Origin of the sequence: Streptomyces sp. NPDC056734, assembly GCF_042790455.1 — a bacterium.
Classification (GTDB): Bacteria; Actinomycetota; Actinomycetes; order Streptomycetales; family Streptomycetaceae; genus Streptomyces.
Genome location: NZ_JBHTZD010000021.1, coordinates 6,629 through 121,971 on the forward strand (window position 1 = coordinate 6,629; position 115,343 = coordinate 121,971).

Annotated in this window: 85 protein-coding genes and 7 pseudogenes; 63 read left to right on the top strand and 29 right to left on the bottom strand. The window is 71.4% G+C overall.

Features of this window, described 5'->3' with window-relative positions; all coding sequences use genetic code 11:
* The 12 genes and pseudogenes from ACFRFC_RS28700 to ACFRFC_RS28755 form a co-directional block, all read left to right on the top strand.
* Positions 1–3,150: pseudogene (locus tag ACFRFC_RS28700) on the top strand (HAMP domain-containing protein); the annotation flags it as partial.
* An 80-nt stretch (positions 3,151–3,230) separates the two neighbouring features.
* Positions 3,231–3,617: pseudogene (locus tag ACFRFC_RS28705) on the top strand (response regulator); the annotation flags it as partial.
* Positions 3,618–4,028: 411 nt separating this feature from the next.
* Entirely contained in the window at positions 4,029–4,709 is a 681-nt protein-coding gene (locus ACFRFC_RS28710; RefSeq protein WP_382692691.1) for a two-component system response regulator, read from the top strand.
* A 254-nt stretch (positions 4,710–4,963) separates the two neighbouring features.
* Positions 4,964–7,711: a DNA translocase FtsK gene (locus tag ACFRFC_RS28715; RefSeq protein ID WP_382692689.1), complete on the top strand. Its 2,748-nt coding sequence runs from the start codon at positions 4,964–4,966 to the stop codon at positions 7,709–7,711.
* Positions 7,712–8,017: 306 nt separating this feature from the next.
* The gene (locus ACFRFC_RS28720; RefSeq protein WP_382692687.1) at positions 8,018–8,866 is read left to right on the top strand and encodes a helix-turn-helix domain-containing protein; all 849 of its coding nucleotides are present in this window, start codon (positions 8,018–8,020) and stop codon (positions 8,864–8,866) included.
* Between the two features lie 229 nt (positions 8,867–9,095).
* Positions 9,096–10,583: a 30S ribosomal protein S12 methylthiotransferase RimO gene (gene rimO / locus ACFRFC_RS28725; protein ID WP_382692685.1), complete on the top strand. Its 1,488-nt coding sequence runs from the start codon at positions 9,096–9,098 to the stop codon at positions 10,581–10,583.
* Between the two features lie 308 nt (positions 10,584–10,891).
* Positions 10,892–11,641 carry a CDP-diacylglycerol--glycerol-3-phosphate 3-phosphatidyltransferase gene (gene pgsA, locus ACFRFC_RS28730; protein ID WP_382692683.1) on the top strand — a complete coding sequence of 250 codons (750 nt, stop codon included), beginning with the start codon at positions 10,892–10,894 and terminating at the stop codon, positions 11,639–11,641.
* Positions 11,638–12,087: pseudogene (locus tag ACFRFC_RS28735) on the top strand (CinA family protein); the annotation flags it as partial. The gene pgsA and the pseudogene ACFRFC_RS28735, both read left to right, overlap by 4 nt.
* Before the next feature lie 183 nt (positions 12,088–12,270).
* A pseudogene (locus ACFRFC_RS28740) lies at positions 12,271–12,435 on the top strand (damage-inducible protein CinA); the annotation flags it as partial.
* Between the two features lie 109 nt (positions 12,436–12,544).
* Positions 12,545–12,928 carry a helix-turn-helix domain-containing protein gene (locus ACFRFC_RS28745; protein WP_382692681.1) on the top strand — a complete coding sequence of 128 codons (384 nt, stop codon included), beginning with the start codon at positions 12,545–12,547 and terminating at the stop codon, positions 12,926–12,928.
* 238 nt (positions 12,929–13,166) lie between these two features.
* Entirely contained in the window at positions 13,167–13,637 is a 471-nt protein-coding gene (locus ACFRFC_RS28750) for a Dps family protein (protein WP_382692679.1), read from the top strand.
* Between the two features lie 215 nt (positions 13,638–13,852).
* Positions 13,853–14,071 (top strand): annotated as a pseudogene (locus ACFRFC_RS28755) (hypothetical protein); the annotation flags it as partial.
* Between the two features lie 174 nt (positions 14,072–14,245).
* Here ACFRFC_RS28755 and ACFRFC_RS28760 read toward each other — a convergent pair.
* From ACFRFC_RS28760 to ACFRFC_RS28770, 3 genes are all read right to left on the bottom strand, one after another.
* Positions 14,246–14,974 carry an SDR family NAD(P)-dependent oxidoreductase gene (locus ACFRFC_RS28760; RefSeq protein WP_382692677.1) on the bottom strand — a complete coding sequence of 243 codons (729 nt, stop codon included), beginning with the start codon at positions 14,972–14,974 and terminating at the stop codon, positions 14,246–14,248.
* A gap of 33 nt (positions 14,975–15,007) precedes the next feature.
* Positions 15,008–15,862: a DNA-formamidopyrimidine glycosylase family protein gene (locus ACFRFC_RS28765; RefSeq protein ID WP_382692675.1), complete on the bottom strand. Its 855-nt coding sequence runs from the start codon at positions 15,860–15,862 to the stop codon at positions 15,008–15,010.
* A gap of 174 nt (positions 15,863–16,036) precedes the next feature.
* A complete protein-coding gene (locus ACFRFC_RS28770) occupies positions 16,037–21,043 on the bottom strand; it encodes an ATP-dependent helicase (RefSeq protein WP_382692673.1) in 5,007 nt (1,668 codons plus the stop codon).
* 127 nt (positions 21,044–21,170) lie between these two features.
* Here ACFRFC_RS28770 and ACFRFC_RS28775 point away from each other — a divergent pair, with 127 nt between their 5' ends.
* The 3 genes and pseudogenes from ACFRFC_RS28775 (at position 21,171) to ACFRFC_RS28785 (ending at position 23,304) form a co-directional block, all read left to right on the top strand.
* Complete coding sequence (locus ACFRFC_RS28775; RefSeq protein WP_382692671.1) at positions 21,171–22,133, top strand: AraC family transcriptional regulator; 963 nt, start codon at positions 21,171–21,173, stop codon at positions 22,131–22,133.
* Positions 22,034–22,768, top strand: a pseudogene (locus ACFRFC_RS28780) (AzlC family ABC transporter permease); the annotation flags it as partial. The gene ACFRFC_RS28775 and the pseudogene ACFRFC_RS28780, both read left to right, overlap by 100 nt.
* A 227-nt stretch (positions 22,769–22,995) precedes the next feature.
* Positions 22,996–23,304 carry an AzlD domain-containing protein gene (locus ACFRFC_RS28785; protein ID WP_382692669.1) on the top strand — a complete coding sequence of 103 codons (309 nt, stop codon included), beginning with the start codon at positions 22,996–22,998 and terminating at the stop codon, positions 23,302–23,304.
* 11 nt (positions 23,305–23,315) lie between these two features.
* On the opposite strand, the gene ACFRFC_RS28790 is transcribed toward ACFRFC_RS28785, so the two are convergent.
* Complete coding sequence (locus ACFRFC_RS28790) at positions 23,316–24,272, bottom strand: hypothetical protein (protein ID WP_382692667.1); 957 nt, start codon at positions 24,270–24,272, stop codon at positions 23,316–23,318.
* Positions 24,273–24,351: 79 nt separating this feature from the next.
* On the opposite strand from ACFRFC_RS28790, the gene ACFRFC_RS28795 reads away from it, so the two are divergent.
* Both ACFRFC_RS28795 and ACFRFC_RS28800 read left to right on the top strand, forming a co-directional pair.
* Positions 24,352–24,546, top strand: a complete 195-nt coding sequence (locus ACFRFC_RS28795) for a DUF3046 domain-containing protein (RefSeq protein ID WP_382692666.1) — start codon at positions 24,352–24,354, stop codon at positions 24,544–24,546.
* A gap of 167 nt (positions 24,547–24,713) precedes the next feature.
* Positions 24,714–25,994, top strand: a complete 1,281-nt coding sequence (locus ACFRFC_RS28800) for an AI-2E family transporter (protein ID WP_382692700.1) — start codon at positions 24,714–24,716, stop codon at positions 25,992–25,994.
* A gap of 182 nt (positions 25,995–26,176) precedes the next feature.
* On the opposite strand, the gene ACFRFC_RS28805 is transcribed toward ACFRFC_RS28800, so the two are convergent.
* Positions 26,177–26,887 carry a bleomycin resistance protein gene (locus ACFRFC_RS28805; protein WP_382692664.1) on the bottom strand — a complete coding sequence of 237 codons (711 nt, stop codon included), beginning with the start codon at positions 26,885–26,887 and terminating at the stop codon, positions 26,177–26,179.
* A 307-nt stretch (positions 26,888–27,194) separates the two neighbouring features.
* Between ACFRFC_RS28805 and recA the strand changes: the two genes are divergently transcribed.
* The 3 genes from recA (at position 27,195) to ACFRFC_RS28820 (ending at position 29,690) form a co-directional block, all read left to right on the top strand.
* The gene (gene recA / locus ACFRFC_RS28810; protein ID WP_382692663.1) at positions 27,195–28,319 is read left to right on the top strand and encodes a recombinase RecA; all 1,125 of its coding nucleotides are present in this window, start codon (positions 27,195–27,197) and stop codon (positions 28,317–28,319) included.
* 3 nt (positions 28,320–28,322) lie between these two features.
* Complete coding sequence (gene recX, locus ACFRFC_RS28815; protein ID WP_382692661.1) at positions 28,323–29,120, top strand: recombination regulator RecX; 798 nt, start codon at positions 28,323–28,325, stop codon at positions 29,118–29,120.
* A gap of 219 nt (positions 29,121–29,339) precedes the next feature.
* Entirely contained in the window at positions 29,340–29,690 is a 351-nt protein-coding gene (locus ACFRFC_RS28820; RefSeq protein ID WP_382692659.1) for a hypothetical protein, read from the top strand.
* A 478-nt stretch (positions 29,691–30,168) separates the two neighbouring features.
* Here the strand turns inward: ACFRFC_RS28820 and ACFRFC_RS28825 are convergent, their stop codons facing one another.
* The 8 genes from ACFRFC_RS28825 to ACFRFC_RS28860 form a co-directional block, all read right to left on the bottom strand.
* Positions 30,169–30,600 (bottom strand): rhodanese-like domain-containing protein, encoded by a 432-nt coding sequence (locus tag ACFRFC_RS28825; protein ID WP_382692657.1) that lies wholly within the window; start codon positions 30,598–30,600, stop codon positions 30,169–30,171.
* Between the two features lie 64 nt (positions 30,601–30,664).
* On the bottom strand, positions 30,665–31,210 hold the full coding sequence (locus tag ACFRFC_RS28830) for a cysteine dioxygenase (RefSeq protein WP_382692655.1): 546 nt from the start codon (positions 31,208–31,210) through the stop codon (positions 30,665–30,667).
* 76 nt (positions 31,211–31,286) lie between these two features.
* Positions 31,287–31,334, bottom strand: a complete 48-nt coding sequence (locus ACFRFC_RS28835; protein ID WP_365319592.1) for a hypothetical protein — start codon at positions 31,332–31,334, stop codon at positions 31,287–31,289.
* Positions 31,335–31,593: 259 nt separating this feature from the next.
* The gene (locus ACFRFC_RS28840; protein ID WP_382692653.1) at positions 31,594–33,720 is read right to left on the bottom strand and encodes an FAD-dependent monooxygenase; all 2,127 of its coding nucleotides are present in this window, start codon (positions 33,718–33,720) and stop codon (positions 31,594–31,596) included.
* 215 nt (positions 33,721–33,935) lie between these two features.
* Positions 33,936–34,817 carry an amino acid ABC transporter permease gene (locus ACFRFC_RS28845; protein ID WP_382692651.1) on the bottom strand — a complete coding sequence of 294 codons (882 nt, stop codon included), beginning with the start codon at positions 34,815–34,817 and terminating at the stop codon, positions 33,936–33,938.
* Positions 34,814–35,491: an amino acid ABC transporter permease gene (locus ACFRFC_RS28850; protein ID WP_382692698.1), complete on the bottom strand. Its 678-nt coding sequence runs from the start codon at positions 35,489–35,491 to the stop codon at positions 34,814–34,816. Before ACFRFC_RS28850 ends, ACFRFC_RS28845 begins: the two co-directional genes overlap by 4 nt.
* Before the next feature lie 283 nt (positions 35,492–35,774).
* Entirely contained in the window at positions 35,775–36,623 is an 849-nt protein-coding gene (locus ACFRFC_RS28855) for a glutamate ABC transporter substrate-binding protein (RefSeq protein WP_382692649.1), read from the bottom strand.
* Between the two features lie 116 nt (positions 36,624–36,739).
* The gene (locus tag ACFRFC_RS28860; RefSeq protein ID WP_382692647.1) at positions 36,740–37,516 is read right to left on the bottom strand and encodes an amino acid ABC transporter ATP-binding protein; all 777 of its coding nucleotides are present in this window, start codon (positions 37,514–37,516) and stop codon (positions 36,740–36,742) included.
* 341 nt (positions 37,517–37,857) lie between these two features.
* On the opposite strand from ACFRFC_RS28860, the gene ACFRFC_RS28865 reads away from it, so the two are divergent.
* Positions 37,858–38,544: a response regulator transcription factor gene (locus ACFRFC_RS28865; RefSeq protein ID WP_382692645.1), complete on the top strand. Its 687-nt coding sequence runs from the start codon at positions 37,858–37,860 to the stop codon at positions 38,542–38,544.
* Between the two features lie 9 nt (positions 38,545–38,553).
* Entirely contained in the window at positions 38,554–39,945 is a 1,392-nt protein-coding gene (locus ACFRFC_RS28870) for an ATP-binding protein (RefSeq protein WP_382692644.1), read from the top strand.
* A 78-nt stretch (positions 39,946–40,023) separates the two neighbouring features.
* Here the strand turns inward: ACFRFC_RS28870 and ACFRFC_RS28875 are convergent, their stop codons facing one another.
* Positions 40,024–41,019: a TAXI family TRAP transporter solute-binding subunit gene (locus ACFRFC_RS28875; RefSeq protein WP_382692642.1), complete on the bottom strand. Its 996-nt coding sequence runs from the start codon at positions 41,017–41,019 to the stop codon at positions 40,024–40,026.
* Between the two features lie 138 nt (positions 41,020–41,157).
* Here ACFRFC_RS28875 and ACFRFC_RS28880 point away from each other — a divergent pair, with 138 nt between their 5' ends.
* Complete coding sequence (locus ACFRFC_RS28880) at positions 41,158–41,562, top strand: MazG nucleotide pyrophosphohydrolase domain-containing protein (protein WP_382692640.1); 405 nt, start codon at positions 41,158–41,160, stop codon at positions 41,560–41,562.
* A 99-nt stretch (positions 41,563–41,661) separates the two neighbouring features.
* On the opposite strand, the gene ACFRFC_RS28885 is transcribed toward ACFRFC_RS28880, so the two are convergent.
* Positions 41,662–42,882, bottom strand: a complete 1,221-nt coding sequence (locus tag ACFRFC_RS28885) for a cation:proton antiporter (protein WP_382692638.1) — start codon at positions 42,880–42,882, stop codon at positions 41,662–41,664.
* Between the two features lie 4 nt (positions 42,883–42,886).
* Positions 42,887–43,372 carry a cation:proton antiporter regulatory subunit gene (locus ACFRFC_RS28890; protein ID WP_382692636.1) on the bottom strand — a complete coding sequence of 162 codons (486 nt, stop codon included), beginning with the start codon at positions 43,370–43,372 and terminating at the stop codon, positions 42,887–42,889.
* Between the two features lie 407 nt (positions 43,373–43,779).
* Between ACFRFC_RS28890 and ACFRFC_RS28895 the strand changes: the two genes are divergently transcribed.
* Together ACFRFC_RS28895 and ACFRFC_RS28900 are read left to right on the top strand one after the other, a co-directional pair.
* Positions 43,780–44,862 carry a sensor histidine kinase gene (locus tag ACFRFC_RS28895; RefSeq protein WP_382692634.1) on the top strand — a complete coding sequence of 361 codons (1,083 nt, stop codon included), beginning with the start codon at positions 43,780–43,782 and terminating at the stop codon, positions 44,860–44,862.
* Positions 44,859–45,512 (top strand): response regulator, encoded by a 654-nt coding sequence (locus ACFRFC_RS28900; RefSeq protein WP_382692632.1) that lies wholly within the window; start codon positions 44,859–44,861, stop codon positions 45,510–45,512. The genes ACFRFC_RS28895 and ACFRFC_RS28900 overlap by 4 nt, the downstream gene beginning before the upstream one ends.
* A gap of 190 nt (positions 45,513–45,702) precedes the next feature.
* Here ACFRFC_RS28900 and ACFRFC_RS28905 read toward each other — a convergent pair whose 3' ends face one another.
* From ACFRFC_RS28905 to ACFRFC_RS28915, 3 genes are all read right to left on the bottom strand, one after another.
* Positions 45,703–47,160, bottom strand: coding sequence for a benzaldehyde dehydrogenase (locus tag ACFRFC_RS28905; RefSeq protein ID WP_382692630.1), 1,458 nt, complete (start codon positions 47,158–47,160; stop codon positions 45,703–45,705).
* Between the two features lie 150 nt (positions 47,161–47,310).
* On the bottom strand, positions 47,311–48,984 hold the full coding sequence (locus tag ACFRFC_RS28910; RefSeq protein WP_382692628.1) for a thiamine pyrophosphate-dependent enzyme: 1,674 nt from the start codon (positions 48,982–48,984) through the stop codon (positions 47,311–47,313).
* On the bottom strand, positions 48,984–50,516 hold the full coding sequence (locus ACFRFC_RS28915) for a GntR family transcriptional regulator (protein ID WP_383112667.1): 1,533 nt from the start codon (positions 50,514–50,516) through the stop codon (positions 48,984–48,986). The genes ACFRFC_RS28910 and ACFRFC_RS28915 overlap by 1 nt, the downstream gene beginning before the upstream one ends.
* Between ACFRFC_RS28915 and ACFRFC_RS28920 the strand changes: the two genes are divergently transcribed.
* The 8 genes from ACFRFC_RS28920 to ACFRFC_RS28955 all read left to right on the top strand — a co-directional run bounded on the left by ACFRFC_RS28920 (position 50,425) and on the right by ACFRFC_RS28955 (position 58,444).
* Positions 50,425–50,667 (top strand): hypothetical protein, encoded by a 243-nt coding sequence (locus tag ACFRFC_RS28920; protein ID WP_382692703.1) that lies wholly within the window; start codon positions 50,425–50,427, stop codon positions 50,665–50,667. The two genes, ACFRFC_RS28915 and ACFRFC_RS28920, sit on opposite strands and share 92 nt — an antisense overlap.
* Before the next feature lie 356 nt (positions 50,668–51,023).
* Positions 51,024–51,875 (top strand): hypothetical protein, encoded by an 852-nt coding sequence (locus tag ACFRFC_RS28925; RefSeq protein WP_382692626.1) that lies wholly within the window; start codon positions 51,024–51,026, stop codon positions 51,873–51,875.
* Positions 51,876–52,232: 357 nt separating this feature from the next.
* Positions 52,233–53,171, top strand: coding sequence for a fumarylacetoacetate hydrolase family protein (locus tag ACFRFC_RS28930; protein ID WP_382692624.1), 939 nt, complete (start codon positions 52,233–52,235; stop codon positions 53,169–53,171).
* 32 nt (positions 53,172–53,203) lie between these two features.
* The gene (locus ACFRFC_RS28935; RefSeq protein WP_382692622.1) at positions 53,204–53,788 is read left to right on the top strand and encodes an NADPH-dependent FMN reductase; all 585 of its coding nucleotides are present in this window, start codon (positions 53,204–53,206) and stop codon (positions 53,786–53,788) included.
* Positions 53,785–55,305: a DHA2 family efflux MFS transporter permease subunit gene (locus tag ACFRFC_RS28940; protein ID WP_382692620.1), complete on the top strand. Its 1,521-nt coding sequence runs from the start codon at positions 53,785–53,787 to the stop codon at positions 55,303–55,305. The genes ACFRFC_RS28935 and ACFRFC_RS28940 overlap by 4 nt, the downstream gene beginning before the upstream one ends.
* Positions 55,306–55,319: 14 nt before the next feature.
* Positions 55,320–55,751, top strand: coding sequence for a heme-binding protein (locus ACFRFC_RS28945; RefSeq protein ID WP_382692618.1), 432 nt, complete (start codon positions 55,320–55,322; stop codon positions 55,749–55,751).
* 355 nt (positions 55,752–56,106) lie between these two features.
* Positions 56,107–57,633 carry an MFS transporter gene (locus tag ACFRFC_RS28950; RefSeq protein WP_382692416.1) on the top strand — a complete coding sequence of 509 codons (1,527 nt, stop codon included), beginning with the start codon at positions 56,107–56,109 and terminating at the stop codon, positions 57,631–57,633.
* Between the two features lie 52 nt (positions 57,634–57,685).
* Positions 57,686–58,444 carry a dienelactone hydrolase family protein gene (locus ACFRFC_RS28955; RefSeq protein ID WP_382692417.1) on the top strand — a complete coding sequence of 253 codons (759 nt, stop codon included), beginning with the start codon at positions 57,686–57,688 and terminating at the stop codon, positions 58,442–58,444.
* A gap of 694 nt (positions 58,445–59,138) precedes the next feature.
* Here the strand turns inward: ACFRFC_RS28955 and ACFRFC_RS28960 are convergent.
* Complete coding sequence (locus ACFRFC_RS28960) at positions 59,139–59,963, bottom strand: FadR/GntR family transcriptional regulator (protein WP_383112666.1); 825 nt, start codon at positions 59,961–59,963, stop codon at positions 59,139–59,141.
* Positions 59,964–60,470: 507 nt separating this feature from the next.
* Here ACFRFC_RS28960 and ACFRFC_RS28965 point away from each other — a divergent pair.
* The 4 genes from ACFRFC_RS28965 to ACFRFC_RS28980 all read left to right on the top strand — a co-directional run bounded on the left by ACFRFC_RS28965 (position 60,471) and on the right by ACFRFC_RS28980 (position 65,171).
* Entirely contained in the window at positions 60,471–62,042 is a 1,572-nt protein-coding gene (locus tag ACFRFC_RS28965; RefSeq protein ID WP_382692419.1) for an MDR family MFS transporter, read from the top strand.
* Between the two features lie 368 nt (positions 62,043–62,410).
* Complete coding sequence (locus ACFRFC_RS28970; protein WP_382692420.1) at positions 62,411–63,469, top strand: ABC transporter substrate-binding protein; 1,059 nt, start codon at positions 62,411–62,413, stop codon at positions 63,467–63,469.
* Between the two features lie 76 nt (positions 63,470–63,545).
* Positions 63,546–64,340: an ABC transporter ATP-binding protein gene (locus ACFRFC_RS28975; protein ID WP_382692421.1), complete on the top strand. Its 795-nt coding sequence runs from the start codon at positions 63,546–63,548 to the stop codon at positions 64,338–64,340.
* A gap of 12 nt (positions 64,341–64,352) precedes the next feature.
* Positions 64,353–65,171, top strand: a complete 819-nt coding sequence (locus ACFRFC_RS28980; RefSeq protein ID WP_382692422.1) for an ABC transporter permease — start codon at positions 64,353–64,355, stop codon at positions 65,169–65,171.
* 92 nt (positions 65,172–65,263) lie between these two features.
* Here ACFRFC_RS28980 and ACFRFC_RS28985 read toward each other — a convergent pair whose 3' ends face one another.
* Together ACFRFC_RS28985 and ACFRFC_RS28990 are read right to left on the bottom strand one after the other, a co-directional pair.
* Complete coding sequence (locus tag ACFRFC_RS28985; protein ID WP_382692423.1) at positions 65,264–67,474, bottom strand: RICIN domain-containing protein; 2,211 nt, start codon at positions 67,472–67,474, stop codon at positions 65,264–65,266.
* A gap of 166 nt (positions 67,475–67,640) precedes the next feature.
* Positions 67,641–68,870: a ricin-type beta-trefoil lectin domain protein gene (locus ACFRFC_RS28990; protein ID WP_382692424.1), complete on the bottom strand. Its 1,230-nt coding sequence runs from the start codon at positions 68,868–68,870 to the stop codon at positions 67,641–67,643.
* Between the two features lie 608 nt (positions 68,871–69,478).
* On the opposite strand from ACFRFC_RS28990, the gene miaB reads away from it, so the two are divergent.
* The 3 genes from miaB to ACFRFC_RS29005 all read left to right on the top strand — a co-directional run bounded on the left by miaB (position 69,479) and on the right by ACFRFC_RS29005 (position 72,719).
* Positions 69,479–71,005 carry a tRNA (N6-isopentenyl adenosine(37)-C2)-methylthiotransferase MiaB gene (miaB, locus tag ACFRFC_RS28995; RefSeq protein WP_382692425.1) on the top strand — a complete coding sequence of 509 codons (1,527 nt, stop codon included), beginning with the start codon at positions 69,479–69,481 and terminating at the stop codon, positions 71,003–71,005.
* Positions 71,006–71,041: 36 nt separating this feature from the next.
* Positions 71,042–71,311 carry a hypothetical protein gene (locus ACFRFC_RS29000; RefSeq protein WP_382692426.1) on the top strand — a complete coding sequence of 90 codons (270 nt, stop codon included), beginning with the start codon at positions 71,042–71,044 and terminating at the stop codon, positions 71,309–71,311.
* Positions 71,312–71,996: 685 nt separating this feature from the next.
* Positions 71,997–72,719, top strand: a complete 723-nt coding sequence (locus ACFRFC_RS29005) for a class III extradiol dioxygenase subunit B-like domain-containing protein (protein WP_382692427.1) — start codon at positions 71,997–71,999, stop codon at positions 72,717–72,719.
* 150 nt (positions 72,720–72,869) lie between these two features.
* On the opposite strand, the gene ACFRFC_RS29010 is transcribed toward ACFRFC_RS29005, so the two are convergent.
* Together ACFRFC_RS29010 and ACFRFC_RS29015 are read right to left on the bottom strand one after the other, a co-directional pair.
* On the bottom strand, positions 72,870–73,271 hold the full coding sequence (locus ACFRFC_RS29010; RefSeq protein ID WP_382692428.1) for an antitoxin: 402 nt from the start codon (positions 73,269–73,271) through the stop codon (positions 72,870–72,872).
* Between the two features lie 25 nt (positions 73,272–73,296).
* Positions 73,297–73,578, bottom strand: coding sequence for a hypothetical protein (locus ACFRFC_RS29015; RefSeq protein WP_382692429.1), 282 nt, complete (start codon positions 73,576–73,578; stop codon positions 73,297–73,299).
* A gap of 181 nt (positions 73,579–73,759) precedes the next feature.
* Here ACFRFC_RS29015 and miaA point away from each other — a divergent pair, with 181 nt between their 5' ends.
* From miaA to hflX, 6 genes are all read left to right on the top strand, one after another.
* Positions 73,760–74,698, top strand: coding sequence for a tRNA (adenosine(37)-N6)-dimethylallyltransferase MiaA (miaA, locus tag ACFRFC_RS29020; protein ID WP_382692430.1), 939 nt, complete (start codon positions 73,760–73,762; stop codon positions 74,696–74,698).
* 107 nt (positions 74,699–74,805) lie between these two features.
* The gene (locus ACFRFC_RS29025) at positions 74,806–75,372 is read left to right on the top strand and encodes a hypothetical protein (RefSeq protein WP_382692431.1); all 567 of its coding nucleotides are present in this window, start codon (positions 74,806–74,808) and stop codon (positions 75,370–75,372) included.
* A gap of 72 nt (positions 75,373–75,444) precedes the next feature.
* Positions 75,445–76,320, top strand: a complete 876-nt coding sequence (gene dapF, locus ACFRFC_RS29030; protein WP_382692432.1) for a diaminopimelate epimerase — start codon at positions 75,445–75,447, stop codon at positions 76,318–76,320.
* Between the two features lie 297 nt (positions 76,321–76,617).
* Positions 76,618–78,897: a RelA/SpoT family protein gene (locus ACFRFC_RS29035; protein WP_382692433.1), complete on the top strand. Its 2,280-nt coding sequence runs from the start codon at positions 76,618–76,620 to the stop codon at positions 78,895–78,897.
* Between the two features lie 124 nt (positions 78,898–79,021).
* The gene (locus tag ACFRFC_RS29040) at positions 79,022–80,614 is read left to right on the top strand and encodes a M1 family metallopeptidase (protein WP_382692434.1); all 1,593 of its coding nucleotides are present in this window, start codon (positions 79,022–79,024) and stop codon (positions 80,612–80,614) included.
* A gap of 245 nt (positions 80,615–80,859) precedes the next feature.
* Positions 80,860–82,353 (top strand): GTPase HflX, encoded by a 1,494-nt coding sequence (gene hflX / locus ACFRFC_RS29045; protein WP_382692435.1) that lies wholly within the window; start codon positions 80,860–80,862, stop codon positions 82,351–82,353.
* A 236-nt stretch (positions 82,354–82,589) separates the two neighbouring features.
* Here the strand turns inward: hflX and ACFRFC_RS29050 are convergent, their stop codons facing one another.
* Together ACFRFC_RS29050 and ACFRFC_RS29055 are read right to left on the bottom strand one after the other, a co-directional pair.
* Positions 82,590–83,816: a trypsin-like serine peptidase gene (locus ACFRFC_RS29050; protein ID WP_382692436.1), complete on the bottom strand. Its 1,227-nt coding sequence runs from the start codon at positions 83,814–83,816 to the stop codon at positions 82,590–82,592.
* Positions 83,817–84,175: 359 nt separating this feature from the next.
* The gene (locus ACFRFC_RS29055; protein ID WP_382692474.1) at positions 84,176–85,072 is read right to left on the bottom strand and encodes an aldo/keto reductase; all 897 of its coding nucleotides are present in this window, start codon (positions 85,070–85,072) and stop codon (positions 84,176–84,178) included.
* A gap of 256 nt (positions 85,073–85,328) precedes the next feature.
* Here ACFRFC_RS29055 and ACFRFC_RS29060 point away from each other — a divergent pair, with 256 nt between their 5' ends.
* The 4 genes from ACFRFC_RS29060 (at position 85,329) to ACFRFC_RS29075 (ending at position 91,888) form a co-directional block, all read left to right on the top strand.
* Positions 85,329–85,955, top strand: coding sequence for a TetR/AcrR family transcriptional regulator (locus ACFRFC_RS29060; RefSeq protein ID WP_382692437.1), 627 nt, complete (start codon positions 85,329–85,331; stop codon positions 85,953–85,955).
* A 701-nt stretch (positions 85,956–86,656) separates the two neighbouring features.
* Positions 86,657–88,732 (top strand): IucA/IucC family protein, encoded by a 2,076-nt coding sequence (locus ACFRFC_RS29065; protein ID WP_382692438.1) that lies wholly within the window; start codon positions 86,657–86,659, stop codon positions 88,730–88,732.
* A 123-nt stretch (positions 88,733–88,855) separates the two neighbouring features.
* Positions 88,856–89,659, top strand: a complete 804-nt coding sequence (locus ACFRFC_RS29070) for a GNAT family N-acetyltransferase (protein WP_382692439.1) — start codon at positions 88,856–88,858, stop codon at positions 89,657–89,659.
* 252 nt (positions 89,660–89,911) lie between these two features.
* Entirely contained in the window at positions 89,912–91,888 is a 1,977-nt protein-coding gene (locus ACFRFC_RS29075; protein ID WP_382692440.1) for an ATP-dependent DNA helicase, read from the top strand.
* Between the two features lie 363 nt (positions 91,889–92,251).
* On the opposite strand, the gene lexA is transcribed toward ACFRFC_RS29075, so the two are convergent.
* Complete coding sequence (gene lexA, locus ACFRFC_RS29080; RefSeq protein ID WP_382692441.1) at positions 92,252–93,031, bottom strand: transcriptional repressor LexA; 780 nt, start codon at positions 93,029–93,031, stop codon at positions 92,252–92,254.
* Between the two features lie 596 nt (positions 93,032–93,627).
* Between lexA and nrdR the strand changes: the two genes are divergently transcribed.
* Both nrdR and ACFRFC_RS29090 read left to right on the top strand, forming a co-directional pair.
* Positions 93,628–94,212 (top strand): transcriptional regulator NrdR, encoded by a 585-nt coding sequence (nrdR, locus tag ACFRFC_RS29085; protein WP_382692442.1) that lies wholly within the window; start codon positions 93,628–93,630, stop codon positions 94,210–94,212.
* A gap of 165 nt (positions 94,213–94,377) precedes the next feature.
* Positions 94,378–97,263 (top strand): vitamin B12-dependent ribonucleotide reductase, encoded by a 2,886-nt coding sequence (locus ACFRFC_RS29090; protein ID WP_382692443.1) that lies wholly within the window; start codon positions 94,378–94,380, stop codon positions 97,261–97,263.
* A 153-nt stretch (positions 97,264–97,416) separates the two neighbouring features.
* On the opposite strand, the gene ACFRFC_RS29095 is transcribed toward ACFRFC_RS29090, so the two are convergent.
* The gene (locus ACFRFC_RS29095) at positions 97,417–97,950 is read right to left on the bottom strand and encodes a TerD family protein (protein WP_382692444.1); all 534 of its coding nucleotides are present in this window, start codon (positions 97,948–97,950) and stop codon (positions 97,417–97,419) included.
* 149 nt (positions 97,951–98,099) lie between these two features.
* Here ACFRFC_RS29095 and ACFRFC_RS29100 point away from each other — a divergent pair, with 149 nt between their 5' ends.
* From ACFRFC_RS29100 to ACFRFC_RS29120, 5 genes are all read left to right on the top strand, one after another.
* On the top strand, positions 98,100–98,705 hold the full coding sequence (locus ACFRFC_RS29100) for a YdbC family protein (protein WP_382692445.1): 606 nt from the start codon (positions 98,100–98,102) through the stop codon (positions 98,703–98,705).
* A gap of 139 nt (positions 98,706–98,844) precedes the next feature.
* Positions 98,845–99,504: a histidine phosphatase family protein gene (locus ACFRFC_RS29105; RefSeq protein ID WP_382692446.1), complete on the top strand. Its 660-nt coding sequence runs from the start codon at positions 98,845–98,847 to the stop codon at positions 99,502–99,504.
* A 12-nt stretch (positions 99,505–99,516) separates the two neighbouring features.
* A complete protein-coding gene (locus tag ACFRFC_RS29110) occupies positions 99,517–100,422 on the top strand; it encodes an ADP-ribosylglycohydrolase family protein (protein WP_382692447.1) in 906 nt (301 codons plus the stop codon).
* A gap of 910 nt (positions 100,423–101,332) precedes the next feature.
* Positions 101,333–102,034 (top strand): ribonuclease HII, encoded by a 702-nt coding sequence (locus tag ACFRFC_RS29115; RefSeq protein WP_382692448.1) that lies wholly within the window; start codon positions 101,333–101,335, stop codon positions 102,032–102,034.
* A gap of 68 nt (positions 102,035–102,102) precedes the next feature.
* Positions 102,103–102,735, top strand: a complete 633-nt coding sequence (locus ACFRFC_RS29120) for a hypothetical protein (protein ID WP_382692449.1) — start codon at positions 102,103–102,105, stop codon at positions 102,733–102,735.
* 312 nt (positions 102,736–103,047) lie between these two features.
* Here the strand turns inward: ACFRFC_RS29120 and ACFRFC_RS29125 are convergent, their stop codons facing one another.
* On the bottom strand, positions 103,048–103,683 hold the full coding sequence (locus ACFRFC_RS29125) for a hypothetical protein (RefSeq protein WP_382692450.1): 636 nt from the start codon (positions 103,681–103,683) through the stop codon (positions 103,048–103,050).
* 418 nt (positions 103,684–104,101) lie between these two features.
* Between ACFRFC_RS29125 and ACFRFC_RS29130 the strand changes: the two genes are divergently transcribed.
* From ACFRFC_RS29130 to ACFRFC_RS29155, 6 genes and pseudogenes are all read left to right on the top strand, one after another.
* On the top strand, positions 104,102–106,255 hold the full coding sequence (locus ACFRFC_RS29130) for a DEAD/DEAH box helicase (RefSeq protein ID WP_382692451.1): 2,154 nt from the start codon (positions 104,102–104,104) through the stop codon (positions 106,253–106,255).
* Between the two features lie 288 nt (positions 106,256–106,543).
* A complete protein-coding gene (locus ACFRFC_RS29135) occupies positions 106,544–108,289 on the top strand; it encodes a DUF4192 domain-containing protein (protein ID WP_382692452.1) in 1,746 nt (581 codons plus the stop codon).
* Positions 108,290–108,944: 655 nt separating this feature from the next.
* Positions 108,945–110,835, top strand: a pseudogene (locus ACFRFC_RS29140) (glycogen debranching N-terminal domain-containing protein).
* A 131-nt stretch (positions 110,836–110,966) separates the two neighbouring features.
* Positions 110,967–111,725, top strand: a complete 759-nt coding sequence (locus ACFRFC_RS29145; RefSeq protein WP_382692453.1) for an NUDIX domain-containing protein — start codon at positions 110,967–110,969, stop codon at positions 111,723–111,725.
* 109 nt (positions 111,726–111,834) lie between these two features.
* On the top strand, positions 111,835–113,943 hold the full coding sequence (locus tag ACFRFC_RS29150; protein WP_382692454.1) for an ATP-binding cassette domain-containing protein: 2,109 nt from the start codon (positions 111,835–111,837) through the stop codon (positions 113,941–113,943).
* Positions 113,944–114,105: 162 nt separating this feature from the next.
* The gene (locus tag ACFRFC_RS29155; RefSeq protein ID WP_382692455.1) at positions 114,106–114,990 is read left to right on the top strand and encodes a FadR/GntR family transcriptional regulator; all 885 of its coding nucleotides are present in this window, start codon (positions 114,106–114,108) and stop codon (positions 114,988–114,990) included.
* The last annotated feature ends 353 nt before the right edge of the window (positions 114,991–115,343 follow it).

The window sequence follows — 115,343 nt, forward strand, 5'->3', positions numbered from 1 at the left end:
TGTCGCAGAAGATCACCGTGGACGCGCGCGGGGAGATCCTGGAGCTGAAGAACACCGTCAATACGATGGTCGACCAGCTCTCCGCCTTCGCCGACCAGGTGACGCGGGTGGCGCGCGAGGTGGGCACCGAGGGGCGGCTCGGCGGTCAGGCGCAGGTGCTGGGCGTCGCCGGGGTGTGGCGGGACCTGACCGATTCCGTGAACGGAATGGCAGGAAACCTTACTGCCCAGGTGCGGCAGATCGCCCAGGTCGCCACAGCGGTCGCGCGTGGTGATCTGTCGCAGAAGATCACCGTGGACGCGCGCGGGGAGATCCTGGAGCTGAAGAACACCCTCAACACGATGGTGGACCAGCTCTCCTCGTTCGCCGAGGAGGTCACCAGGGTCGCCCGCGAGGTCGGCACCGAGGGCAAGCTGGGCGGCCAGGCCGAGGTGCAGGGTGTCTCCGGCACCTGGAAGGACCTCACCCAGTCGGTGAACTTCATGGCGAACAACCTCACCGTCCAGGTGCGGTCCATCGCCGATGTCACCACCGCGGTCGCCAAGGGCGACCTCTCCAAGAAGATCACCGTCGACGCCAAGGGCGAGATCCTCGAACTCGTCACGACCGTCAACACGATGGTCGATCAGCTGTCGTCCTTCGCGGAGCAGGTGACCAAGGTGGCCCGCGAGGTCGGCACCGAAGGCATCCTCGGCGGTCAGGCGCATGTCCCGGGCGTCGTCGGCATCTGGAAGGACCTCAGCGACAACGTCAACCTGATGGCCAAGAACCTGACCATGCAGGTGCGCAACATCTCGCAGGTCGCGGCGGCGGTCGCCAACGGCGATCTGACGCGGACGGTGACGATCGAGGCGGCCGGTGAGGTCGCGCAGCTCGCCGACACCTTCAACACGATGGTCAAGACGCTGAGTTCGTTCGCCGAGCAGGTCACCAAGGTGGCGCGCGAGGTGGGTACGGACGGCATCCTGGGCGGCCAGGCGCACGTACCGGGCGTGGCGGGCACCTGGAAGGACCTCACCGAGTCGGTGAACCAGATGGCGTCCAATCTGACCGGTCAGGTGCGCAACATCGCCATGGTGACGACCGCCATCGCCAAGGGCGATCTGACCAAGAAGATCGACATCGACGCGCGCGGGGAGATCCTCGAACTCAAGACGACCATCAACACCATGGTCGACCAGCTCTCGTCGTTCGCGGAGGAGGTCACCCGCGTCGCGCGCGAGGTGGGCACGGAAGGGCAGCTCGGTGGTCAGGCCCGGGTGCGGGACGTCGACGGGACGTGGCGGGACCTCACCGAGTCCGTGAACGAAATGGCAGGAAACCTTACCCGGCAGGTGCGGGCCATCGCGCGCGTGGCGACCGCGGTGACCCGGGGCGATCTGAACCTGAAGATCGACGTGGACGCCTCCGGCGAGATCCAGGAGCTCCAGGACTACATCAACAAGATGATCGCCAACCTGCGGGACACCACCATCGCCAACAAGGAGCAGGACTGGCTCAAGGGCAACCTCGCCCGGATCTCCGCCCTGATGCAGGGCCGCCGGGACCTGGAGGACGTGGCCTCGCTGATCATGAGCGAGCTGACGCCGGTCGTGTCCGCGCACCACGGGGCGTTCTTCCTCGCCATGCCGCTGCTGGACGGCAAGGACGTGGCGAGCGGCTCGGACGACGACTACGAGCTGCGGATGCTGGGCTCGTACGGCTACTCGATGGGCTCCATGCCGACCTCGTTCCGGCCGGGTGAGGCGCTGGTGGGCACCGCGGCCCACGAGAAGCGCACGATCCTCGTGGAGAACGCGCCCAGCGGCTATCTGAAGATCTCCTCCGGGCTCGGCGAGGCGTCGCCCGCGCAGGTGATCGTGTTGCCGGTGCTGTTCGAGGGCAACGTGCTCGGGGTGATCGAGCTGGCCTCCTTCACGCCGTTCACGCACATCCAGAAGGACTTCCTCAACCAGATCGCGGAGATGATCGCGACCAGCGTCAACACCATCTCCGTCAACACCAAGACCGAGGTGCTGCTGAAGCAGTCGCAGGAGCTGACCGAGCAACTGCGGGAGCGGTCCGAGGAGCTGGAGAACCGGCAGAAGGCCCTCCAGGCGTCCAACGCGGAGCTGGAGGAGAAGGCCGAGCTGCTGGCCCGGCAGAACCGGGACATCGAGGTGAAGAACACCGAGATCGAGGAGGCCCGGCAGGTCCTGGAGGAGCGCGCCGAGCAACTCGCGGTCTCCATGCGCTACAAGAGCGAGTTCCTCGCCAATATGTCGCACGAGCTGCGGACGCCCCTGAACTCGCTGCTGATCCTCGCCAAGCTGCTCGCCGACAACGCCGACGGGAACCTCACGCCGAAGCAGGTCGAGTTCGCCGAGACCATCCATGGCGCCGGATCCGATCTGCTCCAGCTGATCAACGACATCCTCGATCTGTCGAAGGTCGAGGCGGGCAAGATGGACGTCTCCCCGACCAGGATCGCGCTGGTCCAGCTGGTGGACTACGTCGAGGCCACCTTCCGGCCGCTGACCGCGGAGAAGGGCCTGGACCTGTCGGTGCGGGTGTCACCGGAACTGCCGGCCACCCTGCACACCGACGAGCAGCGGCTCCTTCAGGTGCTGCGCAATCTGCTGTCCAACGCGGTGAAGTTCACCGACTCCGGCTCGGTCGAGCTGGTGATCCGGCCGGCCGGGGCGGACGTACCGCAGTTCATCCGCGAGCAGCTGCTGGAGGCCGGGTCCGTGACGGACGCGGGCGCCGAGCTGATCGCGTTCTCGGTGACCGACACCGGGATCGGTATCGCGGCCGGCAAGATGCGGGTGATCTTCGAGGCGTTCAAGCAGGCCGACGGCACGACCAGCCGCAAGTACGGCGGTACGGGCCTCGGGCTGTCGATCTCGCGGGAGATCGCGCAGTTGCTCGGCGGGGAGATCTACGCGCAGAGCGAGCCGGGCCGCGGCTCGACGTTCACGCTGTATCTGCCGCTGCACCCGACCGAGCTGCCCGCGCAGGGCTACCAGCAGGCCACGCAGCCGCCCGAGCTGACGGCCATCGAGGCGCGTCCGGCCGTCCCCGAGATCGAGACGCCGGCGGAGGTGAAGTCGTACCAGGAGACGCAGAACGGTGCGGCGGCGCTGTTCCGGCGGCGGCGCCGGGGGACGGAGGCGTTCTCGCGCGCGTCCATGCGGCATTCGGGGAGCTGGGCGGCCGAGGGCCGGGTGGCCGACCACGAGCCCCTGGAAGGGCTGCGGTTCGGCGGCGAGAAGGTGCTGATCGTCGACGACGACATCCGCAATGTCTTCGCCCTGACCAGCGTCCTGGAGCAGCACGGGCTTTCGGTGCTGTACGCCGAGAACGGCAGGGAGGGCATCGAGGTGCTGGAGCAGCACGACGACGTGGCGGTCGTGCTGATGGACATCATGATGCCGGAGATGGACGGATACGCGACGACCACGGCGATCCGGCGGATGCCGCAGTTCGCGGGGCTGCCGATCATCGCGCTGACCGCGAAGGCGATGAAGGGCGACCGGGAGAAGGCGATCGAGTCCGGCGCGTCGGACTATGTGACCAAGCCGGTCGACCCGGACCATCTGCTGGCGGTGATGCGGCAGTGGATGCGGGGGGAGTGACCCGGCGACGACCCGGCGACGACTCGGAGATGACCCTGCAACGACCGGGAAATGACGTGGAGTGACCTGGAGTGATGTGGACGGGCGCGTCGGGTTGCCCCCGCGCGGGCGGGCCCGCGCGGGGGCGCGGGGGCGGGAAAGGTTGAGTGTTCACGCGGAGTTGCTGACGCAGTGTGCTCGGCGTCGTGCGGACGTACGCGATTCGGGGAACCTTCTGGTCTCCCGCCGCGTTTCTGCTACGTGCACAGTGACATCTCGGTGACAGGGTGTGGCGACAGGCAGGGTGCGGCTACGATGACCGGCACGAGGACGGGCGGCGAGACGGAGTCGTCCCCTGGGGTGGCTCCCGACGGAGCCTCCCCAAGTCCTGCGGACAGGGGAGGCCCCATGCCGGGGCGAGGAGGGCGGGCCATGGTGCAGAAGGCCAAGATCCTCCTGGTCGATGACCGGCCGGAGAATCTGCTCGCGCTGGAGGCGATCCTTTCGGCGCTCGATCAGACGCTGGTCCGGGCATCGTCCGGGGAGGAAGCGCTCAAAGCACTGCTCACGGACGATTTCGCGGTCATTCTGCTGGATGTCCAGATGCCGGGCATGGACGGCTTCGAGACCGCCGCCCACATCAAGCGGCGGGAGCGCACGCGGGACATCCCGATCATCTTCCTCACCGCGATCAACCACGGACCGCATCACACGTTCCGCGGGTACGCGGCGGGTGCGGTCGACTACATCTCCAAGCCGTTCGACCCGTGGGTGCTGCGGGCGAAGGTGTCGGTGTTCGTCGAGCTGTACATGAAGAACTGCCAGCTGAGAGAGCAGGCGGCTTTGCTGCGGCTCCAGTTGGAGGGCGGCGGCCGGAGCGGCGTCGGTCCCGGGAAGGAACCGGTCGGGCTGCTCGCCGAGCTGTCCGCGCGGCTCGCGGCGGTCGAGGAGCAGGCCGAGGCGCTGTCCAAGCAGCTGGACGACGAGTCCGCGGACGCGGCGGCGGTGGCCACGGCGGCGCATCTGGAGCGCAAGCTCACGGGTTTGCGGCGGGCGCTGGACGCACTGGAGCCCGGTACCGGCGGCGCCGCCGCGGTGCCCTCGCCGAACTGAGCCCGACGCGGCAGGGCGTTGTGCCGCGCCCGGCGCCCGCTGTGCGCGGCGGGGTGTTGGCGCCCTCACCCTCCTCGGCTGCACCCACCGCCCCCGTCCCCGGCTTCCTCGCGTGCGGGCCTCCAGCGTCTGGACGGCCCCTGGATACGGCCTCATGACCCCACGTCAGCATCGCGTCTCCGTGACGGCGACACGAATGGGTGAAGGTGTGGGCACGCGTGTCCCTTGGGGTCTCCACAGGTAATCTCACACCCATGGCCTCACGTCCCTCCGCAGCCAAGAAGCAGCCCGCTAGGAAGGCGGCGGCTCCGGCGAAGAAGGCCGCCGCGAAAAAGGCTCCCGCGAAGAAGGCGCCCGCCAAGAAGGCCGCCGCGAAGAAGCCCGCCGCGAAGAGGGCGGCGCCCGCGCCGAAGCCGGCGCCCAGTCCGACCGGTGGTGTGTACCGGCTGGTACGGGCCGTCTGGCTGGGACTGGCGCACGCCGTCGGGGCGGTGTTCCGCGGCATAGGGCGAGGCGCCAAGAATCTGGATCCGGCGCACCGCAAGGACGGCGTCGCCCTGCTGCTGCTGGCACTCGCGCTGATCGTCGCCGCCGGTACATGGTCGAACCTGCGCGGGCCGGTCGGGGACCTGGTCGAGATGCTGGTGACCGGGGCCTTCGGGCGGCTCGATCTGCTGGTGCCGATTCTGCTCACGGTCGTCGCCGTGCGCTTCATCCGCCATCCGGAACAGCCCGACGCGAACGGACGGATCGTCATCGGGCTGTCCGCGCTGGTCATCGGGGTGCTCGGCCAGGTGCACATCGCGTGCGGCTCGCCCGCGCGCAGTGACGGCATGCTGGCGATAAGGGACGCGGGCGGGCTCATCGGCTGGGGAGCGGCGACGCCCCTGTCGTACACGATGACCGATGTGCTGGCCGTGCCCTTGCTGGCCCTGCTGACCGTGTTCGGGCTGCTGGTCGTCACCGCCACGCCGGTCAACGCGATTCCGCAGCGGCTGCGGCAGCTCGGGGTGCGCCTCGGACTCGTCCACGATCCGGAGACGGACGAGCGGGACGAGGACGAGCGCCGCTACGACGAGCAGCGCTACGACGAGCAGTGGCGCGAGGCGCTGCCCGCGCGAACGCGCAAACGCGGCGGGGCGGGCCCGGAGCCGTACGACCCCGAGGGAGCCGAGCAGGAGGCCCTCTCGCGGCGTCGCGGGCGGCCCAGGCGTTCCGCGGTGCCGCAGCCCGCGATGGACCGGCAGCTGGACGCCGTGGACATCGCCGCGGCGGCAGCGGCGGATCTGGACGGTGCCGTGCTGCACGGCATGCCGCCCTCGCCGCTGGTCGCCGACCTCACCCAGGGCGTGCGGGTGGGCGACCGGGAGGAGACCACGCCGACGCCCCTGCCCGCGCCGACGCCGGTTCCGGCCGCGCGGCCCCAGCAGGAGAAGCTCAAGCCGGAGGTCCTCGACCTCACCAAGGCGCCGCCGGCGGAGGTGCGCGATCTGCCGCCCCGCGCGGAGCAGCTCCGGCTGTCCGGCGACATCACCTACTCCCTGCCGCCGCTCGACCTGCTGGAGCGCGGCGGGCCCGGCAAGGTGCGCAGCGCCGCCAATGACGCGATCGTCGCCTCACTGACCAATGTCTTCACCGAGTTCAAGGTCGACGCCGCCGTCACCGGCTTCACGCGCGGGCCGACCGTCACCCGCTACGAGGTGGAGCTGGGCCCGGCCGTGAAGGTCGAGCGGATCACCGCCCTGACCAAGAACATCGCCTATGCCGTCGCCAGCCCGGACGTGCGGATCATCAGCCCGATCCCCGGGAAGTCGGCGGTCGGCATCGAGATCCCGAACACCGACCGGGAGATGGTCAACCTCGGGGACGTGCTGCGGCTCGCGGAGTCGGCGGAGGACGACGATCCGATGCTGGTCGCCTTCGGCAAGGACGTCGAGGGCGGCTATGTCATGCACTCGCTGGCGAAGATGCCCCACCTGCTGGTCGCCGGCGCCACCGGCTCCGGCAAGTCGTCCTGCATCAACTGTCTGATCACCTCGGTCATGATGCGGGCGTCCCCGGAGGACGTCCGGATGGTGCTGGTCGACCCCAAGCGCGTCGAGCTGACCGCCTACGAGGGCATTCCGCACCTGATCACGCCGATCATCACCAACCCGAAGCGGGCCGCCGAGGCGCTCCAGTGGGTCGTACGGGAGATGGATCTGCGCTACGACGACCTGGCGGCGTTCGGGTACCGGCACATCGACGACTTCAACGAGGCCGTTCGCACCGGCAAGCTGAAGACGCCCGAGGGCAGCGAGCGGGAGCTGTCGCCGTATCCGTATCTGCTGGTGATCGTCGATGAGCTGGCCGACCTGATGATGGTGGCGCCGCGGGATGTCGAGGACTCGATCGTGCGCATCACGCAGCTCGCGCGCGCGGCCGGTATCCACCTCGTGCTGGCGACCCAGCGGCCCTCGGTGGATGTCGTCACCGGTCTGATCAAGGCGAACGTGCCCTCGCGGCTCGCCTTCGCCACCTCCTCGCTGGCCGACTCGCGGGTCATCCTCGACCAGCCCGGCGCCGAGAAGCTGATCGGCAAGGGCGACGGGCTGTTCCTGCCGATGGGGGCCAACAAGCCGACCCGTATGCAGGGCGCCTTCATCACCGAGGACGAGGTGGCGGTCGTCGTCCAGCACTGCAAGGACCAGATGGCGCCGGTCTTCCGGGACGACGTCGTCGTGGGGAGCAAGCAGAAGAAGGAGATCGACGAGGACATCGGCGACGACCTCGACCTGCTGTGCCAGGCGGCCGAGCTGGTCGTGTCCACGCAGTTCGGATCGACGTCCATGCTCCAGCGCAAGCTGCGGGTGGGCTTCGCCAAGGCCGGCCGGCTGATGGATCTGATGGAGTCGCGGAACATCGTCGGGCCGAGCGAGGGGTCCAAGGCGCGGGACGTCCTGGTGAAGCCGGATGAGCTGGACGGGGTGCTCGCGGTGATTCGTGGGGAGACGGCGGGGTAGCCGTGGGGGGTCGGGCCCAGGAAGGTGATATGGGTGGATGCGTGATCGTGATCCATTCGCATCGTGGGTGTCTCCTATTAGGGGATCATCGTGACGCGGTCGTAGGGGATCATTGAGCAACCGTTTCCCTTCGGCGTACGTCAAGTTGAGGGAAGCGCGAAACAGCTGTCCCGTCATCGGTACGACCATCGGTACGACAGGCCATACCGATGGCGTACAAAGTGCTACTGCCCGGTTGCCCCACCCTTTCGCACCCCCGCAAACTGAACTTCCAGCACAGGTGGCTACACCTCGAAAGGCGCCCCCGTGTCCATCGGCAACTTCCCTGAAGACGAGCGTCCGTTCGAAGACGTATCCGATGCAACCGATGAGCCCCGCCTCTCGATCGGCCGCGCGCTCCACCAGGCGCGGATCACGGCCGGACTGACCGTCGACGACGTGAGTACCGCCACCCGGGTCCGGATCGCCATCGTGCACGCGATCGAGGCCGACGACTTCTCGCCCTGCGGCGGTGACGTCTACGCGCGCGGGCACCTCAGGACCCTGGCGAAGGCCGTGCACCTCGATCCCGGACCGCTGGTCGCGCAGTACGACGCCGAGCACGGCGGGCGGCCCGCCCCGACGCCGGCGGCCCCGCTGTTCGAGGCGGAGCGGATCCGTCCGGAGCGCCGGGGGCCGAACTGGACGGCGGCCATGGTCGCCGCGATCGTCGCCGTGATCGGCTTCGCCGGGTTCACGATGTTCAAGGGCGAGTCCGACGGCGGCTCCAAGGACCAGGTCGCCGAGGGCACGACGCCGTCGACCGGCACGTCCTCCGCGCCGTCCGCGAACACCAGCAAGCCCGCCGACCCCGAGCCCGACCCGACCGAGAGCGCGATCGCGGCGGCGCCGCAGGACAAGGTGACCGTCCAGGTCAGCGCCACCGACGGACGCAGCTGGATCTCCGCCAAGGACCACAACGGCCGGCTGCTCTTCGACGGGCTGCTCAAGCAGGGCGAGTCCAAGACCTTCCAGGACAGCTCCAAGATCAACCTGGTGCTCGGCGACGCGGGCGCCATCCAGATGCATGTGAACGGGAAGAAGATCGACGAGGACTGGCAGCCGGGGGCCGTGGAGCGGTTGACGTACACGAAGGGGGATCCGCAGGTGGGGTGAGGGGCGCGCTGGGCGGGCCTTGGTAGGTGGGTGGGGTTTGCCCGGGCGGCGTGTGGGCCGGGTTCGCCGGGTGCCGTGCGGAGGTTGTGCGGTCGCTGTGAGGTGGCTTTGCCAGGGCCGTGAGCAGGGCTTGAAGGGTGGCTTCGCTCGGGTGTGCGGTGCGGTGCGGGCAAGATCGCCGTGGCCCCGTCGGCGTGGGGTGTCAGTGGGACGAAGTAGTCTTGAGCCCATGCCTGAACGCCGTACCGTCGCACTCGTCACGCTTGGCTGCGCCCGAAACGAGGTGGACTCCGAGGAGCTCGCGGGCCGTCTGGAGGCGGACGGCTGGGAGCTGGTCGGGGACGCCGAGGACGCCGACGTCGCCGTCGTGAACACCTGCGGATTCGTCGACGCCGCCAAGAAGGACTCCGTCGACGCCCTGCTGGAGGCCAACGACCTCAAGGGACACGGCCGGACCCAGGCCGTGGTGGCCGTGGGCTGCATGGCCGAGCGGTACGGCAAGGAACTGGCCGAGGCGCTCCCCGAGGCCGACGGTGTGCTCGGGTTCGACGACTACGCGGACATCTCCGACCGGTTGCAGACCATCCTCTCCGGTGGGGTGCACGCCTCCCACACCCCGCGCGACCGGCGCAAGCTGCTGCCGGTCAGCCCCGCCGAGCGACAGGGGTCCGCCGCGTCCGTCGCCCTGCCGGGACACGCTCCGGCCGACCTCCCGGACGGCCTCGCGCCCGCCTCCGGCCCGCGCGCGCCGCTGCGCCGCAGACTCGACGGCTCCCCGGTCGCCTCGGTCAAGCTCGCCTCCGGCTGCGACCGGCGCTGCACCTTCTGCGCCATCCCGTCCTTCCGTGGCTCCTTCATCTCCCGTAGGCCCAGCGATGTGCTGAACGAGACGCGGTGGCTGGCCGAGCAGGGCGTCAAGGAGATCATGCTGGTCTCCGAGAACAACACGTCGTACGGCAAGGACCTCGGTGACATCCGGCTGCTGGAGTCACTGCTGCCGGAGCTGGCCGATGTCGACGGCATCGAGCGGGTGCGGGTCAGCTACCTCCAGCCCGCCGAGATGCGGCCCGGCCTGATCGACGTCCTGACCTCCACGCCCAAGATCGCCCCGTACTTCGATCTGTCCTTCCAGCACTCCGCGCCCGATGTGCTGCGCGCGATGCGGCGTTTCGGGGACACCGACCGGTTCCTGGAACTGCTCGACACCATCCGGGGCAAGGCGCCCCAGGCCGGTGTGCGCTCCAACTTCATCGTGGGCTTCCCCGGCGAGAGCGAGGCCGACCTCGCCGAGCTGGAGCGGTTCCTCGACCACGCGCGGCTCGACGCCATCGGGGTGTTCGGCTACTCGGACGAGGACGGCACGGAGGCGGCGACTTACGAGAACAAGCTCGACACCGACGTCGTCGCCGAGCGGCTGGCCCATGTCTCCCGGCGGGCCGAGGAGCTTGTCTCGCAGCGGGCCGAGGAGCGCCTCGGGGAAACGCTGCGGGTGCTTGTCGAGTCGGTCGACACCGCGGACGGGGTGTGCGGCCGCGGGGAGCACCAGGCGCCCGAGACGGACGGCCAGGTGCTGCTCACGAGCGGCGCGGGGCTGAGCGTCGGCCGTATGGTCGAGGCGAAGGTGGTCGGTACGGAAGGTGTCGACCTGGTGGCCGAGCCGCTGATGGCCGAGCCGTTGCGGGGCTCGCTCGCGGGCCGTGAGGAGGCGGGCAGATGACGGGAGTCCCGGCATCGGCCGCGGGGGGCTCCGCCGGGGTGAACGGTGTGGGTGGCTCCGCCGGAGCCGGCCGTGCGGGAGGCTCCGGCGAGGGGGATCGTGCCGTGGGGGGCGGGGATTCCGGGGTGTCTGGAGGGTCCGCGGGGTCCGCGGGGTCCGGGGTTTCTGGAGTGGCTGGGACGTCCGGGAGAGGTGGGACGTCGGGGGCGTCTGGAGTGTCTGGGACGTCTGGAGTGTCTGAGGCAGCGGGGGCATCTGAGGTCACCGGGGCATCCGGCGTATCAGGCGTATCCGGGGTTTCTGCTCGGGTGTCCGGTGTGGGTGCTGCTGGGGGCTCCGGGGCGGACTTCGCCGGCTTGGCTCGTGGTGCGGAGGGCGACGGTTCCCCGAAAGGGGGCGGCGACGCCGAGGGCGGGGAGGCGGGGGGCCGTGCCGTGCGGGGCGGGAAGCTGGCCGCGGCGGCCGTCAATCAGGCGAGTGTGTGGAACATCGCCAACCTGCTGACCATGCTGCGGCTGGTGCTGGTGCCGGCGTTCGTCGCGCTGATGCTGGCCGACGGCGGGTACGACCCGGCCTGGCGGTCACTGGCCTGGGCCGCCTTCGCCATCGCCATGATCACCGATCTGTTCGACGGTCATCTGGCCCGTACGTACGATCTCGTCACCGACTTCGGGAAGATCGCCGACCCCATCGCCGACAAGGCCATCATGGGGGCGGCGCTGATCTGTCTCTCGGCGCTGGGTGACCTGCCGTGGTGGGTCACGGCCGTCATCCTCGGCCGGGAACTCGGTGTCACGCTGCTGCGTTTTCTGGTCATTCGGTACGGCGTCATCCCGGCGAGTCGCGGCGGCAAGGTCAAGACCCTCACCCAGGGCGTGGCCGTGGGGATGTATGTCCTGGCGCTGACGGGCTGGCTGGCCACCCTGCGGTGGTGGGTGATGGCCGCGGCGGTCGTCCTGACCGTGCTGACCGGTCTGGACTATGTACGACAAGCCATTGTGCTGCGCCGGCAGGGGATCGCCGAGCGCAGGGCGGCGGCACAGGAGACAGACGCGTGAGTTCCACGGCCGCCGACGTGGTGCGACTACTGAGGGTGAGAGGCGAGACCATCGCCGTCGCCGAGTCGCTGACCGGCGGACTGGTCGCGGCGGCGCTCACGACGGTGCCCGGGGCGTCCCAGGTGTTCCGGGGGTCGGTGACGGCGTACGCGACCGACCTCAAGCACCGGGTGCTGGGTGTGGACGCCGGGCTCCTGGCGGCGCGCGGCGCGGTGGACGCGCAGGTCGCGGGGCAGATGGCGGCCGGTGTGCGGGGGGTGCTGGGCGCCGACTGGGGCGTGGCGACGACCGGGGTCGCGGGTCCCGAGCCGCAGGACGGGCAGCCGGTGGGGACGGTTTTCGTGGCTGTCGTCGGGCCTGGGGGAGGGGATTCCAGGACGGGAAACGGCGTTTCTGAGCCGGATGGCCGGGTTTCGGGGGCGGAGACAGGCGTTTCGGGGGCGGGCGTAGATGATTCCAGGGCCGGCGTAGTTGATTCCGGGGCGGACACTGCCGTTTCGGGGGCCGAGACAGCGGTCTCGGGGGCGAACGCAATTGTTTCTGAGGCCGAGCGAGTCGGTTCGACGTCGAATGGTGTCGTTTCCGGGACGGACGCGGTCGTTTCGGCGTCGGGCGGAGCGGTTTCCGATTCTGCCGGTGGCGGAAAAGTGCTGGCCCTGCGGTTGAACGGCGACCGCGAGGAAATCCGTATGGAGAGTGTACGGAGCGTACTCGCGCTGCTTCTTGAGCAGCTGGCGGGCGAACAGACCGGGAATGAGCGGGCACAGGATACGGAACAGAACGGGGGGTTTTGATGTTTGCAGCCCTGAGTGAACACGACATCGCTCCCCGCACGGCCGCGGCGCAAGGCGGTACGGTGGGGCGTGAAGGATGCGGTTACGCGGTCCGAGGAGGGAGCCACCGATGATTCTGCTCCGTCGCCTGCTGGGTGACGTGCTGCGTCGGCAGCGCCAGCGCCAGGGCCGTACTCTGCGCGAAGTCTCCTCCTCCGCCCGAGTCTCGCTCGGCTATCTCTCCGAGGTGGAGCGGGGGCAGAAGGAGGCTTCCTCCGAGCTGCTCGCCGCGATCTGCGACGCGTTGGACGTACGGATGTCCGAGCTCATGCGCGAAGTGAGCGATGAGCTCGCCCTCGCCGAGCTGGCCCAGTCCGCTGCGGTCACTCCCAGCGAACCAGTACCCAGGCCGGTCCGACCGATGCTGGGTGCCGTCTCGGTGGCCGGTGTGCCGCCGGAACGGGTCACGATCAAGGCGCCCGCCGCCGAGGCGGTGGATGTGGTCGCCGCGTGAGATTCCTGTGCGTCTGCCCTTGAGGCGGCGCGCGGGGGTGTTCGACGCGCGAGTGTGTTGAGGCCCCGGTCCGGGCTTCTCCAGGGAGTGTGAGTCCCCTGGGAGCCGGGTCGGGGTTTTTGCGTTCCCGGTCGTGATGAGCGGGGTCGCTTTTGGTGGAGGTTTTGCTCCGTTTGCCGGTCTTCGGTGTTGCGGTCATCGTGGAGGGACAGTTCTCGGGGCCGTCAACGGAGGTCTGATGTACGTCGTCAAGAGCCCGCTGCCCGATGCGGACCTGAAAGTCGTGGCCGAGGCGCTTCAGTCCGCCCTCGTGGACCTCGTGGATCTCTCGCTGGTGGCGAAACAGGTCCACTGGAATGTCGTCGGTCCCCGTTTTCGATCCGTACATCTTCAACTGGACGATGTCGTGGCGTCCGCGCGAGCGCACTCCGACACCGTCGCCGAACGGGCCTCGGCGCTCGGGGTGTCCCCGGACGGGCGGGCGAAGACCGTCGCCGGCGGCAGCGGGATCGGGGCGGTGCCGAACGACTGGGTCAAGGACGACGACGCCGTGCGGGTGCTGACGGAGGCGCTGGGTGCGGCGATCACCCGGATGCGGGAGCGGGTGGCGGCGACCGAGAAGCCGGATCCGGTGTCGCAGGACATCTTCATCGGGATCACGGCGGATCTTGAGAAGCATCATTGGATGTTCCAGGCCGCGAACGATTGAGGGGGGTGGGGGTGGGGGGTGGGTGTGACTGGGTCCGTTGTGCGGCGGAGGCGGAGGCCGGGGCCGGGGTTCGGGGCTTATGGGTGGGCAGGGCGTAGGTGGTGCGCTGCGGCGGGGTGGGGGCGGTGTGGCGTGGGTATGCGCGCCTGTCTGTCGCCGGTGCGCCCTGCCGGTCCGTGCGGGGCGCGTTCTAGCGTCGAGCCTGAGGAGGGACCATGGCGGGGCGGATAGCGCGCTGGGGGGCTGGACTGGCGTTCGGGGCGGTGTGGTGGTGGGCCGTTGTCCGGCTCGCCGTCGCGCCCGACGCGGGGGCGGTGGAAGGTGCGGTCGCGGCCGGGGGGTGGGGGCTGAGTCTGCTGCCGGTGCATTGCGTGCCCAAGTCGCGGGCGGCCGGGGCGGTGGGGGCTGGGCGGTGGCGGGCGGCTTGGCGGGGGGTTGGGGTGGGGAGCGGGGGTGGTGTGGGCGTGGTTGTTGGTGTGGGGGGTGGGGCGGGGGATTTGGCTGCGGGGGTGTCGGGATCGCAGGGGGTGCGAGGGGTGGCAGGGGTGTCCGGGATGGCGGTCGGCTCTGGTGGGTTTGGTGAATCCCGTGCTTCTTGTGATTCCCGTTCATCCGGTGGGGGCGGGTGGCGTCGGCGGGCCGTGCGGAGGTGGCGGCGGAGGCCGCCGGGGCGGGAGTGAGGGGTGTTCGCGGGGGCGTTCGTGGGGGTGGGCTTGTCGGGGTGGGGTGAGTCGGGCTGGCTGTGGGGGAGGGCAGGCTCGTACGGGATGGCCTGGGCCGCATCTTCGAGGTGGCCTGCACGGCCGAGCGGTGACCTGCGGGCCTGAGGGGCTCGGTGGGGGAACGGGGCTGGAAGTCGGCGGGTGCTGGGTCATCGGGGTGCGGATCCAGTCCGGGGCGACCGCGTTGACGTGGATGCTGTGGCGGCCGACCTTCGTGGCGAGGGTCTTGGTCAGTTGGACCACCGCAGTCTTGGCCGTGCCGTAGCAGAGCAGGCCGGGGCCGCCGATGTCGGTGGCGCCTGAGGCCATCAGGACCTGGCTGCTGTGCATGAGCCCGGCGATCGGCGCCATGACATGCAGCGTCTCGCAGGTCTCGACGACTTCCCGCACGCGGGCGCGATCGGTGAAGTCGAGGTGGTGCGTGTGTGCGGTGCCGCCGTCGGCCTTGATCGCCGTCGCCGTCGCTGTTTCGTGCAGGCCCCGTGTGTCCAGGTCCGCGCGGTGCATGGTGGCTCCGGCTCGGGCGGGTAGCACCGCCGTGACGCGGCCGATGCCGCTTGTCGCGTCGGTGGCGACGGCGGTGCGTCCGGTGAGGTCGTACGCGTTCATGGCCATGAAGGGGGCGGTACGGGTGTTTCTGACGGGTCGTCAATTAGTGCGGTGGGATGGGCGGCTGCTGGTTGTGCGGCGGGTCGCGGGGGAGCCCGGTGCCGGGGCGGGGCCTCGCTGGCACGAAGGGCACCAGTACGTGGGGCGCTCCCGCGAGCCGTCGCCCTGGTCGGCCACCCGGATCGGGGTCCCGCAGCGCAGACAGGGGCGGGTCGCGCGGCCGTACACGAACAGGTCCTGTCCTCGGCGGCCGGTCGTGCTGCGGACCGGGCGGTCCCGGTTGGCTTCGAGGAGGCTCTTGGCCAGGGGTGGGAGCTGGGCGGCGCGCTCGGCGGGGAGGGCGCCGACGGGGAGCCACGGGGTGGCGCCGAGCAGGAAGCACACCTCGCTCTTGTAGACATTGCCGATGCCGGCGAGATTGCGCTGGTCCAGCAGGGCCTCGCCGAGGGGGCGGGTCGGGTCGGTGAGGAGGTGGGCGAGGGCGCGGTCCGGATTCCAGTCCGGGCCGAGGAGGTCGGGGCCGAGGTGGCCGACCGTACGGTCCTCGTCGGTGGTGCGCAGGAGGTCGAGGACCGGGAGGCGGTAGCCGACGGCCGTGTGGTCGGCGTTGCCCAGGATCACGCGGATCTGGTGGGCGGGGCCGCCGCTCCAGCGCTGACCGTTTGCGAACACCTTCCACGCGCCGTCCATCTTCAGGTGGGAGTGGAGGGTCACTCCGCCCTCGATGCGGGTCAGCAGGTGTTTGCCGCGCGGGGTGACGTCCAGCACCTTGCGGCCGGTGAGGTCGGCCGTGGCGTACTTCGGGACGCGCAGGTCGGAGCGGGTCAGGACCCGGCCGGCCAGCGCGGTGTGCAGCCGCCGCGCCGCCTGCCAGACCGTGTCACCCTCGGGCATGGGTCCAGGGTGGCATGGGCGGCAGAGGGGTGGTCCGGGCCAGGGGGCGTGCTCCGTCGGGGGTGGTCGGCTGGGGCGAGGTGGCGGGCTGGTGCGGGGTAGGGGGATGGGCCGGGGCAGTGGGTTGCGTCGGCGTGGTGGGTTGTGTGGGGCTGGTGGGCCCGGCGGTCGGGGTCATGCGCGCAGGCGTAGGCCGCGGGGGGTGGCGATGAAGCCCGCTGCCTCCAGGAGGGTGCCGAAGGGGGAGGTCAGGGCCGCAGTGCCGTTCACGCGTTCGACCGTGACCGTGCCGAGTGAGCCCGCGCGGGCGGACGCGGCCAGGGCCTCGGCCGCTTCCCGTAGCCGGGGGTCGTCGGTGACCTCGGCCTGGGGGTCCGCGGGCCAGGCCAGCAGGGTCTTGCCGCCGCGTTCCATGTAGAGCGCCAGTTCGCCGTCCACGAGGACCACCAGGGAACCCGCCTTGCGGCCCGGCTTGTGCCCGGCGCCCGTCGGGGGCTCGGGCCAGGGCAGGGCGGCGCCGTAGGCGTTGGCGGGGTCGGCGGCGGCCATGACGAGGGCCCGGGGCGCGGGTGGTCTTCGCGAGCCGGAGGTGTGGGGCGAACGAGGGGTGGTCAGCCAGGGGGAGGGGTCCTGCCGGGGGTGGTCGCGCGGGGAGATGTAGTCGCCGGGGGTGGGGCGGAAATCCGGGGAATCCGGGAAGTCCCGGAAATCTGGGGGCGCGGTCGCCCGGTTGGTGTCGGCGGGGGAGTCCGCGCCGGAGACCGGGGCCGGGTCCAGGGGGGAGCCGGTGGCGTGTGGGGAGTCCGTGTCGAACGCCGTCGTCCAGTCGTGGTCGGAGTTCGGGGTGCTCTCGTCGGCCGGGCCTCCGGCGTGGGGGCTGTCGTCGGGGAAACCGCCTGTGTCGTAGGGGAGTCCGGTGCCCGGCGCGGTGAGCGCCCCGCCGCGTTCGCGGGCGTTGGCCACCGCGCGGAGGCGGTCCACGGCGCCGTCCATGGCGAACTGTGCGGCGCCCAGGCCCTCGACCACATAGCCGCGCCGGGCCTGGCCGCTGTCCTCGAAGGCGGAGAGGATGCGGTACGTCGCCGAGAAGCCGCCCTCCACGCCCTCGGCGGCGACGGCGCCCCGGGTCACCACGCCGTGCCGGTCGAGGAGCGTACGGGCGAGGGCGTGGGCGCGGACCGTGGGGTCCGGCTCGCGGGGCGGGAGCAGGGACCAGCGGCCCGCGACGGTCGGGGGGCCGCTGCGGGAGGCGGGGCGGGCGGCCGCCGTCAGGGAGCCGTAACGACCGCGCGGGACGGCCCGCTTGGCCCGGTGGGCCGTGGAGCCCGCCGTGCGGCCCGAGCCCAGAAGGGCGCGCATGGGGGTCAGCGTGTCGTTGGTGAGGCGGCCGGACCAGGCCAGGTCCCAGAGGGCGTCGGCCAGGTGCGGGTCGGTGGCGTCGGGGTGGGTGGTGGCGCGGACCTGGTCGGCGATCTGGCGGAAGAACAGGCCGTAGCCGCCGGCCAGGGTGGTCAGCACCGACTCGTGCAGGGCCGTCAGCTCCAGGGGGTGGGGCTCGGGCAGCAGCAGGGGGGCCGCGTCCGCCAGATAGAGCGAGACCCAGCCGTCCTTGCCGGGCAGCGAACCGGCGCCCGCCCACACGACCTCCCCGGCCGCCGTCAGCTCGTCGAGCAGGGCGGCCGTGTAGTGCGTGACGCGGGACGGCAGGATCAGCTTCTCCAGCGCGGAGGCGGGGACGGAGGCGCCCTGGAGCTGCTCGACCGCGCGGACCAGGCCGTCCGCTCCGCGCAGGGCGTGGCCCGGGCCGATGTGCTGCCACTGCGGCAGGAACTGCGCGAGGGCAGCCGGAGGCACCGGCTCCAGCTCTTGCCGCAGCGCGGCCAGGGAGCGGCGGCGCAACCGGCGCAGTACGGCCGCGTCGCACCACTCCTGACCGATGCCCGCGGGATGGAATTCGCCCTGGACGACCCTCCCCGCCGCCGCGAGGCGCTGGAGACCGCCCTCCGTGACGGCCACGCCGAGGCCGAACCGGGCCGCCAGGGTGACCGACGTGAACGGGCCGTGGGTGCGGGCGTAGCGGGCGAGGAGGTCGCCCAGCGGGTCCTTCACGGGCTCGGTGAACGCCTCGGGGACCCCCACCGGCAGTGCCGTGCCGAGCGCGTCGCGCAGGCGCCCGGCGTCCTCGATCGCCGCCCAGTGGTCGGCGCCCGCCACCCGGACCTTGATGGCACGGCGGGCGCGGGCCAGCTCCGGTGCCCACGGCGGGTCGGCGCCGCGCTCGGCCAGCTCGGCGTCGGTGAGCGGACCGAGCATCCGCAGCAGGTCGGCCACGCCCTCGGCGTCCTTGACCCGGCGGTCCTCGGTACGCCATTGCAGCTCGCGCTCCAGCTCGGCGAGCACCTCGGCGTCGAGCAGTTCACGCAGCTCCGCCTGGCCGAGCAGCTCCGCCAGCAGCCGCGAGTCCAGGGAGAGGGCCGCCGCGCGGCGCTCGGCGAGCGGTGAGTCCCCCTCGTACAGGAACTGGGCGACGTACCCGAAGAGGAGGGAGCGGGCGAAGGGGGACGGCTCGGGGGTGGTGACCTCGACCAGGCGGACCCTGCGGGACTCCAGGTCGCCCATCAGCTCGACCAGCCCGGGGACGTCGAAGACGTCCTGGAGGCACTCGCGGACCGCCTCCAGGACGATCGGGAAGGAGCCGTACTCGCCCGCGACCTCAAGGAGCTGTGAGGCGCGCTGGCGCTGCTGCCAGAGCGGGGTGCGCTTGCCGGGGCTGCGGCGGGGCAGCAGCAGCGCGCGGGCGGCGCATTCGCGGAAGCGGGCGGCGAACAGGGCGGAGCCGCCGACCTGGTCGGTGACGACCTGGTCGACCTCGCCCTTGTCGAAGACGACGTCCGCCGCGCCGATCGGGGCCTGCTCGGCGTCGTACTCCGTGCCCGCCTTCCCGGGCTCCTGGTCCAGCAGGTCCAGGCCCATCAGATCGGCGTCGGGCAGCCGCAGCACGATGCCGTCGTCGGCGTGCATGACCTGGGAGTCCATGCCGTAGCGCTCGCCGAGGCGGGCGCCCAGGGCGAGCGCCCACGGGGCGTGGACCTGGGCGCCGAAGGGGGAGTGCACCACGATCCGCCAGTCGCCCAGCTCGTCGCGGAAGCGCTCCACCACGATGGTGCGGTCGTCGGGGACATGGCCGCAGGCCTCGCGCTGCTCGTCCAGGTACGACAGCACATTGTCGGCCGCCCACGCGTCGAGACCGGCGGCGACCAGGCGCAGGCGCGCGTCGTCGCGGGCCAGGGAGCCGATCTCGCGCAGGAACGCGCCGACCGCGCGGCCCAGCTCCAGCGGGCGGCCCAGCTGGTCGCCCTTCCAGAAGGGCAGCCGGCCCGGCACGCCCGGCGCGGGGGAGACCAGGACGCGGTCGCGGGTGATGTCCTCGATGCGCCAGGAGCTGGTGCCGAGCGTGAAGACATCCCCCACGCGGGACTCGTAGACCATCTCCTCGTCCAGCTCGCCGACCCGGCCGCCGCCCTTCTTGGGGTCGGCCCCGGCGAGGAACACGCCGAACAGGCCGCGGTCGGGGATCGTGCCCCCGGAGGTCACGGCGAGGCGCTGGGCGCCCGGACGGCCGGTGACCGTGCCCATGACGCGGTCCCACACCACGCGCGGGCGCAGCTCCGCGAACGCGTCGGAGGGATAGCGGCCCGCCAGCATGTCGAGGACCCCCGTGAACGCCGACTCCGGGAGCGCGGCGAAGGGGGCCGCGCGCCGGACCATGGCGAGCAGGTCGTCCACCTGCCAGGTGTCCATCGCCGTCATGGCGACGAGCTGCTGGGCGAGGACGTCCAGCGGGTTGGCGGGGACCCTGAGGGACTCGATCGCGCCCACCCGCATCCGCTCGGTGACCACGGCCGCCTGTACCAGGTCGCCCCGGTACTTCGGGAAGACCACGCCCGTGGAGACCGCGCCCACCTGGTGGCCCGCGCGCCCCACGCGCTGGAGGCCGGAGGCCACCGACGGCGGGGACTCGACCTGGACGACGAGGTCCACCGCGCCCATGTCGATGCCCAGTTCCAGGCTGGAGGTGGCCACCACCGCGGGCAGGCGGCCCGCCTTGAGGTCCTCCTCCACCAGCGCGCGCTGCTCCTTGGAGACGGAGCCGTGATGGGCGCGCGCGAGCACCGGCGGGGCGCCCTGGGCCGCGCCGGAGTTGCCCATCAGCTCGGCCGGGGAGTGATGCTCGCCGGGAGTCTCGCCGGTCGCCCGCTCGTAGGCGATCTCGTTGAGCCGGTTGCACAGGCGCTCGGCGAGCCGGCGGGAGTTGGCGAAGACGATCGTGGAGCGGTGGGACTGGATCAGATCCGCGATCCGCTCCTCCACATGCGGCCAGATGGACGGCCGCTCGGCGCCCTCGGAGCCGTCGGCCACCGGGGAGCCGCCCAGCTCGCCGAGATCCTCGACCGGGACGACGACCGAGAGGTCGAACTCCTTGCCGGACTTCGGCTGGACGATCTCCACCTTGCGCCGCGGCGAGAGGAACCGGGCCACCTCGTCCACCGGGCGGACGGTCGCCGACAGGCCGATGCGGCGGGCCGGCCTGGGCAGCAGCTCGTCCAGACGCTCCAGGGTCAGCGCGAGATGCGCGCCGCGCTTGGTGCCCGCCACCGCGTGCACCTCGTCCAGGATCACCGTCTCCACGCCGGTCAGCGCCTCGCGCGTGGCCGACGTCAGCATCAGGAACAGGGACTCCGGGGTGGTGATCAGGATGTCCGGCGGGCGGGTGGACAGCGCGCGGCGCTCGGCGGGCGGGGTGTCGCCGGAGCGGATGCCGACCTTCACCTCCGGCTCGGGCAGGCCCAGGCGCACGGACTCCTGGCGGATGCCGGTCAGCGGGCTGCGCAGATTGCGCTCGACGTCCACCGCGAGGGCCTTCAGCGGTGAGATGTACAGCACCCGGCAGCGCTTCTTCGGATCGGCCGGGGGCGGGGTGGAGGCCAGCTGGTCGAGGGCGGCGAGAAAGGCGGCCAGGGTCTTGCCGGAGCCGGTCGGGGCGACCACCAGCACGTCCGAGCCGGCGCCGATGGCCTGCCACGCACCGGCCTGGGCGGCGGTGGGCGCGGAGAACGCGCCCGTGAACCAGCCGCGGGTGGCGGGTGAGAAGCCGTCGAGGGCTTGAGGTGCGCTGACCATGCGTCCATCCTGCACCCCGGCACTGACAATCGGCCCGCGGTGGCTCTGACCTGCGGTGATGACCCCTTGGTGAGGCCGGGTCACCGGGCGGTTCGGCAGCGGTGCGGGTGCCGCGGAGAATGGGGGTATGACGGGCCGGGACGAGCGGGCGCGGCACTGGCAGTACGCGGAACTGCCCGGTGTCGATCTGCTGCGTGCCCGGTACATCCACAAGACGTTCGTCCGGCACACCCACGAACACTTCGTGATCGCCGCGATCGCCGACGGCGTGGAGGTCTTCCACCACGGAGGCGCCGATCAGTACGCCGGTGCCGGGGCCCTCGCGCTGGTCAATCCCGACACCTCGCACACCGGACGCGCGGGCGTGCCCGAGGGCTGGCGCTACGGGGCCGTGTATCCGTCGCCGGAGGTCGTGGCGGAGATCGCCGCCGAGACCACGACCCTGCGCGGCACCCCGGGCTTCGCCCGTCCCGTGCTCGACGACCCGTACACCGTCGGGCTGGTGCACCAGGTGCTGCGCGCCGCCGACGAGGGCAACGCCCTGGCCGCCGACACCCTGCTGCGGGTCGCGGTGACCCGGCTGCTGCGGCTGAACGGCGGGACGCTGCCGCAGCGCGAGGTGCGCACGGCCGGAGCCCGGATCGCCGCACGCGCGCGTGCCGTGCTGGAGGAGCGGATGACCGGGCCGCCGACCCTGGAGAGGCTCGCCGCCGACCTGGGGACCAGCCCGTTCGCCCTGCTGCGGGCCTTCCGCGACCAGTACGGCATGCCGCCCCACGCCTGGCTGACCGACTCCCGGGTGCGGCGGGCCCGGCGGCTGCTGGACGCGGGCACGACGCCCGCCGAGGCCGCCATAGCGGTCGGGTTCACCGACCAGCCGCACCTGAACCGGCATTTCGCCCGGATCGTCGGCGTGCCCCCGGGCGCCTACCAGCGCGAGCGCAAGAACGTACAAGACGCGCGGCGGCGGCTGCCCCTAGCGTCCGACGCGTGGCAGAACGGACAGCTCTCGCAGACATACGGGCCGACCCACCGGACAAACCCGACCGGGCGGTGGTCCGCGACGCCCTCGGAGTCGGGGTCGCCGTAGGACTGTCGGGATTCGCCTTCGGGGTGACGTCGGCGGGCAGCGGGCTCACGCTCGCCCAGACCTGTGTGCTCAGCCTGCTCGTGTTCACCGGCGCGTCCCAGTTCGCCCTCGTGGGCGCGCTCGCGGCCGGCGGCAACCCGTTCACGGCGGCGGCCGGAGCGTTCTTCCTGGGCGTACGGAACGCGTTCTACGGACTGCGGCTGTCGCAGTTGCTGGCCCTCCCGCGCGCGGTGCGGCCGTTCGCCGCCCAGTGGGTCATCGACGAGACGGCGGCCGTCGCCCTGGCCCAGCCCACGCGGCGCGCGGCCCGGATCGGCTTCACCGTCACCGGACTGACCCTGTACCTGCTGTGGAACCTCACCACACTGCTCGGCGCGCTCGGCGCCGAGGCCATCGGCGACACCGACGCGTGGGGCCTCGACGCGGCCGGACCCGCCGTCTTCCTGGCGCTGCTCGCACCGATGCTGCGCACCCCCACCGAGCGGGCCGCCGCCGGGCTCGCCGTCGTCCTGGGGCTGGGCCTGCTGCCGGTGCTGCCCGCGGGCGTGCCGGTCCTGGTGGCGGCGCTCGCGGCGCCGGTGGTGCTGTGGGCGCAGGGGCGGCGCAAAGGTGCCGGCGCCTCCGGCGACGTACCCCGGGTGGGGGGAGCCGCGGACCCGGGCGACGTATCCGACGTGCGGGACGGGGGAGGCGCCGGTGCCTCGCCCACGGATGCCGGTGCCTTGCCCGCGCGGGGTGCGGCGGATGCCGGGGTCTCGCCCGCGCAGGACGACGCAGAACGACACGCCGCCACTCAGGAGGCCGCCCGGACCACGCCCCGGCGTGCCGCTCCCGAGGGCCCCGACGGGCGGGAGGAGGACCGTTGAACATCTGGATCGCCATCGGGGTCACCGCGCTCGGCTGCTACGCCGTCAAGCTCGTCGGACTGCTCGTCCCGGCGGGCGTGCTGGAACGGCCCCTGGTGAGGCGGCTCGCGGCGCTCCTGCCCGTGGCCCTGCTCGCCGCCCTCACCGCCCAGCAGACCTTCGCCGACGGGCAGACGCTGGTCCTGGACGCGCGGGCCGCGGGGCTCGCCGCCGCGGCCGTGGCGCTGGTGCTGCGGGCGCCCTTCCTGGTCGTCGTCGCGGCGGCCGTGCTGGTGACGGCCGGGGTGCGCGCCATAGGAGGGTGACGCCCGTGCGGTCAGTCGACGAGATGGCCGTACGCCCTGAGCGTGCGCAGCGCCTCGATCGTCACCATGGGACGGGCTTCCAGGGCGGATGCGGGAGCCCATCGGCGCCTGCGGACCGGCCAGCCGCCGTCCTCCTGCTGCCCGTCCGCGAGGAGATCCAGGGAACGGGACATCTCGTCGTCCGTGAACCACGCGCGCGCGAGCGAGTGCGACGTCCTGGCGTAGTCGTGCGGGTAGTGGTGCTCGCCGGGCGCGTGGCCCGGCGCCGCTGGGAGGGCCTCCGGGTGCTCCGGATCGAGGACCGCCAGGCGCTGCTCGCGGACCAGCCGGCCCAGCCGGTGGGCGGCGGCCTCCGCGCGGGGGCGATCGGGCGCGGACTCCAGGAAGGCCACGGCGGCGTGGATCTCGCGGGGATGCGACCGCTCCAGGGCCTCGACCGCCTTCCAGCAGAAGTCCGTCGCGCGGAACAGCCACGCGTGCCACACATCGTTGCGATGCAGCGCGCCGACCACCGGACCGGTCGTCAGCAGCGCGCTCGGCGGGTCGTCGGCGACCGGCACGAACGGGGCCGCCGGATAGCCGCGCTGACCGGGGTGGACGGCGGGCAGCGCGCCCTCCGGCGTGGAGATGTCCGTCAGATAGCGGCACAGGCGCTCCACGCGCTGCCCGCCGCAGCGTCCGATGGCGTCCAGCACGCGCAGCGCGTGCGCGGTGTGCAGGGGCTGGCTGACCGGGCCGCGCAGATCGGGCTCCAGGGCGTGGCCGTACCCGCCGTCGGCGTTGCGGTAGGCGTCCAGCGCGGTCTCGACGGGATCGGCGTCACCGCTCAGGAAGTGATACGCGAACAGTCGCTGCTCCAGTACGCGCGCGGTGAGCCAGACGAACTGCCCGGCGCGGGAGAGCGCGGTGTGCGCCGGGGGCGTGGAAGGGAGCGGGGAAGGGAGCGGGGAAGCTCCGGTTGCGGCCATGCGTCAGACCGTAGGGCGCGAAGCGGCGGCGGTGAGCCGTCCCGGCCGGGGCCCACTCTCAGGGCGGGATACTGGGGTCATGCGGTTGACGGTCTTCTGGGAGCGGATGGCGGAGCACTTCGGCACGGGGTACTCCGAAACCTTCGCGCGCGATCACGTCATGTCGGAGCTGGGCGGGCGGACCGTGCGCGAGGCGCTGGACGCCGGCTGGGAGACGAAGGACGTGTGGCGAGCCGTCTGTTTGGTCATGAACGTGCCACAGGACAAGCGCTGACCGGTCACGAAGATCGCAAGGCCGTCCCGATTGTCAGCGGCGTGGGTGAGACTTGCTCCGTGGCACCCACTGACGACACCGGGCACGCAGCCCCGCACATATCCACGACCGGCCCGACGCCGCCTGCACGGCCCTCGGCCGGACGCGCCGCCGGGCCGAGCGCGCGCATGCCGCGCTGGCTGCCCCGTGCCATGGTGCTCGCGCTGACGCTCGTCGCCGTGTTCCAGCTCGGCAGCTGGGCCTTCCACGCGCTCACCGGGCTGCTGATCAACATCCTCATCGCATTCTTCCTGGCCCTCGCCATCGAGCCCGCGGTGAGCTGGATGGCCTCGCGCGGGCTGCGGCGCGGACTGGCCACCGCGGCCGTCTTCGTGGGCGTGATGATCGCCGTCGCGGGCTTCGTCACCATGCTCGGCTCCCTGCTGGCCGGCCAGATCGTCAAGATGGTCGAGGGCTTTCCCGAGTACCTCGACTCGGTCATCAACTGGATCAACGCCCACTTCAACACCGAGCTGAAGCGGGTGGACGTCCAGGAGGGCCTGCTGAACTCCGACTGGCTGCGCGACTACGTGCAGAACAGTGCCACGGGAGTGCTGGACGTGTCCGCGCAGGTGCTCGGCGGCCTGTTCCAGCTGCTGACGGTCACTCTGTTCTCGTTCTACTTCGCCGCCGACGGCCCCCGGCTGCGGCGCGCGATCTGCTCCGTCCTGCCGCCGTCCCGCCAGGCCGAGGTGCTGCGCGCCTGGGAGATAGCCGTCGACAAGACCGGCGGCTACATCTACTCGCGCGGCCTGATGGCGCTGATCTCCGGCGTCGCGCACTACATCCTGCTGGAGACGCTGGGTGTGCCGTATGCGCCCGTGCTCGCCGTGTGGGTGGGCCTGGTGTCGCAGTTCATCCCCACCATCGGCACGTATCTCGCGGGCGCGCTGCCGATGCTGATCGCCTTCACCGAGGATCCCTGGTACGCGCTCTGGGTGCTGATCTTCGTCGTGATCTACCAGCAGTTCGAGAACTATGTGCTGCAACCGAAGCTGACCGCGAAGACCGTCGACATCCACCCCGCCGTCGCCTTCGGCTCGGTGATCGCGGGCACGGCGCTCCTCGGCGCCGTCGGCGCCCTGATAGCCATCCCCGCGGTGGCCACGCTCCAGGCGTTCCTGGGCGCGTATGTGAAGCGGTACGACGTCGCGGACGACCCGCGCGTGCACGGCCACCGCAACCGGGCGCCACAGGAGAGCCTGTACGGGCGCGCGCGTGCGCTGTGGGAGCGGCGGGCGACCGGAGCGGGGGACGGGCAGGCCGGGCGGAGCGGGCAGGACTCGCAGGACGTGCGGGACAGGTCGGGGGGCCAGGGGGCGCTCGGGGGGCAGCAGGCTTCGGGGGAAGAAGGCTCGCGGGACGAGCGGGACGGCGAGCTGGGGGACCGGAAGGGCTCGGGCGGCTGACGATCGGCGGCTCCGCGGGTCGGTGGGTCCACGGCTTCACGGCTTCGCGGGTCGGTGGCTCCGCGGGGCAGTGGGTCGGTGGGTCCGGGCCGTGGGCGCGACCGTTTCGCCGCCTCCGCCACGCGGTACGCGGGTGGAGGCGGACGCATGGGACGCGCACGGTGGCCTCGCCGGCCGACGCGTCACCCCACCTCGGTGGTGATGTCCGCCGCGCGGGCTCGTTCGTCCGCCACGGCTTCGCGTTCCGTTTCGGTGAGGTGCAGGGCGGCTGCCTCGGACAGGCGGGCGCGGGCGGTGGTGGGGTCGTCGAGCTGGGCGGCGAGGGCGGCGCGGAGCACCAGCGCGCGGTAGTGCTCGCCCGCGCTGTCAGGGGTCTCCTTGGCGAGGGCGTGGTCGAGGAGGCGGGCGCCCTGGGCCGGGTCCCCCTTGGAGACGCCGATCAGCCAGGCGTGGTGCAGCGCGCGGGCGAAGGGTTCCGGCGGGGCGGGAGCGTGTTGCAGGGGGGCGCCGGTGGTCTGGCCGATGCGCAGGCAGTTGCCGCCGGGGTCGGTCATCAGGAACTGGCGCACGCCGTACGACGTGTCCTTGAGCTGGCCGATACGGGGGATGCCACGGGTCGGGACACGGCCGTACGCGGCCTTCAGACCGGCGCGGAAGGCGACGTACAGCTCGTCGACGCGGTCGGTGGTGATGTAGCAGGTGGACCAGGACTCGGCCGGGACGACCGACTTGTGGCCGTAGAACTGCAACGCGATCCCCTCGCCGTAGCTGAGCGCCGCGTACGGGCTGGGGCGGGTCTGCACCAGATCCACGGTGAAGCCGAGATGCTCGTAGAACTCCACCAGTTCGGGGACGGACGGGCAGGGGAGGATCGGGATCGTCTTCTCGGCCATGGCTTCGACGGTAGGCAGCCGGGGACTTACTAGTCAAACTTGATTATCGTCTGAGTGGCCGTCGCCCGGTGTCCGGTGCCGCGGACTTCCGTGACGTGGGCCTGAGCGTGGTGCGCTTGACACGTAAATCGAACATCCATTCTTATGGAGGTTCCGGGCGGCGCCCTTGGTGGGTGTTTCGGCACGGTTCGGGTGGAAAAGGGCCCGAGTTATCCACAGGCCGGACCTGTGTCGGGACGCATTGTCAGTGGCAGGCGATAGCGTTTTTGACGTGAAGCGATCGACTCAAGCAAATCGGGTGGAACCCATGGCAGGAACCGACCGCGAGAAGGCTCTGGAAGCCGCTCTCGCACAGATTGAACGGCAGTTCGGCAAGGGCGCGGTCATGCGCATGGGTGACCGGTCGAGGGAGCCCATCGAGGTCATCCCGACCGGGTCGACCGCGCTCGACGTGGCCCTCGGTGTCGGCGGACTGCCGCGCGGCCGGGTGATCGAGGTCTACGGACCGGAGTCCTCCGGCAAGACGACCCTGACCCTGCACGCGGTGGCCAACGCGCAGAAGGCCGGTGGCCAGGTCGCGTTCGTGGACGCGGAGCACGCCCTCGACCCCGAGTACGCGCAGAAGCTCGGCGTCGACATCGACAACCTGATCCTGTCCCAGCCGGACAACGGCGAACAGGCCCTGGAGATCGTGGACATGCTGGTCCGCTCCGGCGCCCTCGACCTCATCGTCATCGACTCCGTCGCCGCGCTCGTGCCGCGTGCGGAGATCGAGGGCGAGATGGGCGACAGCCACGTGGGCCTCCAGGCCCGGCTGATGAGCCAGGCCCTGCGGAAGATCACCAGCGCGCTCAACCAGTCCAAGACCACCGCGATCTTCATCAACCAGCTCCGCGAGAAGATCGGCGTGATGTTCGGCTCCCCGGAGACCACGACCGGTGGCCGCGCGCTGAAGTTCTACGCCTCGGTGCGGCTCGACATCCGCCGTATCGAGACGCTGAAGGACGGCACCGACGCGGTCGGCAACCGCACCCGGGTCAAGGTCGTCAAGAACAAGGTCGCGCCCCCCTTCAAGCAGGCCGAGTTCGACATCCTCTACGGCCATGGCATCAGCCGCGAGGGCGGCCTGATCGACATGGGCGTGGAGAACGGCTTCGTGCGCAAGGCCGGCGCCTGGTACACGTACGAGGGCGACCAGCTCGGCCAGGGCAAGGAGAACGCGCGCAACTTCCTGAAGGACAACCCCGACCTGGCCAACGAGATCGAGAAGAAGATCAAGGAGAAGCTGGGCGTCGGCGTACGGCCCGTGGAGCCCACCGCCGAGCCGGGCGCGGATGCCGCGGTCACCGCCGCTCCGGTGGAGGAAGCCAAGACGGTTCCGGCACCGGCGGTCAAGGCCGCCAAGACCAAGGCCCCGGCTGCCAAGAGCTGATCCATGACACGGCGAACCGACTGGGCCGAGTACGTCCAGCCTGCCGGCGGCCGGCCGGACGGGGGTGACCGGCCGGACCACGGCGACGGTGACCGGGCCGACGGCGGCGGGCGGGTCGAGGACGACCTCTACGCCGGTGGTGGTGATGCGGGCGGTGGTCGCCTCGGGGGCGACCGGAGAGCGCGCGGTGAGGGCGGGTCACGCGGTGGGCGTGGGCGTCGTCGGCGTGGCTCCGCGGAGCCGTCCGACAGGGACGAAGACGCCCCTTCCTCGTCGAGGGCCGAGGCGGGGGAGTCTTCAGGGGACCCGGCTGAGCGGGCACGGGCGATCTGCCTGCGCCTGCTCACCGGGACCCCGCGCACCCGCAAGCAGCTCGCCGACGCCCTGCGCAAGCGGGAGATCCCGGACGAGGTCGCGCAGGAGGTGCTGTCGCGGTTCGAGGAGGTCGGACTGATCGACGACAGCGCGTTCGCGGACGCCTGGGTGGAGTCCCGGCACCACGGCCGGGGGCTGGCCCGCCGCGCGCTCGCCCGGGAGCTGCGGACCAAGGGCGTCGACTCCGCGCTGATCGACGAGGCGGTCGGCCGGCTCGACGCCGAGCGGGAGGAGGCGACCGCGCGTGAGCTGGTCGCCCGCAAGCTGCGGGCCACCCGGGGGCTCGACCGGGACAAGCGGCTGCGCCGCCTCGCGGGGATGCTCGCACGCAAGGGGTACTCCGAAGGGCTCGCCCTGCGGGTGGTGCGGCAGGCGCTGGAGGAGGAGGGGGAGGAGACGGAGTTCCTGGGGGACGGGGAGTACTGAACCGGGGGAGAGCGTCGGTATCCGGGGAAGCGGGGGCGGCGGGGTCTGGAACACGGTGGGCGCGCGGGGGCGTCGATCGCGTTCGGGACCGGGCCCCCGGGAGAGCCGCCCGCGGGTTTCGGGGACCGGGCTGATGACGGGCTCCGCCTTCTGGCCCCGGGCCGGGGTACCCCGGCCCGCTTGGTCCAGGTGGTCGGGGCGGTTGGTGGTGAGGAGGGGGTGTGGCGATCTCGCGATCTGGCGATCTGGTTCCGCACGTACTACGAGGAGGACGACCTGTGGCTGTACTTCGAGGCGGATGACGAGGGCTGGGCGGTGCGTCAGGTGGAGGTCCGAGGGGAGGGCTCCCGGCCGGTGACGGCGGCCTCCCTGGCCGAGGTGCTGCATCTGCGTGATCATGTCGGTCCGGCGGGGATGGGCCGCTATGAACAGCGGTACGGCGTGCTGGCCGATGCCGTCCTGGAGGGCTGGCGGGACCAGCCTCGGGCGGCGGAGATATCCGCGGCCGAGTTCGAGCGGCTGTGGGTCGAGGCCAGACGGGCCCTTGAGGCTCTTGATGCCTCGGACTGACGTGGCCGACCCTGGGGCGTGGCCGGCCGCCGGGTTGCTTTCCGACTGACCCGTACCGGTCTGCTCGTACCGGTCTGCTCGTACGGCAAGCCAGTGCCAGCAAGCTCGTGCCGGTTTGGCCGTGCCGGTCGTGCCGGTCGTGCCAGTCGGGTCGTGCCGATCAGGTCGCTGAAAGCCGTGGGACGCCAGGCCGGAGAGGCCGGCTTCCCTGAAGGGCGGCCTGCGTGGTCAGTTGTCGGTCGCGGTCGTCAGGCAGCCGATGCCAGACGCCAGGCACCCGGATCTCGGATAGCCAGTCGTCAGGCAGCCGGATCCCGACAGCCGGGCACCGGACAGCCGGATCCCGGGCGGCCGTCGTCAGGCAGCCGGGTCCCGGGCAGGCAGTCGTCAGGCACCCGGGTCCCGGGCAGGCAGTCGTCAGGCAGCCGGATGCCGGAAAGGCGGTCGCCAGGCAGTTGCCCGCAAGGCAGTCCGGCGTTCAGGTGGTCGCTGTGACCGGGAGGCCCGCCGCTTTCCAGGCCTGGAAGCCGCCGATCAGGTCGGTGGCCCGGTGCAGGCCCAGGCGGTGGAGGGACTCGGCGGCGAGGCTGGACGCGTAGCCCTCGTTGCAGAGCACCACGACCCGCAGGTCATGGCCGGTGGCCTCGGGGAGACGATGGCTGCCGTGGGGGTCGAGGCGCCACTCCAGTTCGTTGCGCTCGACGATCACGGCGCCGGGGATCAGGCCGTCCCGGTCGCGCAGGGCGGCGTAGCGGATGTCGACGAGGAGGGCCTCGCCGGTCCGCGCCGCGTCGAACGCCGCATCGGGGCCGACCCGCTCGTAGCCGGTGCGGATCCGCTCCAGGAGTTCGTCGATGCCGACGGGGTGCCCGGTGTCGCCGCTGGTGCTTGTGCCGTCCGTGGCGGTCATCGTCGTCCCTCCGGTTCGTCGGTGTACGGGGGCTGGTCCGGCGTGCCCGTCACTGGCAGTGCGGTCACTGCCAGTCCTCGGGGCGTTCCACCTGCTCCAGACGCAGTACCTGGCCGGTGCGGCTGTAGCGGCGGATGCGGGGGAGCGGGGGGTAGTAGGCGTGGACGGAGACGGCGTGCTGCTCGGCGGACTCGTTGAGAACCTCGTGGACGTGGTGGTGACCGAAGGTGCGGCCCTTGCCGGCGGGCAGCCGGCGTTCGCGGTCGATGCCGTCGGCCAGCTCCAGGGTCCGCCAGCCGTCGGTGGGGAGGCGGGCGGTGAGGGAGTGCTCCTTCAGCTCGCCCTGGGCGGTGAGGAAGGCGCCCACCGAGTCGGCGTGGTCGTGCCAGCCGGTGCCGGTGCCGGGGGGCCAGCCGATCAGCCATGCCTCGCTGCCACCGGGGCCCTCCAGGCGTACCCAGGTGCGGCCCTCCGGGTCGAGCGGCAGGGAGGCGATCAGGTCGGTGTCGGCGGCGGTACGGCGTACGAAGTCCAGGAGATCGGCCTGGGTCGGTGCCGCCGGGGCCGGGGCGGCGGGGGTGGAGACAGCTGGGGTGGGGGAGGCAGACAAGGGTGCACCGTCCTGATGAGTTCGCGGGAGCGCGCTGCGGCCTTCGGGCGGCGCGCGCGAGGTGAGAGAAGCGAGTTCAGCAGGACGTGCGACACACGCAGCCCGCATAGCGGACGAGGTCCATATGGACCCTCCGCCAGAGGTGCACACAGGTGTCGATCACGATTCGGAGTACACCACGCCGGTTTCTTGCAGGTCAACTGGCAGTCAGTATGCGGACCGTGTGGCGGGACGGGGGGTGTCGGAGGGTGTCGGGGGGCTCTGGAGTGCCGGGAGAGGCTGTCCGGAGGCGGCTGTCGGGGGCTGTCGGGGGGGGGGGGGGCGGCTGTCCGGGGGACGGTCGGGCAGCCGCCGGCGGGAAGGGGCCGGGGAGGCGCGCGGCCTCACCGCACCCCGGCCTCAGCCCCTTCCGTGTCCGCGTCCGTGTCGGTGTCCGCCCCGGACCCGGACCCGGGCCTCGGTGTGGCGCCGGACCCGGCTCCCGTCCCCTCCGCGTTTCCGGAGACCCCGGAACCCTCCTGACCCTCCCCGTCCCCGGTGCCGCCACCCGCCCTGCCCGAACGGCCGGAGTCGCCCGAAGGCTCCGCGCTCCCCCGCACCGTGGCCTCCGCCGCCGCGTACAGGTCGGCCGGGCGGACTCCGCTCAGCGCGGTGACCAGGTGGCCGTCGGGGCGGATCAGCAGGACCGTGTGGGCGCCCGCTCCCGGGTAGCTCTCCGCGACCAGCAGCTCGGCGGGGTGGGGGAGGGCGGTCACGGCCGCCGCCAGACGGGGCATGATGCCCGCGGTGACCCAGTGGCGGCGTTCCCACACGCCCGTGCCCGGCGCGATCAGGACGACCAGGAGGGTGCCGCGGCCCAAGCGGTCGCGCAGCCGGACGAAGGAGCCGTCCTCGGCGGTCACGCGGACGTCCACGACCGGCGCTCCCGGGGGCGTGTCCACCGGGACCTCCGCCTGGAGGTGGCGGGGTGTGAGGGGCGAGTCGGTGTACCAGCCCGGCGCGCCGAGGGGGCCGCGCCCGAGGTGGGCGTCGGTGAGCAGCTGGTCGTGGCCCCGGGTCGCGCCGGGCACGTAGGCGCGCAGGCCGCCGCCACCGCGCAGCAGCGGCAGGGCCTGGTCGGCGGCGCGCAGCCGGGCGGCGATCACGGCGCGGCGCTCGGCCTGGTAGCTGTCGAGCAGCGCTTCGTGCGGCCCGTGGTGCCAGGCCAGGGCCAGCTTCCAGGCGAGATTGTCGGCGTCGCGCAGGCTCTCGTCGAGCCCCTGGGTGCCGAAGGCGCCGAGCAGATGTGCCGCGTCGCCCGCCAGGAAGACCCGGCCGGCCCGCCAGCGACGGGCCAGCCGGTGATGGACCGTGTGCACGCCGGTGTCCAGCAGGTCGTACGGCGGCGTCGAGTCGCCGTCCGCCCAGCCGGCCAGGGTCTCCCGGATCAGGGACACCAGCAGCTCGGGGGTGACCAGGTCCTTGCCGGGGGGCAGCAGCCAGTCCAGGCGCCAGACGCCGTCCGGCAGCGGGCGTCCGGTCACCTCCCCGCCGGAGGGCCAGGACGTCCGCCACGGCGGCATCCGATGGATCAACGCCCGGTCCGGCCACGGAAGTTCCGTGCGCAGCGCGGCCACGGCGTGACGTTGCACCGCCGTACGGCCCGGGAAGCGGATGTCCTGGAGTTTGCGCACGGTGGAGCGGGGGCCGTCGCAGCCGACCAGGTAGCTGCCGCGCCACCAGGTCGCGCTGGGGCCGCGGGTGTGCGCGGTGACGCCCGTCGGCTCCTGCTCGATGGTGTCCAGGCGGCTCTCGGTGGCGAGCTGCACCAGCGGCTCGCGCGCGAGGGCGGCGCGCAGGGCGCCGGTCAGCAGATGCTGGGCGATGTGCAGCGGCGCCGGGCCCGCGCTCTCGGGGGCCTCGGCCTCGGCACGGCCGTCGCGGGTATCGCGGGCGTCGCGGGCCCCACGGGCGCCGCGCGCACCACGTCCGGCGCCCTCACCGTCGTAGAACCCGCCGCCGAGACCGCCACCCGGACCCCCATCGCGACCGCGACCCGCACCGCGACCCGCACCGCGACTCCCCTCGCGACCCCCACCGGAACCGCTACTGAATCCGCCACCGAAACCGCCGCCGGAGCTATCGCCAGCCCCGCTGCCGGACCCGTCGCCGATGCCGTCCCCGGACCCATCGCCATGGAATCCACCGCCATGGAGCCCCTCGCCATGGAGCCCCTCGCCATGGAGCCCCTCGCCATGGAACCCGCCATCAAAAGCGACCTCGCGCATCACCTGTCTGCGCCGCATCGACCGCCATCCGGCCCAGTGGACGCCGGCCCGGTCGAGGGGGATGCCGGTGAGGCGGTGCAGGAGGGCGGTGGTGTCCTCGCGGAGGACGACCGTGCGGGCCGGTCGTGGTTCGTCGGTGCCCGGGGACTCGTCCAGGACGACGCTCGGCACCTCCTGGCGGGCCAGCGCCAGGGCGAGCGTGAGCCCGACGGGCCCCGCGCCGACGATGATCACCGGGTCCACGGCGCGGCGCCCCCTGTGCGCAGTGGTGTCCGCGGGGACATATGTGAACAGAAGGTGGGAGCAGGGTGCACGATCACAGAACGTATGCAACCCATTGCCGGTGCCTGCGTCAAGTGACCCGGGGGCAGTGGCGATCATGCCACTGCCCCCGGGTCACCACAGGCTATTGACGGATCATCAGTCCGTGCTCGGATGGTTCCGGCGACGCCGGTACCTCACGGACCAGGGATCTCCGCCGCGTTCAGTTCGTCCACTTTGCCCGCGCCGATGACGGTCCCCGTGCTCCGCTTGCTGCGCCGCAGCCGCTTCTCCAGCCAGCTCGCGAAGCTGGTCAGGGCGAAGTTCACGACGATGTAGATGATCGCGACGACGATGAAGCTGGGGATGACGTTGGCGTAGTTGGCCGCCAGGGTGCCGCGCGCGTTCAGCAGGTCGGTGAAGCCGAGCATCACGCCGCCGAGCGCCGTGTCCTTCACGATGACGACGAGCTGGCTGACGATGGCCGGCAGCATCACCGTGACGGCCTGCGGAAGCAGGATGAATGTCATCGTCTGGCCCTTGCGCAGGCCGATCGCCTGCGCGGCCTCGGCCTGGCCCCTGGGCAGGGAGAGGATGCCGGCCCGGACGATCTCGGCGAGCACCGAGGCGTTGTAGAGCACCAGGCCGGTGACGACCGCGTAGAGCGGCCGGTCGGCGCTGCTGACGTCCGTGTACCGGGCGTAGAACTCGTTGGCGAACAGCATCAGCAGCAGCACCGGGATGGCCCGGAAGAACTCCACCACCACGCCGGCCGGGCCCCGCACCCACGCGTGGTCCGACATCCGGGAGATGCCGAAGACCGCGCCCAGCGGCAGGGCGATGAGCACGGCGAGCCCGGCGGCGGTCAGGGTGTCACCGAGACCGGGCAGCAGATACGTCGTCCACGCCGCGGACTCGGTGAACGGCTTCCACAGGGCCCACTCCAGCTGCCCCTTGTCGTCCAGGGTCCGCCAGACCCACCACAGCACGACGGCGAGCAGGGCGAAGAACACCACCGAGAGGATGATGTTGCGCCGCTTGGCCCGGGGGCCCGGGGCGTCGTAGAGGACGGAGGTCATCGCTTCACCGCCAGTCGCTTGCTCAGCCAGCCCAGGAACAGGCCGGTCGGAAGGGTCAGCACCACGAAACCGAAGGCGAAGACCGCGCCGATCAGCAGTGTCTGGGCCTCGTTCTCGATCATTTCCTTCATCAGCAGAGCGGCCTCGGCCACGCCGATGGTGGCGGCCACGGTGGTGTTCTTGGTGAGCGCGATCAGTACGTTGGCCAGCGGGCCGATGACCGAGCGGAACGCCTGGGGCAGCACGATGAGGGTGAGCACCTGGAGGAAACTGAGCCCCAGCGCGCGTGCCGCCTCGGCCTGTCCCACCGGCACCGTGTTGATGCCGGAGCGCAGCGCCTCGCAGACGAACGCGGCGGTGTAGGCCGCGAGGCCGAGTACCGCCAGACGGAAGCCCTGGAGCGCGAAGTCGTCCGGCGCCCCCATCGTCACCCCGAAGATGTCGGCGAGGCCGAGCGAGGTGAAGACGATGATGACGGTCAGGGGGATGTTCCGGACGATGTTCACATAGCTGGTGGCGAAGCCCCGCATCAGCGGTACCGGGCCGACCCGCATACCTGCCAGCAGGGTGCCCCAGATCAGTGAGCCGATGGCCGAGAAGAAGGTGAGCTGCACCGTCACCCAGAAGGCGCCCAGCAGACTCGGGTCGTCATAATCAGAAAGAAAGTCGAACACGATCTCCCGCGCTTCCGGGTGTGTGACGAACATGGCGGACCCGGCCCGCCGCCGCACTGCGCACGGCGGCGGACCCGGGGAGTTCCGCGTGGGTCGCGGGCAACCGCGTCACGCGCGGACACCCGCTCATTGGCGGGCCGCGCGGGGGTACCCGGCGGCCCGGTGACTGCGCAACGGCCCGAGGGCCTGCGCGTCGGCTACGAGACGATGTCGCCGACTACGAGACGATGCAGCCGACTACGAGTCGACGTCGCCGATTACGAGTCGACGTCGACGTCGCCGACTACGAGACGATGTTGCCGATCTCCGGAGCGGGCTCGTTCTTGTAGTCCGCCGGGCCGAAGTTGTCCTCGACGGCCTTGTCCCAGGCGCCGTCGGTGACCATCTTCTCCAGCGCGGTGTTGATGCCGTTCAGGGTCTCGGTGTCGCCCTTCTGGACGCCGATGCCGTAGTTCTCGTTGCTCAGCTTGAGGCCGGTGAGCTTGAACTGGCCCTGGTACTCGTCCTGCGCGGCGAAGCCCGCGAGGATCGAGTCGTCGGTGGTCAGCGCGTCCACGGTGCCGCTCTGGAGACCCGCGAGGCACTCGGAGTAGGTGCCGACCTCCTTGAGCTGCGCGTCCGGCGCGATCTCGTCCTTGACGTTCTGCGCGGACGTCGAACCGGTCACCGAGCACAGCTTCTTGCCGTTGAGGTCGGTGCCCTCGACGATGTCCGAGTCCGCCTTGACCAGCAGGTCCTGGTGGGCCAGCAGATACGGGCCGGCGAAGTCGACCTTCTCCTTGCGCTCGTCGGTGATCGAGTAGGTGGCGACGATGAAGTCGACGTCACCGCGCGAGAGGGCGTTCTCGCGGTCGGCGCTCTTGGTCTCGATCCACTCGATCTGGTCCGGCTGGTAGCCCAGCTCCCCGGCCACGTACGTCGCCACGTCCACGTCGAAGCCGGAGAAGTCGCCACTCGGCTCCTTCAGGCCCAGACCAGGCTGGTCGTACTTGATGCCGACCTTGATCGTCTCGCTGCTGCCGGAGCTGGAGGAGCTGCCCTCGTCGCTGCTGTCGTCGCCCCCGCACGCCGTCGCGGTCAGGCTGAGGACGAGCGCGGTCGCTGCCGCTGCGGTGACCTTGCGGAGCTTCATGGTGAACATCCTTCGTCTGGTGAGGAGATGGTGACCTGGGACCTGCGTCGTTCGGGTGCCGCGGTCCGGTCCGCCGGGGGCGCCACACGGGCGGCGGGGCGGACCGGCCGCGCCGGTCAGTGGTGCAGGATCTTCGACAGGAAGTCCTTGGCGCGGTCACTGCGAGGATTGCTGAAGAACTGATCGGGCGTCGCCTCTTCGACGATCCGGCCGTCCGCCATGAACACCACACGGTTGGCGGCCGAGCGGGCGAAGCCCATCTCATGGGTGACGACGATCATGGTCATGCCGTCGCTGGCGAGCTGCTGCATGACCTCCAGCACCTCGTTGATCATCTCCGGGTCGAGGGCCGAGGTCGGCTCGTCGAAGAGCATGACCTTCGGGTCCATCGCCAGCGCCCGTGCGATGGCGACCCGCTGCTGCTGGCCGCCCGAGAGCTGCGCGGGGTACTTGTCGGCCTGGTTCGCCACGCCCACCCGGTCGAGCAGCGCGCGCGCCTTCTCCTGTGCCGCGCGCTTGTCCGACCTGCGCACCTTGATCTGGCCGAGCGTCACGTTCTCCAGCACCGTCTTGTGTGCGAAGAGATTGAAGGACTGGAAGACCATGCCGACATCCGCGCGGAGCCGGGCCAGCTCCTTGCCCTCATGGGGGAGCGGCTTGCCGTCGATCGTGATGGCGCCGGAGTCGATCGTCTCCAGCCGGTTGATGGTGCGGCACAGAGTGGACTTACCGGACCCGGAGGGCCCGATGACCACGACGACTTCGCCGCGGTCGATCGTCAGTTCGATGTCCTGGAGAACGTGCAACGCGCCGAAGTGCTTGTTGACGCTCCTCAGGACGACCAGTTCACCGTTCGCGGCCACATCGTCCTTGGCCACCGATACTTCGGTCATCACTCACTGGCTCCGTCCTCCTCGGTTTCGGAGGACAGTAGCTACCCTGCGCAATCAGCGTCAGTACATCTGAGCCGAATTTGAGTATCACGATCCGGTAGCGGTTCCGACACGCGTGTCGCCCTCCGGGCCCCGCCGCGTTTCGGCCGCGTAACGGTAGGAGCACTCACGCGGAACCCCCTTGACGGCACTGTCGTCCATCAGCCTGACTGCCAGCATGCACGCGCGCGTGCCTGCTGGCAGATCACGCGCGTGACGGGGGGCCCTTCGGCCGAGGATCCGGCGGCCCGGATCTTTCTATCCGTCGAGACCAAACGTTCGATGAACCGGAGGAGGCCACGATGAGACTGCTCCTTGTCGAGGACGACAACCATGTGGCCGCCGCACTGTCCGCGGTGCTCGCCCGGCACGGCTTCGATGTCACCCACGCGCGCAACGGCCAGGAGGCCCTCAACGCCCTCGTCCCGGACAGCGCCGGTTTCGGGGTGGTCCTGCTCGACCTCGGCCTGCCCGACCAGGACGGCTACGAGGTGTGCGGCAAGATCCGTAAACGCACCGGCGTCCCCGTGATCATGGTGACCGCGCGGTCGGACGTACGATCCCGTATCCACGGCCTCAACCTGGGCGCCGACGACTACGTGGTCAAGCCGTACGACACCGGAGAGCTGCTCGCCCGGATCCATGCCGTCAGCCGCCGCACCCCCCACGAGGACCCCACCGGGGGCGGCGACGGCGCGCTGCACCTCGGCCCGGTGCGGATCGAACTGCCCACCCGGCAGGTCACGGTGGACGGCACGGTGGTCCAGCTGACCCGCAAGGAGTTCGATCTGCTCGCCCTGCTCGCCCAGCGGCCCGGTGTGGTCTTCCGCCGGGAACAGATCATCAGCGAGGTGTGGCGCACCAGCTGGGAGGGGACCGGGCGCACCCTGGAGGTGCATGTCGCCTCGCTCCGCTCCAAGCTGCGCATGCCGGCCCTCATCGAGACCGTACGCGGCGTGGGCTACCGGCTCGTCGCCCCCGCCGCCTAGCGGGCGCACGTGCGCACCCGGCTTCTCCCGCTGCTCATCGTCCTGATGGCGGCCGTGCTGCTCGCCCTGGGCGTGCCGCTCGCGGTCAGCACGGCCGCCGCCGAGCAGCAGAAGGTGGTCGTCGACCGGATCGACGACACGGCGTTCTTCTCGGCCGTCGCCCAGTTCGTGTCCCCCCTGCCGATGACCACGGACCAGCGCCAGGAGCTGCTGGAGACCGAACTCGACAGCTACTACAAGGTGTACGGCATCCGCGTCGGCGTCTTCTACAACAACAAGGACTCCATGGCGCACGCGCCCGGGGACTGGACCCTGCCCGAGACGGGCGAGGTGCGCGCAGCCTTCGACCAGGCGCTGCTCAGCCGGCGCAGCGACGATCCGGAGCAGGTGTGGCCCTGGCAGAGCGGACGGCTCGTCGTCGCCTCGCCGGTGATCCGGGACGGCGATGTCGTCGCCGTCGTGGTCACCGACTCGCCGACCGATCAGCTGCGTTCACGGATCCTGAGGTCCTGGGCGGTCATCGCCACGGGTCTGCTCGCCGCGATGCTGGTGGCCGTCGGTGCCGCGCTGCGGCTGACCGGCTGGGTGCTCAGACCCGTACGGGTCCTGGACGCCACGACCCATGACATCGCCACCGGGCGGCTGAAGTCCCGGGTCGCGGTGGCCGGGGGGCCGCCGGAACTCAGACGGCTGGCCCGGTCGTTCAACGAGATGGCGGACAACGTCGAGGAGGTGCTGGAGCAGCAGCGCGCCTTCGTCGCCGACGCCTCGCACCAGCTGCGCAACCCCCTCGCCGCGCTGCTGCTGCGGATCGAGCTGCTCGCCCTCGAACTGCCCGAGGGCAACGCGGAGATCGCCTCGGTCCAGACCGAGGGCAAGCGCCTGGCCCAGGTGCTGGACGATCTGCTCGGCCTCGCCCTCGCCGAGCACACCGAGGCCGACCTGCGGCTGACCGACATCGGCGGGCTCACCGCCGAGCGCGTCGCGGCCTGGACGCCCACGGCCGACGCCCATGGGGTGCTGCTCAGCGGGGACTGCCCGGCCACCACCGGCTGGGCCGACCCCGTCACGCTCTCCAGCGCGCTGGACGCGGTGATCGACAACGCGCTGAAGTTCACCCCGGCCGGCGAGACCGTCACCGTCACCGTGGCCTCCCACGGCGACACCGTGACCGTCACCGTCGCCGACCGCGGCCCCGGGCTGACCGAGGAGGAACTCAGCCGCGTCGGCGACCGTTTCTGGCGCAGTGGCCGCCATCAGAACATCAAGGGCTCGGGCCTGGGCCTGTCCATCTCCCACGCCCTCCTGGCAGCGGGCGGCGGCACCCTCACCTACGGCCGGCACGAACCGCAGGGGTTGGTGGTGACGGTGCGGGTCCCGCGTGGGGGGCATGGGGTGTGACGGGTGACGGGTGACGGGTGACGGGTGTGGTGGGTGTGCCTGGGTGTGGGGAAGCCGTGGGTCCGGGTGTGACGGTGTCTACGGTTTCACCGAGCGGTAGTACCGGCGTGCGCCGGCGTGCAGGGTCAGGGGGTCCGTGTAGATCGCCGTGCGCAGATCCACCAGCTGGGCCGAGTGGACGTGGGCGCCGATGCCGTCACGGCTGTCGATGACGGTCCGGGTGAGCCACTCGGTGAGGCGGGGGTCCATGTCCTCGCGGGTGATCAGGAGATTGGAGACCGCCATGGTGGCCACCGGTTCGTCCAGGATCTCGGGGTACGCCGACTCCGGCATGGTGGCGGGGCGGTAGTAGCGCATGGCCTCGCCCTCGTCGTGCAGTTCGGCGATGAAGTCGGCGTCGAGCGGGAGGAGTTCGAAGCGGTAGGTCTGCGCCAGGACGTCCAGTCCGCCCGTGGGCAGCCCGCCCGACCAGAAGAACGCCTCGATGTCACCGCTCTTGAGGCGGTCGGGCGCGGTGTCTATGCCGTCGGACAGGGGCGTGATGCCGGTGTCCGGGTCGATGCCGGCCGTCTCCAGCACCCGGTCGGCGATCAGGCGTACGCCGGAGCGCGGCGGTCCGATGGCCACCCGCTTGCCGCGCAGATCCTCCACGCTGGTGATGTCCGAGCCCTCCTCTACGACGATCTGCGTGTAGTCGTCGTAGAGCCGGGCGACCCCGCGCAACTGGCTCGCGCCGGCACCGTCCTGGAGTATGTACGACTCCACTGCGTCGGCCGCCGCGATGGCGAAGTCCGCCTCGCCGGTCGCCACGCGTTCGACGTTCTGCTGGGAGCCGTCGCTGGTCTGCAACTGGATGTCCAGGTCCGGCATGTCCTGGTCCAGTTCGGCGCGCAGCAGTTCGCCGTACTTCTGGTAGACGCCCGCCGGGGTGCCGGTGCTGAAGGTGATCGTCCCGCTCGGCGGCTCCTCGCCGAGCGGCAGCAGCCACCACAGCAGAAGTCCCAGGACGACGACACCGGCGGTCGCGCCCTGGAGCGCCCGGCGGCGGCCGATCCGTGGGAACACCTTGGACATACGCGTGATCCTGCCAGGCGGGACGGCGGGGTGACCAGGATCGGAATCACAACGAGACCTGAGGGAGGGTGGAGGAGGGGCAAAGAGGGGGCCGGGCGGGCCAGGGGCGTTGTCAGTGGCGGGGGTTACGGTCTGTGCATGAGTCAGTCGCCTGCCGAGCTGGTCCGTGAGTTCCATCGTGCCTTCGGGCTGGACGCCCGTAGTTCCCCCACCGAGGTCTCCCCGGAGCTGGCGGCCCATCGTGGTGAACTGCTGGCCGAGGAGGCGGCGGAGGTCGCCGAGGTGTCGGTCGGGGGTCCGCTCGACCGGCTCGCGCACGAACTGGCGGACGTCGTCTATGTCGCCTACGGCACCGCCCTGGTGCACGGCATAGACCTGGACGCGGTCCTCGCGGAGATCCACCGCTCCAACATGACCAAGCTGGGCCCCGACGGCCAGATCGCCCGCCGCGCGGACGGCAAGGTGCTGAAGGGGGAGCACTACGACGCCCCGGACGTACCGGCGGTGCTGCGTCGCCAGGGGTGGCAGCCCGGTGGCGGGTGAGGGGGCGTGGGTGAGGGGATGTGGGTGACCGGGTCCTCGCCGGGGCGGTCACCGGCAGTGGCCCTTCCCGGTCCCGGGCGCCCATCGCGCCCCTCGGGGTCAGTCGGCCACGGGGGTCCGCTCCGGCTCGGTGGGCTGCTGCTGGGGCGCGCGGCGGGCCGTGGCCCTGCGGGTCCAGAGGGTGGCCAGGGGTTCGGTGTAGCGGGCGGTGAGGGGGCCCACGACGACCAGGATCAGGACGTACGCCGTGGCGAGGGGGCCCAGGGACGGTTCGATGCCGGCCGTGACCGCCAGGCCCGCGATGACGATGGAGAACTCGCCCCGGGCCACCAGCGCGCCGCCGGTGCGCCAGCGGCCCTTGGGGGAGATTCCGGCGCGGCGGGCCGCCCAGTAGCCGGTGGCGATCTTCGTCGCGGCGGTGACCACCGCCAGGGCCAGGGCCGGCAGCAGGACCGGCGGGATGCTCGCCGGGTCGGTGTGCAGGCCGAAGAAGACGAAGAAGACCGCCGCGAACAGGTCCCGCAGCGGGCTCAGCAAGGTGTGCGCGCCCTCGGCCACCTCCCCGGACAGCGCTATGCCGACCAGGAACGCGCCGACCGCCGCCGAGACCTGGAGCTCCTGGGCCACACCCGCCACCAGGATGGTCAGGCCCAGCACCACGAGGAGAAGCTTCTCCGGGTCGTCGCTGGAGACGAAACGGGAGATCACCCGGCCGTAGCGCAGCGCCACGAAGAGGACGAGGCCCGCCACGCCCAGGGCGATGGCCAGGGTGACGCTGCCCGCCGCGAGGCTGACGCCCGCCACCATCGCCGTCACGATGGGCAGATAGACCGCCATCGCCAGGTCCTCCAGGACCAGGACGCTGAGGATGATCGGGGTCTCGCGGTTCCCGATCCGGCCCAGGTCGCCCAGCACCTTGGCGATCACACCCGAGGACGAGATCCAGGTCACACCCGCCAGGACGACGGCCGCGACCGGGCCCCAGCCCAGCAGCAGGGCGGCGATCGCCCCGGGTATCGCGTTCAGCGCGAAGTCGACCAGGCCGGACGGATAGTGGGTCTTGAGGTTGGAGACCAGATCGCTGGCCGAGTACTCCAGGCCCAGCATGAGCAGCAGCAGGATGACGCCGATCTCGGCGCCGATCGCGATGAACTCCTCGCTCGCGCCGAGCGGCAGCAGACCGCCCTCGCCGAAGGCCAGGCCCGCCAGCAGATACAGCGGGATCGGGGAGAAACTCAGTCGCGCGGCCATCCGGCCGAGCAGGCCGAGGCCGAGAATGATGGAACCGAACTCGATGAGCAGGACCGCGGAGGAATGCACCCGTTCACTCCCGCCCGAGGATCGCCGCGGCTGCGTCGACGCCCTCGCGGGTGCCGATGACGATCAAGGTGTCACCGCCCGCGAGCCGGAAGTCCGGCGTCGGGGACGGAATGGCCTCCGCCCGGCGCAGCACGGCGACCACGGAGGCGCCGGTGTCGGTGCGGATCCGGGTCTCGCCGAGCACCCGGCCGTTCCAGTGCGAGGCCGCCGTCACCTCGACGCGCTCGGCGACCAGGCCCAGAGCGGTGGTGTAGAGCAGGCTCGCGCTGGAGTGCGACGGCTTCAGCGCGCCGATCAGCGAGGCCGCCTCGGCGCTGGTCAGCCGGAGCGACTGGGCGCAGGAGTCGGGGTCGTCGGTGCGGTAGACGTTCACCGTGCGGGCGCCGTCGCGGTGGGCGACCACGGACAGATGCCGGTGTTCCTTGGTGACCAGGTCGTACTGGACCCCGATGCCCGGCAACGGCGTCGCCCTCAGGCGTGGAGCGGACACGATCTCTTCTCTCCCTCGTGCGTGACTCGGACGGGCTCAGACGTGACTCATGGGTGATCCATGGGCGCCTCGCAGGCGACTCATGGACGGTCCGTGAGCGGGCCGTGAGCGGTTCATGGGCGGGCCGTGAGCGGTCCGCGAGTGGTTCACGGGCGGTCCGTCAGTGGTCCGTCAGTGGTTCATGGGCGGCTCGGGCCGGGCCGTTCTCCGTGGACCGGTCCGGTTCCGATTCTCTCGCCGGGTCTGGGATCGGCGTCGGGCGGCGCCGCCATGCTGCCACCCTCGCATACCGTGGCGACATGGGTGTTGTGACGGATATACGCGGCCCGGAGCCGACGGCGACGCTGACGGCGGCACACCAGTGCCGCCGCAGGGCCCGTCGGATCACAGGGAGCGGAACCGGGAACGTGTCGCTGTTCTGGCGGATCTTCTCCCTCAATTCCGCGGCCCTCGTCGTGGCCGCCGCGCTGCTGCTGGGCCCCGTCACCGTCTCCACCCCCGTGCTGCTCGGCGAAGCCCTCGTCATCGGCGCCGGGCTGGCCGTGCTGCTGGCCGCCAACGCCCTCGTGCTGCGCGTCGGCCTCGCCCCCCTCGAACGCCTGGGCCGGTCCATGGCCACCGCCGACCTGCTGCGCCCCGGCGCCCGCGCGGTCGTCGCCGGTCCGGCGGAGACGGCCGGGCTGATCACCACGTACAACACGATGCTCGACCGGCTGGAGAGTGAGCGGGCCGGGAGTGCGGCCCGGGCGCTGTCGGCGCAGGAGCGGGAGCGGCACCGGATCGCGCGGGAACTGCACGACGAGGTGGGGCAGACCCTCACCGCCGTGCTCCTCCAGCTCAAGCGGGTCGCCGACCGGGTGCCCGACGAACTGCGCGAGGAGGTCGGCCAGGCGCAGGACGCCACCCGAGCCGGGCTCGACGAGATCCGCCGCATCGCCCGCAGGCTGCGCCCCGGCGTGCTCGATGAACTCGGCCTGGTCAGCGCCCTGCGCTCACTCGCCGGCGAGTTCACCGGGCACGGGCTGACCGTCCGGTACGACCTCACCGGTGAGCTGCCCCCGCTCGACGCCGGGACGGAACTCGTCCTCTACCGCGTCGCCCAGGAAGCCCTCACCAACACCGCCCGGCACTCCGGCGCCGACCGCGCCGGACTCCGGCTGCGCGCCCTCCCCGACGCCGTCGAGCTGACCGTCCACGACAACGGCCGCGGCCCGGGCACCGGCCCCGAGGGCGCGGGCATCGCCGGAATGCGCGAACGCGCCCTGCTCGTCGGCGCCGACCTCACCCTCACCCCGGGAAGCGACGGCCGCGGGACGGTCGTCGGGCTGCGGATACCCGTGGGTGGGGCGGGGACTGCGGGGGGTGGGACGGAAACGCCGGTGAGTGAGGCTGCCCGGGCCTCCGTGACCTCCGTCGCCGGGATGCGGGACCCGGCGTGTGAGTCCAGCGGCCCCGCGCACCACCCACGCCCCGACGGAGCACCCCGATGACCGCCCCCGCCCGCGTTCTCCTCGCCGACGACCACACCCTCGTACGGCGTGGTGTGCGGCTCATTCTCGACGGGGAGCCGGATCTGACCGTGGTCGCCGAGGCCGGGGACGGGGCCGAGGCGGTCGAGCTGGCCCGTGCGCAGGAACTGGATCTCGCGGTGCTGGACATCGCGATGCCCCGGATGACCGGGTTGCAGGCGGCCCGTGAGCTGTCCCGGCGGCTGCCGGACCTGCCCATCCTCATCCTCACGATGTACGACAACGAGCAGTACTTCTTCGAGGCGCTCAAGGCCGGGGCCTGCGGATATGTGCTGAAGTCGGTCGCCGACCGGGATCTGGTCGAGGCGTGCCGGGCGGCCGTGCGCGGGGAGCCGTTCGTGTATCCGGGGGCGGAGCGGGCGCTGGTGCGGTCGTATCTGGAGCGGCTCCAGCGCGGTGACGGGCTGCCCGCGCGGGCCATCACCGAGCGCGAGGAGGAGATCCTCAAGCTGGTCGCCGAGGGGCACACCTCCAAGGAGATCGGCGAGCTGCTCTTCATCAGCGCCAAGACGGTCGAGCGGCACCGGGCCAACCTGCTCCAGAAACTGGGGATGCGGGACCGGCTGGAGCTGACGCGGTACGCGATCCGGGCGGGGCTGGTGGATCCCTGAACGGCCGGCGCGTACGACCCCGTCGGCCCTCGGGAGGAGAGACCGGCCGGCGCGGACGGCCCGCCGCCCCCCTCCCTCCCGGCAGGAGAGACCGCACGGCATCACCGTCCGGGACGACGGTGATGCCGTGGGCGGCTCCGGAGAGCGGCAGGCAGGCAGGCCGGCCTGCCGGAGGAGGACGTCGATCAGATCAGAAGGGGTACGTCGCCTGCGTCGCGCGGGACGTGATCCAGCGGGTCTCGGTGAACGCCTCGATGTTGGAGGCCCCGCCGAACCGGGCCCCGGTGCCGGAGGCGCCGACGCCGCCGAAGGGGGCCACGGCCTCGTCGTTCACCGTCTGGTCGTTGATGTGGACGATCCCGGTCGGGATCCGCTCCGCCAGTTCCAGGCCGCGCATGGCGTCACCGGTGAGAATGCCCAGGGACAGGCCGTACGAGGAGGAGGTGGCCAGCGTGACCGCCTCGTCGACGTCGTCGAAGGCGCGTACCGGCGCGACCGGGCCGAACACCTCCTCGGAGTAGGCGGGGGCGGCGTCGGTGACCCCGGCGAGCACGGTCGGACGGTAGAACAGGTCCTGGTACGTGCCGCCCGCCACCAGCCGCGCGCCCGACTCGACGCTCGCCGTGACCAGGCTGTGGATCTTGTCCCGCTGGGCCGCGTCGATGATCGGGCCGAGCGCGACATGCTCCTTGTCGGGGTTGCCGACCGGCAGGTGCTCGGCCTTCTCCGCGAGCCGGGCCACGTACTCGTCGACGATCGAGGAGTGCACCAGGTGGCGGCCGGTCGTCATGCAGATCTGGCCCTGGTGGAAGAAGGAGCCCCAGGCGGCCGTGGAGGCGGCCTTGTCGAGGTCGGCGTCCGGCAGCACGATCAGCGCGGAGTTGCCGCCGAGTTCGAGGTGCGCCCGCTTGAGGTTCTCGGCGGCGGCGGCGCCCACCTTGCGGCCCGCGGCCGTCGAGCCGGTGAACGAGATCACCCGCACCTGCGGCGCCAGCACCAGCGCCGCCCCGGTGTCGGCGCCGCCCGGCAGCAATGCCAGCACGTCCTCGGGCAGCCCGGCCTCCTCCAGCACCCGTGCGATCACCACACCACCGGAGACGGCGGTCCGCAGATCCGGCTTCAGCAGCACGGTGTTGCCGAGCGCGAGCGCGGGCGCCACGGAACGGATGCCCAGGATGAGCGGGGCGTTGAAGGGGGCGATGACGCCGACCACACCGACCGGCACCCGGCGGGCCAGGCTCAGCCGCGGCTCGGCGGTGGGCAGGATCTCCCCGAGCGGGCGGGAGAGCAGCGCGGCGGCCTCGTAGCACTCCTGCGCGGCGACGGACGTCTCGAAGGCGGCCTTGCCCGGTATGTTGCCGCCCTCGCGTATCAGCCAGTTGTGGATCTCGGGGGCGTGCTCGGTGAACAGATCGCCGGCGCGGCGCAGGATCGCCGCGCGCTCGGTATAGGGGGTGCGGGCCCAGGCGGTCTGGGCGCGGGCGGCGCGCTCGGCGGCGTGGGCGACATCCTCGGCGGTGGCCAGCCCTATGACCTCCAGGACTTCACCGGTGGCCGGCTCCATGACGGGGGCGGTGCCGCCCGCCGGGACCGTCCAGCCGCCTATGCCGGCCTTGCCGGACCAGATGGTGGGATCGAGCAGAGACATGACGGCCTCCAGAGGGCGGGTGTCGTGGCGGGTGACGGGGTGGGGGGTGGGAAGGGGGTACTCGCAAAAGGCCGGGTGGGCCGGGGAGACGGCAGCCGCGGTACGCGGGCCTACGGCCGGCGGGGAAACCGGCAGCCGCAGGACGCGGGCCTACGGCTGGAAGTCGCCGTCCGTCGAGACGGTGACCTCCAGGACCAGCGGCTCGGTGCGCTCGGTCAGTTCCGGGCACAGCGCGTCGAGGGCCGCGCACAGCTCGTCGTACGTGCTGATCCGTCGGGTGGGGCAGCCCAGGGACTCGGCGAGGCCGGCCACGCTGATCTGCTCGAAGGCCGGCCACGGGGGCTTGCCGCCATGCTGTTCGGCGAGCTTGTCCATGACCGCGTACCGGCCGTTGGCGAGGACGATGAAGACGGCGCCGACGTGGTACTGGACGGCGGTCCACAGGGCCTGGATCTGGTACAGGGAGGAGCCGTCGCCGACCACGGCGACGACCGGGCGCTGCGGCCGGGCCATCCGGACGCCGACGGCGGCGGGCAGCGCGAAGCCGAGGCCGCCCATCGCGGCGCTGAGGAAGCCGAGCGGGACACGGGCGGGGAGCAGGGCGTGCAGATCGGGGCGGGAGGACGGGCTCTCCTCCACCACGACCGTCTCGGCGGGGAGCCGCTCGGCCAGCGCGGTGAGCACATGGGCCGGGTTCAACGGGCCCTCGCGGTAGGCGAGTCGGCGGTCGGGACGGACCGGCGCCGCCGACCGCGGCTCGCGCGGCGGGGTGCGACGGGCCAGCCGGTCGCAGAAGTCGGGGAGCGGGGCGACGACGGCGAGCTGTACGGGGGAGTGGTGGGCCTCGGCCGGGTCGTCGGTCACCACGACCACCTGAGCGTCCGTCAACTTGCCGGACCTGTAAGGGTATTGGCGCAGGAAGGGACCGCCCACGCACAGCACCAGGTCGTGCGGGGCGAGCACGTCCCGCAGCCGGGGCCGATCGGCCGGCAGGTGCCCGGCGAACAGCCGGTGGTCCTGCGGGAACCCGGCGCGCGCCCCGAACGGCTCCTGCCACACGGGGCAGCCCAGCCGTTCGGCCAGTGTCGTCAGGGCCGCCCAGGTGTCCGCGTGGTCGGCGCCCGAGCCCACCACCAGTACCGGGGAGGCGGCTTCGGCGAGCCGGTCGGCGACCTCGGCGACGGCCCGCGGATCGGCCGTCGCCGACCGGCGCACCACCTCGGGGGCGGCCACCGGCAGGTCTTCGGCGGGCTGTGCCCAGTCGTCCATCGGGACCAGCACCAGCGCGGGTCCGCGTGCCTCGCGGGCGGCGTGCACGGCCCGGCCGATGGCGCCGGGGACGTCCTGGGCGCGCGGCGGGGTCTCCACCCGTACCGGATAGTCCCCGGCCAGTCCTTCGAGGCGGCCCGCCAGGAACGGCTGCTGGGCCAGATGCCGGCGGTCCTGCTGGCCGACCAGGACGACCAGCGGGGCCCGGTTGACGCGGGCGGTGGCCAGCGCGCCCACCGCGTTGCCGAGTCCGGCGGTGGTGTGCAGCAGGACGAGGGCGGGCTCGTCGCGGGCCAGCGCCCAGCCGGTGGCCGTGCCGACCACGGAGCCCTCGTGCAGGGAGAGCACGAACTCCAGGTCCGAGGGCAGATCGGTGAGGACCGACACCTCGGTGGAGCCGGGGTTGGAGAAGAGGGTGGTCAGGCCGTGCAGCCGCAGGACGTCGAAGGCGGCGTCCCGGACGGTACGGACGGTAGCGGTGGTGCCGGCGGGCGCGGACGCGCCGGGGGCGGAGGCGGGCTTCTTCGTGCCGCGCGCGGTCGTCGGGGCGGCCATCAGCGGGTGCTCCGCGCCGGGACCGGCTGACCGCCCAGGGTGACGTTCGACCGCAGCCAGCCGGTGAGCGCCTCCGTCAGGCCGGTCTCGGACACCTCGGGCTCCCCGGCGGCCTCGCGCACCTCGGCGATCCGCTGGATCACCTCACGGTGGTACTCGCGGACCACGGTCGCCGCGTGGCGCGGGTCGCGCGAGGCGATGGCGCCGACGATCCGCATCCGGCCGGCGTGCAGCGGGCCGGAGACCCGCCCGAAGTGGCCGTGCGCACCGCCCGAGAGCTTCACGGCCATCCCGATCTGCGCCTCGGTGAGGAACCGGCACAGCGCCGCGAGCAGCGGGTTGTGCGAGATCTCGGCGAGCACGGTGAAGAAGGCCTGGAGCGTCGTGGCCGACTGCTCGACGCCGTCGGACGACCGGCCGGGCTGGCCCGACTGGCCGGGCTGGGCCGCTTGGGCCGCCTGGGCCGCTTCGCGCAGCCGGTCGATCTCCTCGTCGGTGGCGTGCTCGGCGGCGAGTTCGGCGGCGTAGGAGTTCAGCGCGCCGAGCAGGCCGAGCGTCTCGCGGGCGCCGACCTTCTCGACCTGCACCACCGAGGCGATGGACACCGCGAGCAGGGTGTCGCCCTGCGCGGTGATCGTGGCCCGGCTGCCGTTACGGGTGTTGACCAGGCCCATCGCGGTCAGCACCCGCACCGCCTCGCGCACGGTGGGGCCGCTCACGTCGTAGTACGCGGCCAGCTCACGTTCGGACGGCATCCGGGAGCCGTCGGGCAGGGTGCCGCTGAGGATCTGCGCGCGCAGGTCCTCGACGATCTGGTCGGCCACCCTGCCGCGGAAGATCTTCGCGGGGGTCTGAGGCACGGACATGTCACTCCCGAGCGTGTCCGGACGTACGGCGCCCGGATCGTCTGTGGTGGTGGTTCGTCGCTGGTGTTGTCGCTGGTGTGTCGCCAGGTGTCTCTGGTTGTGGGTGTTCTCCGGCGGTGGTGCACCCAAATTTAACCTACCTAGTAGGTTGAGGCAATGGTTTGGTGCGAGTGTTGTGCGGGTGTTTGCGCCGGTGTTGTGCGGGGGCGTGGGTGGGCGTTGTGCGGGTGTCGCGGGTGCCGTGCGGGTGTCGCGCGGGCGAGCGTGAGGTCCCTGGCCTCGTCCCCGCCCTCGTCTCACCTTCGTCGTCCCGCTTTCCTCGTCCCGCCGCTCCGACCGGCTCGGCCTGATCGGCAGCCGGCTCGCCGCCGCGTGCGCCGGGCAGGTCACCACGTGCGCCACCGCGTCGGCGACCTCTGCCGGGCTCAGGTGTTCGAACGTGCGCCGCGCCTTCCGTGCCTTCCGTGCGCCCCGCGCCCGCGCCGGGAGCAGGTCCGTCGCCACCGGGGCCGCCTCCACCACCGCTACCCGGACCAGGCGCCCGGCGACCTCCTTGCGCGGTGACTCGCTGTAGGTGTTCAGGGCCTGCTCGGTCGCCGCGTACACCCCGTTGCCCGCCTGGACCGTGCGGCCCGAGATCGAGCTGATGCGCACCAGGCCGGCCACCGTCCGCCGTACCGCCTCGGTGCCCGCCTCGCGCAGTTCGAAGGCGAGCGAGGTCAGCCGGTCCTCGCGGCGGGCCGCCGGCGCGCCGGCCGAGCCGCGGGCCACCAGGGCGCGGGCCGCGGCGGCGCCGACGCCGCTGGAAGCCCCGTGACCAGGGAAACCGTGCCTTTCAGATCCATCTCCGTCATCTCCGGCTCCTCGATTTCGCGAGGGGTGAGCGCTTCCCGGGTGCTTCTTCGGTGCTTCTTGATTCGATAAAAGCTCACCACCTACCTTGACACAAACCTACTAGGAAGGTTTCGTGGAAGGGCAGCGACGACCGGGTCCGCGAAGAGAGCCGCGGCGGCCCAGCCGCCCGCCCGACCGGCGATCGCCTTTCCCTCTCCGCACCGCCCGCAATGCCCGTAAGGCCCGCAAGGCCCCGCAATCCCCGCCCGCCCCGTCCGCGCGAGCCGCGCAGCCGCACGGATGCCTCACGGGCACCCACCCCACCAACGGAGGACAGCGATGAAGATCGCGCCGTACGACGAGAACGCGTTCAAGATGGACCATCCCCGCGGGACGGTCTCGTTCAACTACCTGCTGATGGGCGACCGCAGCAAGCCGTTCGAGAACTACCGCTACATCCTCGGCCGCAACGAGGACGACTTCCAGATGCCCCGGCACTGCCACACCTTCGAGCAGATCCGGATGCCCGTGGTCGGCGACATGAACCTCGGCGAGCAGGGCTTCCTGCGCGAGGGCGAGGTCGGCTACTTCCCCGAGGGCCAGACCTACGGCCCGCAGGACGACAAGCTGGAGGACCCCAAGCAGCTCCAGCTGGTGCTCCAGTTCGGCGGCGCCTCCGCGCTCGGCATGAGCGCCGGTCGCGGGCGCGGCCCGGCCAACAAGGAGGCCCAGGCCGAGCAGCGGCCGATCCGGGAGCAGCGGTTCCCCAAGCCGCGCTACAACGCCGTGGTCATCAGCAACCCCGACCACTTCAACTACCTGCCGGTCGCCGGCTGGCCGGGTGTCAAGCGCAAGCCGATCGGTACCTACACCGAGCGGCAGTTCTGGATCGAGTTCATCAAGCTCGACGCCGGCGCCGAGTGGATCTCGGAGAGCGAGAACGCGCGGCGGCTGACCGTGGTGCTGGGCGGCAAGGGCACGGCCGAGGGCACCGAGATCAGCTGGATGGGCGCGGTGGAGGCCGACCCGGGCGAGAAGGTCCGGTACGTCGCCACGGAGGAACTGGTGCTGTACACGGTGGGTCTGCCGCCGATCGTGCAGCCCGTCGAGCCTGACGACGACAAGTTCACGACTGTCGTCACGGATGGTGGGATCCGGTTCGAGAACCCGAAGGAAGCGGATCCGAAGTAGCGCGGCGGTGGGGCGGGGGAGTGCGGGTGGGTTCCGTCGCCGGTTCGGGTTCCGGCCGGTGGGGGCGTGGGTTCCGTCGCCGGTTCAGGTTCCGGCCGGTGGGGGCTGGTCGCGCAGTTCCCCGCGCCCCCAAGACCCCGGCGTCTCCGGGACCCCGGTGCTTCCGCTGCCCTCCCCGACGCCGGACGGGCCGCCCGTACGAGCCCGTGCGGCCGGACGACGGCCCGTCCCGCGCATCGCGTGCGAGGCCGGACGACGGACCGTCCCGCACACCGCGTGCGGCCGGACAGCAACCCGCCGCCGCACCGCCCGCACGACCCTCCCCGAAGTCCGACGACCCGTCCAGAAAGTGACCCCGTGAAAATCGCCTCCCGGCGGACCCCCTTCGGCGACCGGCTCTGCTTCGCCGACTTGGTTCCGCACCAGCTCATCGACATCCAGGCCGCGTTCGTCCGGCGGGCACAGCTGGACGGAGTCCACCGCGAGGACGCCCTCGCCCGCGCCCGGCTCGCCGTGGCGGGGGACCTGCCCGCGCTGTTGCAGGCGGACCCGGACCTGGCCACCGTACGGCGCCTGTTCGACTGGACCGTCGGGCAGACCGGTTCCGGAGTCCTGGACGAGGACTGTCTGTGGTCCGACGATCCGGCCCGGCTCGGCCCGCCCATCGGCAGCCCCCGCACGATCTGGTGCATGCTCGCCAACTACCCGCGCCGGCGCCCCGGCCCCGGCGCCGAGGCACCGCCCCGGCGCGGCCTCCAGGGCTGCCTCAAGGCACCGGGCGCGGTCGCCGGTCCCTACGACGATCTGCGGCACCCCACGATCAGCGAGCAGGTCGACCCGGAGATGGAGCTGGCGGTCGTCATCGGCCCCCGCTCCCGCTATCTGACCGAGGGCGGCGCGATGCGCGCCGTCGCCGGCTACGTCGGGCTGTGCGACATCGGCTCCCGGGACGTCTCCGAGCGCGACAACAACCGGATGGACCGCGCCAAGGGCTTCGACACCTACGGCATCTGCGGCCCCTGGTTCGTCACCGCCGACGAGATCCCCGACCCGCACGCGCTGGGCATCCACCAGTGGGTCAACGGCGAGGTCCGCCAGGACGGTTCCACCGCCGAGATGTACCACTCCATTCCCGAGCAGCTCGCCTGGCTCACCGCGGCCCTCACCCTCGCTCCCGGCGATGTGCTCTCCACCGGCACCCCGGCCGGCCACGGAGCCGTCCAGCCCGGCGACGTCGTGCGCGGGGAGATCGAGGGGCTCGGGGTCATCGAGAACAAAGTCGTCCTCGACGACTGACCCCTCGCCCACCCACGACGAAAGGTCAGCCCATGCCCCGACCACGCCTTCAGATCATCATCGGCAGCACCAGGCCGGGCCGCCGCGGCCCCGCCATCGCCGCCTGGCTCCACGCGCTGGCGCTCCAGCACCCCGGCTTCGACACCGAACTCGTCGACCTCGCCGAGGTCGCCCTGCCGCTGCTGGACGAGCCGAGCCCGCCGCAGCGCGGCCGGTACGTGAACGACCACACCAAGCGCTGGAGCGCCACGGTGAGCGCCGCGGACGCCTACGTCTTCGTCGTCCCGGAGTACAACCACAGCTACAACGCCGCCACCAAGAACGCCCTCGACTACCTGGCCAAGGAGTGGGCGGGCAAGCCCGTCGCCTTCGTCGGGTACGGCGGGGTCGCGGCCGGCACCCGGGCCGTCCAGGCGCTCATCCCCGTGGTGACCGCGCTCGGCATGGTCCCGCTCGCCGGGTCCGTGCTGATCCCCTCCGTCCGGCTCTGCTTCACCCGCGACGGCGGCTTCGAGGCCCCCTCCGGCCTCGACGAGAACGCGACCGGCGTGCTCGACGAACTGCTGCGGCTGACGACCGTACTCTCCGCCGCCCGTCCGGCCGTCCCGGTCGGATGAGCCCGCACCCGGCCACGGCACCCACCCAGCGGGCGGACGGCACCCGACGGGCCGTCAGCCAGAAGACGGCCGTCTGTGTCGTCTACGTGGCCGGGCTGTTCCTGAGCACCCTCGACATGACGATCGTCAATGTCGCCCTGCCCACCATCGGCCGCGCCTTCGACGTCCCCTCCACGGCCGTCGACACCGTGTCCATCTCCTATCTGGTGGCGCTCGCGGTCTCCGTCCCGGCCTCCGGCTGGCTCGGCGACCGCTTCGGCGGCAAACGCACCCTGCTCACCGCCATCACCGTGTTCACCCTCGGTTCCGCCCTGTGCGGCACCGCGCAGAGCCTCGGTGAACTGGTCCTCTTCCGGGTCCTGCAAGGGGCCGGCGGCGGCATGCTCGCCTCGGTCGGCATGGCGATGCTGCTGCGCGCCTTCCGCCCCCAGGAGCGGGTGCGGGCCTCGGCGGTGCTCAGCGTCGCCAACGGACTGGCCCCCACGATGGGCCCGGTCCTCGGCGGCATCCTGGTCACCCAGGTCTCCTGGCGGGCGATCTTCTACGTCAATGTCCCCGTCGGCGCCTTCGCGGTGGCCTTCGGAGCGCTGTGCCTGCGCAACGAACCGGCCCGGCCCTCCGAACGCTTCGACCTCCCCGGATTCCTGCTCGCCGCGTCCGGCTTCGGCCTGGTGATGTACGGCGTCTCGGTGGGACCCGAACAGGGCTGGGGCACCGCCCCGGTGCTCGCCGCCCTGGTCTGCGGGACGCTGCTGCTGACCGCCATGACCGGCGCCGAACTGCGCAGGCGCGCCCCGATGATCGACGTACGGCTGCTGCGGGACCGGCTGTTCGCGTCCGGCACCACGGTGATGACGATCGAGTCGGTGACGTTCCTCGGCGCCCTGTTCACCCTCACGCTCTATCTCCAGGACGCGCGGGGGATGTCCCCGCTCACCGCGGGCCTCACCACCTTTCCCGAGGCCGTCGGCGTGGTCGCCGGCTCCCAGCTCGCCAGCCGGGTGCTGTACCGCAGGCTGCGTCCCCGCCGCCATCTGATGCTCGGCGCGGGCGCGACCTGCGCGGTCATCGCCGCGATGGGGCTGCTGCTGCGGCCGTCGACGCCCCTGTGGGTGGTCGTGGCCCTGCTGTTCTGCATGGGGCTCGCCGTCGGCCAGGTGTTCGTGGGCACCCAGTCGGCGTCCTTCGCCACGATCTCCGACGCGTCCTCCGGCCGGGCCTCCACCCTCTTCAACGTCGGCCGCCGGATCGGCGGCGCCGCCGGGGTGGCGGTGGCCACCACCGCCCTGGTGACGGTGGCCGGCGCGAGCGGTGCCACCGGCTCGGGCGACACGGCCGGGTACCGCGCCGCGTTCCTCGCGCTCGCCGCCGTCAACCTGCTCGGCCTATACGCGGCCACGCGGGTCAGCGACAGCGACGCCGCGAGCACGGTCCCGCCGCCGCGCAAGGGGCTTCGCGGGAAGGCCCCGGCCGGCACCCCTCCCTATGACCCCACTTCAACAAGCACCACCTCATAAAAGGAGCTACGGACATGACCGTACTGACACTGAGCCAAGCGTCCGAGATCGTCGACGCGGCCCTCGGCCACGCCCGTGAACTCGGCCTGCGTCCCCTTACCGTGACCGTCCTCGACCCCGGCGGCCACCCGCTGGTCGTCAAGCGCGAGGAGAAGGCCGGCATCCTGCGTCCGCAGATCGCCCACGCCAAGGCCTGGGGCTCCCTGGGCACCGGCCAGGGCGGCGCCGCCGGTGCCCGGCACGCCACCCGTGACCCCGCGTTCTTCGCCGCGCTCGCGGCGATCTCCGAGGGCCGGATCGCCTCCTCCAAGGGCGGGGTGCTGATCCGGGACGCGGACGGCGAGCTGCTCGGCGCGATCGGCGTGAGCGGTGAGAAGCCGGACAACGACGAGGCCGTGGCGCTCTTCGGCATCGAGAAGGCGGGGCTCGTCGCCGACGCAGGCTGACGCGCACGCCGGGCGGCGGGCGCCGGGCCGGGACCGGTGAGGACGGTCCCGGCCTCCCGCGAGGTGTCCTCGGCGTCACCGAAAGGCGGCCTGCGGCCCCCCGCAAGCTGTCCCCGGCGCCACCGCCAGGCACCCACCACGCCACCCCCCCAGGTGGCGACGGCGCTCACGGCGCCACCCCGCACACGCCCACGTCCTCCCCGGACAAGGACAAGGAAACGGATGTAGCTCCACCGCGACGAGCCGCAACGAACCGCTACGAGCCGCAAAGAGCCACATTCCCCGGCAGACCCCCCCGGTCTGCCACGGCTATTGATTCCCCGTACCGACAGCCGATGGGAAACAGAGGTACGCCATGGCAAAGACGCCGGATGACCTCAGCACGACCCCCGACACCTCCGGGCCGAAGCACGGCCCCGGTGGTGCCGAGCCCCCCCGACTCACCCCCCGGCGCCGCGCCCAGGCCCTGGCCGTCTGTATCGCGGCGGCCTTTCTCACCCTGCTCGACGTCAGCATCGTCACCGCCGCGCTGCCGTCCATGGAGCACCACCTCAATCTGTCGTCCGCACAGGCCACCTGGTCCGTCGCCGGATACACACTGACCTTCGGACTGGCGCTGATCCCCAGCGGCCGCCTTGGCGACGAGTTCGGCCGCCGCAAGATCTTCCTCATCGGGATGGTGCTGTTCACCCTGACCGGTGTGCTCTGCGGACTCGCCCCCGACGCCACCTGGCTGGTCGTGGCCCGGCTCCTCCGGGGCGCCGCCGCCGGACTGGTCGCCCCGCAGGTGGTCGGCATGCTGCACCAGATGTACCCGCCGCGCGAACGCGGCCGCGCCTTCGGCTACTACGGCGCCAGCGTCAGCCTCTCCACCGCGATCGGCCCGCTGCTGGGCGGCGCGATCCTCCAGGCGTTCGGCGACAGCGGCTGGCGCTGGATCTTCCTGCTCTTCATCCCGCTGGACGTCATCGTGCTGGTGCTGGCCGCCAAGCTGCTGCCCGCGGGCGGTCGCAGCGGCGCGAAGGCCGGCAGTCTCGACCTGGTCGGCGCGCTCGTGCTCGGCCTCGCCGTCTCGGCCGTGATGCTGCCGCTGCTCCAGAGCGGCGGATGGGGCGACCGCCGCTGGTGGCTGGCCTGGACCGGGCTCGCCCTGCTGGTCGTGTTCGTGTACTGGGAGCGCGCGGTGGCCCGGCGCGGACAGCAGCCGCTGGTCGACGTCAACCTCTTCCGGGAACGTACGTACTGGGTCGGCACGGTGGTCGCCGGGGCCCTGTACGGCGGATTCACCGGCATCTTCCTCGTCCTGTTCCAGTTCCTCCAGCAAGGCATGCACTACACGCCGTTCAAGGCGTCCCTGTGCACCGTGCTGTTCACGCTCGGCTCGGCGATCTGCGGGATCATCAGCGGCCGGCTGGCACACCGGGTCGGCAGGCCGCTGGTCATCGTCGGGTCGGCCATGACCGCCGGCGGGCTCGCGCTCGCCGCGCTGGTCGTCGGCGCCTCCGGCCCCGGCGACAACATGTTCCTGCGGCTGGCCCTGCCGCTGGCGCTGGCCGGCTCCGGCGCCGGACTCGTCATCGCCGCCAACCAGACCCTCGCGCTCCAGCTGGTGCCGCGCCGGGAGGGCAGCACCGCGGCCGGTGTCTACCAGACCGGCATGAAGATCGGCACCTCCCTGGGTACGGCCCTGGCCAGCTCGCTCTACTTCAGCCGGCTCGCCTCCACCCACGGCGACTTCGCCGCCGCCGCCCGGCTGGGCCTGCTGGGCACCGCAGGACTGGCCGCCGTCGCCTTCGTGGTGGCCCTGCCCGGCCTCGGCATCCCGGCCCGCCGCACCCCGGCCCCGAAAATAGGCGTGGAGGAGGCGGAGCCGGCCAGGTGAGCCACCGTCCTTCCCGACCCCAGCGCAGTACCCCGCAGAGAGGCACCACACGATGACCCAAGTCCAGGGAACCGCCGTCGACGTACCCGTCCAGGACGGCACCGCCGACGCCTACCTGGCCCACCCCGCCGATGGCGGGCCCCACCCCGGAGTGCTGTTCTACACGGACGCCTTCGGAGTACGGCCCCATGTGCGCGCGATGGCCGACCGGCTGGCCGGGGCGGGCTACACCGTCCTGGTGCCCAACCTGTTCCACCGGCACGGCCGGGCACCGGTCGTCGACCTCCCCGAGGTCATCGGCGAGGGAACCCGCGGCGAGCTGTGGAAGCGCCTGCGCCCGATCCTGCGCTCCCTCACCCCGGACCTCGCGATGCGCGACGCGTCCGGTTATCTGGCCTGGCTGGCCGACAGCCCGCTGGTGACCCCCGGCAAGGTGGCCCTGACCGGCTACTGCGTGGGTGCCCGGCTGTCCCTCCTCACGGCCGGCACCTACCCGGACCGGGTCGCCGCCGCCGCGGGCTTCCACGGCGGACGCCTCGCCACCGAGGACCCGGACAGCCCTCACCTGGTCGCCCCCGCCATCACCGCCGAGCTGTACTTCGGCCACGCCGACGACGACCCCTCCCTCCCCCCGGAGCAGATCCAGCGCCTGGAATCCGCCCTCACCCAGGCCGGCGTCCGCCACCACAGCGAGGTCTACACCGGCGCCCACCACGGCTACACCCAGTCCGACACCACGTCCTACGACAAGGAGTCCGACGAACGCCACTGGTCGGCCCTGCTGACCCTGCTGGGGCGCACGTACGCGTAGCGCCCCACGGAAGGACGGCCGGCACCCGCCCGCCTGAACGCCCGCGCCCCTCCCGACGCCGGCTCACCACCCCGCCTCACCAACTCCACGGCTGTCGGACCACACCCGGGTCCGACAGCCGTAGGACGCCATCGGCAGGGGCGCCGGGGGGGCGCGGGCGGGGGGCTCCGCCACGTCTGTACGTGTGTGGGGCACAGCTGTGGTGTGTGTACGGGCGTTGCGCCCAACCCTGGTGTCTGTACGGGCCTTGCGCCCAGCCCCCGCGCCGGTACGAATCTTGGGCCCAGCCCCGGTGTCAGTACGGGACATGGGCCCAGCTGTGGTGTGCGTACGAGCCTTGGACCCGGCCCCCCGCGTCGGTACGGGGCACGGGCCCACCCGGGGCATCTGCACCAATCCTGGGCCCAGCCGCCGCGCTCGTACGGGGGCACGGGCCACCCCGGGCATCCGCACCGGGCCTTGGACCCAGCCCCCCTTCGGCGACCGGCTCACCCGCGCTCCGCCCCGCCACCGGCTGGGGCAACGCCCCTCGGGCACTCACCCGGCAGATCCGTCGCGCAAACCCCTGCCCGGCCGGTCACCCATCCCGGACCCAGGGCCACCCGCTCCCTCAGCCCACCTGCCGGAAGACCCGGTCAGCAGCCACGAGGCCCCTCAACGGATGCGAGGCCCGCTCAACGGCCGCGCGGCCCAGTCACCCGCCCGCAGCCCCCGGCACCTGCCCGCCCAACCCCACGTTCGACCTGAGCCAGGCGCCCAGGGCCTCCGTGAGGCGGTGGTCGTCGGCGTCGGTGTCGCGGTTGGGGCGGACCTCGCGGAGGCGTTCGACGACCTGGTGGTGGTAGGCGCGGACGACGTCCGCGGCGTGGGCGGGGTCGCGGGTGCCGATGGCGGTCACGATGCGCATCCGGCCGGGCTGGAGCGCGCCCGCGACCTGCCCCCAGCCGCCCTCCTCGCCGCCGGACAGTTTCACGGAGAGGCCGATCTGCATCTCATTGACGAACCGGCACAGCGCGGCGAGCAGCGGGTTGTGGGAGATCTCGCCGAGGGTGGCGAAGAAGGCGTGCAGGGCGACCGAGGTGGCCTCGACCCCCTCCGCTCCTGGGATCGCCTCCGCACTCTCGCGCAGCCGGACGATCTCCGCGTCCGTGGCGTGCTCGGCGGCCAGCTCGGCGGCGTACGCATGGAGCGCGCCGAGCAGCCCCAGCACCTCGCGGGCGCCCACCTTCTCGACCTGTACGACCGAGGCGATGGACATCGCGAGCATGGTGTCGCCCTGTGCGTTGACCGTGGCCCGGCTGCCGTTGCGGGTGGTGATCAGGCCCATCGCCGTGAGCACCCGGACCGCCTCGCGGATCGTGGGCGCGCTGACGTCGTACGACGCCGCCAGATCCCGTTCGGACGGCAGCCGGGAACCGTTGGGCAGTGCGCCGCTGAGGATCTGCTCTCGGAGGTCCTCGACGATCTGGTCGGCCACCCGGCCGCGAAAGATCTTCGCGGAGGGATTGGGCACGGACATGTCACCCCCAGAAGGCGCCGTGAGCCGCGGTGACGCACGGGACCGCTCTTAGTAGTGAGGTGATCGTAACCTACCTAATAGGTGACTCACAAGCCTCGTCCAGCCGGCCCTCCAGAGCCTCAACGCTCCGCCCCGCGCACCGATTTGACCGAGTCGAGACCGAGTCAAGGGTGTGAGAGCGCGTTTCGCGCACTCTTCCTGGGGCGTTCCGGGGTCAACAAAGAAATGCGTGCGCTTTACCTTGACAGCAACCTACCAAGAAGGTTTCTTGGGGTCAGCGACGCCGTCGACACCAGACATCGGTACCCGAGACCGCCGTGACACCGGCCCCTCCCGGACATGACGACACATCCGCAATCACCCCACCCCCCCCACACGCCCACCCGACCGGTGGCGTGCGCGGGAACAGCCGCGACGACACCCCTCATGACGGAGGACGGCGATGCAGACCGCCCCGTAGTGCGAGTACGCGTTCCAGATCCACGACCGAGCCACCGGAGGCCGTCCATGTCCCCAACCCGCCCGAACACCGACGCCGGTCACGACGTCGGCGCCCGGCGCGGTCCACGGTTCGACGTCAGCCAGAAGCTGGCCGTCGGCATCGTGTATGTGGCCGGCATCTTCCTGAGCACGCTCGACATGACCATCGTCAACATCGCGCTCCCCTCGATCGGCCGGGCCTTCGACGTCCCCTCCACGTCGGTCGACATCGTCTCCGTCTCCTACCTGGTGAGCCTCGCGGTCTTCGTCCCCTGCTCCGGCTGGCTCGGCGACCGCTTCGGCGGCAAGCGCACCCTGCTCACCGCCATCACCGTCTTCACCCTCGCCTCCGCCCTGTGCGGCACCGCCACCAGCCTCGGCCAGCTCATCGCCTTCCGGGTCCTGCAAGGGGCCGGCGGCGGCATGCTCGCCTCGGTCGGCATGGCGATGCTGCTGCGCGCCTACCGCCCCGAGGAACGCGTCCGCGCCTCCGCCATCCTCACCATGGCCAACGGACTGGCCCCCACCCTGGGCCCGGTCCTCGGCGGCATCCTGGTCAGCCAGGTCTCCTGGCGCGCGATCTTCTACGTCAATGTCCCGTTCGGTGTGCTCGCGGTGATCTTCGGGATCCTGTGCCTGCGCAACGAGCCCGCCCGGCCCGCCGAGCGGCTCGACTTCACCGGGTTCCTGCTCGCCGCGTCCGGCTTCGGCGTGCTGATGTTCGGCATCTCCGAGGGACCCGAACGCGGCTGGGGCTCGCCCCCGGTGCTCGCCGGACTGCTCTGCGGCGGCGCGCTGCTCACCGGGCTTGTCCTGGTGAGCGTCCGCAAGAAGGCCCCGATGATGGACTTCCGGCTGCTGCGCATCCGGCTCTTCGCCGCCGGCACCACGGCGATGACCATGCAGTCCGCGACCTTCCTCGGCACGCTCTTCCTGATTACTCTCTATCTCCAGGATGTCCGGGGGATGACCCCGATGGCCGCGGGACTCGCGACCTTCCCCCAGTCCCTGGGGGTGGCCGTGGGCTCCCAGCTCGCCAGCCGGCTGCTCTACCGCAAGCTGAAGCCGCGCCGCCAGCTGATGCTGGGCGCCGCCGGCACCAGCGTGGCCGTCGCCCTGATGGCCCTGCTGCTGGACGAGACCACCCCGCTCTGGCTGGTCATCGCGCTGCTGGTGCTGATGGGCCTCGCCGTCGGCCAGGTCTTCCTCGGCACCCAGTCCGCGTCCTTCGCGACCGTCTCCGACGCGTCCTCGGGCCGCGCCTCCACCCTCTTCAACGTCGGCCGGCGGATCGGCGGCGCCTTCGGGGTCGCGGTCGTCACCACGGTCCTGGTCTCCGCCTCCGGCTCCGGCGGCGCAGCCGACATGGCCGGCTACCGCGCCGCCTTCATCACCGCCGCCGCCCTCAACCTCCTCGGTCTGTACGCCGCGACCCGCGTCAGCGACACCGACGCGGCGCCCACGATCCCCCCGCCGCGCGGCCGGCGCCGGCCCACCCCGGCGGCCCCCCGGCCCACCCCGTCCCCGCCCGATCCCCGTCCCCAGGAAGCGCCTATGCCGCAGACGCCCTCCCCGGCCCACGAGCCGCCCCGGCCCTGACGACGCCGGAGCACCCGCCGCGAACACCCTCCATCCACCCTCTCCGTACACGTAGCACGTACGCGTAGTCACGTTCACGTACACATCAGCACGTACCGCGTGTATTGCACCCACCGCACCCACCGCATGTACTGCATGCACCGCAGATGCCGCAGATGCCGCACACCTCGCGCGGACCGCATGCCTTGACACACACATCGCACACGCTGCACATACCGCACATATAGCGCGTGGCCGGCCCGGGACGGCCGCCACCGCCCGACCTGCCTGACCCCCCTTTCCGGCAAGGGGAGGTGTCCGGACCAGACGTGAGTGTCCGGCAGCCGCCAGATAGGGACCTCGAACGTCACGAGATTAGGGACCTGAACATGCACAGAAGCAATGGCGCTTCACCCCGTCCTCGGGCCACCGCGCTGCGCCGCCGCACCGCCGTGATCGCCACGGCGGTCAGCCTCACCGCCGTCGCCGGCTGTGGGGGGAACGCCAGCCCCGGAGCGAACGACAAGATCATCGTCTCGGTGTCGATCGCCGCGCCCGCCAACGCCCCGATCTTCCTCGCCGACGAGATGGGCTTCTTCAAGGACGAGGGCCTCGATGTCACGGTCGAGACCATCGCCAACGCGAGCCTTCAGATCGCCACCGGCAAGGTGCAGTTCGGCGCCGTGAACACCTCCACGGTCATCCAGTCCACCACGCAGGAGGACATCGACCTCCAGCAGATCTGTGTGACGCAGGTGGACCCGTCGTACATGCTCGCCGTCAGTGACGCCGCGTGGGAGCGCAACAACATGACGGACGACATGACGCTCAAGGAGCAGCTCATCGCCCTGGAGGGCGAGAACATCACCGCGATCGGCGGCCGGACCGTCAACCCGGGCGCCAAGCTGCTGGAAGCCCTGCTGGAGAAGGAGGGCCTGGCCCGGGACTCGATCGGCGTGCTGTCCCAGGCCAACACCGCGGCCTCCACCGCCGCCTTCCAGAAGGGCCAGGTCGGCCTGGTCTTCCAGCCCCAGCCCATCCCCGACCAGGTGCTCTCGGTCGCCCCCGGCAAGATCATCTACGACACCGCCACCTCCGACCTGTTCTCGGAGCTGGACAGCGTCGCCTGGTCCGGGATCGGCACCTCCAGGGAGTACGCCGAGGCGCACCCGGACGTCGCCGAGAAGATCTGCAACGCCATCGGCACCGCCAACAACTACCTCGACGAGAAGCCCGAGGAAGCGGCGAAGGCGCTCCAGGCCAACATGAACTCCTTCAGCGAGGAGATCCTGGTCAAGGCCATGCCCCACTACAAGTGGGCCACGGACGCCAACATGACGCAGGAGGAGTTCAACAAGAGCACCGAGATCCTCGCCGACATGGGCATGTTCGAGATGCCGTCCGCCGACAAGCTCGCCAAGGCTTACACGGACGAGTACCAGAAGTGATCCGGCCGCGCCCGGGCCGGCCGGCCCGCGCCGACGCCATCAGACGGACGCCAGCACAGGGACGAGGCGGAGGAAAATGAAGCAGGACCTTGAGACGGCGCGGCCGACGATGATCCTCGGGGATCTTTCGCACCGGTTCGAGTCGCCCGACGGCAAGATGATGGACGTCCTCACGGACGTGAACCTCACCATCCGGGAGAAGGAATTCTTCACCGTGGTGGGGCCCAGCGGATGCGGCAAGAGCACCCTGCTCAACATCGTCACCGGCATGCTGAAGCCGACGTCCGGCGAGGTCAAGCTGCTCAGCGGCGACCGTGAGCTGGACCGGCTGGAGATCGGCTACATCACCCAGGACTCCAATCTCTTCCCGTGGTTCACGGCGCTGGAGAATGTGATGATGCCGCTGGAGATCCGCAAGGTGCCCAAGCGGGAGCGGGTCGAGCGGGCCCGCGAGTGGCTCAAGATCGTGGGCCTGGAAGGGTTCGAGAACCACTACCCCCGCCAGCTCTCCGGCGGCATGCAGAAACGCTGCTGCATCGCCCGGACCATGGTCTACGAGCCCGAAGTGCTGCTCATGGACGAACCGTTCGGCGCGCTCGACGCGATCACCAAGACGACCATGCAGAAGACCGTCCTGGATCTGTGGCAGCGGCGCCAGACCTCGGTCGTGTTCATCACCCACGACCTGACCGAGGCCATCGCCCTGTCCGACCGCGTCGCCGTCATGACCGGCCGCCCCGGCCGCATCCGCACCACCGTCGACATCCCGCTCGAACGCCCCCGGGACGTCTACAACATCACCGACGTGAAGAACTTCCAGGAGCTGCGGCGCGAGCTGTGGGGCCTGCTCGAGAACGACCTGGACTCCTAGGAGGAGAGCGCGATGTCTTTCGAAGAACCCGCCATGCGGCGGGGCCGGGTCGTCCGGCAGAAGACCGGGCGACCGCGCGGACGCCACGGCATGCTCGTGATCGCCGGGCAACTGGGCGTCGTCCTGCTGATCCTGGGCGTCTGGCAATTGGTCAGCGGCCGGTGGATCGACTACTTCCTGATCAGCAACCCGATCGACGTGATCGTCAAACTGGTCGAGGTCAGCGGTGACAGCGCGATGCACCGCCACACCCTGATCACCGCTCAGGAACTGGTCCTGGGCTGGTCGCTCGGCGCGGGCTGCGGCGCCGTCCTGGGCTGGGCGCTCGGCGCGGTGAAGATCGTCGGTGAGATCCTGGAGCCGATCCTGAACGCCATCAACGGCATCCCCAAGGTCGCCCTGGCGCCGATGATGCTGCTCTGGTTCGGCCTGGGCATGGGCTCGAAGGTCGCGATCGCCAGCATGATCGTGTTCTTCCTGGTGTTCTTCAACGTCTACTCGGGCATGCGCAATGTGCCACGCCCCCTAGTCGAGGTGGCCCGCGCCATGGGCGCCTCCCGGATGTACGTGGTGCGCAAGGTGGTCGTGCCCTCGGTCGCCGTGCCGCTGTTCGCCGGTCTCAAGGCCGGGGTGTCGTTCGCGATGATCGGTGTCATCGCCGGCGAGTTCATCTCGGCCGACGAGGGCCTCGGCTACTACTCCATGACCGCGACCCAGCAGTTCGACCCGGCCGGCCTGTTCGCCGCGCTGGTCATCATCGTGGCCATGGTGGTGGCGGGCAGCGCGATCATCGGCGCCTTCGAGAAGCGCGCCCTGAAGTGGCAGAACTGACCGCCTCGCCCTGAGGACACCTCGGCCCCCGTCCGGCGCACTCCGGACGGGGGCCGAGGTCATGAGCGGCTCATGAACAGCTCACCGGCGGCTCATGGATAACTGGTGAGGTTGGCGACGTTGGTGGTGGAGTTCGAGGGCCCGCCGCTGTCGTTGATGACCCGGCGGATCGTGCCGACGCCGCCCAGGGAGACGGTCACCATGCTGGTGAAGCGGACGTTCGCGTTGACCGGCGCCTCGATCGCCCGCTCCGCCGCGACGGCCGGATTGACATTGAAGTAGCAGTAGCTGCCGAAGCCGTAGACCTGGTGGCTGGTGACCGTGTTCGCGACCTTGTAGGCGGCGTAGCCCTGGGTCGTGCCGTTCATCCAGGCGGCCTGGTTGGGTGGGTCGTAGGGCATTTCGTTCTGGTAGAAGTACGTCCGGCCGCCGTTGCCGTTCCAGATGGTCTGGTACTTCTGGTAGTGCTCGACGAACAGGCCGTACATGGTGACGTTGTCGCCGTTGACGATGAGTCCGGTGTCGCCGGTGTTGCTGTTCCAGCCGATGCCGGTGCCGTGGTCGCCGCGCCAGATCCACAGGTGGTCGCCGATGACGTTGTCGCTGTTGACGACCAGGCTGGTGGTGGCCTTGCCGACGGCGGCGCCGCCGACGCGGAAGTACACGTCGTGCAGGCTGGTGGGGTTGGCCGCGTGGGAGGCGGAGGAGCCCGCCGGGCCGACCTCCATGAGGGTGGCCGAGTTGGTGGTGCCCGCGTCGAAGAGGATCCCGGCGACCTTCACGCCGTCGACGTCGGCGACGCGCATCGCGGTGATGCCGTTGTCCGGGATGAAGGTGGCGAGACCCAGGCCGAGGACGACGGTGTCGGGCCGGTTGATCTGGAGGGTCTGGTTGAGGTGGTAGACCCCGGGTGTGACCAGCAGGTTCTTGCCCGCCGCCAGCGCCGCGTTGATGTCGGCCGCCGTCGCGCCCGGCTTGACGATGTAGAACTGGTCGATCGGCAGCGAACTCCCGGCCGCCGTGCCGCCCACCCAGGTCGTCGCCGTCGAGTTGGACCGCAGCGCGGGCACGAACACCTGATAGGCGCCGTTTCCGTCCACGTACAGGAAGGGCTTCTCCCGGACCACCGGGGTCTGCGCGACCGTCGTGTAGGGCGGGCTCGGGAAGCTGGTCGCGGGGACGCCCTGGCTGCCGACGAAGACCATGTTCCAGTTGGAGCCGGTCCAGCCGCCGAGCTGCGAGTTACGGGTCAGCCACTGCTGCTGCGTACCGGAGTTGACCTGGCCGTCGATCTTGGTGTCGGCCATGAAACCGCCGCTGGACCAGCCGCCGTCGCTCAGCTCCAGATTGCCCCGCACATGCATCCGCCGGTACGCCGACGCCTGGGACACCGACCAGCGGTCCGTGCCGCCGGTCGGATTCACCGACAGGTTCTCCGCGCCCCGCCAGAAGTTCTGGGTGGCGTTCTGCGGCGGGAACCAGTCCGCCTCCACATGCACGGCCCCGTTGATGTTCACCGCGTCCGGCGACAGCCCGAGCCCGGCGACCTGCGTGTAGAAGCCGACGTTGACGTCCGCGTTGTAGGAGCCCGGCTTGAACATCACCGCGTACCGCTGTGAGCCGAACTGGTTGGTCTCCTGCTGCTGGAAGATGGTGTTCAGCCGGCTCTGGATGGTCGCCGCCGACATCGACGGATCGAAGACGACGACATTCGGGCCGAGGTCGGGATTGACCGCCGTCTGCTCCACCGGCACCACCTGGAACCGCTGGGCGGCACTGCCGTTGCAGGTGTACTGCACCAGCTGCACACTGTCGGCCGTCGACGCCGACGGCACGTCCAGGCACTTGCCGCTGTTGCGGTTCACGAAGTGATAGGCGCCGCCGCCCTCGTCGACCGGCAGCCACTGCTGATTGTTGCCACCGCCGTAGCCCCACAGATGCACGGCGGCGTTGTCGGCGGTCGACACCCCGGAGACGTCCACCACCTGGGCCGCGTTGTTGCGGTTGTTGATCCGGACATAGCCGTTGGTGGTGGCCGTGAACGACCACTGCTGGGCGTTGCTGCTGTTGCAGGCGTACTGCTGCACGGCCGTGCCGTTGGCCGTACCGGCCGCCCGCGCATCCAGGCAACGGCCGCTCGCGGCGTTCATGACGGTCGCCCAGCCGGTGGGCAGTGCCGCCTCGGCGGCGGAGGCGGACGGCGCCGGGGCGGCCGTGAGGAAGGAGGCGGCGGCCGCGACGACCAGACCGGCGGCCAGTGATCTGCGGTGCCCCTTGCGAGAGGGGCGCGAAAGAAGGAACACGTGTTCTCCTCAGCGACGGATCGGCTCAGGGGATGGGGGAAGGGGGGTGGGGGGTGCGGGTGCGCGGGTGCGCGGGTGCGGTGCGGGTGGAGATGCCGTGGGGGGCGCAAAGGAGGCCAGGTCAGACCAGACCAGGCCAGACCGATCCAGTTCAGGCCAGTTCAGGTCAGCCGGTGTACGCGGCGAACACCCGGGTGTAGTCCCAGTCCGACTGTCCGACGCCGGAACAGCTGTCGGCGGGGCCGCCGGTGCAGGGCCGGTCGCGGTTGGCGGACCAGAAGGTCAGCCGGGCCAGATGGTGCTGCTGGGCGTGGGCGAGCATGGTCCGGAAGTCGGCGACGGTGACGGTCTCGTTCTGATCGGTGATCCCGTTCATGGAGGAGATCCCCATGGACCGGTACGCCTGGTCGTCGCTGTAGCCGTACGCGGCCTTCAGCGCGTTCTTGAGCCCCTCGGCCGCCTGCACGGACAGCTCGCCCATGTTCTGTCCGGCGCCGCCGAAGTTGAACGGCATGATCGTCCAGCCGTCGACGGTCAGCCCCGAGGAGGCCGCCCGGTTGATCAGACCGGTGTCGGGCCCGCTCTGCCCGGTGCCGATGGTGACGTACACCTTGAGGCCAGGGTTGGCGGCCTTGACCGTCTTCAGCGCGTCCACCGTGCGCTGCTGCACGTCCGGGCTGTCGTAGGCGGCGGCCTCGATGTCGATCGCCGCCAGCCCGTAGGCGCTGATCACCCGCTGATAGGCGGCCGGCTCACTCGCGGTGGCGCACGAACTCTCCAGCTTGTTGCCGCTCCAGCCGCCGAAGGACGGGATGACATCGCCGCCGTTCGCCCGCACGGTAGCGATGGTCTGCTGGTCGACGCCGCTGGTCAGTGCCCGCGAGCCGTCCCACCGCGGGTCGCAGTAGCCGTTGCTCAGCACGAAGGCCGGCGTGAACCACTTCACGCCGGTCGCGGCGGTGATCGTCGTCGGACTCGGCGGACCGCCCCAGCCGTTGTAGAGGTACGGCGCCACCGCCATCGGCGCCGAGGTGCCGGGGTCGCCGGGCGCGGGCGCGGTCCACTTCTGATGGGCGGCGCCGGTACAGCTCCAGAGCTGCGCGCGGGTGCCGCTGGCCGGGTTGTTGCCGGTGACATCGAGGCACTTGCCGAGCGCCCGGACGGTCCCGTCGGTGCCGGTGGTCCACCGCTGAGCGGCGGTGCCGTCGCAGTCGTAGAGCTGTACGGGGGTGCCGTCGGCGGAGTTGGCCCCGGCGACGTCGAGGCATGTGCCCGCGAGACCGGTGATGGCGCCGGTCGCCGCCCGGGCGGGGGAGGCGGTGAGGAGACCGGCGGCGAGCGTGAGGGCGGTGGCCGCGACGGCGGCGGCGAGTGGGACGGACCTTGCTCTGGCCATGGTGGGGGGTGGCCTTTCGCGAGGGCGGGCGCGCGGGGCCGTGTTCACCTTCCGAACGGCCGGGCGCCCCCACGGGACGAGGGTCGCTCGGTGAAGCTAAAGGTCCGGACCACTTCCGTCAAGATGTGAAGTAAGAAGTGAGGGAAGGCCGTTTCCGGGCCGCCCGCCCACCCCCGCGCCGATGTGCCGCCCTGAGGGTCCCTTCCCTCCCCCCGGCCCCGACGTTCGCTGGAGGCAACGGCACGGCGTGGTACAGCCGTCGTGGTACAGCCGTCGTGCCGAGCCCCCCCACGACCCTTGCCACAGCCCTCACCACCGCCTGTGCCACCGCCTCTGCCCCGCCCCCTTGATGCCATCACTGCCCTTGCCTCAGCCTTTGCCGCGCCCCCTTGCTGCCGCCGACATGACCCACCGCCCGCCCGGCGCCCCCCACCGCGCCGCCCCTCCGTCCCCCCAGCGTCTCGCGGTCTTCGGTGACGGCGTGTTCACCATCGCGATCACTGCGTCGGCGCGCGATCACCCCGGCCGCCGCCCTGCGGGGCTGGGGCGGGCGGACGCCCGGGAAACCCAGGGACGAGCCCGCCGACGGACCGCCTACCCTTTAAGGCATGACCAGCAGCGGCGACCGGAGCACGGCAGTGGAAGCTCAAGGACATCCGACGTACGAGATCCGCACCTACGGGTGTCAGATGAACGTGCACGACTCGGAGCGATTGTCCGGTCTGCTGGAGGACGCCGGGTACGTCCGCGCCCCCGAGGGCGCCGACGGCGACGCCGACGTGGTCGTCTTCAACACCTGCGCGGTCCGCGAGAACGCCGACAACCGGCTGTACGGCAACCTCGGCCGCCTCGCCCCGATGAAGACCAGGCGTCCCGGCATGCAGATCGCCGTCGGCGGCTGCCTGGCGCAGAAGGACCGCGACACCATCGTGAAGCGGGCCCCCTGGGTCGACGTCGTCTTCGGCACGCACAACATCGGCAAGCTCCCGGTGCTCCTGGAGCGCGCCCGCGTGCAGGAGGAGGCGCAGGTCGAGATCGCCGAGTCCCTGGAGGCGTTCCCGTCCACCCTGCCGACCCGCCGCGAGAGCGCGTACGCGGCCTGGGTCTCGATCTCCGTCGGCTGCAACAACACCTGCACCTTCTGCATCGTCCCGGCCCTGCGCGGCAAGGAGAAGGACCGCCGCCCCGGTGATGTCCTCGCCGAGGTCGAGGCCCTGGTCGCCGAGGGCGTCAGCGAGATCACCCTGCTCGGCCAGAACGTCAACGCGTACGGCAGTGACATCGGCGACCGTGAGGCGTTCGGCAAGCTGCTGCGGGCGTGCGGCGGGATCGACGGCCTGGAGCGGGTCCGCTTCACCTCGCCCCACCCCAAGGACTTCACGGACGACGTGATCGCGGCGATGGCCGAGACCTCCAACGTCATGCCGCAGCTCCACATGCCGCTCCAGTCCGGCTCGGACCCGGTCCTGCGGGCGATGCGCCGCTCCTACCGCCAGGACCGCTACCTCGGGATCATCGAGAAGGTCCGCGCGGCCATCCCGCAGGCGGCGATCACCACGGACATCATCGTCGGCTTCCCCGGCGAGACCGAGGACGACTTCGAGCAGACCCTGCACGTGGTCCGCGAGGCCCGCTTCGCCCAGGCGTTCACCTTCCAGTACTCCAAGCGCCCCGGCACCCCCGCCGCCACCATGGACGGCCAGATCCCCAAGAAGACCGTCCAGGAGCGCTACGAGCGGCTGGTCGCCCTCCAGGAACAGATCTCCTGGGACGAGAACAAGCGGCAGGTCGGCCGCACGCTCGACCTGATGGTCGCCGAGGGCGAGGGCCGCAAGGACGGCGCCACCCACCGTCTGTCCGGCCGCGCCCCCGACAACCGCCTGGTCCACTTCACCAAGCCCGCCGGAGAGGTCCGCCCCGGCGACGTGGCAACGGTCGAGATCACCTACGCCGCCCCGCACCACCTGCTCGCCGAGGGCGAGGTCCGAGGGGTCCGCCGCACCCGCGCGGGCGACGCCTGGGAGAAGCGCAGCACGGCCGTGGCCGCCAAGCCGGCGGGCGTGCTGCTGGGCCTGCCCAAGATCGGCGTCCCGGAGCCGCTGCCGGTCTCCTCGGGCGGCTGCGGCCACGACTGAGGGACTGCCACAATGCGGTCGGAAGGGAGCCGTCCCATGTTGCCGTACCGCATTGCGTTCACCGAAGAGGCCGCCGAAGTGCGCGACAGCCTGTCCGCCGACCGGCGCGAGGTGCTGGAGCGCGGCCTGGCCATACTGGTGACCGACCCACGGCACAAGCTCTCCCACCCGGTGCGCGGCGACGACGCCACCCGTGAGATCGCCCTCTCCCGCAACCTCTTCGTCGAGTACGTGATCAGCGACGGCAAACTCGTGATCCTCCTCCTCACCCTGATCGACCTGACGGACGTACTCATCGAGGACTGACACACGGGGCCCCTCCGGGGGTTCTGATGGCGGGGGCACGGGACTCCGACGGTCCTCGCGGCGGGCGTGCGTGGGACTTGGCGGTCGGCGGGGATCCGTGCGGGGGCTGTGGGTGGGAGTCCGGCGGTCTGGTGGGCTTTTGTGGTGGGCGGCTGCGAGATCCCGGCGGTCCGGCGGGGGTTCCTGTGTGGGGCGTGCGCGGGACTCCGGCGGAGGTCCCTGTGGCGGTTCTGCGCGGGACTCCGGCGGTCTGGCGGGGGTTCGTGTGGGGGCGGTGCGTGGGAGTCCGGCGGTCTGGTGGGCTTTTGTGGTGGGCGGCTGTGAGATCCCGGCGGTCCGGCAGGAGTTCCCGTGCGGGGCGTGCGCGGGAGTCCAGCGGAGGTCCCTGTGGCGGTTCTGCGCGGGACCCGGACGGCTCGGCGGCGTGTGGGGGTTGTGCGTGGGAGTCCGGCGTTCCGGTGGGCTTTTGCGGCGGACCTCCACGGGACTCTGGCGGTCTGCCGACGGTTCGTCTGGGGGCTGTGCGTGGGCGTCCGGCCGTCCGGTGGGTCTTTGTGGCGGGCCGCCGCGACATCCCGGCCGTCCGGCGGGGGTTCCCGTGCGGGGCGGGCGCGGGACTCCGGCGGACGTCCATGTGAGGGACCTCCCCGGTACCCGGCCGTTCGGCGGGGTTACCCTGCCGGTCATGCTTGTCGCCGCCGCCGTCTGCCCCTGTCCGCCGCTGCTGGTGCCCGAGGTCGCCTCGGGTGCCGCGCCCGAACTGGACGCCGCCCGCGCCGCCTGCGTGGACGCGCTCGGCGTCCTGGCGGCGGCCCGCCCCGACCGGCTGGTGGTGATCGGCCCGGTGGAGGAAGCGGAATCCGGGACGTACGCGGAGGGCAGCCGGGGTTCCTTCCACGGCTTCGGGGTGGACGCCACCGTACGGCTCGGACGGGAGCGGCCCGCCCCCGCTGATCCGGCCCGACCGCTGCCTGCTTCCCTCGCCGTCGCGGCCTGGCTGCTGGAGCGGACCGGGTGGGCGGATGCCCCGATCGAGGGACTCGCCGTGGCGGAACCACTTGCCGCCGAGCGGTGTATCCAGATCGGGAGGGAGATCGTGGCGGCGCCCGGCGAGCGGGTCGCGCTGCTGGTGATGGGCGACGCCAGCGCCTGCCGCACACTCAAGGCGCCGGGCTATCTCGACGAGCGCGCGCAGCCGTACGACGCGGAGGTCGCCCGCGCGCTGGATGCGGCCGACGGGGCGGCCCTCGCGGCGCTGGACCCCGGCCTGTCCCGCGGGCTGAAGGCATCCGGCCGGGCCCCTTGGCAGGTGCTGGCGGGAGCGGCGCAGGACGCGGGACTCTCCGGCGACCTGCTGTACGACGAGGCGCCGTACGGGGTGGGGTACCTGGTGGCGACCTGGAGCTAGCGCCGGCCTGGGGCTGGCGGCGGGGGCCGGGTCAGCGGGGCCGCCGGTGCGAGGGTGCGGGCCACTGCGTAGGCGGCGCGGAAGAACGGCCGACGGCCGGGAGCGCACAGGCTCCGCGGCCGTCCGTCCGCCGGTGGGTGTGCCGTCGCCTCAGGAGGCGGGTGGTGCGGAGTCGGGGGGCGGGGTGCCGCCACCTGACCCGGGGGTGCCTGTAGTACCTGTACCTGTACCTGAACCTGAACCGCCGGTGGAACCCGTGCTGCCGGGGTCACCGGCGTTGCCCGTGGTGCCCGCCGCTCCGGGGGTGCCGGGGTGTCCCGCACCGGCGGTGCCCTCTTGGCCCTCCTTGTGCGCGAGGCGGTCCATGGCGCCCTTGGCCTTGTCCGTACCGGTATGGATCTTCTCGCTGTACTTGCCCTTGGTCCGCTCGTCGACGGCCTTCGCGGCCTTGTCGATGCCGTGCGTCACCTTGTCCCCGTGCTGCTGCGCGAGGTCCGACACCTTGTCCTTGGCCGGGGCGAGCTTGGCCTTCAAACTGTCCAGGAGACCCATGGTCCACCTTCCCTCGCGGGCCCGATCATGTACGGGCGCCTTCGTCGGCGTCATTGTCGGCCGCCTGCTCGGCGGACTGCTGCTTGGGAATCTCGACACTGGCGGTCGCCCGGCCCCCGGCGTCCCGCGCCGCCGGCTCCCCGGTCGCCACCTCGTCCGAACCCGTCGGCGCCGCCGCCTCGCCGGCCTCTTCCACCACGGTCTGAGCAACCGCCTCCGCGGCCGGAGCCGCAGTGGTCGACGCCTCCTCCGAGGCGGCCTCCTCAGTGGCCTTGGACCTCCGAAGAAGTCGCGCAAAAACGCCCATATCCACTCCATACGTTACTCGTGCGGGGGAAATCCCGCGTCACCCGGTGCGTCCGATTGCGCCGCCCGGGGCACCGCCCCTTCACGAAGGCGGCGAAACCTCGCATCGGGCAACGACCCCGCACCCCGCCCGTCACGTAACTCGTTCGAGGGCCCGGTGGGAGGTTTGCGAGACTGGTCCCGTGAGCAGCGCACCCCCCGCCCCCCGAGTCATCGCCGTCGTCGGCCCCACCGCGGCCGGAAAGTCCGATCTGGGCGTCCACCTCGCCCAGCAGCTCGGAGGTGAGGTCGTCAACGCCGACTCCATGCAGCTGTACCGGGGGATGGACATCGGCACCGCCAAGCTGACGCCCCGGGAGCGGGACGGCGTACCGCACCATCTGCTCGACATCTGGGACATCACCGTCACGGCCTCCGTCGCCGAGTACCAGCGGCTGGCGCGCGCCCGTATCGACGCGCTGCTCACCGAGGGCCGCTGGCCGGTCCTGGTCGGCGGCTCCGGACTCTACGTCCGCGGGGCCGTGGACAACCTGGAGTTCCCCGGCACCGACCCCGGCGTGCGCGCCCGCCTGGAGGAGGAACTGGTGCTGCGCGGCTCCGGGGCGCTGCACGCCTGCCTCGCCGTCGCCGATCCCGAGGCCGCCCGGGCGATCCTGCCGAGCAACGGCCGCCGTATCGTCCGCGCGCTGGAGGTGATCGAGATCACCGGCCGGCCCTTCACGGCGAACCTTCCCGGCCATGACTCGGTCTACGACACCGTGCAGATCGGCGTCGACGTGGCCCGTCCCGAGCTGGACGAACGCATCGCCCGCCGGGTCGACCGCATGTGGGAGGCCGGACTGGTCCACGAAGTGCGCGCACTCCAGGCGCAGGGGTTGCGCGACGGGCGTACGGCCTCACGGGCCCTGGGCTACCAGCAGGTCCTCGCCGCGCTCGCCGGGGAGTGCTCCATGGAGGAGGCCCGCGCGGAGACCGTCCGGGCCACCAAGCGCTTCGCGCGCCGCCAGGATTCATGGTTCAGGCGCGATCCCCGGGTGCATTGGCTCAGTGGGGCCGCGGCGGACCTCCGGGAACTTCCCCGGCTCGCACTGGCGTTGGTCGAACGACCGGTCACAGCCTGATCACGTCCTGGCATCGGGACGCCCAGGCCGTCATCCGGGCGTTCGGGACCGTGCCATCATCGAGCTTCGATCGACCAGTGGAGTCCGAGTTGGGAGGGCGCGTGGCGATGGAGGCCGGCCCTCGCGACACCGCACAAGACACCGAACCCGTCACCGCCGCGGACCGCGGCCGACCGGATCCGGACGATCTTCTTCCGGGCCCCGATCCGAGCCTCGATCCGAGCCTCGACCCGAGCCCCGATCTGAGCCTCGATCTGACCCCTGACGGGCCCGATGACAGCGCCGACGTGGTCAGCCAGGACGGACCGGAGCCCGAGGAGATGTTCGCGGGCGGCCCCGAGGTCGAGGTCGAGCTGCGCCCCCAGCGCAGGCTGCGGATCTGGCAGCTCGCCCCCATCGTCGCCCTGGCCGCGCTCGGCTCCCTGATGTTCGCCTTCCCGCTCGCCTTCGACTTCGGCGACAGCGGGGCCGTGATCGCGATGCTGGGCCTGCTGATCTGCTCCTGCGCCGCCGGCTGGGGCATGATGGCCGCCCGCCGCGTCGGCCACTCCTGGCCCGGCCTGCCCCAGCGTGGTTCCGGCAAACGCCCGGACTGGCGGATCGCCCTGGCGTACGCGGTGCTGGTGGCCGCGGTCGTGGTGCTCGCGGTGTGGCGCGTGGCCCGGCTGCGCTGAGCGGTCCCGGGCGGTGCGCGGGACCGACGCGCACCGGGCACGGCCCGCGCAGGGGCCCCGTACGATCGAGGGATGAGCACGCGGATCGCCTTCCTCAAGGGGCACGGCACCGAGAACGACTTCGTGATCGTCCCGGACCCCGAGAACGCCCTCGACCTTCCCCCGGCCGCCGTCGCCGCCCTGTGCGACCGCCGCGCGGGCATCGGCGGCGACGGACTGCTGCACGTGGTGCGCTCCGCCGCGCACCCCGAGGCCCGGGGGACGGCGGCCGAGGCGGAGTGGTTCATGGACTACCGCAACGCCGACGGCTCGATCGCCGAGATGTGCGGCAACGGCGTCCGGGTCTTCGCCCGCTACCTCCAGCACGCCGGGCTGGTCACCGAGGGTGACCTCGCGGTCGCCACGCGCGGGGGCGTCAAGCGGGTGCACCTCGCCAAGGACGGTGACATCACCGTCGGCATGGGCCGCGCCCGGCTGCCCGAGGGCGAGGTGACCGTGCGCGTCGGCGAGCGCGCGTGGCCCGCGCGCAACGTCAACATGGGCAACCCGCACGCGGTGGCCTTCGTCACCGATCTCGACCACGCCGGGGAGCTGCGCACGCCGCCGCCGTTCGGCCCGGCCGCCGCGTACCCGGACGGGGTGAACGTGGAGTTCGTGGCCGACCGGGGCCCGCGTCATGTGGCGATGCGGGTGCACGAGCGCGGCTCCGGGGAGACCCGCTCCTGCGGCACCGGCGCGTGCGCGGTCGCCGTGGCCGCCGCCCGCCGCGACGGCGCCGACCCGTCACTCACCGGGACTCCGGTGACGTACACCGTGGATGTCCCCGGCGGCCGGCTGGTGATCACCGAACACCCGGACGGCGAGATCGAGATGACCGGCCCCGCGGTGATCGTGGCGCAGGGGGAGATCGACGGGGAGTGGCTCGGGGGTGTGGTGGGCCGGAGTTGACGGGGGCTCCACCGCGCGGGTCCGCCCGGACGCCGCCGGGGTCTCGCGCGCGGGCGTGCCGGTCCGGAATCGGTGTGCGAGCGCGCACGCCCGTCCGTTCACAGCCGACGCTCAGCCAAACCTCGCCGCGGTCGCTCGAATGGGTGATCCGTTTCACGCTCGGCCGGAGGCGGTCTGCCGGGCGTGGTGGGCTCGGTAGCATCAAGCACCGGCCCGGACGGGGGACGGTCGTCACCCCCTGAGCCCGTGTCCGCCATGGGGCAGCCCGTCCGCCGGTCGACGCAGCCGGAGGTGCCCATGAGTGCGGAGGCCACGAACCCCGCGACCCCAGGCCCGATCACGGACCCCGTGTACGGCCCCGCAACCGGCCAGACCGCCCGCAGGAAGGCCCGACCCCGGATCGACCTGCGTCGGCTCGGCCAGCGCGCCCTGCTCGGCTCACCCGCCCGCGACCGGCTGCCCGACGCCATCGGCCATGTCGTGGACGCCCATCGCGCCCACCATCCCGACGCCGACCTCGAACCCCTGCGCAGGGCCTACGTCCTGGCCGAGTCCTCGCACCGCGGCCAGATGCGCAAGAGCGGCGAGCCGTACATCACCCACCCCCTCGCCGTGACCCTCATCCTCGCCGAACTCGGCGCCGAGACCACGACGTTGACCGCCTCCCTGCTCCACGACACCGTCGAGGACACGGATGTGACGCTCGACCAGGTCGGCACGGAGTTCGGCAAGGAGGTCCGCTACCTGGTCGACGGCGTCACCAAACTGGAGAAGGTCGACTACGGGGCCGCCGCCGAGCCCGAGACCTTCCGCAAGATGCTGGTCGCCACCGGCAACGACGTCCGTGTGATGTCGATCAAACTCGCCGACCGGCTGCACAACATGCGCACGCTCGGGGTGATGCGCCCCGAGAAGCAGGCCCGTATCGCCAAGGTCACCCGCGATGTCCTCATCCCGCTCGCCGAACGGCTCGGCGTCCAGGCGCTCAAGACCGAGCTGGAGGACCTGGTCTTCGCGATCCTGCACCGCGAGGAGTACACGCACACCCGGGAGTTGATCGCCGCGAACGACGCCCGCGCGGCCGATCCGCTCGCCGAGGTCGTCGGCGACGTCCGCGCGGTGCTCCAGGACGCCGACATCCCCGCCGAAGTCCTCATCAGGCCCCGCCACTTCGTCTCCGTGCACCGGGTGTCCCGTAAACGCAGGCAGTTGCGGGGCGCCGACTTCGGGCGGGTCCTGGTGCTGGTGGGGGAGGACGCCGACTGTTACGCCGTACTGGGCGAACTGCACACCTGTATGACCCCGGTGGTGTCCGAGTTCAAGGATTTCATCGCCGTACCGAAGTTCAACCTCTACCAGTCGCTGCACACCGCCGTCGCCCGTCCCGACGGACAGGTCGTCGAGGTGCTCATCCGCACCCACCAGATGCACAAGGTCGCCGAGGCCGGAGTCGTCGCCCTCGGCAACCCCTACACGCCCGGCACCGAGGAGTCCCCGGCCGAGGGCGAGCGCATCGACCCCACCCGGCCCGGCTGGCTCTCCCGGCTCCTGGACTGGCAGCGCGCCGCGCCCGACCCCGACACCTTCTGGTCGACCCTGCGCGAGGATCTCGCCCAGGACCGCGAGATCACCGTCTTCCGCCCCGACGGCGGCACCCTCGGCCTGCCCGAGGGCGCCAGCTGTGTGGACGCCGCCTACGAGCAGTACGGGGAGGACGCGCACGCGTGCATCGGCGCGCGCGTCAACGGGCGCCTCGCCACGCTGAGCACGGTCCTCAGGGACGGCGACACCGTCCAGCTCCTCATGGGCCAGGACCCGGCCTCCGAACCCTCCCGCGAGTGGCTGGACCACGCCCACACCGCCGCCGCGCGGATCGCGATCCAGCGCTGGCTGACGACCCATCCGGCCCCGGCGGACGGGGTGGCTCTGGAAGGGGCGGCTTTGGAGAGGGCGGCTCTGGAGGGGGCGCCTCCGGAGGCGGTGACTGCGGAGGCGCTGGCCGGGGTGGCTCTGGGAGGGGCGTTTTCGTCGGGGGTCTCTCCGTCGGGGGCGTCTCCCGAGGGGGCGTCTTCCGAGGGGGCGGAGCGTACGGCGGTGGTCGCCGCGCCGCAGTCCACGCGCCCGGCCGCCAACGTCGTCCTCGACCAGCCCGGCGGCGCGGTACGGCTCGCCGGGTGCTGTACGCCCGTACCGCCCGACGAGGTCACCGGGTTCGCGGTACGCGGGGGAGTGGTGACCGTGCACCGCGCGGAGTGCGCCGCGGTGGCCCGGATGAAGAGCGCGGGGCGCGCGGAGATCGGCGTGCGCTGGGGCGAGTCCAGTGAATGCCGGGTGACGCTGGTCGCCGAATCGTTCGTCCGGCCCCATCTGCTGGCCGATCTGACCGAGGCGATGGCCCTGGAGGGCGCCGAGATCGTCTCCGCGACGGTGGAACCGCCCAGCCAGCAGCAGGTCCGGCACACGTACACGGTCCAGCTGCCCGACGCCTCCCACCTGCCCGCCCTCATGCGCGCGATGCGGAATGTGCCGGGGGTGTTCGACGTGAACCGGGCACGGCATGCGGCGGCGGCCTCCTGAGGGGCGGGTGCCCCTTCTTGGGCTCGGGGGGCGGGTGCCCCGGGCCCGATGGACAGGGACCGTTCGAGTGGGCCCGGCGCGCGTCCTCCCCGGCGCGCGCCTGCCCGGCTGATAGCCGTGGTCCATGCCGCACAGCTCCCGTACCCGCCGCGCACCGCTCGCCCGCGCTGCCGGGACGTTCCTGTCCCCGACGTTTCCTTCCAGGCCCTTCGCGTGTGGGCCCTTCGCTTCCGGGGCCCCGCGAGCGAAGAACCTCCGTCGGCTGAGGTCCGCGCTGCTCGCGTCCGCCGTCTCCGTCTGCCTGGTCGCGGCGAGCGCGCCCGCGGTGCCGCTGGGCGTCGGTGACCGGCTCTTCCCGTACCTGGGCAACGCGGGGTACGACGTGGCGGCGTACGACCTGTCCTTCACCTACGGCGGCAGCAACAGCGAGCCGCTCAAGGCCGTCACCACGATCGACGCCTGGACGACCCGCCCGCTCGACACGGTCAACCTGGACTTCACCCACGGCGAGGTCGAGTCGGTCACGGTCGACGGTGAGCCCGCCGCGTTCACGGGTGCCGGGGAGGATCTGGTGATCACCCCCGAGGACCCGCTGGGGGACGACGAATGGATGCGGATCACCGTGCGGCACACCAGCGATCCCATCCCTCCGCCAGGCCGGGACGGCGGCTGGGTGCGTACCGCGGACGGTCTGGCGATGGCCAACCAGGCGGATGTCGCCCACACCGTGTTCCCGTGCAACGACCACCCTTCGGACAAGGCCCTGTTCACCATCCACGTCACCGCCCCGAGCGGCTACACGGCGGTCGCGAACGGTCTCCCCGCGGGCGTCGACCGCGAGGGCGACACGCTCACGTGGACCTATCGCACCCGGCACCCCATGGCCACCGAACTGGCCCAGGTCTCCATCGGCCGCTCCACCGTGCTGCACCGCACCGGCCCGCACGACCTGCCCGTCCGCGACGTCGTCCCCACGCAGTACCGCGAGCAGCTCGAACCCTGGCTGAAGAAGACGCCGGAGCACGTCTCCTGGATGGAACGCAAGGTCGGCCGCTATCCCTTCGAGACGTACGGCCTGCTCATGGCGGACGCCTCCACCGGCTACGAACTGGAGACCCAGACGCTCTCCCTCTTCGAGCGCGAGCTGTTCATGGAACCCGCCTACCCGGAGTGGTACGTCGACTCGATCATGGTCCATGAGCTGGCCCACCAGTGGTTCGGCGACAGCGTCTCCCCGCGCGCGTGGTCCGACCTGTGGCTCAACGAGGGACACGCCACCTGGTACGAGGCCCTGTACGCGGAGGAGCGGGGCGGCCGCACGCTGGAGGCACGGATGCGGGCCGCGTACGGCGCCTCCGACCGCTGGCGCGCGTCGGGCGGCCCCCCGGCGGCCCCCAAGGTGCCCGCGCCCGGCGACAAGATCGGCATCTTCCGTCCCAACGTCTACGACGGTGGCGCGCTGATCCTCTACGCCCTCCGCCAGGAGATCGGCACCCCCGCCTTCGACCGGCTGGAACGGGCCTGGGTGACCCGCTACCGGGACGGCGTGGCGAGCACCCGGGACTTCGTCGCCCTGGCCTCGGAGACCGCCGGGCGCGATGTGAGCGGGTTTCTCGACGGGTGGCTGTACGGGGAGAAGACCCCGCCGATGCCGGGCCATCCCGACTGGAAGCAGCAGGCGGGGGCGACGGCGGCGGCGAAGCAGAAGCAGGGGTGAGGGTCAGGGGGCGACGGGGCGACGGGGCGGCGGTGACGGCCGCCGGATAACACGGTGACGGGACGAGGGGGCCGTGAGACCATCGTCAGGTCGGCGACACGGTCCGGAGCCACCGGATCGGACGCCGTGGCCTCGGGAATCTCCCGGTGGTCCCGGGCGTTGTGATCAGTGACGGGGCCGCATCGGCAGGCCCCCGCCACCGGCCCCGTCGTCGGCCCATGACACCCCATCGACGTAAGGATCAAATGACCTCCTCCTCTTCCCCTTCCCAGGACAGTCAGCGCCCCGCGCACAGCTACCCCGAAGGTCTTCGGGCCGATGCCCTGATGGAAGAGGACGTCGCCTGGAGCCACGAGATCGACGGCGAGCGCGACGGCGACCAGCTCGACCGCTCCGACCGCGCGGCCCTGCGCCGCGTGGTGGGCCTCTCCACCGAGCTGGAGGACGTCACCGAGGTCGAGTACCGCCAGCTCCGTCTGGAGAGGGTCGTCCTCGTCGGTGTCTGGACCTCCGGAACCGCGCAGGACGCGGAGAACTCCCTCGCGGAGCTGGCCGCCCTCGCCGAGACGGCGGGCGCGCTGGTGCTCGACGGTGTGGTCCAGCGCCGCGACAAGCCCGACGCCGCCACCTACATCGGTTCCGGCAAGGCCGCGGAGCTGCGCGACCTCGTGCTCGAATCGGGCGCGGACACGGTCGTCTGCGACGGTGAGCTGAGCCCCGGCCAGCTGATCCACCTCGAAGACGTCGTCAAGGTCAAGGTCATCGACCGTACGGCCCTGATCCTGGACATCTTCGCCCAGCACGCCAAGTCCCGAGAGGGCAAGGCCCAGGTCGCGCTCGCGCAGATGCAGTACATGCTGCCGAGGCTGCGCGGCTGGGGTCAGTCGCTGTCCCGCCAGATGGGCGGCGGCAAGGGCGGCGGCCTCGCCACCCGTGGCCCCGGTGAGACCAAGATCGAGACGGACCGGCGCCGCATTCGCGAGAAGATGGCGAAGATGCGCCGGGAGATCGCGGAGATGAAGACCGGGCGTGACATCCAGCGCCGGGAGCGCCGCCGTCACAAGGTGCCCTCGGTCGCCATCGCCGGGTACACCAACGCGGGCAAGTCCTCGCTGCTCAACCGCCTCACCGGCGCGGGCGTCCTGGTCGAGAACGCGCTGTTCGCGACCCTCGACCCGACCGTGCGCCGGGCCGAGACCCCGAGCGGGCGCGGCTACACGCTCGCGGACACCGTCGGTTTCGTCCGGCATCTGCCGCACCACCTGGTCGAGGCGTTCCGCTCCACGATGGAGGAGGTCGGCGACGCCGATCTGATCCTGCATGTGGTGGACGGTTCGCACCCGGTCCCGGAGGAGCAGCTGGCCGCCGTGCGCGAGGTGATCAGGGACGTCGGCGCCACCGACGTACCGGAGATCGTCGTGATCAACAAGGCGGACGCGGCCGACCCGCTGGTCCTCCAGCGCCTGCTGCGCGTCGAGAAGCGCTCCCTGGTGGTCTCGGCCCGCTCCGGGCAGGGCATCGCCGAGCTGCTCGCGCTGATCGACACCGAGCTGCCGCGACCGTCGGTCGAGATCGAGGCCCTGGTGCCGTACACCCACGGCAAGCTGGTCGCCCGCGCCCATGACGAGGGCGAGGTGCTCTCCGAGGAACACACGGCGGACGGCACCCTGCTCAAGGTGCGGGTGCACGAGGAACTGGCGGCGGAATTCACGCCGTACGTTCCGGCACCGGCGGTTTGACGGTCCGCGTGGGCGGGTGGCTTCGCCCGAAGGTGCGTGACCTGTAGGTAAGTGACCTGTAGGTATAGGCAAGTGAAGGGCCCGCTCCTCGTCCGGGAGGCGGGCCCTTTCGGCGGTCGGCCGGCGACCGAGGTCACCGACTGACCGCCGGTCACCGACTGACCGCCGGTCACCGGCTCGCGTCGGTCACCGGCCCCAGCCCTGTCTCATGGCCGTAGCTGCCGTAGCTGCTGCCCTCACTGCCCGGCGAACTTCTCGCTCACCGAGTCGAACACGCCCTGGGCCTCCTCGCCGAGCCGGGGTCCGGCCAGCCAGCCGGCGGTGACCGGACCGATGGAGGTGTTGGAGACCAGCGCGGGCTCACCGCCGGAACCGGTGGCCACCCAGCCACCGCCCGACGAACCGCCCGTCATCGTGCACCCGATGCGGTACATCGTCGGGTCGGTCTCGGTGATCGACAGCCGCCCCGGCTGGTCCGCGCACTGATACAGCGCCTCCCCGTCGAACGGCGGCGCCGCCGGATACCCGGTCGCCGTGATGCTCTCCACGTCCGGCACCGCAGGGGCGTCGAAGTCCACCGGCAGAGCCGAACCCACCGTCTCCTCCAGCGACTTGCCCGAGGAGCCCTCCTCCGGCGTCACATGGATCACTGCGAAGTCGTACGCCGCCCCGTCCCCACCGGTCGGCCCGCCCTGCTCGATCCACTGGTCCGAGGTCTGTACCCAGTCCGCCCACCAGACGCCGTACGGGGCGACCTCCTCCTCGGAGGCGGTCTGCAACTCCTCCGCCGACATCCCCGAGTCGTTGTACGACGGCACGAACGCGAGGTTCCGGTACCAGCCACCGCTCTTACCGGCGTGCACACAGTGCCCCGCCGTCCAGACCATGTTCGACTTGCCGGGGTTCGCCGGGTCCTGCACGACCGTCGCCGAGCAGACCATCGTGCCCTCGGGGGAGTCGAACAGCAGCTTGCCCGCCTCCGGCGCGCTGTCGTGGTACTGCGCCTCCACCGCCTGCGCCTCCACCGGCTCCGGCGTCGGGTCGGTCACCCCCTGGTCACCGGAGATGTCGTTCTCCTCGACACCCTGATCCGGCTCCTCCGCGTCCCGCATCCGGTCCGCGTCCCACAGGCCCTCGATGATCGGGTTGATGAACTCGTCGGCCTCGCGGAGCCAGTCCTCCCGGTTCCAGTTCTTCCACTCCCCGTCCCGCCAGGAGTCGAGGTCGATCCCGTATTCCTTGAGCCGGTCCGTGATGTCGTCCGGTATCTGGATCTTGTCGTCACCGGCCGCCGTCGCCGATGCCGACGCCGCACCGTCCGCCGAGGGCTCGCCCGACCCCCCGCACGCCGTGGCGGTGAGCGCGAGCGCCGACACGACCGCCACCACGGCCGGCACCGGCGACGCTCTGCGCCGCGACCTGCTTCCCCGACGAGCGATGAATGACGGCCGTATGGATCGCATGGGTCCTACTCCCCCTGAAATGAACGGAATCGGCGCTGCGGCGGTGACCTCGACGAGGCTCCCGCAGAGCCCGCCGCCCCGACCGCCCGGCCTTCGGGAACGGCTGCCCACCCTATGCGGTCGCTGTGGGGGACTTCCGACGGATCGGCAACGGTTTCGCTACGACGCCCCTGACCAGGCAATCAACAGAGCCCCGGCCGATCTGACGTCCGTTCACGCCGACATCGCCCGCCCCCTCTTCGCCCTCCGACAGCCCGCGATCCAGGGCGTCTTCGGCAATGGGAGTGCCTGCCTGGCACCTTGCTGGACCGCCTGTGCGATCGGTTGGGGGCCCGCGCGGCCCATGAGGTCGGCCGCGCTCAGTAGCGACCGCCCACCACCTTGCCCGCCAGCTCGTCGAGCGCGGTCACGTCCTCGCCCGTCAGCTCGATGGCAGCGGCGGCAGCGTTCTGCTCCAGCCACTTCACGCGCTTGGTGCCCGGGATCGGCACGACCGGCACGCCGAGCCGCTCGCCCCGCGCGTGCACCCAGGCGAGCGCGATCTGCGCGGGAGTGACCCCCCGGGCCCGAGCCAGGGCGCGGACGCCCTCCGCGACGACCTCGTTGTCCGTCGTCCGGAACCGGGGCAGCCGCCTGCGGGCATCGCCCACCGGCAGGGACGTCACGTCCACCGAGCCGGTGAGGAAGCCCCGGCCGAGCGGAGAGTAGGCGACCAGGCCGACGCCCAGCTCACGCAGGGTGTCGGCGACCGTCCCCTCCAGATCACGGGTCCAGATCGAGTACTCGGTCTGCACCGCCGTGATCGGATGCACGGCATGCGCCCGCCGCAGCAGCGCGCCGTCCACCTCGGAGAGGCCGATGTGCCGGATCTTCCCCTCCTTCACCAGCTCGGCCAGCGCGCCGACCGACTCCTCGATCTCGGCGTTCTGCCCGACCCGGTGCAGGTAGTAGAGGTCGATGTGGTCGACACCGAGCCGCAGCAGCGAGGCGTCACAGGCGCGCTTGAGGTAACCGGCGTCGCCGCGCAGCGCCCAGGTGTCCCCGCCCAGGCGCTCGATCCCGGCCTTGCCGGCCAGCTGCACCTCGTCCCGGCGGCCGTCGATGGCCCGCCCGACGAGCACCTCGTTGTGGCCGTACCCGTAGGCGTCGGCCGTGTCGATATGGGTCACGCCGAGGTCCAGCGCGCGACGGACGGTGGCGACGGCCTCGTCCCAACTGGTCGGGCCGTACGGCGGATATCCCTCGCTCATGCCCATGCAGCCGAGGCCCTGGGCCGAAGTGGTCAGCTCACCGAGCGAAATCCTGTTCACGGACTGTCTCCGATTCGAATGAATGGCCCCCGGCACACCCACAGGTGGCAAACGCACGCACCGGCGCCATGAGGCGGTTGTACGATGACTGAAACCGGAGGACCCTCCGGTTGTTAACGACGTTACCGGAGGCCCCTCCGGTAGGCAAGGCGGGGAGGTCTGCCCGCCCGGGGCGGCGCCCCGAACGACACCGGGAGCGCACATGCCCGATCACACGCCGGAGCGCCCGAGGCCCGCACAGCCGATCCGCGCACACGCCCGCCGCAATCGCGAGAAACTGCTGGCCGCCGCGCTGGAGGAATTCGGCAAGGTCGGCGACAGCGCCTCGCTGGGCAGCATCGCCAAGACCGCCGGCGTCGGCATCGGCACCCTGTACCGCCACTTCCCGAGCAGGGAGTCCCTGGTCCTGGCCACCTATGAGTACGAGGTGGAACAGCTCTGCTCGGCCGCCGAGGCACTGCTGGCAGAACTGCCGCCCGATCAGGCGTTCAGGGAGTGGATGAGACGCCTGGCGAGCCTGCTGGTCACCAAGCAGCACATGTCCGAGGCGCTGCGGACCTTCGGCCCCCAGGACACCTGGGAGTCGGAGTCGTACACCAAGGTCTTCCACACCATCGGCACCTTCGTCACGGCGGGTGCCGAGGCGGGAAGCATCCGGGACGACCTGTCCACCGCCGATGTCGTCCTCGCCATGAGCGGGCTGCTGCGACTGGACGCCGTCGGCGACTGGAGATCCCAGGGAGATCGCCTGATCGGCCTGCTCATGGACGGCCTACAAGCCGGGACCCACCCGAACCGCAGCCCTGCGCCGGTCCGCCCTCGCGACTGACCTTCACTGCCTTCTCGTACGGGCCGGACGGCAACCCGTCCGGCCCACACGGCATTTACGGCAAGGTGATGAACAGCGCCCCTCGATTGCCCCTGCCCAACGGGCTTCTACGGCGAAGCCTCAGCGTCACCCGGCCGCCCGCGACGGACGGCGGCATCGACGGACGGCGGGTACCCGCCTGTTTGCCCCTCGTCGGCCCGGTGCGCGGCAAACAGCTCACGACGATCGAAGGGCCAGGACATGTCGGTGGTGGGCCTGGTCCGACGACGAGATCCGCAAGCTCGACGTGATGACCCCGAGCCAGGTCCTCGACATCGACCGGCTTCCCCTACGGGGCGTCGACCAGCGCCGCGACGGGCGATGAAACGCTCGGGCCGGCGATTTCGAAGCAACCCGTAACCCACTGCCTGGTGGGTTGTTGGTAGCCGTGGGCGCTGGATTCCGGCACATGCACGCAGAGGGCCTCGAACCGCCCCCACACCCACACAAGGAACCTCGGAGCCCGACCCGGACCCGGCGGTCAGCGTGCGGCCGGAAAGCGGACACCGCCCCCGATCCGACCGGGAAGTCGGCAACAGGGAGTCAGGGAGCACGAACGGCCACCCCACCTCCGACCAGCGGGAGAACAAGGAGACCGTGGCCATGACCGAGGGCCCCCTGCGTCGGCACCAGACCCGTGAGCCAACACCCCGAGGACCGTCGTGACCAGCACGCCACCCCACCCCGACCACCACCCGGCCCCCGCAGCCGGCTATCCCCCCACCTCGGTGCCCCGCCAGCAACCCGCCCCCTCCCACCGCGAACAACTCGGCGGCGCCACCACCGATCTGGTCCAGCACCCCGACCCCGCCACAGCCGCCCAGGCCGCCGCCATTGAGAATCTCCTCCGCTGCTGGGCCCGAGAGACCAACCTCTCCGCCCCCGACGACGGCACCCTCCGCATCCCCCTCACCACCACCGGCACCACCCTCCTGGCCCCGGTCCACTACTGGTCCCCAACGGGCTGGCACCGCTTCGGCCTGCCCTACCTCGCCACCACCCCTTCGCCCCACACCGGGCACACTCCGCTCCCCCCGCTCGACGCGGTCACCCTCGCCGCCCTGCTGGCCCGCGAGGCACAGGCCACCGCGCCCGCCCCTTCGCACCCGCCTGCCCGACGCGCCGAGCCAGCCCCCATGAGCGAACCCACAGCCGCTGCCGATGGACGGACAGCCGCCGCCGGTGAATTCGCAGCCGCCGCCGATGGACGGACAACCGCCGCCGGTGACCTCACAGCCGCCACCGATCTCGTCAGCCGCGTTGCCGACTCCCTTCGCCGAACCGCCACCTTCCTCACCGAGCGCCGACGCATCCCGGCCGACGGCCCCGACCTGTTCCTCTCCGCAGAGCAGGCCCTACTCCTGGGCCACCCCCTGCACCCGACCCCGAAGAGCCGCGAAGGTCTCACCGAATCCGAAGCCCACCTCTACTCCCCGGAACTACGAGGCAGCTTCCCGCTGCACTGGCTGGCCGTCGCCCCGTCCGTTCTCACCACCGACTCGGCCTGGACCGAGCGAGGCCGCACGGTCCACGCAGCCCTGCTCACCGCCCGGCTCGCAGGACCCGGCCTGTCCCTGCCGGACACCCACACCGCCCTGCCCCTGCACCCCTGGCAACTGCGCGAGGTGAGTCAGCGCCCGGACACCGCAGCGCTCCTCGACGTCGGACTCCTCCGAGACCTCGGCCCCCACGGGCCCATATGGCACCCCACCTCCTCGGTCCGTACCGTCTACCGCCCCGGTGCCCCCGCCATGCTCAAACTGTCGCTCGCCCTCCGCATCACCAACTCCCGTCGCGAGCATCTCCGCAAAGAACTCCACCGAGGCGTCGAGGTACACCGCCTCCTCCGCAGCGGCCTGTCCCATCAATGGCGGACAGCCCACCCGAGCTTCGACATCGTCCGCGACCCCGCCTGGCTGGCGGTCGACGGACCGGACGGTCACCCCGTTCACGGACTGGACGTGGTGATCCGCCACAACCCCTTCCACCCCTCCGACGATGTCTCCTGCGTCGCCGGCCTGATCGCACCACGCCCCTTCGACCCGACCCTCCAGGCAATCACCGAGGCAGCCGGCCGACCGACCACGCAGACGACCACCCCGACCCCCACGCCCACCTATCGATCGCGCCTGGCCGACGTGATCACGCGCCTCGCGGCCCGCACCGCCCGTCCCCGCGGCGCCGTGGCCGCCGAGTGGTTCCTGCGCTATCTGGAGCACGTCGTCCGCCCCGTCCTCTGGCTGGACGCCGAGGCCGGAATCGCCCTGGAGGCCCACCAACAGAACACCCTGCTTCTGCTGGACCAGGAGGGCTGGCCTGCCGGGGGCCGCTACCGGGACAACCAGGGCTACTACTTCCGCGAGTCGCGCCGCGCGGACCTCGATGCCCGGCTTCCCGGCATCGGCGAGCACAGCGACACCTTCGTCTCCGACGAGGTAACCGACGAGCGCTTCGCCTACTACCTCGCGATCAACAACGTGCTCGGCCTCATCGGCGCGTTCGGATCCCAGCGGCTCGCCGACGAACGGCTCCTGCTCGCCGCCTTCCGCCGATTCCTGAAGGACGTCTCCTCCGGCCCCGCCCGGCTCCGCACCGCCTTGCCCGCCCTGCTGCTCGACGCCCCCGTCCTGCGGTGCAAGGCCAACCTCCTGACCCGGCTGCACGGCCTCGATGAACTCGTCGGCCCCGTCGACACCCAGTCCGTCTACGTCACCATCGCCAACCCCCTCCATACCTGAACCCCGCACACCAAACCCCTACCTCCGGGCCCTCGCCCCTCGCCCCACGTCCGCTTCCACCGCCACCACCCCCCGGCGCCCCGAGGAATTCGTCCGACCCCACCGACCGAGAGGAGCGTCGCCGTGCGCCCCACCGAGACGAGCACCGCCACCACCACCGACAGTGAGGACACACTGGACCTCCACCTCCCAGATGAACTGATCGCTCTCTGCACGGGCCCGACCGAAGCCGCGGAAACGGACACCGAAAGGCAGGCAGCCCCGACGAACCCCACCCGCATCCCCGATCCCCCCACCACCGTCGACATCCCCAACCTTCGTAACCTTCGCAACCTTCCCAATTTCCTCGGCGTCCCAGATCTCCTCGACAACGTCTCCACCTGGGGCCCCACCACCACACCGGTCGGGACCTTCCACCTGGTCCCCGTCCGGATCGACCGCGACCTGTCGCTCATCAGCCGCTGGATGAACGACCCGGCGGTCGCCGCCTTCTGGGAACTGGCCGGCCCCGAGAACGTGGCGGAGGAGCACCTGCACAGCCAGCTGACCGGCGACGGCCGCAGCGTTCCCTGCCTGGGACTCCTTGACGGCAAACCGATGAGCTACTGGGAGATCTACCGGGCGGATCTCGACCCGTTGGCCCGCCACTACCCCGCCCGACCCCATGACACCGGGATCCACGTCCTCATCGGAGGCGTCACCGACCGGGGGCGTGGACTGGGCAGCTGTCTTCTCAGGGCTGTGGCCAACCTGGTCCTCGACCATCGGCCGACCTGCGCACGCGTCGTGGCCGAACCCGACATCCGCAACACCCCCTCCGTCTCCGCTTTCCTGACCGCCGGATTCCGATTCGCCGCCGAGGTGGAACTGCCCGGCAAGCGAGCGGCCCTCGTGGTCCGCGACCGCTCCCTGCGTGATCTGCTGTAGCGCTGCGCCACAGCGCCATCACTTCTGGTACACCGCTCGCACCGATCCGGTTCCCGCTTGATCCACACAAATCTCGAACCACGCGAACCTTGAACCGCGGAAACCCGAACCGCGGAAACCCGAACAGCAAGAATTCCCACCCCATCCACCCCCACTCCGCCCCACTCCCCCCACCCCAAGCCGTCCCACTCCACCCCCCACCCCACCCGTCATCACCCACCTGTCAGTCCCGAGCCGTAGGGTGGTCGCCCTATGACAAAGCCCTCACTTCCCGATCTCCTGCACGCGGCCGTCACAGCTGTCGGCGGCACGGAGCGCCCTGGCCAGGCGGCAATGGCCGAAGCTGTCGCGGACGTCATCGACGGCGGCTCCCATCTGCTGGTCCAGGCCGGCACCGGAACCGGCAAATCGCTCGGATACCTGGTGCCCGCGCTCGCACACGGAGAGAGAGTCGTCGTCGCGACCGCCACCCTCGCCCTGCAACGCCAGCTCGTCGAGCGCGACCTGCCGCGCACAGTGGACGCCCTGCACCCCCTGCTGCGCCGCCGCCCGGAGTTCGCGATGCTCAAGGGCAGGTCGAACTACCTCTGTCTGCACCGCCTCCACGAAGGAATGCCGCAGGACGAGGAAGAGGGCTTGTTCGACCAGTTCGAGGCGGCCGCGCCGACCAGCAAGCTGGGCCAGGACCTGCTGCGCCTGCGCGAATGGGCGGACGGGACGGAGAGCGGCGACCGGGACGATCTGACACCCGGCGTGTCCGACCGTGCCTGGTCGCAGGTGACGGTTTCGTCGCGCGAGTGCCTGGGCGCGACGAAGTGCGCCTACGGCGCCGAGTGCTTCGCCGAGATGGCCCGTGAGCGGGCCAAGCTCGCCGAGGTCGTCGTCACGAATCACGCGCTGCTGGCGATCGACTCGATCGAGGGCGCCCCGGTCCTGCCGCAGCACGAGGTGCTGATCGTCGACGAGGCACACGAACTGGTCTCGCGGGTCACCGGCGTCGCCACCGGCGAACTCACCCCGGGCCAGGTCAACCGCGCGGTCCGCCGCGCCGCGAAGCTCGCCAATGAGAAGGCCGCCGACCAGTTGCAGACCGCCGCCGAGGGCTTCGAGCGGCTCATGGAGCTGGCCTTGCCGGGCCGTCTGGAGGAGATCCCGGAGGACCTCGGCTACGCCCTCATGGCGCTGCGGGACGCCAGCCGTACGGTGATCTCCGCCATCGGCGCGACCCGGGACAAGTCCGTCCAGGACGAGGACGCCGTCCGCAAGCAGGCGCTGGCCTCGCTGGAGGGCGTGCACGACGTGGCGGAGCGGGTGGCCAACGGTTCGGAGTGGGACGTCGTCTGGTACGAGCGTCACGACCGCTTCGGCGCCTCCCTGCGCGTTGCGCCCATGTCCGTCTCGGGCCTGCTGCGCGAGAAGCTCTTCGCGGACCGTTCGGTGATCCTGACGTCCGCCACACTGAAGCTCGGCGGCGACTTCAACGGCGTGGGCGCCTCGCTGGGGCTGGCGCCCGAGGGCACCGAGGGGGACGACCTTCCGCAGTGGAAGGGCATCGACGTCGGCTCGCCCTTCGACTACCGCAAACAGGGCATCCTCTACGTCGCCAAGCATCTGTCCCGCCCCGCGCGGGACGCCGATCGCGGCGACATGCTGGACGAACTGACCGAGCTGATCCAGGCCGCCGGCGGTCGCACGCTCGGTCTGTTCTCCTCGATGCGGGCCGCGCAGCTCGCCGCGGAAGACCTGCGGGGCCGCATTCCCGAGTACCCGATCCTGCTCCAGGGCGAGGAAACCCTCGGCGAGTTGATCAAGAACTTCGCCGCCGATCCGAAGACCTGCCTGTTCGGCACGCTGTCCCTCTGGCAGGGCGTGGACGTCCCCGGCTCCAGCTGCCAGCTGGTGGTCATGGACAAGATCCCGTTCCCGCGCCCCGACGACCCGCTGATGAGCGCCCGCCAGAAGGCCGTGGAGGAAGCGGGCGGCAACGGCTTCATGGCGGTCGCCGCGACCCACGCGGCGCTGCTCATGGCTCAGGGTGCCGGCCGCCTCGTCCGCGCGACGGGGGACCGGGGCGTGGTCGCCGTACTCGATCAGCGTCTGGCGACCGCCCGCTACGGAAGCTATCTCAAGGCATCCCTGCCGGACTTCTGGTACACCACGGACGGTAACCGGGTCCGGAAGTCGCTGGCGGCGATCGATGCGGCGGCCAGCCAGGAGGAGGCCGAGTAAAGGTGCTGTTGGAGGGCCGGTTATGCTGCCCCACGGCCGAGCCGTGGGGCAGCATAACCGGCACCGATACAGTCACAGAACGTAACTGATGCTGAGGTGGTCGCAGAAGCGACCGATGTCGCCAGACCCAGCCGGAAGGCTCGCGGTTCAGTACGGACCGCTGAGCCCCACCGGCACCGCAATCGGACGTCGACCGGCGCGGGGCCGGACCAGCATCGTGCAACCCGCCCCGGAAGCTCGAAGCCCCCAGGAGCGAACAACATCAGCCCGCCGCGGAGCGGACAACGCAGGGCCCCGGAACCGGCGCAGAGGTTCCGGGGCCCGGTCAGGGAAGCGGGGTGACGTACCCGCTCGCCGTGCTGCTCAGACGCGGCGCAGTACGGCGACGACCTTGCCGAGGATGGTCGCGTCGTCGCCGGGGATCGGCTCGTACGCGGCGTTGTGCGGCAGCAGCCATACATGGCCGTCCTCGCGCTTGAAGCGCTTGACGGTCGCCTCGCCGTCGAGCATCGCGGCGACGATGTCCCCGTTCTCGGCGACCGGCTGACGGCGGACGGTCACCCAGTCGCCGTCGCAGATCGCGGCCTCGATCATGGAGTCACCGACGACCTTCAGCACGAACAGTTCACCGTCGCCGACGAGCTGCCGGGGGAGCGGGAACACGTCCTCGACCGACTCCTCGGCGAGGATCGGGCCACCGGCGGCGATCCGGCCGACCAGCGGGACATAGGACGCGGCCGGCTTGCCCGCGGTGTCCGTGGGCTGCGCGGACGAGGCCTGGTCCGAGCCTCGGACCTCGTACGCGCGCGGGCGGTGCGGGTCGCGGCGCAGGAAGCCCTTGCGTTCCAGTGCCATCAGCTGGTGCGCCACGGACGAGGTGCTGGACAGGCCGACGGCCTGGCCGATCTCCCGCATCGACGGCGGGTAGCCGCGACGCTGCACCGAGTCGCGAATGACCTCGATCACCCGGCGCTGCCGGTCGGTCAGCCCGGAGCTGTCCGCCCGGATGCCTGGAGGTCGGCCCGGTAGGGAACGCTTGTGCGTCTCTGGGCTCGCGGCTTCGTTCATAGCGTGCACCGGCTCCAGTCGGCCCTGGGAGCGGTCCTGGGCGGTGATGGTGGCACTGTCTGCGGTGGTGGTCACGTCGGCCCCTCTCGATGGTCTCCCTGCTGGACAACGGTAGTTGCTTTCGAAAGGTTGCGCCAAACACACGTTCGAGTGAAAAAACGCGATCAGGCTTACGCGGTCTTGTCTCGGGGTGTATGGCTGGCGCATTCGTCGGCAGGCAAAGGGGCGCATTGTTGTACTCTTCACCGCCGGGGCGCGGCCCTTGTGGGGTCGCCCCAGTCTGCCAGTCGGCGTCCTGTCAACAGGGCATGCGGTTCCATCTGCGCGAGAGTCCCACGCCACCTCCCTGTGGCGCCCACGGTATCCCCCCATGCCTCCCAGGGGTACGGCGCTGCACGGGTGTGTCCGCCGCAGGGCCGCTGCCGGGCGGCGCGTGAGGCCGCGATGACGGTCCCGTCGCACGGGGTGCGCTGGTGCGTGCGCGACACGCGGTTCGGCGTGTATGTATGAGCCAATCCCCACATCTAGTGGTTGGATTGCATCAGCGGCCCAGAAGTTGTGGTCCCCCGGGTCTTCAAGGCTCCGGAGATCGCCTATGCTGGTGACTGCTTCGAGGGGCCCGAGTGGCCTCCTGAGGTCATTGAGTCTGCTGTGAGGAGGGTTGGGAGATCATGTACTGCCCCTTCTGCAGGCACTCCGACAGCCGTGTCGTCGACAGCCGTACGACCGACGACGGTACGTCGATCCGCCGGCGCCGCCAGTGCCCTGGCTGCTCCCGTCGTTTCACGACCGTGGAGTCGTGCTCGCTCATGGTGGTCAAGCGGTCCGGCGTCACCGAACCCTTCAGCCGTACCAAGGTCATCAATGGTGTGCGCAAGGCATGCCAGGGGCGGCCTGTCACCGAGGACGCACTCGCCCAGCTCGGCCAGCGGGTCGAGGAGGCGGTGCGGGCCACCGGGAGCGCCGAGCTGACCACCCACGACGTGGGTCTGGCCATACTCGGCCCCTTGCAGGAGCTGGATCTCGTCGCCTATCTGCGCTTCGCCTCCGTCTACCGGGCCTTCGACTCGCTCGAAGACTTCGAGACGGCCATCACGGAACTCAGGGAGACGGGACACCCCGCTGCGGACGACGAGGCCCGCGGCGACGGTGAGATCGGTGAGAACGGCGAAGGCGCTGTCGCGGGGAGCCGAGAAGACAACCGCGGGCCCGGAAGGACCACCCAGGTCCCCGAGCCCGCCCACGCCGCCGACTGAACCCGGGCGCCAGGACCGGACGGCGGATGCCGGGACCGGCCGGACGTCGGCGACCGAAGACCTGTTGCGGGCCGGGCATGAGGGCACCCGCAATACCACACAGAACACCGTGCCACGGGAACATCGGGGCACTTCAGGGCGTTTTCGCCCGTACAGGGAGGCGGCATGACAGAGACGGCGAGCGGTCCGGCACGAGGTTCCCGCACCAAGGGCACCAAGGCCACCAAGGGGCTGCGTATCGAGCGCATCCACACCTCCCCCGGCGTGCACCCGTATGACGAGGTGGTGTGGGAGCGCCGTGACGTCGTCATGACCAATTGGCGCGACGGTTCGGTCAACTTCGAGCAGCGCGGCGTCGAGTTCCCCGACTCCTGGTCGGTGAACGCGGTCAACATCGTCACCAGCAAGTACTTCCGCGGTGCCGTGGGCACCCCACAGCGTGAGACCAGCCTCAGGCAGCTGATCGACCGCATCGTGAAGACGTATCGGAAGGCCGGCGAGGACTACAAGTACTTCGCCTCGCCCGCCGACGCCGAGATCTTCGAGCACGAGCTGGCGTACGCCCTCCTGCACCAGATCTTCAGCTTCAACAGCCCCGTGTGGTTCAACGTGGGCACGCCCCAGCCGCAGCAGGTCTCCGCCTGCTTCATCCTGTCCGTCGACGACTCCATGGAGTCGATTCTCGACTGGTACAAGGAAGAGGGCATGATCTTCAAGGGCGGCTCAGGCGCCGGCCTGAACCTCTCCCGGATCCGTTCCTCCAAGGAACTGCTGTCCTCCGGTGGCAACGCCTCCGGCCCGGTCTCCTTCATGCGCGGCGCCGACGCGTCCGCAGGAACGATCAAGTCCGGTGGCGCCACCCGCCGCGCCGCCAAGATGGTCATCCTCGACGTCGATCACCCCGACATCGAGGACTTCATCGAGACCAAGGTCAAGGAAGAGGAGAAGATCCGCGCCCTGCGCGACGCGGGCTTCGACATGGACCTGGGCGGCGACGACATCACGTCCGTCCAGTACCAGAACGCCAACAACTCGGTCCGCGTGAACGACGAGTTCATGAAGGCCGTCGAGAACGGCGAGCCGTTCGGCCTGCGCGCCCGCATGACCGGCGAGGTCATCGAGAAGGTCGAGGCCAAGACCCTCTTCCGCAAGATGGCCGAGGCCGCCTGGGCGTGCGCCGACCCGGGCATCCAGTACGACGACACCATCAACCGCTGGCACACCTGTCCGGAGTCCGGCCGCATCAACGGCTCGAACCCGTGCAGCGAGTACATGCACCTGGACAACACGTCCTGCAACCTGGCCTCGCTGAACCTGATGAAGTTCCTGAAGGACGACAGCCGGGGCCACCAGTCCTTCGAGACCGAGCGCTTCGCCAAGGTCGTCGAACTGGTCATCACGGCGATGGACATCTCCATCTGCTTCGCCGACTTCCCGACCCAGAAGATCGACGAGAACACCCGCGCCTTCCGCCAGCTCGGCATCGGCTACGCCAACCTCGGCGCCCTGCTGATGGCGACCGGCCACGCGTACGACTCCGACGGCGGCCGCGCCCTCGCCGGAGCCATCACCTCCCTGATGACCGGCACCGCCTACCGGCGCTCCGCCGAGCTGGCCGCGGTCGTCGGACCGTACGACGGGTACGCGCGCAACGCCGACGCCCACAACCGCGTCATGAAGCAGCACGCCGACGCCAACGGCGAGGCCGTCCGCGGGGACGACCTCGACACGCCGGTCTGGGCCGCCGCCACCGAGGCGTGGCAGGACGTGCAGCGCCTCGGCGAGAAGAACGGTTTCCGTAACGCCCAGGCGTCCGTCATCGCCCCGACCGGCACCATCGGCCTCGCGATGTCCTGCGACACCACCGGCCTGGAGCCCGACCTCGCCCTGGTCAAGTTCAAGAAGCTGGTCGGCGGCGGCTCGATGCAGATCGTCAACGGCACCGTCCCGCAGGCCCTGCGCCGCCTGGGCTACCAGGAGGAGCAGATCGAGGCGATCGTCGATCACATCGCCGAGAACGGCATTGTGATCGACGCCCCCGGCCTGAAGACCGAGCACTACGCGGTCTTCGACTGCGCCATGGGCGAGCGTTCCATCTCCCCGATGGGGCACGTCCGCATGATGGCCGCCATCCAGCCGTGGATCTCCGGCGCCCTGTCCAAGACGGTCAACATGCCGGAGACGGCGACCGTCGAAGAGGTCGAGGAGATCTACTTCGAGGCCTGGAAGATGGGCATCAAGGCGCTCGCCATCTACCGCGACAACTGCAAGGTCGGCCAGCCGCTCTCCGCCAAGAAGAAGGAGCCGGAGGCGAAGGCCGCCCAGCAGACCGCGGCGCAGCCCCAGGTCGAGAAGGTCGTCGAGTACCGTCCGGTCCGCAAGCGCCTCCCCAAGGGCCGCCCCGGCATCACGACGTCCTTCACGGTCGGCGGCGCCGAGGGCTACATGACCGCCAATTCCTACCCGGACGACGGTCTCGGCGAGGTCTTCCTGAAGATGTCCAAGCAGGGCTCGACCCTCGCGGGCATGATGGACGCCTTCTCGATCGCCGTCTCGGTGGGCCTCCAGTACGGGGTGCCGCTGGAGACGTACGTCTCGAAGTTCACCAACATGCGCTTCGAGCCGGCCGGCATGACGGACGACCCCGATGTCCGCATGGCCCAGTCGATCGTCGACTACATCTTCCGCCGGCTGGCGCTCGACTTCCTGCCCTTCGAGACCCGCTCCGCCCTCGGCATCCACTCCGCCGACGAGCGCCAGCGCCACCTGGAGACCGGCTCGTACGAGCCCCTGGACGACGAACTCGACGTCGAGGGCCTCGCCCAGTCGGCGCCCCGCGCCCAGGAACTCAAGGCCGTCACCACCCCGAAGCCCGACATCGAGGCGGCCAAGCCCGCCCCGCAGCAGGCCCACACCAGCGCCGAACTGGTCGAGATGCAACTGGGCATCCAGGCCGACGCCCCCCTGTGCTTCTCCTGCGGCACGAAGATGCAGCGGGCCGGTTCCTGCTACATCTGCGAGGGGTGCGGGTCGACCAGCGGTTGCAGCTGATACCGGGGCGTCGCGCCGAGCAGCCCGCTCGGCGCCCGCGCTCCTGACAGGTGATCCGTGAGGAGGGGCGTCAGCATCGCGCTGGCGCCCCTCCTGCGGATCACGTCGGCACGCAACGCACCGGGGTGTCCGTACGGGGAGTGCCGCTGCGGATCAGGAGCGGGCGGTGGTGCCCATGGAGCGGGTGAAGGCCGCGGGGTCGTCCTCGTATCCATGAACGCCCGGGTGGAAGTCCCAGGTTCCCGAGTCGTTGCGCAGAAACAGCCCGACCGTCGCCGCCGTCGCGCCGAGCACGCCGCCGAAGTCGTCGGCGGCCAGGTCCGTGTAGCCCTCCCGGATGCGCAGCTTCGGGTTACCGACACTGACGAAAGTCCGGCGGTCCGGTCGCTGCTGGATGACGACACCCACCACCACGCGCGCGTAGCGCGGATCCAGCCGCTCGAACTCCACCGTCAGGACCTCGTCCCAGCCGAAGCCCTTGCCGTCCTTGCTGTCCCGGTTGAGGGTGATGGTGCCGTCGGGTGAGCGCTTGTCGAAATGCACGACATAGGCGGGCTCGCCCTGTGGATCACTCGTGAGATACGTCGCGGCCACCAGGTCCAGATCGGTCGGCGGTTGCCCCGACTGACTCGGATCCCACTTGACCGCGATCTCGGCCTTGCGGATGCCCTTGGTGAGGTCGTTCACCGGCTGTGCCCCTTCCCCGTACGTATCCACCCCGAACTGCCCCGTGGGTAGGGCCGGTTGTCCATCCTGCCACGCGAAGGCATCAGCACGCGCGCGTGCGCTCCCCCCGATCGTGACCGACGCCACGCCCTGGGCCGTACGATGGCGCGGTGCTGGTCAAGTGGATTCGCTGCACCGTGACCGACCGCCGGGGGTTCGAGCGGGGGCAGCGAAAGTGGGCGGGGCTTCCGGGAGAGCCGGGTTTCCGGGGACAGGGCGGCGGCTGGAGCCGCGGCCGGCCCTCGGTCGCGCACATCTTCGCCTTCTGGGAATCCCGAGCCTTCTACGACTCCTTCATGGCCCGCTCCCACGACCGGCTCGCCGCGACCCAGTCGGGAACCTTCAAGGACGCCCAGGTCAGGCTGTTCGACCACCGCTTCGACGTGAAGACCGGCTTCGAGCCCCGCTTCACCGACGCGGACCTGATCCGCGTCGCACTCTGCCGCATCCATGAGGAGCGCGTCGAGAACTTCACCCTCATGCAGGAGAAAGTCTGGAACCCCGCCATGGCGGGCTCGCCCGGGATGATCCGCGGCATGTTCGGGGAGGCACCCGGGCACGAGTTCCTGGTGCTCTCCATGTGGCAGTCGGCCGCCGAGCACGGCAAGTACCGCACGGAACGGGTGGAACGGCTCGCCCTGCGCGCCCAGACCGAGGCGGATGTGGCCGCGCTCACGGGAGACCTCGTGGAGATGGAGCCGTCCTGGACGGTGTGACGCAAGACGCACCGCGCGGGCCGTCGCCCGCACGGAATCGTGCGCCGCGTGTGGCCAGTGGTGCAGGAAATGTGTGACCTACGCCGTATGGAGCCCGTACGACTGCTCGGTACGGCCTCGACCGATCTAGGGTTTTGGCATGGTACGACCACGGCGCATCGTCCTTGTCCGCCACGGGGAGTCAACGGGCAATGTTGATGACAGCGTGTACGAGCGCGAGCCCGACCACGCGCTCGCCCTGACCGTACGGGGCTGGCGGCAGGCCGAGGAGACCGGCAAACGGCTGCGCGAACTGTTCGGCCGCGAGCGCGTGAGCGTGTACGTCTCCCCGTACCGCCGCACCCACGAGACGCTGCGCGCCTTCCACCTGGACCCCGAACTGATACGCGCGCGGGAGGAGCCACGGCTCCGCGAACAGGACTGGGGCAACTGGCAGGACCGCGACGACGTACGCCTTCAGAAGACGTACCGGGACGCGTACGGGCACTTCTTCTACCGCTTCGCCCAGGGCGAGAGCGGCGCCGACGTGTACGACCGGGTCGGTGGCTTCCTGGAGAGCCTCTACCGCAGCTTCGAGGCCCCCGACCACCCGCCGAACGTGCTCCTGGTGACCCACGGACTGGCCATGCGGCTGTTCTGCATGCGCTGGTTCCACTGGACGGTCGCGGAATTCGAGTCGCTGTCGAACCCGGGGAACGGCGAGGTGCGGATGCTCGTTCTCGGAGACGACGGCAAGTACACACTGGACCGGCCATTCGAACGCTGGCGCGATCCGGAGCCCTATGGAATCACCGGATAGAGTGACAGGGCGATGACCGCTGACTCCTCCCCCGACCGGCGCCTGGAGCGCGCCCTGGCCGGCCTGCGTGGGCTTGCCGTGGGGGACGCGCTGGGCTCACAGTTCTTCGTCCCGGTGAATCATCCGCTGCTCAAGCGCCGTGAGCTGCCCGCCGGCACCTGGCAATGGACCGACGACACGGAGATGGCCTGCTCCGTCGTCATGGTCCTCGCCACCCACCGCCGAATCGACCAGGACGCGCTGGCCGCGTCCTTCGCCGAGCGCCATGACTTCGACCGCGGCTACGGCCCCGCCGTCAACCGGCTGCTGCGCCTGGTCAGGGAAGGCGGCGACTGGCGCGAGCTGTCCGCCGCCCTGTTCGACGGGCAGGGATCCTGGGGCAACGGCGCGGCGATGCGGATCGCACCGCTGGGCGCCTGGTACGCCGACGACCCCGAGCAGGCCACCCACCAGGCGGAGATCTCCGCCTACCCGACCCACCAGCATCGTGAGGCCGTCGTCGGAGCCATGGCCGTCGCCGCGGCAGCCGCCCTCGCCGGATCCCCCGGCGGACCGCCCAGCCCCGAGGCGCTCCTGGACGGGGTCATCGCCCTGATCCCCAGAAGCGCGGTCGGCGCGGGACTGCGCCGGGCCCGCGACCTGCTCGACTACGACGACGCCGCCACGGTCGCCGCGGTGCTCGGCTGCGGACGGCGTACCACCGCCCACGACACTGTGCCCTTCGCCCTCTGGTCCGCCGCACGCTCCCTCGGCGACTACGAGCGGGCGTTCTGGACGACCGCGCAGGTCGGCGGCGACATCGACACGACCTGCGCCATCGTGGGCGGGGTACTCGCCTCGGGCAAGGCGGGGACACCGCCGACCGCCTGGGGCGAGCGGGTGGAGGCGCTGCCCGGCTGGATGGCGGGGGTTTCCTAGTTCCCGAGGGCCCTTGGGTCCGTGGGTCCGTGGGTCCGTGGGCTTCGTCCGAGGGACTGTGGGCTTCCCGGTGGTGTCGGGGCGTGGCCGCTCGGCGCCGCACTCTTCTCTGTGCCGCCCTGTGCCGCTCTGTGCCGGCCTCCGAAGCATCTTCGGAAACTCTCTGTGCTCGACGGGAACTCTCCGTGTTCGCCTGGCCGTTCCCACTACAGCCGCTGCGCGACGAGTGGGCAGGTGGACGGCTGTAGGGGACACGGGGGTGATCATGGTGCGCGCGTCGGTGTACTGGGGCGGCTCGGGCCTGCTCCCGGTGGTGGTGACCGTGGTGTGGGCTGCGGCTTGGTGGCGGGTGCACGGCAGGCTGGTGGGCGGTGGGCGCACCCCGGTGATGCCGGCCGCACACTGCCCGCCGCCGACGCCCTCCAGGCCGGGCTCTTCCCTTGCGACGAGACTCCCGACCTCGGGAGCGTGGGCGGCGCTCTCTTCCAGTGGCCGTGCCGCCGGGCGGGCGGCGCGAAGTTCTCGCGGTCCGGATCCACCCTCCGTGCAGAGCTTCACGAATGCGATCCGATGCGGGCCGAGGGCTTTCGCGGCCTGATCTTCGGCGGGGCGGCCAAGCCCACTTTCAAGCTGCGGGAGGGGGTCTTGAGTGCTGGAAGGGAGCGTGGATGGGTGCGGTCCGGCGACGCGAACCGCTGTGCCTTCGACGCCGGGTCGGCGACGGTGATGTGCCGCTCAGGGGTTTGTGTGAGCGAATCGAAGGACCTCGACAGTGAGGAGACGGCCGACGAGTTGAGGATGCCCGTGGCCCGGCCGGACGGCCGGTGAGACCGGCTCCCGCCGGGCGGGCGGGCCACTCCGGGAGGCGGGGTGTCACCGGGGGATCCGGGCGGCGTAGGCTAAGGGCGCCATGCCGTACGAACCGCCTACCCACACCGTCGAGCGCTCTCTCCGCGCCACGACCGGAGCGAAGATCATTGCCGGTGTCGACGAGGTGGGCCGGGGCGCTTGGGCCGGGCCCGTCACCGTCTGCGCGGCGATCACCGGACTGCGCCGGCCCCCCGGAGGTCTCACCGACTCCAAGCTGCTCACCGTCAAGCGGCGTACGGAACTCGCCGAAGAGTTGCGGACGTGGGTGAGGGCGTACGCACTCGGGCACGCTTCCTCCGAGGAGATCGACGAGATGGGCATGACGGCCGCGTTGCGCCTGGCCGCCGTGCGCGCGCTGGAGACGCTGCCGGTCCGACCCGACGCCGTGATACTCGACGGCAAGCACGACTACCTCGGGACGCCGTGGCACGTGCGTACGGTGATCAAGGGGGACCGGTCGTGCGTGGCCGTCGCGGCGGCTTCGGTGATCGCCAAGGTTCAGCGCGACAAAATGATGGCCGAACTGGGTATCGACCATGCAGACTTCGGTTTTGCGGACAATGCCGGGTATCCCGCACCTGTGCACAAGGCCGCACTGGAGGAGCGGGGACCCACCCCGTACCACCGGTTGTCGTGGGCGTATCTTGATGCGCTGCCCCAGTGGCGGCACCTCAAGAAGGCCCGCAGTTGGGCGGAGGGAAGCGTTCCGGGGATCGAGGGTCAGCTCGGCTTCGATTTCTGACGGTTCTGCTCGCACGTATGTGACACCCGCCCGTATGTGCCGTACCAATGTTTGATTAACATCAGCTCATGCCTCTCATCCCCGAGGAGCCTCAGATTCACGAGAGTGCCCAGGGTCCCCGCGCCACCCCGGCCAGCGGCCGTACCGCGCCGACCCCCCGTCCCGTACCCGGACCCCGCCCCGCGGCTCCGTCGCGTCCCGGTCGTCCCGGCCCGCTCCGGCCGGCACCGCCCGTGCAACGCGCGTCGCGTGACGTGGCTCCGGCCCAGCCCGCTCCGGCGGGCCCCGCTGCCCCCGCCCAGACCTCGGCGGGCCCGCAGATCCAGCTGATCCCGGCCTCGGTCGAAGGCGCTCTCGACGCCGCCGAGGAGGCCGTGGACCTGCTGCTGGATTCGGGCCGCGCCCCCAGTGACGTACTCGTCATCACGACCGGTGAGCAACACCCGTGGGCAGCGCACGAGCTGTCCTTCGGGGAATCCTCCTACTGGGCGCAGCACGACGCGCGCGACGACGTCTTCTACACCGACGCCGCCATGGCGAGCCGTGCCGCTTCCCGCCCCGTTGTCGTGGTCGCAGTCAATGGCGGTTCCGACACCACGGCCGCCGCCGCGCTGCCGCTGGCGCTCAGCCGGGCGGGTGCCCTGCTGATCGTCTGCGGTGACCCCAAGAAGATCAACACGATGCTGGGCGCGGGCGTCTAGCCCGGCCCGGCGTCTGCCGGGGACCACGACCGGGCGACCACCGCCCGCCACGGTGGCATGTGCACGGAGGACGCACCGGCTTTTGCCCTGACGGGGCCGGACAGGCCGGTGCTTCGCTTTGCCCGCCCGCAGAGGTGGACCGGTGCCGGTACTCGTCGGTCCGGTGATCCGGCCATCTGGTGATCCGTCGAGTGACCGTGCGGATGTTCGCGTGTCCGGGCATTCGCGTGTCCGGGCAGAGGGGCCGCCGTCCGGGCATCAGGACGGGCAGAGCTGCGGCGAGGCAGGGAAGCGGTGCGGTCGGCAAGGTCCTCAGCGGGCCGCGACGCGGCTGAGGATGTCCGACGCGGCGCCCCCGGTGCGGGGCAGCGGAGGCGGCGCCTCGGCAGTGGCGAAAGGCTCAGGGACCGACCCGATACTGGGCCGGCGACCACCGCGGCCCTCACCGAGGACCTGCCAGCCGTCCCGGGTCAGCGTGATGTACGCCCCGCAGCGCAGCCCGTGCAGCGTGCAGGCGTCCCGCAGGCCCCACATCCACGCGCCGTCCTCCTCCGTCCAACGGGCGTCGCCCTCCCGGCAGTAGATCAGCACCGCCGTGCGCACCGGAGTGCGGCGACGCAGATCGTGCGGGATGACCCGGCGCAGTTGGGAGAGCAGCGCGTTGCGCAGCATCCAGCCGTCCGCCGGGGCCGGTCGTCGCTTGAAGGACGCGCTGGCCAGCAGCCGCTCGTCGGGATCGAGCACCGCCACGACAGCGGTGAGCGGCATTGGCCGATGCCGGGCGTACAGTCCGCTGACGACCTCCCTCGGACTGCGCAGGAGGGGGATGCCCGCGGCGGCCCACTCCGCCGGTTCCAGCGTACGGGCCAAGGGGTTGGTGGAGGCGGCGGACAGGTGGGCCGAGGACGACGTAGATGCTGCGGAGGACGGAGCGAATCCGAAGGTCACGATCCTCCCTTCGGCTAGGCGCCCGCACTGCGGGCGGGGTCTGGTCGGGGGAGCGCACACCGCAGCGGAGCCCTTCCGGACCACGGCCGGGCCGTGCGGGGAGCGGACCTCAATTCTTCCTGTCGAACTGGGATGCGGCAACGAGTAAATGGGGTCACCGACCCGTATCTGCTGCTGCGTGGCTTATATCCCTGCCCAATGAGTCACCAGCCGACGCATGGTGCGGGGGCACACTACCGGGGCCTCCCACCGGCCACGCGTGTTTTCAGGTGCTACCGCGCGGCACGCCGCCCTGTCATGGTTTCGCCCGTTCGGCCCTTGACCGCAAGGACCAATCGCGACACGCCCACCCTAGGACGGCGCCGCTGTCCGGGCCCGGGAGTGGCCGATTGTCAGACCCATCAGGTTGCATGGAGACATGGACGATCAGGACCTGCGTGCGGAAGCCGATGCCATCCTCGCCGAGCTGGTGGGTGACCCGGGAGGATCGGCGCGGTTGCGGGAGGACCAGTGGCGTGCGGTGGCCGCTCTCGTACAGGACCGCCGACGCGCGCTGGTGGTGCAGCGCACCGGCTGGGGCAAGTCGGCGGTGTACTTCGTGGCCACCGCACTGCTGCGACGGCGTGGCTCCGGGCCGACGGTGATCGTCTCGCCGCTGCTGGCGCTGATGCGCAACCAGGTGGAGTCCGCCGCGCGGGCGGGCATCCGCGCGCGCACCATCAACTCGGCCAACCCGGAGGAGTGGGACGCGATCCACGACGAGGTCGGGCGCGGCGAAACCGACGTCCTCCTCGTCAGCCCCGAGCGTCTCAATTCCGTCGATTTCCGCGAGCAGACGCTGCCCAAGCTCGCCGCCACGACCGGTCTGCTGGTGGTCGACGAGGCGCACTGCATCTCCGACTGGGGCCACGACTTCCGCCCCGACTACCGCAGGCTGCGGGCCATGCTCGCCGACCTGGCCCCGGGCATCCCCGTGCTGGCCACCACGGCGACCGCCAACGCGCGCGTGACCGCGGATGTCGCCGAGCAACTGGGGACCGGCGCAGGTGAGGCCCTGGTGCTGCGCGGCTCGCTGGAGCGGGAGAGCCTGCGCCTCGGCGTGATCCAGCTGCCGGACGCGGCCCACCGACTGGCGTGGCTGGCCGAGCACCTGGACGAGCTTCCGGGTTCCGGGATCATCTACGCCCTGACGGTCGCGGCGGCCGAGGAGGCCACGGCCTTCCTGCGGCAGCGCGGCTTCCCGGTGGCGTCGTACACGGGCCGTACGGAGAACGCGGACCGCCTCCAGGCCGAGGCCGACCTGCTGGACAACCGGGTCAAGGCCCTGGTCGCCACCTCGGCGCTCGGCATGGGGTTCGACAAGCCCGACCTGGGCTTCGTGGTCCATCTCGGCTCACCGTCCTCGCCGATCGCCTACTACCAGCAGGTGGGCCGCGCGGGGCGAGGCGTACGACACGCCGATGTCCTGATGCTCCCGGGCAAGGAGGACGAGGCGATCTGGCGCTACTTCGCCGATACGGCCTTCCCGCGCGAGGCGCAGGTGCGCCAGACCCTCTCCACCCTCGCCGACGCGGGTCGACCACTGTCCGTCCCCGCCCTGGAAGCCGTGGTGGACCTCCGGCGGACCCGGCTGGAGGCCATGCTCAAGGTGCTCGACGTCGACGGGGCGGTCCGGCGCGTCAAGGGTGGCTGGACCTCCACGGGCGAGCCCTGGCACTACGACGCCGAGCGATACGCCCGGGTGGCCGGGCAGCGGTCGGCCGAGCAGGAAGCCATGCGCGAGTACATGCGGACCGACCAGTGCCGCATGGAGTTCCTGCGCCGGCAACTGGACGACCCTCAGGCCGCACCGTGCGGCCGTTGCGACAACTGCGCGGGGACCTGGATCGCATCCTCGGTCTCCACCGAGGCGCTGACGGGCGCGGAGAAGGAGCTGGACCGGCCCGGCGTGGAGGTCGAACCGCGCCGGATGTGGCCGACCGGGATGCCCGCGCTGGGCATCGACCTCAAGGGCCGTATCCCGGCCAAGGAGCAGTGCTCCACCGGTCGCGCCCTGGGGAGGCTCTCGGACATCGGCTGGGGCAACCGACTGCGCCCGCTGCTCGCGGAGAACGCGCCCGACGGACCGGTTCCCGACGACGTCCTACGGGCCGCGGTGGCCGTCCTGGCCGACTGGGCACGCTCCCCGGGCAGCTGGGCGACGAGCGGACCGGACGCCGCCGCGCGGCCCGTGGGTGTCGTCGCCATGCCCTCGGCGACGCGCCCGCTCCTGGTCGCCTCGCTCGCCCAGGGAATCGCGAACGTCGGGCGCCTGCCCTTCCTGGGCACCCTGGCCTACACCGGGGACGGACACCCGGTGCGCCGCAGCAACTCCGCGCAACGCCTGAGGGCGCTGTCCGGGGCGTTCACGGTCCCCGAGGAACTGTCCGGAGCGCTGGCGGTCGCGTCGGGACCGGTGCTGCTCGTGGACGACCGCACGGACTCCGGGTGGACCCTGGCGGTGGCCGCGCGCTTGCTGCGCCGGGCGGGGAGCGGGGAGGTGCTTCCGCTGGTGCTGGCTGCGGCGGGGTGAGGTATCTGCGGAGGGGTGTCGTTCGTGGCGGGGAGTTGTTCGTGGTGCGGGGTTGTTCGCGGTGGGGGGTTGTTCGTGGCGCCACCGACGGCGGCGGCGCGTCGCTCATCTGAAACAGACCCGCTCCGGGTGCCCATCGGCGGTCATCTACTGCGATGACCGTGAGACGGCTCGTGCCGTGGTGGAACGGCCGGGGTGGATCTACGAGTTGACCCTCCGTGACGTGTCCCTGATCGAAGTTATCCACAGGCTCAAGCGGAGTTTTGGAATCCGCGAGATCGTCGAGACATGACGAACCACAGCGAATCCACTGGCCCCTTCGACCACCACGACGTGAACGGCCAGGTGAACAACCCCGTCCACGAGCACATCAAGGACGGCCCGAGCGACAGCAAGGGTATCGACGACGGCAAGGGCGTCGGCGACAACCTCACCGCGTACGTCGGACACGGCGGCGCGCAACAAGTCACTCTCCGTACACCGGCCGAACTGGCGGACGCCCTGCCGTACCTGCTCGGCTACCGCCCCGAAGACAGCATCGTGCTCGTCGCCCTGTACGACAAGAACGGGCGCGGACGCCTCGGCGGGCGGGCCCGGCTCGGCATTCCGACGAACCCCCAGGACTGGCCCTCCGCGGCCAAGCAACTGGCGCACGGCCTGGTGACGGGCAGCCGACGCCGAGGCCGTCGGCCCGAGCAGATGGTGGCCTATGTCTGCCAGGAACCGGCGCCGGGCGAGACCGGCCAGGACGTGATGAACAGGCTGCGCGACCTGGCCCAGCACCTGCGCGTGGAGTGCGGCCTCCTCGACGTACCGGTGATCGAGGCACTCTGCGTCTCCGACGGCCGCTTCTGGTCGTACTGCTGCTCCATGCCGGACTGCTGCCCGCCCGACGGCGTTGCGATGGGACTGCCCGGCACCTCGGTACTGGCCGCGGCGTCCACGTACGCCGGACTCCAGGTCCGCGGCACCCTGCGCGAGCTGCGGGCCAGGCTGCTGCCGCTGGAGACGGCTGCCGCACTCGAACAGGAGAAGGAGTTGGACAAGGCCGGCCTGTGCCTGGTCCCCAGGATCCTTGACGACACCAGCCGGGCGAAGGTGGCGGCGGAGACCGTGGAGCTGGCCGAGCGAGTCATGCACCGGTTCATCGCGGCGCCCAAGGTGTCGGGCACGCTCCTGGCGGATCTGCACGACGACGAACTGCTCACCCATAAGGAGGCCGCCGCGCTGATCCTCGGCATTCAGGACCGCACGACACGCGACCGCGCGGCGGAGTGGATGGAGGGCGAAGAGGCCGCACCCGCCCTACGGCTCTGGCGTGCCCTCGCGCGCCGCTGCGTGGGCTCCTACTCGGAACACGCCGCAGCACCGCTCACCCTCGCCGGCTGGGTCGCGTGGTCGACCGGCGACGACCTGGAGGCCCGCGAGGCGCTGGCCATGGCGTTGGGCGCCGACACCGACTATCTCTTCGCCCGCCTTCTGCACCAGGCGGTCAACGACGGACTGGAGCCGGAGCCGATCCGGCGATGCCTTCGGTCGGAGCGGTCGGAGCGGTCGGAGCGGTCGGAGCGAGGGGATCGAGCTGAGCGGGCTGATCGGGTGGAGCAGGGAGTGGAAGAAGCGGGTCGTACGGGCTGCACAGTGCGTACGAAGGATGAGTCGGCCAGTGACGCGGAGCGCGCCCGGCAGGAGGCTGCTCCCGACCCCGGAGCACCCGGCGACCCCGTGATTCCGGCGAATTCCGACGAGCCCTCCGCCCTTCCGTCCACCGCTCCCGACACGGCCCTTTCCAAGCGTCGGCGGCGCCCGCGACCCGTCGGGGGCGGCACCAGCCCCTCGCACACCGCAAGTCCGGACGGCCGGACGCCAGGCGCCGACGCGCGGCGGACATCGGTGTCTCTGAGCCGGACCCGTCCGGGTGCCCCGAGGACACGGGGGACGCGGCTGCGCACAAGGGCGGGTGAGGCCGTCGGAGGCATCCGCGCTGCTGACAGTGACCAGCCCGGCAGCGGCGGTTCCGATGCCGAGGAGTGAGCGGGCGCTCCTGAGGTGGGTGACCGGTCGGGTGATGCCGAGGGTTGTCGTCGGCCGGTTCTTCCGCCGGCACTCGGGCACGTCGAGCCGTCGTGGGCGTGACCCGGGGAAGCCTCGTCCCGTTCACCTGAGTGGCGGAACGCCCGGAAGCGTCCAGCGGCCGTATTGCCAACCCCGATGGGCCCTCCGCCACCGCCCGCCCAACCCACCCCGTTCTCCCCGTTCACCAGGTCCATCCCACTCGACCGACTTGCCCGCACCGCGCACCCTGCCCGTCTCGCCCACCCCGTCCGACGCGCGCCGAGCGCAGAAGAAGCCGCCCATGCCTCAGCCCATCCCGCCCTCGGCCACCGACGACCCCTCTACCCCCGACCGCCCAGGTCCCCCGGGCCCGGACCGCTCACCCTCCACGCACACCGAAGGCAGGCACGACCGCCGGCACGGCCTCGTCATCGCACCACCCCGAAGCCGCGTCCCCGTTGCGCCTCCGGGAAATGACCGCCCTCCACCACCCCCAGGACGATCACGCCGCCCCGCGACCGCCCCCTCCCCGGCGGCACCGACCGCCACGACCTCCCGCCCGCGCCGCCCCGTCGGCCTGCCACCCGCCCATCGCACCCTGATCTGTGTCGGCCTCCCGGGCCTCGCGGTCTCCATGGAGCACGGCCAACTGACCGGGAAGGGCCTGGACGGCTTCTACCGCACCGGCCGACGCCTGCTCTCCCGCTGTGAGGTCCGGGTGGCCGGGCGGGAGCCCCTCGCGGTGCAGGCCCGTATGACCGCGGCCGACACCGCACGGTTCATGGGAACCCTGCGCGCCTCGCCGGAGCCCGGCCCGGACCCGGACCCGGACGTGATCGTCGAACGGGTCCGTCGAGCGGACGGCAGAGAGCGGATCACGCTGCGGAGCGCGGCCCCACGCGCGCTGAGGCTGCCCGTCGAGGTGACGCTCGGGACCGACCTGGCCACCTTGGGCGCCATCGCCTCCGGCGCGGCCGGACCGGAACTCCCCGCCGACGTCAGTGACTCCGGCCTGCGCTGGTCGTCCGTGGCCGGGACCTCCTGGGTGGTGGCGGATCCGCCGCCCACCGACGCGCTCGCCGCCGCGGGACTGCTGCGCTGGGAGTTGGAGCTACCGCCCGGTGGCAGTGCGACCGTCGAACTGCGCGTAGGGCTGGACGGCGCCGGGCCGGTCCGGGCAGTCGGGCGAGCGGCGACGAGCGTACTGGCCCCGGCCAGGGCGACGGGGGACGACCCGAGAGTCGGTCCGCTTCTGAGAACCAGCGTGGACGACCTCCGAGCCCTCCTCCTGCGCGATTCCTCCCACCCGTCCGACAGCTATCTCGCCGCAGGCGCACCCTGGCGCTGCGGACCAGCCCCGGCCGAGATGCTGGCCGCCGCCAGAATGGCTCTGCCGCTCGGCACCCGGCTGGCCGTCGGCACGCTCCGCGCCCTCGCGCGCACCCAACTCACCGGCCCGGGGCAGCGCTCCGGGATGATCCCTGGCCCGCTGCGGGACGCGGGCGGGCACCTGCCTCCCGTCTGCACCGCGGAAGCCACGCTCCTCTTCCCCGTCCTGCTCGCGGAGGCCCGCCGCTGGGGAATGCCCGAGCAGGACACCGAAGAACTGCTGCCGCCAGCCGAGCGATGCCTGACCTGGCTACGGACCGCAGTCGGCAACGGCATCTATCTGCCCGACCCGCAGCCCGGTGGCCCGGTCCGCTGCGAGACGCAGGCCCACGCGCACCGGGCCGCCCTGCTGGGCGCGGACCTGCTCGACGCCTGCGGCAGACCCGGCGGGGATCAGCTGCGGCAGTGGGCCCAGCGGCTGCGGACGGCGTTCCGTGAGGGATTCTGGATCGAGGACATAGATGGCGGGCGTCCCGCGGCGGCGCGGGCGCCCGACGGACAACTCGTACCGCACCTGAGTGCGGCGGTCGCGCATCTGCTCGACACCGGCCTGCTCGGCGGGGGAGCGCAGGCACCCGGACTGCTGGACAAGGTACAGACGGAACAGGTCGCCCGGCTCCTGGGCGGTCCGCTCATGGACTCCGGGTGGGGGCTGCGCGGCCTGGGCGCGAAGGAGGCTGGCCGGTCACAACCCGTTCGGGCACCGCAGCGGAGCCGTACGCGTTCATGAGACGGCGGTCGCCGTGGCGGGCCTGGCGGTCGCCGGGTACGAGAAGGAGGCGACATCGCTGCTGAGGGGCCTGCTGGCGGCCGCCGAGCCCTTCGCTTACCGGCTCCCTGAAATGTACGCGGGAGAGCAGCGCACCGAGGGAAGCACCCCGCTTCCACACCCAGCCGCGTGCCGGCCCGCGGCCACAGCGTCAGCCGCCGTGGTCCTGCTGATGTCCACACTCGCCGGTATCCGCCCCGACGCACCGGTCGGGACGGTACGGCTGAGACCGCTGCGCGGTGCGCCGCTCGGCGAGATCGGCCTCACGGACCTCACCGTGGCCGGCGCACCCTTCTCCGTGCGCGTCAGCCGACTCGGTCTAGCCATGGTCGAAGCGGCGGCCGACGGCCTCCAACTGGGGGCGTGATCCCCCATGGCCCGATGCGGCCCGGGGACGAAGAGCGGCCGGTGAGGGCCATAACGGGCGGAACAGACCAGGGCGGCGATGCGGCCGCCGAAGGGCGTGTTTATCGTCAGGCAGACGACTATGATCACGACATGCCCTACGACCCGTCAGCGTTTCCGCCCTTTGCCGTCACCGTGGATCTGGTCGTGCTGACCGTGCGTCGTCACGCTTTGTGCGCGCTGGCGGTGCGCAGGGGCGAGGCTCCGTTCCAGGGACGGTGGGCGCTGCCCGGCGGTTTCGTACGGGACGACGAGGATCTGGCGCAGGCGGCGGCGCGCGAACTGTCGGAGGAGACCGGGCTGTGTGTGCACGACCCGGCGGTTCCCTCCACAGACAACGGTGCCCACCTGGAACAGCTCGCCACCTACGGCGACCCCAAGCGCGACCCCCGAATGCGCGTGGTCAGCGTCGCGCACCTCGCTCTCGCCCCCGATCTGCCCGCACCACGCGCGGGCGGCGATGCCAGCAATGCGCGCTGGGCACCGGTCGCGGAACTGCTGAAACAGGGCGGCTACGGCCGGGACGGCGAGCCGGTCGCGCCGCTCGCCTTCGATCACGCCCAGATCCTCTCGGACGGGGTCGAGCGGGCCCGGTCGAAGATCGAGTACTCGTCGCTGGCCACGGCCTTCTGCCCGACCGAGTTCACCGTCGGTGAGCTGCGACGGGTGTACGAGGCCGTGTGGGGTGTGGCCCTGGACCCGCGTAACTTCCACCGCAAGGTGACCGGCACGCCCGGGTTCCTGGTCCCGACGGGCGGCACGACCACGCGCCAGGGCGGGCGTCCGGCACAGTTGTTCCGCGCCGGTGGCGCCACGCTGCTCAACCCGCCGATGCTGCGCCCCGAGGTATGAGAAGGCAGTGCCCCGGAGCATGCCCGCCCGCCTGACACAGCGGATCCAGTCGGGCCATGCTGGCCGAAACTGCCCGAAAAAACGGACATAGCGCGCTATCTTGCTGCGAGTGATCCAGGCGTTCGGACTGACCAGCAATCCCCGCAAGGGCCTTCCGCCCGTCGTCGACGATGTCTCCTTCGAGGCACGGGCGGGCCGGGTCACCGCGCTGCTCGGAGGGGAGGGCGTGGGCAAGACGACAGTGCTCCGGCTGATGCTCGAACTCCAACACGGCCGTGGCGCCACCTACTTCCGAGGCCGCCCCCTGCATCGCATCGACCATCCCTCGCGTGAAGTCGGCGTCCTCCTCGGCGATGTGCCCGGCCACCCCGCCCGGACCGTGCGCGGCCACCTGCGGATGCTGTGCGCCGCCGCGGGGGTTCCGGTCCGGCGGGCCGACGAGGTCCTGGAAGTGGTCGGCCTCGTCAGCCTCCGCGACGAACGGCTCGGCACCCTCGCGCGCGGCATGGACCGCCGCCTCGGCCTGGCCTGCGCCCTCCTCCCCGACCCGCACACCCTCGTCCTGGACGAACCCTTCGACGCGCTCTCCGCCCGCGAGAGCAGCTGGCTCTACGGCACGCTGCGGGCGCACGCGAGCCAGGGCGGCACGGTCCTGCTGACCGTGACCGACCCGAAGGAAGCCGCCGCCACGGCGGACCAGGTCGTCACCCTGGAGCAGGGCCGGATCGTCGCCGACCAGGAGGCGGCCGACTTCGCCCGCACCCGGCTGCGCCCTCGCGTCGCCGTCCGCAGCCCCCACGCCACCCGACTCGCCGCCCTCCTCACCAAGGAGGCCCGGACCGCCCACCGCTCCATCGAGGTGGTACGGGAAGACGGCAACCGGCTCTCCGTGTACGGCAGCACCTGCGCCGACATCGGGGAGACCGCCTTCCGTCACAGCGTCCTCGTCCACCAACTCGCCGACGAGGTCGGCGACATGGGGCCCGGGGCCGGGGCGGGCTCTGGTGCTGGCGCGGGCTCGCGGCGGTCGGATGGAGAGGAGGGCGGCGGCGAGTCGCAGGCGCGCGGAGCCCCCGCCGCAAGCGTCTCCAACCTGATCTCCACCGCCACCGCCCGAGGGGCTGTACCGGCCCAGGAAGCGGCGCCGGCCAGGGAAGGCGACCCGGCGGTCCGGGAAACCGTGCCGAGCCACGATGACCACGACCTCTCCGAGGCTGGGGCGCTCCCGACGGCCGGTGCTCAGGCTCCCGGCAGGGCGACCGGCGGCACCGAGGGCGCGGGACTTCCCCGGCCGACAGGTCACGCCGATCCCGTGGTCTCCTCCCCCCTCCCTCCCCCCTCCCGCCCCGCCCCCCACCCCCTCCACCCCACACCCCGCCCTGCCCCTACCTCCCCCCGCACCCACGACGCGCTCCCCGATCTCCCCCCGCCCATCTCGGTCCGCCCCGCTCCCAGCCCCTTGCGTCCCCTGCGCTACGAGCTGCGTCGGGCGGCGGGAATCGGGACGGGATTTCTCACGGCCGGTGCCGTGCTCGTCGTCTCCGCCCTGACGGCCGTGGTCATGGCCCGGGTCGGGCACACACCGCAGGCCCGGCTGCTGGCCGCCTGGCCGCGTGAGCTGCCGTTGCCGCCCGCGGCGATCGGTGCGGGGCTGCTCGGTGCGCTGGCCTTCGGGGACGAGTTCCGCCACCCCGCCCTGGCGGCGGACCGCGGCACCGTGCCCCGCCGGCTGGGGCTGCTCACGGCCAAGCTCCTCGTCTCCGCCGCCACCGCGCTGCTCCTCGCCGCCCTCACGGTGGGCTGCGACGCCGAAGTGCTGTACCTCGTATACGGACGGGAGGTCGCGCAGGTTCCCGACGGGTGGCTGTCGCTCGGCGCGAGTTGGTTCGCGCTGGTCGTGGGGTGTGCCTGGGCCGGGGTCTTGGCCGCCGGCATCTTCCGGTCCACCACCGCCGGGCTCGCGGCCGTGGTCGCGGTGCCGGTCGTCGTCGTACCCCTCGTACAGAAGGTCTGGGAGGGACCGTCCGTGCGAACCGCGGCGGGCTTTCCGATGCGGGTGCGCGAGGTGCTCCTGGCGCAATGGCCCTTCGGCGGGGAGCGATATCTGGCCGCCGCGGCGAAGGTGATCGCCCAACCCGTCGGCAGTGCCCTGACGTTGTCGCTCACCGCGTTGCTCTGCGCGTATCTGCTCACGACCGTACGCAGCCGGGTCCGATGACGACCGTGCGAGCCCGTACGGAACCGGGATGCGCACAACTCCCCGCGGAAAGCCCATTTCTTTCCGATAAGGCGTCAATTGCGACGGGGTGAGCGATCACCCTTTCGTGTGCTTTTCACCAAAGCCCTCAAGGGAGTTGGGGACAGCGCCGACAAAGGATCCGTGAGTACCCTTGCGCACACCATGATGACCCCCGCCCGTTCCGCGGACTCTCTCTCCGGTCCGGGCGACCTCAACCGCTACCCCTTCGCGGAGGCTCCCGCCGCCGACCGTGTCGTGGCGCCCGCCTGGGAGGGCGCGGACCCCGAACTGGGCCGGGTGGGCCGGCGTGCCGCGGGCAGCCGCGGACGCGGACTCCACGGCCAACTCGTCCAGCAGCTGGGCCAGATGATCGTCTCCGGCGACCTCGGGGCCGACCGCCCGCTCGTGCCCGAGGAGATCGGCCAGCGTTTCGAGGTCTCCCGGACCGTGGTCCGCGAGTCCCTGCGCGTCCTTGAGGCCAAGGGCCTGGTCAGCGCGCGGCCGAATGTCGGCACGCGCGTGCGCCCGGTCAGCGACTGGAACCTCCTGGACCCCGACATCATCGAATGGCGGGCCTTCGGACCGCAGCGCGACGACCAGCGCCGCGAGCTGAGCGAGCTGCGCTGGACGATCGAGCCGCTCGCCGCGCGGCTGGCCGCAGGCCACGGCCGCGAGGACGTGCAGCAGCGCCTCGGTGACATGGTCGAGATCATGGGCCATGCGCTGGCACAGGGCGACGCGCTGACGTTCTCCCGCGCGGATTCCGAGTTCCACTCCCTGCTCATCCAGGTCGCCGGCAATCGCATGCTGGAGCACCTCTCCGGGATCGTGTCCGCCGCCCTTCAGGTGTCCGGCGGCCCGATCGCCGGGTGCGAGCGGCCCAACGAGGCATCCCTGGCGCACCACGCCAGGATCGCCGAGGCGCTCGCCACGGGCGACGGCACGGCCGCCGAGACAGCCATGCGTCAACTGCTCACCGTCCACCCCGAGGTGGAGCGCGTGGTGCCGGCCCCGCGCGAGCACTGACGCGGCTCCGCGCGGACGCCGTGGCCGGAGGTGCGCTTCACCTCCTCGTGGTATCGCCCGAACCTTGTGGTAGCGCCCGACCCCTCCTTGAGGCACTGCCCGGCCGGGAAGCCGGCTCCCGTCGGACCCCGCAGGATCCCACCGGGACTGCGGGGTCCGACTCCGACATGGCGCGATGCGACTCCGACCTGGCTCGATGGGCGGAGCCGGGTCTCGGTGGGACCGGGATGCGGTGGGGGCGCGGCCGAGATGTCCGGTCCGAGGCGCGGGACCGAGGCCGAGCGCCGCGCTGGGGCGTACGCCGGAGGCGCTGAGCGCCCACTGTCCGGCGCGGGTCCCGGCCCGTCGGCCCG

What these genes read in the sequence shown, in the direction of transcription:
- dapF (WP_382692432.1), top strand. Translation starts at nt 75,445, where the DNA reads ATGAGCACGCGGATCGCCTTCCTCAAGGGGCACGGCACCGAGAACGAC.
- ACFRFC_RS28905 (WP_382692630.1), bottom strand. Translation starts at nt 47,160, where the DNA reads ATGTCTCTGCTCGATCCCACCATCTGGTCCGGCAAGGCCGGCATAGGC.
- ACFRFC_RS28750 (WP_382692679.1), top strand. Translation starts at nt 13,167, where the DNA reads ATGTACGTCGTCAAGAGCCCGCTGCCCGATGCGGACCTGAAAGTCGTG.
- ACFRFC_RS29060 (WP_382692437.1), top strand. Translation starts at nt 85,329, where the DNA reads ATGCCCGATCACACGCCGGAGCGCCCGAGGCCCGCACAGCCGATCCGC.
- ACFRFC_RS28825 (WP_382692657.1), bottom strand. Translation starts at nt 30,600, where the DNA reads ATGACCGCCACGGACGGCACAAGCACCAGCGGCGACACCGGGCACCCC.
- rimO (WP_382692685.1), top strand. Translation starts at nt 9,096, where the DNA reads ATGCCTGAACGCCGTACCGTCGCACTCGTCACGCTTGGCTGCGCCCGA.
- ACFRFC_RS28980 (WP_382692422.1), top strand. Translation starts at nt 64,353, where the DNA reads ATGTCTTTCGAAGAACCCGCCATGCGGCGGGGCCGGGTCGTCCGGCAG.
- ACFRFC_RS28860 (WP_382692647.1), bottom strand. Translation starts at nt 37,516, where the DNA reads ATGACCGAAGTATCGGTGGCCAAGGACGATGTGGCCGCGAACGGTGAA.
- ACFRFC_RS29105 (WP_382692446.1), top strand. Translation starts at nt 98,845, where the DNA reads ATGGTACGACCACGGCGCATCGTCCTTGTCCGCCACGGGGAGTCAACG.
- ACFRFC_RS29025 (WP_382692431.1), top strand. Translation starts at nt 74,806, where the DNA reads ATGGAGGCCGGCCCTCGCGACACCGCACAAGACACCGAACCCGTCACC.
- ACFRFC_RS29135 (WP_382692452.1), top strand. Translation starts at nt 106,544, where the DNA reads ATGACGAACCACAGCGAATCCACTGGCCCCTTCGACCACCACGACGTG.
- ACFRFC_RS28940 (WP_382692620.1), top strand. Translation starts at nt 53,785, where the DNA reads ATGAGCCCGCACCCGGCCACGGCACCCACCCAGCGGGCGGACGGCACC.
- ACFRFC_RS28715 (WP_382692689.1), top strand. Translation starts at nt 4,964, where the DNA reads ATGGCCTCACGTCCCTCCGCAGCCAAGAAGCAGCCCGCTAGGAAGGCG.
- ACFRFC_RS28945 (WP_382692618.1), top strand. Translation starts at nt 55,320, where the DNA reads ATGACCGTACTGACACTGAGCCAAGCGTCCGAGATCGTCGACGCGGCC.
- ACFRFC_RS29040 (WP_382692434.1), top strand. Translation starts at nt 79,022, where the DNA reads ATGCCGCACAGCTCCCGTACCCGCCGCGCACCGCTCGCCCGCGCTGCC.
- ACFRFC_RS28880 (WP_382692640.1), top strand. Translation starts at nt 41,158, where the DNA reads ATGAGTCAGTCGCCTGCCGAGCTGGTCCGTGAGTTCCATCGTGCCTTC.
- ACFRFC_RS29130 (WP_382692451.1), top strand. Translation starts at nt 104,102, where the DNA reads ATGGACGATCAGGACCTGCGTGCGGAAGCCGATGCCATCCTCGCCGAG.
- ACFRFC_RS28855 (WP_382692649.1), bottom strand. Translation starts at nt 36,623, where the DNA reads ATGAAGCTCCGCAAGGTCACCGCAGCGGCAGCGACCGCGCTCGTCCTC.
- ACFRFC_RS28970 (WP_382692420.1), top strand. Translation starts at nt 62,411, where the DNA reads ATGCACAGAAGCAATGGCGCTTCACCCCGTCCTCGGGCCACCGCGCTG.
- ACFRFC_RS28975 (WP_382692421.1), top strand. Translation starts at nt 63,546, where the DNA reads ATGAAGCAGGACCTTGAGACGGCGCGGCCGACGATGATCCTCGGGGAT.
- recA (WP_382692663.1), top strand. Translation starts at nt 27,195, where the DNA reads ATGGCAGGAACCGACCGCGAGAAGGCTCTGGAAGCCGCTCTCGCACAG.
- ACFRFC_RS29090 (WP_382692443.1), top strand. Translation starts at nt 94,378, where the DNA reads ATGACAGAGACGGCGAGCGGTCCGGCACGAGGTTCCCGCACCAAGGGC.
- ACFRFC_RS28965 (WP_382692419.1), top strand. Translation starts at nt 60,471, where the DNA reads ATGTCCCCAACCCGCCCGAACACCGACGCCGGTCACGACGTCGGCGCC.
- ACFRFC_RS28875 (WP_382692642.1), bottom strand. Translation starts at nt 41,019, where the DNA reads ATGTCCAAGGTGTTCCCACGGATCGGCCGCCGCCGGGCGCTCCAGGGC.
- ACFRFC_RS29050 (WP_382692436.1), bottom strand. Translation starts at nt 83,816, where the DNA reads ATGCGATCCATACGGCCGTCATTCATCGCTCGTCGGGGAAGCAGGTCG.
- ACFRFC_RS28950 (WP_382692416.1), top strand. Translation starts at nt 56,107, where the DNA reads ATGGCAAAGACGCCGGATGACCTCAGCACGACCCCCGACACCTCCGGG.
- ACFRFC_RS29110 (WP_382692447.1), top strand. Translation starts at nt 99,517, where the DNA reads ATGACCGCTGACTCCTCCCCCGACCGGCGCCTGGAGCGCGCCCTGGCC.
- hflX (WP_382692435.1), top strand. Translation starts at nt 80,860, where the DNA reads ATGACCTCCTCCTCTTCCCCTTCCCAGGACAGTCAGCGCCCCGCGCAC.
- ACFRFC_RS28790 (WP_382692667.1), bottom strand. Translation starts at nt 24,272, where the DNA reads ATGGCCGCAACCGGAGCTTCCCCGCTCCCTTCCCCGCTCCCTTCCACG.
- ACFRFC_RS28845 (WP_382692651.1), bottom strand. Translation starts at nt 34,817, where the DNA reads ATGACCTCCGTCCTCTACGACGCCCCGGGCCCCCGGGCCAAGCGGCGC.
- ACFRFC_RS28925 (WP_382692626.1), top strand. Translation starts at nt 51,024, where the DNA reads ATGAAGATCGCGCCGTACGACGAGAACGCGTTCAAGATGGACCATCCC.
- ACFRFC_RS28910 (WP_382692628.1), bottom strand. Translation starts at nt 48,984, where the DNA reads ATGGCCGCCCCGACGACCGCGCGCGGCACGAAGAAGCCCGCCTCCGCC.
- ACFRFC_RS28775 (WP_382692671.1), top strand. Translation starts at nt 21,171, where the DNA reads ATGACGGGCCGGGACGAGCGGGCGCGGCACTGGCAGTACGCGGAACTG.
- ACFRFC_RS28770 (WP_382692673.1), bottom strand. Translation starts at nt 21,043, where the DNA reads ATGGTCAGCGCACCTCAAGCCCTCGACGGCTTCTCACCCGCCACCCGC.
- ACFRFC_RS29075 (WP_382692440.1), top strand. Translation starts at nt 89,912, where the DNA reads ATGACAAAGCCCTCACTTCCCGATCTCCTGCACGCGGCCGTCACAGCT.
- ACFRFC_RS29035 (WP_382692433.1), top strand. Translation starts at nt 76,618, where the DNA reads ATGAGTGCGGAGGCCACGAACCCCGCGACCCCAGGCCCGATCACGGAC.
- miaB (WP_382692425.1), top strand. Translation starts at nt 69,479, where the DNA reads ATGACCAGCAGCGGCGACCGGAGCACGGCAGTGGAAGCTCAAGGACAT.
- recX (WP_382692661.1), top strand. Translation starts at nt 28,323, where the DNA reads ATGACACGGCGAACCGACTGGGCCGAGTACGTCCAGCCTGCCGGCGGC.
- ACFRFC_RS29145 (WP_382692453.1), top strand. Translation starts at nt 110,967, where the DNA reads ATGCCCTACGACCCGTCAGCGTTTCCGCCCTTTGCCGTCACCGTGGAT.
- ACFRFC_RS29120 (WP_382692449.1), top strand. Translation starts at nt 102,103, where the DNA reads ATGCCTCTCATCCCCGAGGAGCCTCAGATTCACGAGAGTGCCCAGGGT.
- ACFRFC_RS28795 (WP_382692666.1), top strand. Translation starts at nt 24,352, where the DNA reads ATGCGGTTGACGGTCTTCTGGGAGCGGATGGCGGAGCACTTCGGCACG.
- ACFRFC_RS29115 (WP_382692448.1), top strand. Translation starts at nt 101,333, where the DNA reads ATGCCGTACGAACCGCCTACCCACACCGTCGAGCGCTCTCTCCGCGCC.
- ACFRFC_RS28745 (WP_382692681.1), top strand. Translation starts at nt 12,545, where the DNA reads ATGATTCTGCTCCGTCGCCTGCTGGGTGACGTGCTGCGTCGGCAGCGC.
- ACFRFC_RS28865 (WP_382692645.1), top strand. Translation starts at nt 37,858, where the DNA reads ATGAGACTGCTCCTTGTCGAGGACGACAACCATGTGGCCGCCGCACTG.
- ACFRFC_RS29000 (WP_382692426.1), top strand. Translation starts at nt 71,042, where the DNA reads ATGTTGCCGTACCGCATTGCGTTCACCGAAGAGGCCGCCGAAGTGCGC.
- ACFRFC_RS28765 (WP_382692675.1), bottom strand. Translation starts at nt 15,862, where the DNA reads ATGCCCGAGGGTGACACGGTCTGGCAGGCGGCGCGGCGGCTGCACACC.
- ACFRFC_RS29005 (WP_382692427.1), top strand. Translation starts at nt 71,997, where the DNA reads ATGCTTGTCGCCGCCGCCGTCTGCCCCTGTCCGCCGCTGCTGGTGCCC.
- ACFRFC_RS28935 (WP_382692622.1), top strand. Translation starts at nt 53,204, where the DNA reads ATGCCCCGACCACGCCTTCAGATCATCATCGGCAGCACCAGGCCGGGC.
- ACFRFC_RS29055 (WP_382692474.1), bottom strand. Translation starts at nt 85,072, where the DNA reads ATGGGCATGAGCGAGGGATATCCGCCGTACGGCCCGACCAGTTGGGAC.
- ACFRFC_RS28955 (WP_382692417.1), top strand. Translation starts at nt 57,686, where the DNA reads ATGACCCAAGTCCAGGGAACCGCCGTCGACGTACCCGTCCAGGACGGC.
- ACFRFC_RS28960 (WP_383112666.1), bottom strand. Translation starts at nt 59,963, where the DNA reads ATGTCCGTGCCCAATCCCTCCGCGAAGATCTTTCGCGGCCGGGTGGCC.
- ACFRFC_RS28760 (WP_382692677.1), bottom strand. Translation starts at nt 14,974, where the DNA reads ATGGCCATGAACGCGTACGACCTCACCGGACGCACCGCCGTCGCCACC.
- ACFRFC_RS28800 (WP_382692700.1), top strand. Translation starts at nt 24,714, where the DNA reads ATGCCGCGCTGGCTGCCCCGTGCCATGGTGCTCGCGCTGACGCTCGTC.
- nrdR (WP_382692442.1), top strand. Translation starts at nt 93,628, where the DNA reads ATGTACTGCCCCTTCTGCAGGCACTCCGACAGCCGTGTCGTCGACAGC.
- ACFRFC_RS28805 (WP_382692664.1), bottom strand. Translation starts at nt 26,887, where the DNA reads ATGGCCGAGAAGACGATCCCGATCCTCCCCTGCCCGTCCGTCCCCGAA.
- ACFRFC_RS29010 (WP_382692428.1), bottom strand. Translation starts at nt 73,271, where the DNA reads ATGGGTCTCCTGGACAGTTTGAAGGCCAAGCTCGCCCCGGCCAAGGAC.
- ACFRFC_RS28900 (WP_382692632.1), top strand. Translation starts at nt 44,859, where the DNA reads ATGACCGCCCCCGCCCGCGTTCTCCTCGCCGACGACCACACCCTCGTA.
- ACFRFC_RS29015 (WP_382692429.1), bottom strand. Translation starts at nt 73,578, where the DNA reads ATGGGCGTTTTTGCGCGACTTCTTCGGAGGTCCAAGGCCACTGAGGAG.
- ACFRFC_RS28710 (WP_382692691.1), top strand. Translation starts at nt 4,029, where the DNA reads ATGGTGCAGAAGGCCAAGATCCTCCTGGTCGATGACCGGCCGGAGAAT.
- ACFRFC_RS28990 (WP_382692424.1), bottom strand. Translation starts at nt 68,870, where the DNA reads ATGGCCAGAGCAAGGTCCGTCCCACTCGCCGCCGCCGTCGCGGCCACC.